Annotated in this window: 107 protein-coding genes, 1 tRNA gene and 3 pseudogenes (1 of these 111 running past the window's edge); 63 read left to right on the top strand and 48 right to left on the bottom strand. The window is 64.4% G+C overall.

The features are described 5' to 3' along the window. From IF809_RS10820 to pncA, 6 genes are all read right to left on the bottom strand, one after another. Window positions 1-416, bottom strand: the 5' portion of a protein-coding gene (locus IF809_RS10820; protein ID WP_462837570.1) for a sugar phosphate isomerase/epimerase family protein. 400 nt of this gene lie to the left of the window's left edge; only the first 416 of its 816 coding nucleotides appear in the window; it begins with the start codon at window positions 414-416; its stop codon lies off the left edge, out of view. A 440-nt stretch (window positions 417-856) separates the two neighbouring features. Then, a complete protein-coding gene (locus IF809_RS10815) occupies window positions 857-2,143 on the bottom strand; it encodes a DUF1236 domain-containing protein (protein WP_462837569.1) in 1,287 nt (428 codons plus the stop codon). A 106-nt stretch (window positions 2,144-2,249) separates the two neighbouring features. Continuing rightward, on the bottom strand, window positions 2,250-2,633 hold the full coding sequence (locus tag IF809_RS10810; protein ID WP_128966274.1) for a GrlR family regulatory protein: 384 nt from the start codon (window positions 2,631-2,633) through the stop codon (window positions 2,250-2,252). A gap of 37 nt (window positions 2,634-2,670) precedes the next feature. Further along, entirely contained in the window at window positions 2,671-4,704 is a 2,034-nt protein-coding gene (locus tag IF809_RS10805; RefSeq protein WP_462837568.1) for an NAD(+) synthase, read from the bottom strand. Window positions 4,705-4,833: 129 nt separating this feature from the next. Next, entirely contained in the window at window positions 4,834-5,949 is a 1,116-nt protein-coding gene (locus IF809_RS10800; RefSeq protein ID WP_462837578.1) for an alpha/beta fold hydrolase, read from the bottom strand. A 16-nt stretch (window positions 5,950-5,965) separates the two neighbouring features. Beyond that, complete coding sequence (gene pncA / locus IF809_RS10795) at window positions 5,966-6,604, bottom strand: bifunctional nicotinamidase/pyrazinamidase (RefSeq protein ID WP_462837567.1); 639 nt, start codon at window positions 6,602-6,604, stop codon at window positions 5,966-5,968. Between the two features lie 236 nt (window positions 6,605-6,840). Here pncA and glk point away from each other — a divergent pair, with 236 nt between their 5' ends. The 3 genes from glk to IF809_RS10780 all read left to right on the top strand — a co-directional run bounded on the left by glk (window position 6,841) and on the right by IF809_RS10780 (window position 8,460). Continuing rightward, entirely contained in the window at window positions 6,841-7,809 is a 969-nt protein-coding gene (gene glk, locus IF809_RS10790) for a glucokinase (protein WP_128966277.1), read from the top strand. A 143-nt stretch (window positions 7,810-7,952) separates the two neighbouring features. After that, window positions 7,953-8,156, top strand: coding sequence for a hypothetical protein (locus IF809_RS10785; RefSeq protein ID WP_128966278.1), 204 nt, complete (start codon window positions 7,953-7,955; stop codon window positions 8,154-8,156). A 148-nt stretch (window positions 8,157-8,304) separates the two neighbouring features. Next, a complete protein-coding gene (locus IF809_RS10780; RefSeq protein ID WP_453978878.1) occupies window positions 8,305-8,460 on the top strand; it encodes a hypothetical protein in 156 nt (51 codons plus the stop codon). 62 nt (window positions 8,461-8,522) lie between these two features. Here IF809_RS10780 and IF809_RS10775 read toward each other — a convergent pair whose 3' ends face one another. Together IF809_RS10775 and IF809_RS10770 are read right to left on the bottom strand one after the other, a co-directional pair. After that, window positions 8,523-8,900 carry a response regulator gene (locus IF809_RS10775; RefSeq protein ID WP_128966279.1) on the bottom strand — a complete coding sequence of 126 codons (378 nt, stop codon included), beginning with the start codon at window positions 8,898-8,900 and terminating at the stop codon, window positions 8,523-8,525. Between the two features lie 110 nt (window positions 8,901-9,010). After that, window positions 9,011-9,814, bottom strand: coding sequence for a Spy/CpxP family protein refolding chaperone (locus IF809_RS10770; protein ID WP_462837566.1), 804 nt, complete (start codon window positions 9,812-9,814; stop codon window positions 9,011-9,013). A gap of 482 nt (window positions 9,815-10,296) precedes the next feature. On the opposite strand from IF809_RS10770, the gene IF809_RS10765 reads away from it, so the two are divergent. The 6 genes and pseudogenes from IF809_RS10765 (at window position 10,297) to IF809_RS10740 (ending at window position 16,305) form a co-directional block, all read left to right on the top strand. Continuing rightward, complete coding sequence (locus tag IF809_RS10765) at window positions 10,297-11,637, top strand: ABC transporter substrate-binding protein (RefSeq protein WP_128966281.1); 1,341 nt, start codon at window positions 10,297-10,299, stop codon at window positions 11,635-11,637. Between the two features lie 140 nt (window positions 11,638-11,777). After that, window positions 11,778-12,716: a carbohydrate ABC transporter permease gene (locus tag IF809_RS10760; protein ID WP_453978876.1), complete on the top strand. Its 939-nt coding sequence runs from the start codon at window positions 11,778-11,780 to the stop codon at window positions 12,714-12,716. Continuing rightward, window positions 12,716-13,621 carry a carbohydrate ABC transporter permease gene (locus tag IF809_RS10755; protein ID WP_128966283.1) on the top strand — a complete coding sequence of 302 codons (906 nt, stop codon included), beginning with the start codon at window positions 12,716-12,718 and terminating at the stop codon, window positions 13,619-13,621. The genes IF809_RS10760 and IF809_RS10755 overlap by 1 nt, the downstream gene beginning before the upstream one ends. A gap of 20 nt (window positions 13,622-13,641) precedes the next feature. Further along, a complete protein-coding gene (locus tag IF809_RS10750; protein ID WP_453978875.1) occupies window positions 13,642-14,742 on the top strand; it encodes an ABC transporter ATP-binding protein in 1,101 nt (366 codons plus the stop codon). Between the two features lie 33 nt (window positions 14,743-14,775). Continuing rightward, a pseudogene (locus IF809_RS10745) lies at window positions 14,776-15,671 on the top strand (NAD(P)-dependent oxidoreductase). Between the two features lie 166 nt (window positions 15,672-15,837). Beyond that, window positions 15,838-16,305, top strand: a complete 468-nt coding sequence (locus IF809_RS10740) for a hypothetical protein (RefSeq protein ID WP_453978873.1) — start codon at window positions 15,838-15,840, stop codon at window positions 16,303-16,305. A 59-nt stretch (window positions 16,306-16,364) separates the two neighbouring features. Here the strand turns inward: IF809_RS10740 and IF809_RS10735 are convergent, their stop codons facing one another. Then, window positions 16,365-16,862 carry a DUF1993 domain-containing protein gene (locus tag IF809_RS10735; protein ID WP_453983659.1) on the bottom strand — a complete coding sequence of 166 codons (498 nt, stop codon included), beginning with the start codon at window positions 16,860-16,862 and terminating at the stop codon, window positions 16,365-16,367. A 124-nt stretch (window positions 16,863-16,986) separates the two neighbouring features. On the opposite strand from IF809_RS10735, the gene IF809_RS10730 reads away from it, so the two are divergent. From IF809_RS10730 to IF809_RS10715, 4 genes are all read left to right on the top strand, one after another. Then, the gene (locus IF809_RS10730; RefSeq protein WP_462837565.1) at window positions 16,987-17,766 is read left to right on the top strand and encodes a transporter substrate-binding domain-containing protein; all 780 of its coding nucleotides are present in this window, start codon (window positions 16,987-16,989) and stop codon (window positions 17,764-17,766) included. A gap of 10 nt (window positions 17,767-17,776) precedes the next feature. Further along, on the top strand, window positions 17,777-18,268 hold the full coding sequence (locus IF809_RS10725; protein ID WP_453978871.1) for a hypothetical protein: 492 nt from the start codon (window positions 17,777-17,779) through the stop codon (window positions 18,266-18,268). A 173-nt stretch (window positions 18,269-18,441) separates the two neighbouring features. Beyond that, entirely contained in the window at window positions 18,442-19,287 is an 846-nt protein-coding gene (locus IF809_RS10720; protein WP_453978870.1) for a DUF2147 domain-containing protein, read from the top strand. Window positions 19,288-19,462: 175 nt separating this feature from the next. After that, window positions 19,463-19,819 (top strand): hypothetical protein, encoded by a 357-nt coding sequence (locus tag IF809_RS10715; RefSeq protein ID WP_462837564.1) that lies wholly within the window; start codon window positions 19,463-19,465, stop codon window positions 19,817-19,819. 10 nt (window positions 19,820-19,829) lie between these two features. Here the strand turns inward: IF809_RS10715 and IF809_RS10710 are convergent, their stop codons facing one another. After that, window positions 19,830-20,234, bottom strand: coding sequence for a (R)-mandelonitrile lyase (locus IF809_RS10710; protein WP_128966290.1), 405 nt, complete (start codon window positions 20,232-20,234; stop codon window positions 19,830-19,832). Between the two features lie 17 nt (window positions 20,235-20,251). Next, complete coding sequence (locus tag IF809_RS10705) at window positions 20,252-20,950, bottom strand: ribonuclease activity regulator RraA (RefSeq protein ID WP_462837563.1); 699 nt, start codon at window positions 20,948-20,950, stop codon at window positions 20,252-20,254. A gap of 248 nt (window positions 20,951-21,198) precedes the next feature. On the opposite strand from IF809_RS10705, the gene pxpB reads away from it, so the two are divergent. Genes pxpB through IF809_RS10690 form a run of 3 tightly spaced genes read left to right on the top strand, consistent with a single transcriptional unit; the run spans window position 21,199 to window position 23,762 of the window. Then, window positions 21,199-21,930 (top strand): 5-oxoprolinase subunit PxpB, encoded by a 732-nt coding sequence (gene pxpB, locus IF809_RS10700; protein ID WP_462837562.1) that lies wholly within the window; start codon window positions 21,199-21,201, stop codon window positions 21,928-21,930. Then, a complete protein-coding gene (locus IF809_RS10695; RefSeq protein ID WP_462837561.1) occupies window positions 21,927-22,964 on the top strand; it encodes a 5-oxoprolinase subunit C family protein in 1,038 nt (345 codons plus the stop codon). The genes pxpB and IF809_RS10695 overlap by 4 nt, the downstream gene beginning before the upstream one ends. Window positions 22,965-22,991: 27 nt before the next feature. After that, window positions 22,992-23,762, top strand: coding sequence for a LamB/YcsF family protein (locus tag IF809_RS10690; protein WP_462837560.1), 771 nt, complete (start codon window positions 22,992-22,994; stop codon window positions 23,760-23,762). 431 nt (window positions 23,763-24,193) lie between these two features. On the opposite strand, the gene IF809_RS10685 is transcribed toward IF809_RS10690, so the two are convergent. From IF809_RS10685 to IF809_RS10665, 5 genes are all read right to left on the bottom strand, one after another. Beyond that, window positions 24,194-25,810: a sulfite reductase subunit alpha gene (locus tag IF809_RS10685; protein WP_462837559.1), complete on the bottom strand. Its 1,617-nt coding sequence runs from the start codon at window positions 25,808-25,810 to the stop codon at window positions 24,194-24,196. Continuing rightward, window positions 25,807-27,603, bottom strand: a complete 1,797-nt coding sequence (locus IF809_RS10680; RefSeq protein WP_462837558.1) for a NirA family protein — start codon at window positions 27,601-27,603, stop codon at window positions 25,807-25,809. Before IF809_RS10680 ends, IF809_RS10685 begins: the two co-directional genes overlap by 4 nt. 13 nt (window positions 27,604-27,616) lie before the next feature. Further along, on the bottom strand, window positions 27,617-28,447 hold the full coding sequence (locus IF809_RS10675; RefSeq protein WP_453990850.1) for a formate/nitrite transporter family protein: 831 nt from the start codon (window positions 28,445-28,447) through the stop codon (window positions 27,617-27,619). A gap of 350 nt (window positions 28,448-28,797) precedes the next feature. After that, window positions 28,798-29,961 (bottom strand): CmpA/NrtA family ABC transporter substrate-binding protein, encoded by a 1,164-nt coding sequence (locus IF809_RS10670; protein WP_462837557.1) that lies wholly within the window; start codon window positions 29,959-29,961, stop codon window positions 28,798-28,800. Beyond that, the gene (locus IF809_RS10665) at window positions 29,958-30,548 is read right to left on the bottom strand and encodes an ANTAR domain-containing response regulator (protein WP_092290397.1); all 591 of its coding nucleotides are present in this window, start codon (window positions 30,546-30,548) and stop codon (window positions 29,958-29,960) included. Before IF809_RS10665 ends, IF809_RS10670 begins: the two co-directional genes overlap by 4 nt. Window positions 30,549-30,659: 111 nt before the next feature. On the opposite strand from IF809_RS10665, the gene rimO reads away from it, so the two are divergent. Next, window positions 30,660-31,985 carry a 30S ribosomal protein S12 methylthiotransferase RimO gene (gene rimO / locus IF809_RS10660; RefSeq protein WP_462837556.1) on the top strand — a complete coding sequence of 442 codons (1,326 nt, stop codon included), beginning with the start codon at window positions 30,660-30,662 and terminating at the stop codon, window positions 31,983-31,985. 136 nt (window positions 31,986-32,121) lie between these two features. Here the strand turns inward: rimO and IF809_RS10655 are convergent, their stop codons facing one another. Next, window positions 32,122-33,063, bottom strand: a complete 942-nt coding sequence (locus tag IF809_RS10655; protein ID WP_453978862.1) for a hypothetical protein — start codon at window positions 33,061-33,063, stop codon at window positions 32,122-32,124. A 309-nt stretch (window positions 33,064-33,372) separates the two neighbouring features. On the opposite strand from IF809_RS10655, the gene IF809_RS10650 reads away from it, so the two are divergent. Continuing rightward, entirely contained in the window at window positions 33,373-34,014 is a 642-nt protein-coding gene (locus tag IF809_RS10650) for a hypothetical protein (RefSeq protein ID WP_462837555.1), read from the top strand. A gap of 270 nt (window positions 34,015-34,284) precedes the next feature. Further along, window positions 34,285-35,475, top strand: a complete 1,191-nt coding sequence (locus tag IF809_RS10645) for an acetylornithine transaminase (RefSeq protein ID WP_462837554.1) — start codon at window positions 34,285-34,287, stop codon at window positions 35,473-35,475. 111 nt (window positions 35,476-35,586) lie between these two features. On the opposite strand, the gene IF809_RS10640 is transcribed toward IF809_RS10645, so the two are convergent. The 3 genes and pseudogenes from IF809_RS10640 to pcsA form a co-directional block, all read right to left on the bottom strand. Then, entirely contained in the window at window positions 35,587-36,561 is a 975-nt protein-coding gene (locus IF809_RS10640) for a quinone oxidoreductase family protein (protein ID WP_462837553.1), read from the bottom strand. Between the two features lie 76 nt (window positions 36,562-36,637). Continuing rightward, complete coding sequence (locus IF809_RS10635) at window positions 36,638-37,372, bottom strand: TerC family protein (RefSeq protein ID WP_462837552.1); 735 nt, start codon at window positions 37,370-37,372, stop codon at window positions 36,638-36,640. After that, a pseudogene (gene pcsA, locus IF809_RS10630) lies at window positions 37,369-38,170 on the bottom strand (phosphatidylcholine synthase). Before pcsA ends, IF809_RS10635 begins: the two are co-directional and overlap by 4 nt. A 65-nt stretch (window positions 38,171-38,235) precedes the next feature. Between pcsA and IF809_RS10625 the strand changes: the two are divergent. After that, the gene (locus tag IF809_RS10625; RefSeq protein WP_462837551.1) at window positions 38,236-39,420 is read left to right on the top strand and encodes a UbiH/UbiF family hydroxylase; all 1,185 of its coding nucleotides are present in this window, start codon (window positions 38,236-38,238) and stop codon (window positions 39,418-39,420) included. Window positions 39,421-39,436: 16 nt separating this feature from the next. On the opposite strand, the gene IF809_RS10620 is transcribed toward IF809_RS10625, so the two are convergent. Then, complete coding sequence (locus IF809_RS10620) at window positions 39,437-40,390, bottom strand: AEC family transporter (RefSeq protein ID WP_462837550.1); 954 nt, start codon at window positions 40,388-40,390, stop codon at window positions 39,437-39,439. Between the two features lie 106 nt (window positions 40,391-40,496). Between IF809_RS10620 and hspQ the strand changes: the two genes are divergently transcribed. Beyond that, complete coding sequence (hspQ, locus tag IF809_RS10615; RefSeq protein WP_018317973.1) at window positions 40,497-40,829, top strand: heat shock protein HspQ; 333 nt, start codon at window positions 40,497-40,499, stop codon at window positions 40,827-40,829. Window positions 40,830-40,925: 96 nt separating this feature from the next. Here the strand turns inward: hspQ and IF809_RS10610 are convergent, their stop codons facing one another. Continuing rightward, entirely contained in the window at window positions 40,926-41,735 is an 810-nt protein-coding gene (locus IF809_RS10610) for an invasion associated locus B family protein (RefSeq protein ID WP_462837549.1), read from the bottom strand. 260 nt (window positions 41,736-41,995) lie between these two features. Here IF809_RS10610 and IF809_RS10605 point away from each other — a divergent pair, with 260 nt between their 5' ends. The 3 genes from IF809_RS10605 (at window position 41,996) to IF809_RS10595 (ending at window position 46,686) form a co-directional block, all read left to right on the top strand. Continuing rightward, window positions 41,996-43,870 (top strand): extracellular solute-binding protein, encoded by a 1,875-nt coding sequence (locus tag IF809_RS10605; protein WP_462837548.1) that lies wholly within the window; start codon window positions 41,996-41,998, stop codon window positions 43,868-43,870. A gap of 4 nt (window positions 43,871-43,874) precedes the next feature. Further along, entirely contained in the window at window positions 43,875-45,377 is a 1,503-nt protein-coding gene (locus tag IF809_RS10600; RefSeq protein ID WP_462837547.1) for an AMP-binding protein, read from the top strand. Between the two features lie 85 nt (window positions 45,378-45,462). Beyond that, the gene (locus IF809_RS10595; protein ID WP_462837546.1) at window positions 45,463-46,686 is read left to right on the top strand and encodes a GGDEF domain-containing protein; all 1,224 of its coding nucleotides are present in this window, start codon (window positions 45,463-45,465) and stop codon (window positions 46,684-46,686) included. Between the two features lie 233 nt (window positions 46,687-46,919). Here IF809_RS10595 and mfd read toward each other — a convergent pair whose 3' ends face one another. Together mfd and IF809_RS10585 are read right to left on the bottom strand one after the other, a co-directional pair. Then, window positions 46,920-50,438, bottom strand: a complete 3,519-nt coding sequence (gene mfd / locus IF809_RS10590) for a transcription-repair coupling factor (RefSeq protein WP_462837545.1) — start codon at window positions 50,436-50,438, stop codon at window positions 46,920-46,922. Next, window positions 50,435-50,725: an FAD assembly factor SdhE gene (locus IF809_RS10585; RefSeq protein ID WP_462837544.1), complete on the bottom strand. Its 291-nt coding sequence runs from the start codon at window positions 50,723-50,725 to the stop codon at window positions 50,435-50,437. The genes mfd and IF809_RS10585 overlap by 4 nt, the downstream gene beginning before the upstream one ends. A 184-nt stretch (window positions 50,726-50,909) precedes the next feature. On the opposite strand from IF809_RS10585, the gene recG reads away from it, so the two are divergent. Beyond that, entirely contained in the window at window positions 50,910-53,018 is a 2,109-nt protein-coding gene (gene recG, locus IF809_RS10580; RefSeq protein ID WP_462837543.1) for an ATP-dependent DNA helicase RecG, read from the top strand. Here the strand turns inward: recG and panE are convergent. The 5 genes and pseudogenes from panE to glmS form a co-directional block, all read right to left on the bottom strand. After that, entirely contained in the window at window positions 53,015-53,944 is a 930-nt protein-coding gene (gene panE / locus IF809_RS10575) for a 2-dehydropantoate 2-reductase (RefSeq protein ID WP_462837542.1), read from the bottom strand. The two genes, recG and panE, sit on opposite strands and share 4 nt — an antisense overlap. Before the next feature lie 70 nt (window positions 53,945-54,014). Further along, window positions 54,015-54,872 (bottom strand): NAD(P)-dependent oxidoreductase, encoded by an 858-nt coding sequence (locus IF809_RS10570; RefSeq protein ID WP_462837541.1) that lies wholly within the window; start codon window positions 54,870-54,872, stop codon window positions 54,015-54,017. A 63-nt stretch (window positions 54,873-54,935) separates the two neighbouring features. Continuing rightward, window positions 54,936-55,696 (bottom strand): annotated as a pseudogene (locus tag IF809_RS10565) (IS5 family transposase). A 121-nt stretch (window positions 55,697-55,817) separates the two neighbouring features. After that, window positions 55,818-56,588: a DUF502 domain-containing protein gene (locus IF809_RS10560; protein WP_462837540.1), complete on the bottom strand. Its 771-nt coding sequence runs from the start codon at window positions 56,586-56,588 to the stop codon at window positions 55,818-55,820. A gap of 89 nt (window positions 56,589-56,677) precedes the next feature. Beyond that, the gene (gene glmS / locus IF809_RS10555; RefSeq protein ID WP_462837539.1) at window positions 56,678-58,504 is read right to left on the bottom strand and encodes a glutamine--fructose-6-phosphate transaminase (isomerizing); all 1,827 of its coding nucleotides are present in this window, start codon (window positions 58,502-58,504) and stop codon (window positions 56,678-56,680) included. A 221-nt stretch (window positions 58,505-58,725) separates the two neighbouring features. On the opposite strand from glmS, the gene IF809_RS10550 reads away from it, so the two are divergent. Beyond that, window positions 58,726-58,944 carry a hypothetical protein gene (locus IF809_RS10550; protein WP_128966322.1) on the top strand — a complete coding sequence of 73 codons (219 nt, stop codon included), beginning with the start codon at window positions 58,726-58,728 and terminating at the stop codon, window positions 58,942-58,944. Between the two features lie 8 nt (window positions 58,945-58,952). On the opposite strand, the gene glmU is transcribed toward IF809_RS10550, so the two are convergent. After that, window positions 58,953-60,308 carry a bifunctional UDP-N-acetylglucosamine diphosphorylase/glucosamine-1-phosphate N-acetyltransferase GlmU gene (gene glmU / locus IF809_RS10545; RefSeq protein WP_462837538.1) on the bottom strand — a complete coding sequence of 452 codons (1,356 nt, stop codon included), beginning with the start codon at window positions 60,306-60,308 and terminating at the stop codon, window positions 58,953-58,955. A gap of 179 nt (window positions 60,309-60,487) precedes the next feature. Here glmU and IF809_RS10540 point away from each other — a divergent pair, with 179 nt between their 5' ends. Both IF809_RS10540 and IF809_RS10535 read left to right on the top strand, forming a co-directional pair. Continuing rightward, window positions 60,488-61,885 (top strand): hypothetical protein, encoded by a 1,398-nt coding sequence (locus tag IF809_RS10540; protein ID WP_462837537.1) that lies wholly within the window; start codon window positions 60,488-60,490, stop codon window positions 61,883-61,885. 90 nt (window positions 61,886-61,975) lie between these two features. Then, window positions 61,976-62,356, top strand: coding sequence for a hypothetical protein (locus IF809_RS10535; RefSeq protein ID WP_462837536.1), 381 nt, complete (start codon window positions 61,976-61,978; stop codon window positions 62,354-62,356). Here the strand turns inward: IF809_RS10535 and IF809_RS10530 are convergent. Then, a complete protein-coding gene (locus tag IF809_RS10530) occupies window positions 62,316-63,875 on the bottom strand; it encodes a glycoside hydrolase family 17 protein (RefSeq protein WP_462837577.1) in 1,560 nt (519 codons plus the stop codon). The genes IF809_RS10535 and IF809_RS10530 overlap by 41 nt on opposite strands. 329 nt (window positions 63,876-64,204) lie before the next feature. Here IF809_RS10530 and IF809_RS10525 point away from each other — a divergent pair, with 329 nt between their 5' ends. The 5 genes from IF809_RS10525 (at window position 64,205) to IF809_RS10505 (ending at window position 69,107) form a co-directional block, all read left to right on the top strand. Then, window positions 64,205-64,801, top strand: coding sequence for a beta-1-3, beta-1-6-glucan biosynthesis protein (locus tag IF809_RS10525; protein WP_462837535.1), 597 nt, complete (start codon window positions 64,205-64,207; stop codon window positions 64,799-64,801). A gap of 212 nt (window positions 64,802-65,013) precedes the next feature. Continuing rightward, on the top strand, window positions 65,014-67,680 hold the full coding sequence (locus IF809_RS10520) for a glycosyltransferase (protein ID WP_462837534.1): 2,667 nt from the start codon (window positions 65,014-65,016) through the stop codon (window positions 67,678-67,680). A gap of 332 nt (window positions 67,681-68,012) precedes the next feature. Beyond that, window positions 68,013-68,088: transfer RNA gene (locus IF809_RS10515), tRNA-Lys, on the top strand. A 227-nt stretch (window positions 68,089-68,315) separates the two neighbouring features. Next, window positions 68,316-68,741, top strand: a complete 426-nt coding sequence (locus tag IF809_RS10510) for a hypothetical protein (protein ID WP_462837533.1) — start codon at window positions 68,316-68,318, stop codon at window positions 68,739-68,741. Between the two features lie 204 nt (window positions 68,742-68,945). After that, complete coding sequence (locus IF809_RS10505) at window positions 68,946-69,107, top strand: hypothetical protein (protein WP_462837532.1); 162 nt, start codon at window positions 68,946-68,948, stop codon at window positions 69,105-69,107. 7 nt (window positions 69,108-69,114) lie between these two features. Here the strand turns inward: IF809_RS10505 and IF809_RS10500 are convergent, their stop codons facing one another. Then, window positions 69,115-70,080 carry an IS481 family transposase gene (locus tag IF809_RS10500; protein ID WP_462837531.1) on the bottom strand — a complete coding sequence of 322 codons (966 nt, stop codon included), beginning with the start codon at window positions 70,078-70,080 and terminating at the stop codon, window positions 69,115-69,117. A gap of 465 nt (window positions 70,081-70,545) precedes the next feature. Here IF809_RS10500 and IF809_RS10495 point away from each other — a divergent pair, with 465 nt between their 5' ends. Next, the gene (locus IF809_RS10495) at window positions 70,546-70,773 is read left to right on the top strand and encodes a hypothetical protein (RefSeq protein ID WP_462837530.1); all 228 of its coding nucleotides are present in this window, start codon (window positions 70,546-70,548) and stop codon (window positions 70,771-70,773) included. A gap of 120 nt (window positions 70,774-70,893) precedes the next feature. Here IF809_RS10495 and IF809_RS10490 read toward each other — a convergent pair whose 3' ends face one another. Further along, on the bottom strand, window positions 70,894-71,562 hold the full coding sequence (locus tag IF809_RS10490; RefSeq protein ID WP_462837529.1) for a hypothetical protein: 669 nt from the start codon (window positions 71,560-71,562) through the stop codon (window positions 70,894-70,896). A gap of 282 nt (window positions 71,563-71,844) precedes the next feature. Between IF809_RS10490 and IF809_RS10485 the strand changes: the two genes are divergently transcribed. Both IF809_RS10485 and IF809_RS10480 read left to right on the top strand, forming a co-directional pair. Further along, entirely contained in the window at window positions 71,845-72,015 is a 171-nt protein-coding gene (locus IF809_RS10485; protein WP_164933852.1) for a hypothetical protein, read from the top strand. Window positions 72,016-72,094: 79 nt separating this feature from the next. After that, window positions 72,095-72,334: a hypothetical protein gene (locus tag IF809_RS10480; protein WP_462837528.1), complete on the top strand. Its 240-nt coding sequence runs from the start codon at window positions 72,095-72,097 to the stop codon at window positions 72,332-72,334. A 102-nt stretch (window positions 72,335-72,436) separates the two neighbouring features. On the opposite strand, the gene IF809_RS10475 is transcribed toward IF809_RS10480, so the two are convergent. Together IF809_RS10475 and IF809_RS10470 are read right to left on the bottom strand one after the other, a co-directional pair. After that, window positions 72,437-72,586 (bottom strand): hypothetical protein, encoded by a 150-nt coding sequence (locus IF809_RS10475; protein WP_462837527.1) that lies wholly within the window; start codon window positions 72,584-72,586, stop codon window positions 72,437-72,439. 167 nt (window positions 72,587-72,753) lie between these two features. Beyond that, window positions 72,754-73,674 carry a LysR family transcriptional regulator gene (locus IF809_RS10470; RefSeq protein WP_128966334.1) on the bottom strand — a complete coding sequence of 307 codons (921 nt, stop codon included), beginning with the start codon at window positions 73,672-73,674 and terminating at the stop codon, window positions 72,754-72,756. Between the two features lie 107 nt (window positions 73,675-73,781). On the opposite strand from IF809_RS10470, the gene IF809_RS10465 reads away from it, so the two are divergent. The 11 genes from IF809_RS10465 (at window position 73,782) to IF809_RS10415 (ending at window position 84,672) form a co-directional block, all read left to right on the top strand. Then, window positions 73,782-74,105, top strand: coding sequence for a Dabb family protein (locus tag IF809_RS10465; protein ID WP_462837576.1), 324 nt, complete (start codon window positions 73,782-73,784; stop codon window positions 74,103-74,105). Then, window positions 74,102-75,184, top strand: coding sequence for a maleylacetate reductase (locus IF809_RS10460; protein WP_462837526.1), 1,083 nt, complete (start codon window positions 74,102-74,104; stop codon window positions 75,182-75,184). The genes IF809_RS10465 and IF809_RS10460 overlap by 4 nt, the downstream gene beginning before the upstream one ends. 5 nt (window positions 75,185-75,189) lie before the next feature. Continuing rightward, complete coding sequence (locus IF809_RS10455) at window positions 75,190-76,566, top strand: amidohydrolase family protein (RefSeq protein WP_462837525.1); 1,377 nt, start codon at window positions 75,190-75,192, stop codon at window positions 76,564-76,566. Window positions 76,567-76,585: 19 nt separating this feature from the next. Continuing rightward, window positions 76,586-77,488: an NAD(P)-dependent oxidoreductase gene (locus IF809_RS10450; RefSeq protein ID WP_462837524.1), complete on the top strand. Its 903-nt coding sequence runs from the start codon at window positions 76,586-76,588 to the stop codon at window positions 77,486-77,488. 16 nt (window positions 77,489-77,504) lie between these two features. Beyond that, window positions 77,505-78,389 (top strand): intradiol ring-cleavage dioxygenase, encoded by an 885-nt coding sequence (locus tag IF809_RS10445; RefSeq protein WP_462837523.1) that lies wholly within the window; start codon window positions 77,505-77,507, stop codon window positions 78,387-78,389. A gap of 63 nt (window positions 78,390-78,452) precedes the next feature. Next, window positions 78,453-79,844 carry an FAD-linked oxidase C-terminal domain-containing protein gene (locus tag IF809_RS10440; RefSeq protein WP_462837522.1) on the top strand — a complete coding sequence of 464 codons (1,392 nt, stop codon included), beginning with the start codon at window positions 78,453-78,455 and terminating at the stop codon, window positions 79,842-79,844. After that, window positions 79,841-81,367, top strand: coding sequence for a sugar ABC transporter ATP-binding protein (locus tag IF809_RS10435; RefSeq protein ID WP_462837521.1), 1,527 nt, complete (start codon window positions 79,841-79,843; stop codon window positions 81,365-81,367). The genes IF809_RS10440 and IF809_RS10435 overlap by 4 nt, the downstream gene beginning before the upstream one ends. Beyond that, on the top strand, window positions 81,360-82,310 hold the full coding sequence (locus IF809_RS10430) for an ABC transporter permease (protein ID WP_462837520.1): 951 nt from the start codon (window positions 81,360-81,362) through the stop codon (window positions 82,308-82,310). The genes IF809_RS10435 and IF809_RS10430 overlap by 8 nt, the downstream gene beginning before the upstream one ends. Then, the gene (locus IF809_RS10425) at window positions 82,307-83,281 is read left to right on the top strand and encodes an ABC transporter permease (RefSeq protein WP_453978828.1); all 975 of its coding nucleotides are present in this window, start codon (window positions 82,307-82,309) and stop codon (window positions 83,279-83,281) included. The genes IF809_RS10430 and IF809_RS10425 overlap by 4 nt, the downstream gene beginning before the upstream one ends. 46 nt (window positions 83,282-83,327) lie before the next feature. Continuing rightward, complete coding sequence (locus tag IF809_RS10420) at window positions 83,328-84,314, top strand: sugar ABC transporter substrate-binding protein (RefSeq protein ID WP_462837519.1); 987 nt, start codon at window positions 83,328-83,330, stop codon at window positions 84,312-84,314. Between the two features lie 70 nt (window positions 84,315-84,384). Then, window positions 84,385-84,672, top strand: coding sequence for a YciI family protein (locus IF809_RS10415; RefSeq protein WP_462837518.1), 288 nt, complete (start codon window positions 84,385-84,387; stop codon window positions 84,670-84,672). A 170-nt stretch (window positions 84,673-84,842) separates the two neighbouring features. Here IF809_RS10415 and IF809_RS10410 read toward each other — a convergent pair whose 3' ends face one another. Further along, the gene (locus IF809_RS10410; RefSeq protein WP_092290501.1) at window positions 84,843-85,235 is read right to left on the bottom strand and encodes an NUDIX hydrolase; all 393 of its coding nucleotides are present in this window, start codon (window positions 85,233-85,235) and stop codon (window positions 84,843-84,845) included. A 128-nt stretch (window positions 85,236-85,363) separates the two neighbouring features. Continuing rightward, window positions 85,364-86,464 carry an AI-2E family transporter gene (locus tag IF809_RS10405; protein ID WP_128966346.1) on the bottom strand — a complete coding sequence of 367 codons (1,101 nt, stop codon included), beginning with the start codon at window positions 86,462-86,464 and terminating at the stop codon, window positions 85,364-85,366. Between the two features lie 270 nt (window positions 86,465-86,734). Here IF809_RS10405 and IF809_RS10400 point away from each other — a divergent pair, with 270 nt between their 5' ends. The 4 genes from IF809_RS10400 (at window position 86,735) to IF809_RS10385 (ending at window position 90,925) form a co-directional block, all read left to right on the top strand. Beyond that, window positions 86,735-86,962: a hypothetical protein gene (locus tag IF809_RS10400; RefSeq protein ID WP_453978825.1), complete on the top strand. Its 228-nt coding sequence runs from the start codon at window positions 86,735-86,737 to the stop codon at window positions 86,960-86,962. A gap of 201 nt (window positions 86,963-87,163) precedes the next feature. After that, complete coding sequence (locus tag IF809_RS10395) at window positions 87,164-88,390, top strand: DUF4424 family protein (protein WP_462837517.1); 1,227 nt, start codon at window positions 87,164-87,166, stop codon at window positions 88,388-88,390. A 91-nt stretch (window positions 88,391-88,481) separates the two neighbouring features. Then, window positions 88,482-90,530 carry an acetoacetate--CoA ligase gene (locus tag IF809_RS10390; protein WP_462837516.1) on the top strand — a complete coding sequence of 683 codons (2,049 nt, stop codon included), beginning with the start codon at window positions 88,482-88,484 and terminating at the stop codon, window positions 90,528-90,530. A gap of 92 nt (window positions 90,531-90,622) precedes the next feature. After that, window positions 90,623-90,925 carry a hypothetical protein gene (locus tag IF809_RS10385; protein ID WP_011087444.1) on the top strand — a complete coding sequence of 101 codons (303 nt, stop codon included), beginning with the start codon at window positions 90,623-90,625 and terminating at the stop codon, window positions 90,923-90,925. A gap of 5 nt (window positions 90,926-90,930) precedes the next feature. On the opposite strand, the gene IF809_RS10380 is transcribed toward IF809_RS10385, so the two are convergent. After that, window positions 90,931-91,167, bottom strand: coding sequence for a hypothetical protein (locus tag IF809_RS10380; protein WP_128966350.1), 237 nt, complete (start codon window positions 91,165-91,167; stop codon window positions 90,931-90,933). 352 nt (window positions 91,168-91,519) lie between these two features. Between IF809_RS10380 and IF809_RS10375 the strand changes: the two genes are divergently transcribed. The 3 genes from IF809_RS10375 to IF809_RS10365 all read left to right on the top strand — a co-directional run bounded on the left by IF809_RS10375 (window position 91,520) and on the right by IF809_RS10365 (window position 93,062). Continuing rightward, window positions 91,520-92,107, top strand: a complete 588-nt coding sequence (locus IF809_RS10375) for a formyltransferase family protein (protein WP_128966351.1) — start codon at window positions 91,520-91,522, stop codon at window positions 92,105-92,107. 135 nt (window positions 92,108-92,242) lie between these two features. After that, window positions 92,243-92,572, top strand: a complete 330-nt coding sequence (locus tag IF809_RS10370; protein WP_462837515.1) for a hypothetical protein — start codon at window positions 92,243-92,245, stop codon at window positions 92,570-92,572. Then, window positions 92,517-93,062: a hypothetical protein gene (locus tag IF809_RS10365; RefSeq protein WP_164938699.1), complete on the top strand. Its 546-nt coding sequence runs from the start codon at window positions 92,517-92,519 to the stop codon at window positions 93,060-93,062. Before IF809_RS10370 ends, IF809_RS10365 begins: the two co-directional genes overlap by 56 nt. Before the next feature lie 49 nt (window positions 93,063-93,111). Here IF809_RS10365 and IF809_RS10360 read toward each other — a convergent pair whose 3' ends face one another. Beyond that, on the bottom strand, window positions 93,112-93,510 hold the full coding sequence (locus IF809_RS10360; protein ID WP_453978820.1) for a RidA family protein: 399 nt from the start codon (window positions 93,508-93,510) through the stop codon (window positions 93,112-93,114). Window positions 93,511-93,656: 146 nt separating this feature from the next. Between IF809_RS10360 and IF809_RS10355 the strand changes: the two genes are divergently transcribed. Beyond that, window positions 93,657-94,532, top strand: a complete 876-nt coding sequence (locus tag IF809_RS10355; protein WP_462837575.1) for a DMT family transporter — start codon at window positions 93,657-93,659, stop codon at window positions 94,530-94,532. 203 nt (window positions 94,533-94,735) lie between these two features. Continuing rightward, a complete protein-coding gene (locus tag IF809_RS10350; protein WP_462837514.1) occupies window positions 94,736-96,145 on the top strand; it encodes a caspase family protein in 1,410 nt (469 codons plus the stop codon). Between the two features lie 77 nt (window positions 96,146-96,222). Here the strand turns inward: IF809_RS10350 and IF809_RS10345 are convergent, their stop codons facing one another. Together IF809_RS10345 and cysK are read right to left on the bottom strand one after the other, a co-directional pair. Beyond that, a complete protein-coding gene (locus tag IF809_RS10345; RefSeq protein WP_092290515.1) occupies window positions 96,223-96,462 on the bottom strand; it encodes a BrnA antitoxin family protein in 240 nt (79 codons plus the stop codon). Window positions 96,463-96,465: 3 nt separating this feature from the next. Next, a complete protein-coding gene (cysK, locus tag IF809_RS10340; RefSeq protein ID WP_462837513.1) occupies window positions 96,466-97,443 on the bottom strand; it encodes a cysteine synthase A in 978 nt (325 codons plus the stop codon). A 223-nt stretch (window positions 97,444-97,666) separates the two neighbouring features. Between cysK and IF809_RS10335 the strand changes: the two genes are divergently transcribed. After that, a complete protein-coding gene (locus tag IF809_RS10335; RefSeq protein ID WP_462837512.1) occupies window positions 97,667-97,885 on the top strand; it encodes a hypothetical protein in 219 nt (72 codons plus the stop codon). On the opposite strand, the gene tgt is transcribed toward IF809_RS10335, so the two are convergent. Beyond that, a complete protein-coding gene (gene tgt / locus IF809_RS10330; RefSeq protein ID WP_462837511.1) occupies window positions 97,886-99,019 on the bottom strand; it encodes a tRNA guanosine(34) transglycosylase Tgt in 1,134 nt (377 codons plus the stop codon). A gap of 222 nt (window positions 99,020-99,241) precedes the next feature. Here tgt and IF809_RS10325 point away from each other — a divergent pair, with 222 nt between their 5' ends. From IF809_RS10325 to IF809_RS10310, 4 genes are all read left to right on the top strand, one after another. Further along, on the top strand, window positions 99,242-100,396 hold the full coding sequence (locus tag IF809_RS10325) for a patatin-like phospholipase family protein (protein WP_462837510.1): 1,155 nt from the start codon (window positions 99,242-99,244) through the stop codon (window positions 100,394-100,396). 144 nt (window positions 100,397-100,540) lie between these two features. Further along, window positions 100,541-101,287, top strand: coding sequence for a TetR/AcrR family transcriptional regulator (locus tag IF809_RS10320; RefSeq protein ID WP_462837574.1), 747 nt, complete (start codon window positions 100,541-100,543; stop codon window positions 101,285-101,287). A gap of 253 nt (window positions 101,288-101,540) precedes the next feature. Further along, window positions 101,541-102,146: a PepSY domain-containing protein gene (locus IF809_RS10315; protein WP_453978814.1), complete on the top strand. Its 606-nt coding sequence runs from the start codon at window positions 101,541-101,543 to the stop codon at window positions 102,144-102,146. Between the two features lie 231 nt (window positions 102,147-102,377). Next, window positions 102,378-103,415, top strand: coding sequence for an aspartate-semialdehyde dehydrogenase (locus IF809_RS10310; RefSeq protein ID WP_462837509.1), 1,038 nt, complete (start codon window positions 102,378-102,380; stop codon window positions 103,413-103,415). A gap of 125 nt (window positions 103,416-103,540) precedes the next feature. On the opposite strand, the gene queA is transcribed toward IF809_RS10310, so the two are convergent. The 5 genes from queA to coaD are packed head-to-tail and all read right to left on the bottom strand — an operon-like array spanning window position 103,541 to window position 106,672. Further along, the gene (gene queA, locus IF809_RS10305; RefSeq protein ID WP_462837508.1) at window positions 103,541-104,614 is read right to left on the bottom strand and encodes a tRNA preQ1(34) S-adenosylmethionine ribosyltransferase-isomerase QueA; all 1,074 of its coding nucleotides are present in this window, start codon (window positions 104,612-104,614) and stop codon (window positions 103,541-103,543) included. Window positions 104,615-104,666: 52 nt separating this feature from the next. Further along, entirely contained in the window at window positions 104,667-105,131 is a 465-nt protein-coding gene (locus IF809_RS10300) for a peptidylprolyl isomerase (RefSeq protein ID WP_128966363.1), read from the bottom strand. Then, complete coding sequence (locus IF809_RS10295; protein ID WP_462837507.1) at window positions 105,128-105,553, bottom strand: hypothetical protein; 426 nt, start codon at window positions 105,551-105,553, stop codon at window positions 105,128-105,130. Before IF809_RS10295 ends, IF809_RS10300 begins: the two co-directional genes overlap by 4 nt. An 8-nt stretch (window positions 105,554-105,561) precedes the next feature. Continuing rightward, window positions 105,562-106,137 (bottom strand): peptidylprolyl isomerase, encoded by a 576-nt coding sequence (locus tag IF809_RS10290; protein WP_462837506.1) that lies wholly within the window; start codon window positions 106,135-106,137, stop codon window positions 105,562-105,564. A gap of 40 nt (window positions 106,138-106,177) precedes the next feature. After that, the gene (gene coaD, locus IF809_RS10285) at window positions 106,178-106,672 is read right to left on the bottom strand and encodes a pantetheine-phosphate adenylyltransferase (RefSeq protein ID WP_128966366.1); all 495 of its coding nucleotides are present in this window, start codon (window positions 106,670-106,672) and stop codon (window positions 106,178-106,180) included. Window positions 106,673-106,923: 251 nt separating this feature from the next. Between coaD and IF809_RS10280 the strand changes: the two genes are divergently transcribed. After that, window positions 106,924-107,181: a hypothetical protein gene (locus tag IF809_RS10280; protein WP_453978809.1), complete on the top strand. Its 258-nt coding sequence runs from the start codon at window positions 106,924-106,926 to the stop codon at window positions 107,179-107,181. Window positions 107,182-107,376: 195 nt separating this feature from the next. Next, window positions 107,377-109,230, top strand: a complete 1,854-nt coding sequence (locus tag IF809_RS10275; RefSeq protein ID WP_462837573.1) for a potassium transporter Kup — start codon at window positions 107,377-107,379, stop codon at window positions 109,228-109,230. Between the two features lie 104 nt (window positions 109,231-109,334). On the opposite strand, the gene gyrA is transcribed toward IF809_RS10275, so the two are convergent. Then, window positions 109,335-112,079 (bottom strand): DNA gyrase subunit A, encoded by a 2,745-nt coding sequence (gene gyrA, locus IF809_RS10270; protein WP_462837505.1) that lies wholly within the window; start codon window positions 112,077-112,079, stop codon window positions 109,335-109,337. Between the last annotated feature and the right edge of the window lie 52 nt (window positions 112,080-112,131).

Below are 112,131 nucleotides of genomic sequence, written 5' to 3'. Positions count from 1 at the left end.
ATCACCTCTGCCAGTGTCGCCTTGACGCGCTCGACGATGTTGGCGCGGTTATCAGGATAGAGATCGAGATTGTTGTGGTCCCAGGTCGTGAACGGCGAGTGCACCACCATCTGCGTCGCGCCGAGAAATTCAGCTGCCTCGAGGCCCTGAAGCAGGCGCTTGGTCACCGCCTGGCGGATCATCGGATCATGGCTGTCGATCTTGAAGCCCCAGAACGGGCCGTGAATGCCAAGCCGCCCGGTATGCCCGGAGAGCATCTGCTTGATGTCGCTGGCCGCACTGCGCCAGTCGCCGTCGAGCAGATCGGCGCGGAAGAAATCCTGGATTTCGAGATCGCGCTGCCGTTCGAGAAGCCAGTCACGGTGGGCGGGGATCGATTTGATGGACAGTGCGGCGCCCAACACCGGCTTCGACATGGCTTGCTCCTTCAACGTCGACGATGACGGGAGCAGCGCTAGACCAGTTCAATGACAGGGCGGTGAAATGGCGGTTCCGCGCACCACGCAAGATGTGGACATCGTGTCGCGCGCATGCATCGTTCCGCGCGTGCAGACGCACGCATTCGCGCGCCGATCAAGCACGATTCAGTCCGTAGTGATCCGGAATGGAATCCTAACCATCCTTCGCGTACATCGCACGACATCGATCGGCGGCCACTTCCACGGGCATCACCCTCTGATCGCGCAACATGGGGTTGGGGGACCACATGGGGCGGGGGATTGAAGGCTGGGGCAAGGTGACGAGGTCCGGACTCCTAGGCACTCCGGACCTCGGAACTTTCATGATTGAACGCAATTTCGCGCCGCCGGCTTTGAGCCGCGCGGCGCGAAGTCGTTTCAGTACCTCGTTTACACGCCTAGCGCGTTTGCGGCTCGAGCGTCACGGTGCAGTCGCCCTGCCCTTGCGTCGCGACCACGATATCGCCGGCCGCTGCGCCGAGCGGGATCGGAGCGGATGAGCCGCCGCCGGGCATCTGAACCGTCACGCTCAGCGAATCCGTACGTGCGCTCGAGCCCACCGTCGACGGTTCGACTTCGGTCACGTTGCCCGAGGCGTCGCGACGGATGATCCTGCAATTCACATTGCTGCCGCCGGCCGCAACCATGCTCGAGGATGCGCCGCTGCTCATCTGCGCACGGGCCCGAGACGGATCCCGCGGCACCTCGCTGACGATGCGATGCGTCCGCGGCTCCACGATGACGACGTCATCATCCGTGGCGAAATACTCGTAGTCGCGATATTCGGGCTCGATCGAGACGATCTCGGGCGGCAGCCGGTAGAGACGCACGCGCGGGGGAATCGTCTCGCCGACCCGGATCGAGATGTTCAGGTTGCGCTCCGGCTCGGCCAGATGCTCGCGGCTCAATCGTTCCGAGATTTGCACCTGCTTCTCCGAAGTCACCCGGGCCTGCTGATTGACCTGCGTGTTGGTCTGAGTGGTCTGGTTGGCTTGATTGGTTTGCGTGCCCGTCGCGGGCGGTGCGCTCTGCGCGTTGTTGGTCGGGGCCGTCCGGCTGGTGTCGGTTGCGGTGGCCGGCCGGTTGCCTTGCTGCGCGGGCTGTTGCTCCGCAGCGTTCCGCGGCGGCTGGCTCTGGTTGCGCTCGTTCTGGTTGGTCGCAGCTCCCGTGCGCTCGTTCTGCTGGCCGGCGGGACCGCTCTTGGATTTCTCGGACTCGGCCGTCGATTTCTGCGGTGCAGACTTGTCCTGCTTCGTCTCGGCGCGGTTCTTGTCGGCGTCATGGCCCGGTTTTGCGCTCTCGGCCTCCCGGTTGCGATCCTTCGACGGCTCGCGGGATTCCTGTGCCTGCTCCTTCGCATTCGGCGCGTTGCGCTCGGCGGCATTGGCCGGCTGACGCTTGTCCTCGCTGGCCTCATGCTTGGCGCCGCCCTTCTCCTCGCGGCCCGCACCCTGCAGTTTCTCCTGGGCACCCTGCGCGTGCTCTTGAACGCGCTCTTGGGCTCGTTCTTGACCGCGCTCCTGGACACGCTCCTGGGCCGCACCGCCATGCTGCGGCGCCGCGCCTTTTGCCGGTTCCTCGGTCCGTTTCGGCTCGTCCTTCCGCTCCGGCGCCTGCGCATAGGCAATGCCGGATGCGAGCATAAGGCCGATGGCCGCGGTCGATAACATCAAGTGCTTACGCATGGTCCCTCTCCTCGACAATTCGCAACAACAGACGCGAACGTTCTGTTGCAGCGAATGTTCCTGAGTAGGAACGCCGCTATCCGTTCATGAGAAGTTCAGGTTGCGCTTACATTGCGTCCTTCAGCGTCAGCTTCGCGGTGAAGGTCACGCTGGTCTTGCCGACAAGCGCCATGCCGTCGACCTCGGCGCCCCCCGCCGAGTAGTCACCCGAGAAGCCGCAGGTGACCTCCCTGCCGCCAAAGGCCAGCGTCTTACCGACGGCTTCGGTATGCTGATTGACGATCATGTCGCCGCGCCACTTGCCGTTCCGGAACGTGTAGCTGCCGGTGTAGTAGAAATAGCTGTCGCCGCCCATGATGCGCCCGTCGCAGAGCACGACCACGCCGCGCGCCTGTCCGCGCTTGCCGTCACGCATCTCGATGTCGAAGATGTAGAGGCCGTTGACGACCTCCGTCTCTTCGCCAGCTTCCGACCCGCCCCCGCCGGACATCAGATCATCTCCCGACAATCGCGATCGCCCATACCCATCAGCCCGGCACGTTCCGCTCGAGATCCTCGAGCCAGGCCGCCGCGCTGGAGTCCGACGGCGCACGCCAGTCGCCGCGCGGCGAGAGCGAGCCGCCGGCGGAGACCTTCGGTCCGTTCGGCATCGCCGAGCGCTTGAACTGGCTGAAGGCGAAGAAGCGACGCAGGAACACCTCGAGCCAGCGGCGGATCTCGGCCAGATTATATGCCTTGCGCTTGTCCGCCGGGAACGCCGGCGGCCATTCACCGCTGGCGATGTCCTTCCAGGCATGCAGCGCCATGAAGGCGATCTTGGACGGCCTTAAGCCGAAGCGCAGCGTGTAGAACAGATTGAAGTCCTGCAGCTCATAGGGCCCGACCGAGGCCTCCGTGCTCTGCGGCTTCTCGCCCGGCTCGGCCGGAACCAGCTCCGGCGAGATCTCCGCCGACAGGATCGAGGCCAGCGTCCCGTTCACGTCGCCGCTGAACTGCTTTGAGGCGATCACCCAGCGGATCAGGTGCTGGATCAGCGTCTTCGGCACGCCCGCATTGACATTGTAGTGCGCCATCTGGTCGCCCACGCCGTAGGTGCACCAGCCGAGCGCGAGCTCGGAGAGATCGCCGGTGCCGATGACGATGCCGCCATGATGATTGGCCAGCCGAAACAGATAGTCCGTGCGCAGGCCCGCCTGCACGTTCTCGAAGGTGACGTCGTAGACCTTCTCGCCCGTGCCGAAGGGATGGCCGATGTCCTTCAGCATCTGCGTCGCGGTGGTGCGGATGTCGAGCTCCTGACCGGTCGTCTTGAGCGCCTTCATCAGCGCGAGCGCGTTGGTCTTGCTCTCGCTGCCGGTGGCAAAGCCCGGCATGGTGTAGGCAAGGATGTTCTCGCGCGGCAGGCCGAGCAGATCGACGGCCTTGGCGGCGACGATCAGCGCGTGGGTGGAATCGAGGCCGCCGGACACGCCGATCACGACACGCTTGGTGCCGGTCGCGCGCATGCGCTGCACGAGGCCGGCGACCTGGATGTTGTAGGCTTCGTAGCAATCCTGCTCGAGCAGGCTTTCATCGCTCGGCACGAACGGAAAGCGCTCGATCTTGCGCAGGAAACCGATGTCGGTGGCCGGCGGCTTCAGCGCGAAGCTGATCTTGCGGAAATTACCTTCGCGCTGCCGGCGATTGTCGTCGAACGTGCCCATCAGGGTGCGCTCCTGCCGGAGCAGGTCGAGATCGACGTCGGCATAGGTGACCTGACCGCCCTGGCGGAACCGCTCGCCCTCGGCGAGGAGCACGCCGTTCTCATAGATCGAGGTCTGGCCGTCCCAGGCGAGATCGGTGGTGGATTCGCCCGCGCCGGCAGCCGAATAGACATAGGCCGCGAGGCAGCGCGCCGAGCTCGACTGGCACAGCAGCGCACGCGAGCGCGCCCGGCCGATCGTGATCGGACTGCCCGACAGGTTGATGAGCACAGTGGCGCCGGCGAGCGCGAGCTCTGAGGCCGGCGTCACAGGGATCCACATGTCCTCGCAGATCTCGACGCCAATGGTCAGGCCAGGGACATCGTCGGCTGCGAACAGCAAGTCGGTCCCGAACGGCGCGTTGAGCTTGCCGATGCGGATGGCCTCGCCCGCAATGCCGGCGCCTGAGGCGAAATGGCGTCCTTCGTAGAATTCACGATAGGTCGGCAGATAGCTCTTGGGCACGACGCCGAGCACGTTGCCGCGATGGATGACGACGGCACAATTGTAGATCCTGACGCCGAAGCGCAGAGGCGCGCCGACGATCAGGACGGTCATGAGCGCCGCGGAGGCCTCAGTGATCGTGACAAGGGCCCGCTCGACCGCGTCGAGCAGCGGGTCCTGCTTCACCAGATCCTCGATCGCGTAGCCGGACAGGCACAGCTCCGGAAATACGGCAACCGCCACCGCCTGGTCATGGCAGGCGCCCGCCGCCGCCAGAACGGCCTTCGCATTGGCAGTAGGATCGGCCACATGAGACGTGGTGACGCAGGCCGCGACGCGCGCAAATCCGTGGGCGTAGATCGAGTGGAAGCTCATCGAGCAGAGGACCCTTAAATTCTGTTGGAGCCGCCGGCCCCGGACTCTATTTAGCCCATCGCCATGGCCACGTGCAGGCCATCCGCGATCATGCATAACGGATTTGCAGCTTCGCCGGTCCTTTCGACCTCAGGCGCTGCGCGCCAGCACGCTGGGCTGGTCGTCGCGCAGCCATTCGGCGATCCGGGGCCATGCGTGGGCGTGCGTCCTCGCACCCATGAACAGGCCGAGATGGTTGCTCGGTTCGGATGCCGCGGCAACGAGGGCCGACGGCGTGCCGAGAAGGCTGGCCGTCGCAAGCGCCTGCGTGGCCGGCACGACGTCGTCGTCGAGCCCGGCCAGCAGGAAGACCGGCGCCTTGACATCTTTCAGGTCGATCACGCGGCCGAGCGCCGTGAAATTGCCGGAGGCGATGCGGTTCTCCCGGAAGATCCAGTTGACGATCTGGAGATAGTAGGTGCCGGGCAGATTGAGCGTCTCGGCGTTCCAGCGGTCGAATCGCGCGAGCAGGGCCGCGCCCTCCTCGTCCGACAGGTCTCTCTGCAGCGCCACGGCGATGTCATCGGGGTCAGGCGCCTTCGACCAGACATGCAGCATCTCGTCGCCGCTGACATTGCCGCCGCCGCGCGCGACGAGCTGATCGTAGACCATCTCGGGCGCGCTGCGGGCAAGTTGCGACAGCCGCGACTCGACCGAGAGATCGACGGGTGCCCCGACCAGAACCAGCCGCCGCACCTTGGCCGGAAACCGCGCCGCATAGAGCAGTGACAGCCAGCCGCCCTGGCACAGGCCGACCAGATCGACGGGAGCGCCGATCTCGTCGACGGCGACATTGAGATCGCCGAGATAGCTGTCGATCGAGAGATGACGCATCTCGGGCGAGGCCGAGCGCCAATCCGTGAGATAGATCCGATCGATGCCGCCACGTTGCAGCGACTGCACCACGCTGTGGCCGGGTGCGAAATCGGCGATCTGCGCCCGATGCAGCGCATAGGGCGCGCAGACTAGCGCCGGCTGACCGGTTCGCGTCCGCGAGCAATCGCGCAGACGCATGGTGGCCAGTTCGAGGGCCACGCTGGCGGGCGTGGTCCAGGGGAGTTCGCCCTCGCCCTGCTCTATGGAGCCGCGTTCCAGCCACCAGAAGCAGGCGTCCATGGCAAGCCGTGCCGCTGCAAACGGCCACAACAAGGGGGCCTCGGCCGCATGCCCCGTTTCACCTGGCGGCTTTCCGGTCTTCTCCGCCATCATGACCGCATCATCCTCATAGGAATGCCTCCAGGCTGACGGCGGAAATGTCGAGCTCCCTGAAGCTGCGATGGGTCGCCGCGACCGAGCCGTCGAGGTCGATCCCACGACAGGCGTCCTCGATCACGGCAACCTTGAAGCCCGCCTTGCGCGCATCCTCTGCGGAAAAGCGGACGCAAAAATCGAGCGCGAGGCCGGCGACGAAAACGGTGTTCAATTCGCGTTCGCGCAGATAACCCAGCAGGCCTGTCGGCGTTCTCTTGTCATTCTCGAAAAGCGCCGAGTAGGAATCGATACCGCGACGAAACCCTTTGCGCACCACAAGGCTCGCCCGCCTGACGTCCAGATCCCCGTGGAATTCGGCCCCGGCCGTGCCCTGGACGCAATGGGTCGGCCAGAGCACCTGGGTGACGTAACCGAGCTCGATGGTCTGGAACGGCTGCTTGCCTGCATGGTTCGACGCGAATGAGACGTGGTCGCCCGGATGCCAGTCCTGCGTCAGCACCACATTGGCGAATTTTTGGGCGATCCGGTTGATCGCGGGGACGACCTTCTCGCCGCCGGGAACGGCAAGCGCCCCACCTGTGCAAAAATCGTTCTGCACGTCGATTACCAGCAGCACGTCGCGGTCGGATATCTTCATTGCAAGGTCCATGTCATCCGCGCGGCGCACCCGCCGCAGGCCGCTCTTGCCAGTGTCGATCTTCCGGCGCCGCTTCGCAACTGCCGCGATCCAGGCCGGCCAATCCCTCTATGCAACGCTTTGGACTGGTCCGTGTTGACTAGCCGCACCCAAGGACGGATTCTCCGATGCCCGTATCGTACGGATCGGGGCGAAGGAGTGGAGGATAAGGGTTCCCGTGACTGCGTGGCCACGGTGACCCATTGGTCATGAATATCGGCAAGACAGGAAACATTCTTCTCGCCGATATCGGCGGCACCAATGCGCGGTTCGCCCTGAGCAATGGCGAGCAGATCGGGCGCATCGACTATGTCAAGGTCGCCGATCATCCGACGGTCCGAGAAGCCATCGCCGACGTGCTGCGGCGGGCCGACAGCGAGAAGCCGGTGCGGGCCGTGCTGGCTGTGGCTGGTCCCGTCACTAACAACCGCTGCGTCATGACCAACAGCCCATGGGTGATCGACGGGAACGAGCTCCAGCCGGCGCTCGGCTTCGACAGCGTCCACGTGCTCAATGATTTCGAGGTGGTGGCCTGGTCTCTGCCCGCCTTGCAGCCGGCCGACCTGATCCCGCTCGGCGGCCAGGACGGCATGCAAGGAGAACCGCTGCTCGTCGTCGGGCCGGGGACCGGTTTTGGCGTCTCCTGCCTGGTCGAGCGCCATGGCTCCCGGCTCGCCGTCGTCACGGAGGCCGGTCACGCGACCCTTCCGGCGGAGAACGAACGCGAGGAGCGCGTGATCGCATCGATGCGCCGGCGCTTCGGCCACGTCTCCATCGAGCGCGGCGCCCTCTCCGGCTCCGGGCTGCAATCGCTCTACGAAGCGCTGGCCGAAGTCGATGAAGCCCAGGTGCCGCAACGCGATGCGGCGGGTATCACCAAGGCGGCGCTGGACGGGAGTTGCGAACTCAGCCGCGCGACGCTGGAGATGTTTTGCGCCATCCTCGGCTCGGTCGCCGGCAATCTCGCAGTAACCTTCGGTGCCAGAGGCGGCGTCTACATCGCCGGCGGGATCGTGCCGCGCTTTCCGGAATTCCTCGCCGCCTCCGCGTTTCGCGCGCGGTTCGAGGCCAAGGGACGCTTCCAGGATTATCTGCGCAACATTCCGACGCGTCTCGTCACCAAGCCGGACGCGAGCTTCGTCGGCCTGAAGATGTTTGCCGACCACATTGCGGATTGAGCGCCTTCCGCCCCTCGCAGCACCCGGCCGGCGAATTCACCGTGATCGCGGCCAATCCGCGGTTCCATGAACAATCGCGCTTGCCCGCCGGCCTGCAATGGGAAACAATTCGCGCGTGTGTGGCGTGAGTACGGGGGCGTGACATGCGTAAGCAGGATGTGGGCTTCGATTATCACCGCTATCACCGGCTATTGACCGAGGCGGACGACGACGACAAGCGCATGGCGCTGATCGAGCTCTTGATCGAGGAAAAGGCCCGGGACCGGCTGGCTGCCCAGCGTGCCTCGGACCGCGCGGCCATGACCGCCCACACCATCGCGACGGTGCTGCGAGCCGGCCGCAACTAAGACTTGCAGAATCTCTCGCTCGGCGCCGCCAATCGGCTATCGATTGCGGTTCCGTTAAGGATCCCTGGCAATCCTGTGTCAAACTTTTTGCACTAAGAGTTCCCCTCACCTGATGCAATTCAGGATCAACACAAAGGGGGGAATGAACATGAGCACGATTTCGCTCGCCGAAATGCCGGCGGCCGTCCGCACCAAGTCGGGCGACTATTCTTTCAAAGCCATTGTCATCTTCTGCAGCATGGGGCTTCTCGCCTCGATCAGCCTGATGGCGCACGGCATCGATCTCAGCGCCGGCCTGATGTAAGACACGGACCGATCTTTCGTCCCAAATGGCCGCCCCTTTTCGGGCGGCCATTTTCGTTGATGTCAGTGCGGCACCTTGGCGGCCGCATCGGGAAACAGCGAGTCGATCATGGTCTTGAGCTGGTCGAGCGCGATCGGCTTGCGCAGGATCGGCCGTCGACGGAGCAAGGACGGCAGCAATTCCGGCCCGTAGCCGGTCGCGAACAGGAACGGCTTGCCGCGTCGCTCGATCAGATCGGCGACGGGATCGACGTAAACACCCATCAGATTGATGTCGAGGATCGCGAAATCGTACTGCGCCGTCATCGCGAAGGCACTCGCATCGCGCACATTGTCCGCTTCTGCAACGACATGGTGGCCCAGCTCCTCCACCATCTCGGCGATCATCATCCGGATCAACGCCTCGTCTTCGACCAGGAAAACGGAGAGTCCGTCCGCCATTTCAACCTCGCAGCCACCTTGCGAAGCTAAGCATACCCGATTGCAGAAAGCATTCACGAATTCGTGGCAGGCGCCGTTAATTTCAGCGCGCACAATCCGATCCAACTTGATCAATCCAGGCCGCGCTCATGGCTGAGGCGAACCATCTCCTGGATGAACACCTCCTTCTGCTTGTCGTCGAGGCTCGAATACAACGGTTCGGCGGCATCGGCGACATTGCGCTGGTCTGCGGCGCGATCGATCAGGAACTGCGCCTCGTTGCGCATCTGCTCGATGATGTCGTCGGGGGGATCGCGCTTGGCGCGCGCAATACGCAGGTTGAGCCGCTCCGCGCCGTTATGCCCGAGGTAGTGCATCGCGCTGGAGAAGCCGAACCAGTGCTTCTCCTGCTCCGGCGTCAAGTTGAGCTCGGTCTTGATGCGTTCGATATAGGAATCGCTGTTGGCGACGATCTGCTCGGCGGTCAGCTGGGGCGCGCCGGTCTGGGTCAGGACCGTGACGTCCTTGTTGTCCTTGTTGTCCTTGTTGTCCTGCGGAGCGTTCTTGGCTTCCTTGGTCGCCTTGCCAGCCTTGCCGCCTTTCGCGCTCTTGGCATCTTTGTCCTTGGCGCCGGGCTGCTTGGAGTCCTTGGACGCGTCCTTGTTCGCATCCTTCGGAGCCGGCGCCTGATTGCCGTTGTTATTGTTGACGCCCAGCACGCCGGTGAAGACGCCGACCACGCCGCCAATGGCGCCGCCGAGGACGCCCCCAACGGGACCTGCCGCCTTGTTGCCGGCTGCGGCCCCGTCCTGGACGCCCTTGACCAAACCTTGTGCATTGGCAACGGCAGCCGCACCGATCAGCAAGGTCAGGACGGAACCGAGCGCGAGCCATCGTCGCAGGCCAAGCCGCGCAGGCGGCGCCGGGTTGATCATTTGGGTCTCCATGTCGATTTGCCTGCTCCTTATGAAACGGCAGGCCTCCTGCCGGTTGCAACTCTACCGTTTTCGCCACGCGGAGGTCTAGGCGCGGACAATCTCTGTCCCCGTCTGGAAGACCATTCCTTGAAAGGTCTTGGCCCCGACGCTGTTATGCAGGCTTATCAGGAACTGCGGCGTAATTGCGCACCGACCACTAGCGCACGATTCACCCGATGTGTGCGTCGCAAAAAGCGGCGGTGGCGGGCGGTCGACGCGTGCCGCGGCCTTGCCGGACACAACGTTAGTACTAGAGCGCGGAGCGTCCGGCTTTCTCGACAGACGCAATCAATCATGATCTGATCGCGCTACCAATTCTTCCCGCGTCTGTCCGTGACTTGCGGATGGCGCCAATAAGAAACTCCAATAACGAAATGAGAGACTCGAAAGAGTCAGAGGAAACGACAGAACAATAAAACACACCAAGGCGAGGAAACGAGATGTCACGCAAGAGACTGACGCGACGTCAATTTGTGGCTGCCACTGCAATGTCCTCCGCGGCGCTGATCACGGCGCCCTATGTCCGGGGAGCTTACGCCGCCGGCAAACTCTCGATCGGCTTCTGGGACCATTGGGTGCCAGGCGCCAACCAGGCTTCGACCGATCTCGTCAACGAATGGGCGGCGAAGGAGAAGGTCGAGGTTTCCATCGACTACATCACCAGCAACAACAAGAAGATCGAATTGACGGCGGCGGCCGAAGCGCAGGCCAAGTCCGGTCACGACATTCTTCAGATGCCGAGCTGGTGGCCGCATGCCTATTCGGAGAATCTCGAGCCGCTCAACGACGTGATGGAGCCGCTCATCAAGCAGAATGGCGAGGTGAACGGCACCGTTAAATATCTCGCGCAATCGGGCGGCAAATGGCTCGCGGTGCCCGCCACGCCGGGCAGCCAGATCAAAGGCCCCTGCTCGCGCATCGACCTGATGAAGAAGTACGCCAATATCGACGTGCAGGAAATGTATCCGGCCGGCGGCCCGCCCAAGGCTGACAACTGGACCATGGATACCTTCCTCAAGGCTGCGGAAGCCTGCCAGAAGGGCGGCTTCCCGTTCGGCATCGGCCTCGGCGAAACCACCGACAGCGTCGATACCGCCGGCGCGATCTTCCAGGCGTTCGGCGCCGAACTCGTCAATGCCAAGGGCGACATCACGGTCAAGACCGACCAGGTCCGCCAGGCCATGGAGTACTACAAGAAGCTGATCGCGTTCCTGCCCGCCGACGCGCCGTCCTGGGACGACGCCTCGAACAACAAATGGCTGATCTCCGGGCGCGGCGCGCTGATCATGAACCCGCCGAGCGCCTGGGCTGTCGCCAAGCGCGATGCACCGCAGGTGGCGGAGCAGTGCTGGACCCACGGCTTCCCGGCCGGCCCGAAGGGACGTTTCGCGCCTTTCCTGCCGTACTTCTGGGGCGTCTGGAGCTTCGGCAAGAACAAGGAAGCGGCCAAGAGCCTGCTGGTTCATTTGTCCTCGCCGGCAGCGATCGAGAAGTTCGTCTCGGTGAGCGGCGGCTATGACCTGCCGGCCTATGCGAACCTGACGAAGCTGAAGACGTGGGCCGAGGAAGGCCCGCCGAAGGGGACGCTCTTCCACTATCCGGACCCCTACCACCAGCAGACGCTGTCGATCGCAGCATCACCGGCGCCGCCGAAGATCGCACAGCAGATCTACTTCCAGGCAACGCTGACCAAGATGGGATTGCGATTTGCCCGCGGTGAAACCCTGGAACAGGCGCTCGCCTGGGCCGAGGGCGAGTGCGAAGGCTTCATGCGGAGCTGAACGGCGAACGAGCGTGGCTTGCGCGACCCGCGCAGGCCCGCCCCAACCGCTGCACTCTCCTCCTCATGACGGCGAAGCCGATTCTGAAGGACCGGCTCCGCCGTTCGACCGTTGACCAGGAATGATCCAAGGAAGCTGATATGGCCGATGTCGTCGTTGAGCGAGGTCGCGTCGCCCGTGCGACGGGCGCGCGGAAGGGATCGAGCCTGCGCAATGCGCTCGGGCGCAAATCGACGGTCGCGTTTTTCCTGACGCTGCCGCTGATCCTGCTGATCGTGTTGCTCGTGCTCTATCCCGCCTTTTATTCGCTCTATCTGGCGACATTGAACAAGGCCATGACGAAATTCGTGGGCCTCGGCAACTTCACCTTCCTGTTCAAGCGCGAGACGTTCTGGATGGTGGTGAAGCAGTCCTGCATCTTCGCCATCACCGCCGTGATCTTCAAGGCGTTGATCGGCTTCATCGTCGCGCATTTCGTCCACAACATTCCGGGCAAGAAGCAGCGCAAATGGCGCGGCATGCTGCTGGTGCCCTGGGTGATTCCGCCGGCGATGAGCACGCTGGCCTGGCTTTGGCTGTTCGACCCCTCCTACAGCGCCTTCAACTACACCCTCTCCTTCTTCGGTGTCGGTCCGATCCCCTGGCTCGGCGAAACCTTCTGGGCGCGCTTCTCCGTCATCCTGGTCAATGTCTGGTATGGCGCGCCGTTCTTCCTGATCATGTATCTCGCCGCACTGAAATCCGTGCCCGACCAGCTCTATGAGGCTGCGGCGATCGACGGCGCCAATTGGTGGCAGAAGATCTGGTACGTCACGCTGCCGATGATGCGCAACATCATCGCCATCACGACGCTGTTCTCGCTGATCGTGACCTTCGCCAATTTCGACATCGTGCGCATTCTGACCTCCGGTGGCCCACTGGATACGACCCATCTGTTCGCGACCTGGGCATTCCAGGTCGGCATCCAGAGCAGCGACATCCCCCTCGGCGCCTGCGTCTCGCTGTTCATGGTGCCGATCCTCGCCGTCGCAGCGATCTTCATCCTGCGCGATGTCTCCAAACGCGGGAACGAAGCCTGATGAGCACGATGGCAATCGACAAGGCCGGGCCTACCCGCAAGCTCGGCAGCATGAGCCGCGACCGCGCCTGGGCGCTGCGCTGGTCCTATTTCTTCCTGGTGCTGTTTGCGATCTTCTTCCTGACACCGCCGGTCTACATGCTGATCACCTCGCTGAAGAGCAGCGCGGAGATTTCGGCGGCGACCAATCCGTGGTGGGTGTTTCATCCCACCCTGTCGAACTATGTCGAGCTCCTGAGCTCGAACCAGTTCCTGCGCTTCTTCTGGAACTCGTCGATCATCTCCATCGCGGTGGTGATCGTCACGATGATCATCAGCATCCCCGCGGCGTTCGCGCTGGCGCGGATGAAGTTCTGGGGCTCGGCGACGCTCGCCACCGGCGTCTTCCTCACCTATCTGATCCCGGATAGCCTTCTGTTCATTCCACTGTTCAAGATGCTCGGGGTCATGCAGGACCTGACCGGCATCACGCTGCTGAACCGCTGGTATGTGCTGGTGTTCATCTATCCGACGCTGACGGTGCCGTTCTGCACCTGGATCATGATCGGCTATTTCGCATCGATCCCGAAGGAGCTCGACGAGGCCGCGATCATCGACGGCGCGTCCTGGCTGCAGACCCTGCTGCGGATCTTCATCCCCGTCGCGCTGCCCGGGCTGATCGCCGCGACGATCTTCGCCTTCACCGTCTCGTGGGCCCAGTTCCTCTATCCCCTGGTGTTCACGACCTCGATCGACCAGCTCGTGCTGCCGGTCGGCATCACCACGACGCTGATCAAGGGCGATGTCTTCAACTGGGGCCAGATCATGACCGGCGCGCTGCTCGGCGCGGCGCCACCGCTGATCATCTACGCCTTCCTGATGGACTACTACATTGCCGGCCTGACCGCCGGCGCGACGAAGGGTTGAAATCGAGAGGTTCAAGTTCAATGGCGGACGTTTCTCTGCGCAAGGTGATCAAGCGGTATGACGATGTCGAAGCGGTGCGCGGCATCGACCTTGATATCGCCGACCATGAATTCATCGTCTTGGTCGGCCCCTCCGGCTGCGGCAAGTCGACCACGCTGCGCATGATCGCCGGCCTCGAGGACATCAGCGACGGCGACATCATGATCGGCGGCGACGTCGTCAACGACGTGCCGCCGAAGGACCGCGACATCGCGATGGTGTTCCAGAACTACGCGCTGTATCCGCACATGACGGTCGCCGAGAACATGTCGTTCGGGCTGCGGCTGAAGCACTATCCCAAGGCCGAGATCAAGGCGCGGGTGACCGAAGCGGCGCGCCTGCTCGACATCACCGATCTGATCGATCGCAAGCCGAAGCAGCTCTCCGGCGGGCAGCGCCAGCGCGTGGCGATGGGACGCGCGATCGTGCGCAACCCGAAGGTCTTCCTGTTCGACGAACCGCTGTCCAATCTCGACGCCAAGCTGCGCGTGCAGATGCGGATCGAGATCAAGAAAGTGCACCAGAAGGTGCGCACCACGACCGTCTACGTCACCCACGACCAGGTCGAGGCGATGACGCTGGCCGATCGCGTCGTGGTCATGAACAAGGGCCGCATCGAGCAGATCGGCACGCCGAACGAGCTCTATCACAAGCCGGCGACGCGCTTTGTCGCGGGCTTCATCGGTTCGCCCGCGATGAACTTCATTCCGTGCCGGCTCGAGGATGCCGCCGGCACGCTGCAGGTCCGCCTGACCGACCGCATTGCCTTTGCGCTGCCGCCGGCCCGCGCCGCCCGCTACAACGCGCTGCCGCGCACCGACAGGCTCCTGCTCGGCATCCGCCCCGAGCATCTCACCGAGTCGCACGCGCATCTGGATCCCGGTGTCGAGACCTTCGATACCGTGCTCGACGTCACCGAGCCGATGGGGATGGAGACGCTGGTCTATTTCGGGCTCGACGGCACGCCGGTGTGCGGCCGCGTCAATCCCAACGCCGGCGCCAAGGACGGAGCACCCATGCGTTTGGCGATGGACCTCAACAATATGCACCTGCTAAACGAGGAGACCGGCGTCGTGCTGTGACGCCGGCCGAAGAATGCGAGCAGGCGGGGAGCGATGACGACCAACAAGAAGAAGATTTTCGTTACACAAACTTTGTCGCAAGGGGCACGCGCTCTCCTCACCCAGCGGGACGATATCGAGCTCGTCGAGTTTCCGAACCTGATCTCCGCCAAGGACTTCGAAGCCCTGCTGAAGAGCCATGCGCCTGTTCATGGCGTCGCGCTCGGCGCTACCGCCTTCGGCGAGACCGAACTCGAGGCGGCCCGCGACATGAAGGTGGTGACGCGGATCGGCGTCGGCTACGACGCCGTCGACGTGCCCGCCCTGTCCCGCCGCAAGGTGCCGCTGATCTGTCTCTTATACACATCTGACGCTGCCGACGAAGATGTGTATAAGAGACAGACGGCAAGACCGTGCTGATCATCGGTTTCGGCCGCATCGGCACGCGCACCGCCAAGCGGTGCCTCGCAATGGAAATGAACGTGCAGGTCTACGATCCCTACAAGCCTGCGGCGGAGATCAAGGCCGCCGGCTGCGAGCCGGTCCCTGACCTCGACGCCGCGCTCCCCAACGCCGATTTCGTCACCATCCATTGCCCGAAGACGCCCGAGACCATCGGCCTGTTCGACGCTGACAGGATCGACCGGATGAAGCCGAAATCCTATCTCATCAACACCGCGCGCGGCGGCATCGTGAAGGAAGCCGCACTGTACGACGCGCTCGTCTCAGGCAAGCTCGCCGGCGCGGGCATCGACGTGTTCGAGGTTGAGCCGCCACCGGTCAGCAACGCGCTGTTCGCGCTGCCCAACGTCATCATGGCCCCGCACGTCGCCGGTGTGACCGTTGAGGCTGTCAGCCGCATGAGCGAGCAGACCGCGCGCAATATCCTGAGCGTGCTGGACGGCGATCCCATCAGGCAGAACATCATCAATCAGGACGTTCTGGGCTGAGGACAATCCGAAGGCGGCTAATCTATCCGCCTTCGGACGGCCAGAATGCGTCCCATTTTGGTGCAGATCGGGCCCCAACTCAGCCTTAATCAAACCCGCGTAATGTACCCGGCCGCGGCGGCAGTGGGACAGACTTTGCCGGCCGCGTCGAGCTGGAGGATGGACCTTGTCAGAGATCGACCCGACCGACCACGCGCTGGCGACCATCGCCAGCATTTTGGAGCACCCCGAGCCCGCTCTCGTCGTCCGCGACAGCGAGACGGAAACGGCGGCTGCCGATGATCATGTGGTCGCAGACGAGCATCATGCCTCCCACGAGCATCCCGTGGTCGAGGAGCAGCCGCTGGTGCCTGAGCACACCGATGCTGATGGCTACAGCAAGGTCGGCCCAGGGCCGATGGTGGCGATCCGCCTGAAATGGACGGTCCATCGCGGCGATGACGGCCAGTATTACGTGCACGAGACCATCGGCGAGCAGTCCGCGCCCGTGGTCAGCGGCCCGATGACCAGCGAGGCCGCCGTACGCTTCGTCGACGAACACGAGGATGAAGCACATCGGCGCTTCGAGCTGCTGCGCAGCGAGATCGCCGGCCGCAGCTCGCTCGCCGACTACGAGCGCAAAGGCGAAGCGTAACACACGCGAGAGGCCTCCGTTCACCTCTCCCCGTCGGGGAGAGGTAAGACACCCAGCCCTTACTTCCTGCCCAAAAAGTCCTTCTTCGCGAGCTCGACGCCGGCGTGCCGCAACAGGTCGTAGGCCGTCGTGACGTGAAAGAAGAACTGCGGGACGCTGTTGGTGAGCAGCAGCGTCCGTCCGGTGAAGGGCAGCTCGGTCCCGTTCTTCAGCCTGAAGAAGACCTTCAGCTCCGCGGCCGCATCGATCTCGGCGCGCGGCAGACTCTCGATGAATTCGATCGACGTCGCAATGCGCGCCTGAAGCCCGGCCATGTCGTGCTCCAGCGGCGGCAGCGCGACCGGCTCACCCTGCGCCAGCAAGGCCGGCGCGACGGTGGCGTGGCGGCAGGCCTCGCCGACCTGCTGCGCCAGATCGTACATGTTCGGCGCCAGCCGCATCCCAAGCAAGACAGCCGGATTGAACTTGCGCGTCTCGGCATACGCAACGCCCTTGTCGAGGAGGACGGACAGGTTGCGCAGGTAAGGCACGAACAGGCCGACCGAGGCCTCGTACATCGAAATCGTCACGCCAATATTCCTTTCAATTCCGCCTCGCCAGACACCGGCATCTGGTCTAAATCGACCTCGCGGGCTGCACAATGACAGCTTGGGCATGGGTGGAAAAGAGATGACCGTTCGAATGACTGTTCGAATTCTGGCGGCTTTGGCCGTGACGTTGCTGGCGAACCTCTCAGCTTACGCGCAGCCGGCTCCCTCGCGCCTCGACGAGATCATCAAGCGCGGCACGTTGCGCGTCGGCATGACCGGCGACTACAAGCCCTTCACCTATCTGGACAAAACCACACAGCAGTTCTCCGGCTTCGATGTCGACATGGCGGAGGCGCTGGGCAAGGCGCTCGGCGTCAAGGTCGAATTCGTTCCGACCGCCTGGCCGAAGCTGATGAAGGATTTCGAGGCCGATCAGTTCGACATCGCCATGGGCGGCGTCTCCGTGACCCTCGATCGGCAGAAGAAGGGCTTCTTCTCGACGCCGATCATGCGCGAGGGCAAGACCCCGATCGCGCGCTGCGCCGACACGGCCAAATACCAGACGCTTGCCGACATCGACAAGAAAGGCACCCGCGTCATCGTCAATCCCGGCGGGACCAATGAGCGTTTTGCGCGCGCCAACGTCAAGGACGCCGACATTACGGTCTTTCCCGACAACACCCAGATATTCGACCAGATCGTCAAGGGCAATGCCGATCTGATGATGACGGATGCCTCCGAGACGCGTTACCAGCAGAAGCAGCATGCCGGCGTGCTCTGCGCAGTCCATCCCGACAAGCCGTTCGACTTCTCCGAGAAGGCCTATTGGCTCCAGCGCGATATGGCGCTGAAGGCCTTTGTCGACCAGTGGCTGCACATCTCCATGGAGGACGGCAGCTACAAGAAGATCTATGCCGCCTGGTTCGACTAGCATGCGGCTGATGATCGCGTTCGTGGCCGCGCTCGCGCTGGCCGCGCCTGGCACCGCATCCGGCCAGACGCCGTTCACACCGGCGAAAGGTCCGGCGTGCAAGGACCAATCCAAGGAGTTCGTCGGGGCGTGGACCTGCCCCGGCCCGGCCGGCTACGTCGTACACTTCTTCGACGAGGGCAACGTCGTCTCGCTGACGATCGCGCCCAGGCGCTCGATCGACAAGCTGCAGGAGCCGACCGCGCAATGGCGCGGCGCCGGCAAGGTGTTCGGCGACAAGGTCCAGTGGATCATGCGCGCGGGTGTGCCCAAGGCCGCCGTGATCCGCACCTGGAGCCGGGTCGGTGACGACGAGCGGGAAGTCCAGGAGCTCTCGGTGTTCGCGATCAATGGCGAGAAGGCCTGCCTGTTCGGCGCGGTCGAGGTCCACACCGACAAGGCCAACGACGTTGCGCTGGCTCGCGCCGAGCAGGCCGCGGATTCCCGCTGTCCGGAGAAATAGCTCCCGGTCGCGGCGGCCGGTCGCATCGGGCCGTCAACTCCGGACCGCGTTCGGCGTTATTGAACCCGAAACCGCCGCAGGGCGACTCATACCGTGACCGTGATCTGGATCACTTTTCGCGGTTGGACCGGGGCGTAACCCTCGGCGCGGGACCACCTGTTCGGGAGATGCAAATGAGGAAGCTGTTGGCCACGGCCACATTCCTTTTGGCGAGCACCGCCGCGCAAGCGCAGTACACGTTCGAGTATGGCGGCCGCACCATCCGGATCGATCCCGATCGTGGCACCGTGTCCATTCCCGGCGTCTACGACAACACCGGCCAGGGCAAGACCAAGAAAGCCAAGAAGAACGACACCAAGCCGGACCAGCAGCCCCCACAGCAAGCCAAGGTCGATCCACAGACGCCGGCCGCGCCCGCTCCACCGCCAGCGGCCGCCGCAGTCGAGCCGGCCCCGGCGCCTGTGGCCGCGGTGCCGGTCCCCGCTCCACCGGCTCCGCCTCCCGCGACCGCAGTCAATCCTGCGCCTGCCGACGCCGCAGCACTCGTTCCGCCCCCGCCCCCTGCTCCGGTCGAACAACAGACCACTCCCGCCGCGCCGTCACCACAGGCGCCAGCTGCGGCTGCCGCACCGCCAGCACCACCTCCGCCCGCGCCCCCTCCCGTTCAGGCCGCTGCCGTCGCGCCGCCGCCACCCGCCGTTACGGCTACGCGTGATCTCAACTCGCCGCTCGGCGTCTGGCTCACCGAGGAGAAGGAAGGCAAGGTCCGCATCGAGCAATGCGGCACCAACCTCTGCGGCTATTCGGTCGACAGCAAGACGAACCAGAACGGCGAGCAGGTCCTGATCAACATGAAGCCCGGCAGGGATCAGAAATGGTCAGGCCGCATCCTCGATCCCAACAGCGGCTCGACCTACGATTCGACGATCTCGCTGAAGGGCACGGACCGACTGCGCGTGCAGGGCTGCGCTTTCGGCGGCATGTTCTGCGGCGGCCAGACCTGGACCCGTGTGAACTGATCAACCGCGACGTGGCGAGACACGCCAAGGGCCCGCGATCCGGGCCCTTTGCTTGCGCGCAATATTGATGCGATGTGCGCCAGCTCACACGGAGCTTTGCGCGCGTGACAGCGCTCACATCGCCGCTTCCGCGCCCGTGACACGATCCCTGCACGGTCAACCCAAGGGGCGTGTCATGAACGGAATTCGCAAAGGTCTCTTCGCCACCATCGTCGCCATCGCCTTCCCTCTCGGGCAAGCGGATGCGGCCGGCTCCGCCTTCGACGGCACCTGGAATGTGCGCATCTCGTCGTCGAGCGAGACCTGCGGCAACGGCGCAACCGTCGCGATCGGCATCAGCAACGGTCAGATCGCCTCGAGCAGCGCAGCCGTGACGGCGTCAGGTAAGGTCGCCGACGCCGGCAGCATCAACGTCACCTTGGGCGCGGGCATCAAGCACGCGGTCGGATCCGGCCGGCTGAGCGGCACCTCAGGCTCCGGCACATGGCGCGGGGCCATGTGCTCGGGCACGTGGACGGCGGAGCGGATGTAACCGGCCGCCGTTAGCCGAGCGGCGCCGAATACTCCGCGTCCGTGACTGGCTCAAGCCAGGTCGAGAACACGCCGTCGAGCGCTTCCTGCATGGCGATGTGGCACATGCTGTTACCAGGCGTGGCGCCATGCCAGTGCACTTCCCCCGGCGGGATCCAGACGGTGTCGCCGGGGCGGATTTCCTTGACCGGGCCACCCTTGGTCTGGACGCGGCCCACGCCCGAAATCACGTACAGCGTCTGTCCGAGTGGATGATGGTGCCAATTCGTACGGGCGCCGGGCTCGAACGACACCCGTGAGACATTCAGCCGCGCCGGCGCGGGCGCCATGTTGATGGGGTCCTGCAGCACGGTGCCGGTGAAGTGTTCCTTGGGCGCACGGCGGGTCGGCCGCGCACCTGCGAGCGTGATATCCATGGGATCCTCGTTTCCTGTTACTTCTTGCTGGCGGCGTAGCGCGCCTTGGTTTCGGCGTTCATGGGATAGAGGCCCGGCAGCACAGCGCCGTTGTTTACCTCGTTGACGATCCAGGCTTCCATCCGCTCCTGCTCGACGCCCTCGTTGAGGACGTGATCGAGCATGGCCTGCGGAATCAGCACGCAGCCATCCTGGTCGGCGACCACGATGTCGTTCGGAAACACCGCAACGCCGCCGCAACCGATCGGCTCGCCCCAGCCGACGAATGTGAGGCCTGCAACCGACGGCGGCGCGGCGTAGCCGTCGCACCAGACCGGCAGGTTGGTGCCAAGCACGCCCTCGACGTCACGCACCACGCCATCGGTGACGAGCGCGGTCACGCCGCGCTTGACCATGCGGGCGCAGAGGATGTCGCCGAAGATACCTGCGTCGGTAATGCCCATGGCGTCGACCACGGCGATGCAGCCCTCCCGCATCGCCTCGATCGCGGTGCGGGTCGAGATCGGTGACGACCAGGATTCCGGCGTCGCCAGATCCTCGCGCGCCGGCACGAAGCGCAGCGTGAAGGCAGGTCCCACCAGGCGCGGCAGGCCCGGGCGCAACGGACGTGCGCCGCGCATCCACACATTGCGCAGGCCCTTTTTCAGCAGGACCGTGGTGATGGTGGCGGTGGTGATGCCGGCGAGGGTCTTGCGGGCTTCGGGGGACAGCGACATGGACGAGAACGAGCTCCGAGGTGCAGGAAAGAACGCGCGCATCTTGCGAGCCGCAGCCCTTGCGTCAAGGGCCAAAGCCCTGACGGGAACGCGACCCTGCCGGGCTGTTATGCGACACGATAACAAGGCTTTATCGGATGCCCTTGCATTAATTTATTGGACTTGCGGGCGCATTTACGCGAAGCAGGGGTAACGCGGAACTGAAAGGCCGCGCCCGCGCTTTTCCAAAGGCCCGATTACGACAACTCATGGCCGAGACGCTCCCCCCGCCCCGCCTTCTGCCCAGTGGCGACAGCGCCGTCACGGTCGAGTTCAGCCGCACGATCGACGACGCCGCCAACGAGCGCGTGCTCGCGCTCGACAAGGCCCTTGCAGCTGCGTCCATCGAGGGCATCTCGGAGACGATTCCGACCTATCGCTCGCTGCTGGTGCATTACGATCCCGGCAGGATCGGCTTTGACGCGCTCGGCGAAAAGCTGCTTGCGATCGCCGGTCAGAAGCTGCCGCCAACCACGAAAGCGCGGCGCTGGCGGATTCCCGTCGCCTATGGCGGCGAGCACGGCATCGACCTCGAGGACGTCGCCAAAGCGCTGAACACCACGCCCGACGACATCGTCGCCCGTCACGTCGGCGGCGACTATCGCGTCGCCATGATCGGGTTCACGCCGGGCTGGTCCTATCTCAGCGGCCTCGATAAATCGCTGCACATGTCGCGGCGGCAGAGCCCGCGATTGTTCACGCCCGCTGGCACGATCTCGATCGGCGGCATCCAGGCCGGCATCCAGTGCCTCGCCGCGCCGAGCGGCTGGCACCTGCTCGGCCGCACGCCGGTGCGCACCTATCAGCTCCACCGTAATCCGACCTTCCTCACCGAACCCGGTGATCGCGTGACGTTTTTTCCAATCGACCACAAGACGTTCGAGGAACTGGATCGCGCCGCCGAAGCCGGCGAGATCATCGCCGACCGGGTCGACGCATGAGCCGGCTCGTCGTCACCAGCATTGGACCTGCCAGCTCCGTCCAGGACGGTGGACGCCACGGCGCGCAACGCTATGGCCTGACGGTCAGTGGCGCCATGGACCGGCTGGCGCTCGCGGCCGCGAACACGCTGGTCGGCAATGATCCGTCCGCAGCCGCCGTCGAGATCGGCCCGTTCGGCGCGACCTTCACCGCCAGGGATGGCGCCGTGCGCGTTGCGATTGCAGGCGCGCCGCGCAATGTCGACGTGGCCGGAAAACCGGTTGCGTTGGACACGTCCGTAACGCTGAAGAACGGCGAGACGCTGACGCTGGGGTTTGCCCGCGGCGGTGCGTTCACGTACCTGGCCATCGAAGGCGCGATCAAGGGCGAGCCGGTGTTCGGCAGCCTCGCGGTCAATGCCCGCGCCGGTCTTGGCAGCCCCTACCCGCGCCCGCTGCAGGCCGGCGACGAGTTCACGGTCGATGCCGCGAGCGGCGCGCCGGAACTGCGCATCGAATTGCCGAAGCCGGTGAGCGGCCCGATCCGCGTCGTGCTGGGGCCACAGGACGACGAATTCGACGACGCCAACAAGGCGCTGTTCCTGGGCAGCGACTGGAAGATCTCGGCGACATCGGACCGCATGGGCTACCGGCTCGAAGGTCCCGCGATCCAGCATCTGCACGGCCACAACATCGTCTCCGACGGAACCGTCAACGGCAGCATCCAGGTGCCCGGCAACGGCGCGCCGATCGTGCTGATGATGGACCGCGGCACCTCAGGCGGTTATCCCAAAATCGCGACCGTGATCACGGCCGATGTCGGCCGCCTCGCCCAGACCTCGGCGGGCACGGCGTTCCGCTTCAAGGCCGTCACCATGGCCGAGGCGCAGGATGAGGCACGCAAGTTCGCACAGCTGATCAAAAGCTTGCCCGATCGCCTGCGCTCGTCGGACACGGTCGCGCTCAACATCGAGGCGCTCAGCGACGCCAACGTTGCGGGCTACGCGGTGAGTGCCATGGATGCCGGGACCTGGCAGGTCACGGCGGAGCCGTAAGGACGAGGCCAAAGGCGGAGAGCAACCATGAAGACGATCGATCTCAATTGCGACCTCGGCGAAGGTTTTGGCGCTTGGGAGATGGGCAACGACGCCGCCATGATCGAGCTCGCAAGCTCGGTCAACGTCGCCTGCGGCTTCCATGCCGGCGACCCCGACATCATGCGGCGGACGGTTGAGCTTGCGAAGGCACGCGGCGTCTCCGTCGGCGCGCATCCTGGATATCGCGACCTGCACGGCTTCGGCCGGCATCCGATCGCGGGGCTGAAGGCGTCCGAGATCGAGAACCTCGTCGCCTACCAGATCGGCGCGCTGCAGGCGATCGCGACGGCCGCCGGCCACAAGGTGACGCATGTGAAGGCGCATGGCGCGCTCTCCAACGTCGCCTGCGAGGACGACATGACCGCGAAGGCGATCGCTGCCGGCATCAAAGCGGTCGATCCCAGCCTGATCTTCGTCGTGCTGGCCAATTCGAAACTGGTCAAGGCCGGTGAAGAAGCAAACCTGCCGATGGTGCATGAGGTGTTCGCCGATCGCGCCTATGAGGACGACGGCAATCTGGTGTCGCGCAAGAAACCGGGCGCGGTGCTGCACGATGCCAAGGCGATCGCCGAGCGCGTGGTGCGCATGGTGCAGGACGGCGCGGTGGTCTCGGTGACCGGCAAGGTGATCAAGATGCGGACGGACACCGTGTGCATCCACGGCGACACGCAGGGCGCGGTCGAGATCGCGCGGACCTTGCGTCAGGCCCTGAAGGATGCGGGCATCGAGGTCGCGCCGTTCAAGCGCGGGGCGTGATCAGAACGAGTGCGCCGAGAGCGTGCCGAACACGAGCACGGCGATCAGCGCACATGCGCCGTAGATCCTGATGTGATGTGCGCTCGCTTTGGCTCTGCGGGACAGTGATCGCGCATAGAGATGGAGTCTGGCTTCCGCCGACAATTCCCGGATGGTCGATTTCCAAGGCACCATGCGCCGAGTATGAACGATCGGACGCGACGGCTGTAAGACCATCGCGCAAATAGCGACGAAAGCGCGATTGCGCGCTACTTCGCAGCAGAAAATTCTCCGGACCGGCCGGTTCCAAAAATCCTATTCGTTAAAGTTCATGGCAAATGGAACCGGGTCGAGTTCCCACCAGCCGAAACGTGAAAACAACCCATGCACAGTAGAGGACCGTCGCCGGCACGGTGCGCCGCGTCGGCGATTCATGGAGGTCGCCCTGAAGCTTAGTAGACGTCAGCCTGGAAGCGGCCCTTCTTCTTGAGGTCGGCGACGAAGCTGACGGCCTCGTCGGTCGAGCGCGCGCCGAACTGGGCGACGATGTCGACCAGCGCCCGCTCGACGTCCTTGGCCATGCGCTTGGCATCGCCGCAGATGTAGAGATGCGCGCCTTCCGCAAGCCACGTCCACACTTCGCGGCCGAGCTCGCGCATGCGGTCCTGCACGTAGAACTTCTTCTCGCCGTCCCGCGACCAGGCCAGCGACAGGCGCGTCAGAAGCCCCGACGTCTTCATCGCGTTGAGCTCGTCGCGATAGAAGAAATCGCAATCGCTGCGCTGATGGCCGAAGAACAGCCAGTTCTTGCCTTGCGCCCCGGTCGCCTTGCGGTCGAGCAGAAAGGCGCGGAACGGCGCAATGCCGGTGCCGGGGCCGATCATGATGATCGGCGTCTTCGGATCCCGCGGCAGGCCGAAACCGTGCGCCTTCTGCACATAGACCTTGAGCTTGTCGCCTTCGTTGATGCGCTCGCCGAGGAAGGTCGAGGCGACGCCGAGGCGCTTGCGCTTGCCGATGACGTAGCGGACGGAATCGACCGTCAGCGACAGCTTGCCGGGCGTCGCATTGTGCGACGAGGAGATCGAGTAGAGCCGCGGCTGCAGTGGCTCGAGCGCCTCGACAAAGGCTTCCGGATGCGGCCGCGTTCCCGAAAACTTCTGCAGCGCGGCCATCACGTCCAGCGTCGCGGCATCGCCGTCGGGATCCTCGCCCTGCGCAAGTGCCCTCGCCTTTTCGCGCTGGGCGCCGCCGGTGATGAAGGAGAGCAGCTCGAACAGCTTGTCCGGCGCCGGCGACAGCGAGACGTCCTCGACCAGCGCCTCGCGCAGCGTCTTGTTGTTGACTTTGGTGGTGTGGGAAGCGCCGAGCAGCGCGATGATCTGGTCGACGAGGCCAAGGTCGTTGCGCGCGAACACGCCGAAGCTGTCGCCGACAACGTAGTCGAGCTTGTTCTCGGAGAGATCGAACTCGACGTGATAGGTCTCCTTCTCCGAGCCGGGCTTGTTGAGCAGACGCCGCGACAGGAAGGTCGCCTCTGCCGGATTTTCGCGCGCGCGGCCGAGTTCGGCCTTCACCTCAGGCGCGGCCGGGGCGCTCGCGGCCGGAGCGGCTGCTCCCCCGGCAGGCTTCGCGGCCGGCACCTTGTCGATCTCCTCGAACAGCTGCTTGAGCATCCGCGCCGTCTCCTTGCCGCCGGGGGCGCAGAGGTTCAAGCGCGCTTCGCTCTTGTTGGCGATCGAATCCGAATAGTCGGCGCAATTGTAGCCGCACTGGCCGCAATCCTGCTGCGCCATCGCCGCCATCATGCGGCGGCGGAGCGGCCGCCCCTCGGCGAGCTTCATGCGGTCGGCGATCGGCATCGCCGGATCGTGCCATGGCGCCTCGCCATCGTCGCCGTCGCCTTGCGGCGAGAGCACGGCGCCGTTCTCCGCCGGCGACAGTGGCGTCGAGCCGTCGAGGCCGAGCATGCCGACGAGAAACCCGTTCAGCCACAGCCGTTGTCCCTCGCTGAAGGGAGCGTTCGGCGGGATGATCTCGAGCTTCGGTGGGACGGGCATCTGGGTCATGCTGTGACTTCCGCTTCGGCGAGTTTGCGTAAGGCTTCACCGTCATGGCGACGGGAGAAGGTCAGGAACGTTTCTTCAGGCGAGGCGCGGTTGGCGAGATAGGCCTTGAGCAGACCTTCGACCGTCTTCGGCACATCCTCGGCCCTCACGTCGTGGAACACTTCCTGCCCGATATCGGCATCGGGGCCGAAGCCGCCGCCGGTGAAGAGATGATAGCCCTCGACCTGGTCGTCCTCGCTCGCACCCGGCACCTTGGCCGCGATCAGGCCGATGTCGGAGATGTAGTGCTGCGCGCAGGAATGGTGGCAGCCGGTCAGATGGATGTTGAGCGGCGTGTCGAGATTGACGCGCGCGTCGCACCAGTCGCCGATCGCGGCGGCATGACGCTTGGTGTCGGACGCAGCGAACTTGCAGCCGGCATTGCCGGTGCAGGCAATCAGGCCGGCCCGAACGTTCGAAACTTCGGTGGCCAGCCCGAGCTTCTCGACCGCAGCGGTGACGAGCGCGACGTTCTCGTCGCGCACGCCCGAGATCAAGAGGTTCTGCCAGACCGTCAGGCGGATATCGCCGTCGCCGAGATCCTGCGCAATCTTGGCCAGCCCACGCATCTGCTCGCAGGTGAGCTTGCCGACCGGCAGCGCCACGCCGACCCAGTTGAGGCCGGCCTGCTTCTGCCTGTGCACGCCGATATGGGCCATGCGGTCGGACAGCGGGCGCGGCGCCAGCGCCTCGGCCGGTACACGCGCGAACGGCTTCTTGAGGCGCTCCTCGACCAGCTTGAGGAAGCCGTCGTGGCCCATGGTGTCGAGCACGTATTTCAGCCGCGCCTTGTTGCGGTTGGTGCGGTCGCCATGCTCGATGAAGACGCGCACGATGGCATCGGCGACAGCGGTCGCGTCCTCGGGGCGAACGACGATGCCCGAATATTTCGCAAAGTCCTTGTGCCCGGTGATGCCGCCGAGACCGAGCTTGAACCAGACACCCGGCTCGACGCCGAAACCGTCCTTCACCTCGACCGCGGTGAAGGCGATATCGTTGGTCTCCTCAAGCGCTGCGATCTTGCCGGCGCCGTCGAAGGCAACGTTGAACTTGCGCGGCAGGCCGAACAGCGAGCGGTCGTTGAGGATGTGGTAGTGCCATTCGCGCGCATAGGGGCGCGTGTCGAGCAACTCCTGCGGATCGACGCCGGCGGTCGGCGTGCCCGTGACGTTTCGGATGTTGTCGGCACCGGCGCCGCGCGAGCAGAGGCCGATGTCCTGGACGGCTTCGATCAGCTTGACCGCGTTCTTCGGCTCGATCTCGCGGATCTGGAAGTTGGCGCGGGTGGTGACATGGGTGTAGCCGCCGCCACAGCTTTCGGCGATGTCGGCAAGGCCCGACATCTGCCAGTGCTTCAGGATGCCGTTGGGAATGCGCAGGCGCGCCATGTAGGAGGTCTGCGCCGGCGCCACCCAGAAGATGCCGTAATAGCGCCAGCGGAAATTGTCCGCCGGCGTCGGATTGGCGTTGTTGCGCGCCTGGTCCTTCAGCCGCTCATAGGCATCGAACGGATGCATCTCGCGCTTGAACTTCTCCTGGTCGGCGAGCTTCTTGCCCGCCGCAACGAGCTTGTCCTGCGCCTTGATCGCCGCCGCATCCGGACCTGACGGTTCCGCGGGAGCGCCTACGGCAGCCGCGCCGCCGGCCGCGAAAGCGCGCCCGACACGCCCGACCTGCATGCCGGACATGAAGCCTTCGAGATAGCGCTTCTGCTCGTCGGAGAAATCGGCCGTGGGTGCTGTATCGAGTTTCATGGACTGAATGGACCTACTCTGCTGCCTGGACCGCAACCTGCGCCACGTCGGCGACCGGCTTTGCGGGCTTGTACGTCGTGTAGAGCGCGAGGCCTGTGAAGACGAAGCCGCCGACGAGATTGCCCAAGGTGACGGGGATCTGATTCCACAGCCACCAGTCGGCGACGCTGACCTTGGCGCCGAGCATCATCCCGGTCGGGATCACGAACATATTGACGACGGCATGCTCGTAGCCGAGCGCGAAGAACAGGAAGATCGGCAGCCAGGTCGCCGCGATCTTGCCGACCGTGGAGGTCGAGGTCATCGCCATGACGACGCCGAGACAGACCAGCCAGTTGCAGAGGATCGCCTTGACGAACACCGAGACCATGCCGGCGGTGCCGATTGCGGCATTGGCGATGGTCTTGGCCTCGGCGACCGCAACGATCTTCGCGGCGACGCCGGTGACCTCGAGCTTGCCCATGTTGGTGAGCGAGATCGCGATCAGTGCGCCGACGGCGATGCTGCCGAGCAGATTGGCGAGGAAGACCCACGACCAGTTGGCGATGACCGCATTCCAGCTGGCCTTGCCTTCGAGACGTGCGAGCGGAACGATGGCAAAGCTTCCGGTGACGAGCTCGAGGCCGAGCAGCACGATCATCACAAGGCTGACCGGAAAGATCAGCGCGCCGACGATGGGCTGGCCCGTCGTGACCGCGCCGGTCAGGGCGAGCGTCGTGGCCGCGCCCAGCAGCGCACCTGATATCGCGCCGCGGATCATGATATCGCGCGGGGCCAGCGCCAGCTTCTTCAGGCTGGCATCGACCATCGAGGCCACAACATCGGAGGGTTTCGCGTAATCCATATCGCAGCTCCAGCTTGCCGCGCGAAAGGCGGCGTCAACGGGTGAAACGGACGGTGATCGCGGGGAGCCGGTTGCAGGCGCATCAGCACCTCGCCGGAGCCCGGAGCGATCCGATCAGCCTCGTTGCTGCGGAAATCCACCATGGACTTGGAGTCGCCGGCGTCCACGCCTGGCGGCTTGGGCTCTCCTATTCAAGGAGTGTGCCAACGCAGCAAAAGCCGCAAAATCAATTGAAATCAGCGATTTAGAGTTTGGTGCAATGCATGAAGTGGATCGGGGTTCATGCTGCTTCGGGCAGCAATGGCCCAAAGATTGAGCTTCGAATCGATGTGATTAATACTTGAGCAGACCTACCGAGCCCGGCGGGCGACTTCAAACGCGCCCAGATAACCAGCGATGTCCCTGACATCGAATGCGGGTCCGGCAAAGGCGCCGAACGGGGTGCTGGCCTGCCCTTCTCCGCCATGCCCGAGGGCGGCATCGTAGAGGTCCGACCGGAACACAGCCATGGCGGTCTTGAGGGCCTCTGCGCTCAGCGCTGTCTGCCCCCAGCGCACCATCTGCGCGTAAAGCCATGCGGCCTGAACCGGGTCCGGGCGCCCCGCCCCTTCGCGACCGACCAGGAGATAGCGCCCGCTCTCGCGCACCGTGCCGTCGGGAGAAATCTTCAGGCGCCCGGTGAGCGAGCGCTGGATCAGCTCGGCATCCACACCAAGGCGCTCGGGCTGCGCCAGGATCTGCGCCGCCTCGGTCAGGTTCTCCGGGCCCTCGATGAACTCGGCCGCCTTGACCGCCGCGCGGACCAACGCCGCAATCACGTCCGGATTCTTGTCGGCCCAGACCTGACGCACCGCCAGCACCTTCTCGGCCGCGCGCTCCAGGATGTCGGACACGAAATGCAGGATGTGGCCGATGCCGAGGTCGACCGCAATCGAGTTCCAGGGCGCGCCGACGCAGAAGGCATCGACGTGTCCGCTCCTGAGGCTGTCCACCATGTAGGGTGGCGGCAGCACCACGAGGCGAACATCCTCGTCGGGATCGACGCCGGCCGCGGCCATCCAGAACCGCAGCTGGTAATTGTGGGTCGAGAACGGGAACGTCATGCCGAAGGTCAGCGGCTCGGCGCCTTGCTTGCGCCTGATGGCAACGACCTTCGCCAGCGCCTTTGCCGTGGCGAGCGGATCGAAACGGTCGCCCTCGATCTCTTCCATCAGCGCGGCATGCAGCGCCGGCGACACTGTGATCGCATTGCCGTTGATGCCGAGATTGAAGGGGGCTGCAATCGGCACCTTGACGTGGCCGAGCCCGAGCGAGGATGCGATCGCGACCGGCGCCAGCAGATGCGCAGCGTCGAACAGGCCGATGTTGAGCTTGTCGCGCACATTGGACCAGGAGACCTCGCGCACCAGCTCGACCTCGAGCCCTTCGGCGGCGGCAAAGCCCTTGTCGACGGCGACGATCAGGGCCGCAGCATCGACCAGCGGGATGAACCCGATGCGGAGGGGACCGGTCATTTCAGCATCTCCGACGCGGTGATGATCGATTGGGCGATCTCGCCGATTTTCTTCTTCTCACGCATGGCGGTCGAGCGCAGCAGCACATAGGCCTCGTCCTCGGTGAGGCCCTTCACCTTCATCAGGATGCCCTTGGCCTTCTCGATGATTTTGCGATCCTCGAGCTGCGACTTGGTGCGCTCCAGTTCCTCCTGGAGCTTGGCGAAGGCGTTGAACCGCGACACGCAGAGGTCGAGGATCGGCTTGATGCGCTCCTTCTTCAGCCCGTCGACGATATAGGCGGACACCCCCGCCTCGACCGACGCCTGGATCGAGGCTGAATCGCTCTGGTCGACGAACATGGCGATCGGCCGCTTCACGGCACGGCTGACCTGGAACATCGCTTCCAGCACGTCGCGACTGGGGTTTTCCAGATCGATCAGGATGATGTCGGGATCCACCGCATAAATACGGGCAAGAAGGCTCTGCATCTCGCGGATATGGACGACCTCGGTGAATCCGGCCTCCCGCAATCCCTCCTCGAGGATCGCGGCGCGGACCGGGCTTTCGTCGACGATCACGATTTTGGGCGACTGGTCGGCGCTCATGGCTCACTCACGGCAGGTGATTCATCCATAGCACGCCGGAACGCCCTGCAAAGGGTTGTAATTATGGGCAATTGGGACTAGCTCAGGCCGGTCAATCAGGCAGATTTGGATATGAATCAGACGGCTGCGCCCAAGGTCAGCTTCGTGTCACTCGGGTGTCCCAAGGCATTGGTGGATTCCGAGCGCATCATTACGCGCCTGCGTGCGGAAGGCTATGAGCTCGCCCGCAAGCATGACGGGGCCGACATCGTCATCGTCAACACCTGCGGCTTCCTCGACAGCGCCAAGCAGGAATCGCTTTCGGCGATCGGCGAAGCCATGGCCGAGAACGGCAAGGTGATCGTGACGGGCTGCATGGGCGCCGAACCGGAAGCGATCGAGCAGGCCTATCCCGGCGTGCTCTCGATTACGGGCCCGCAGCAATATGAGAGCGTACTCGATGCCGTGCATCGCGCGCTGCCGCCGGCCCACAATCCGCATCTCGACCTGGTGCCGCCGCAGGGCATTAAGCTGACGCCGCGCCATTACGCCTATTTGAAGATCTCCGAAGGCTGCAACAACCGCTGCACCTTCTGCATCATCCCGAAACTGCGCGGCGATCTCGTCTCGCGTCCGGCCAATGACGTGCTGCGCGAGGCCGAGCGCCTGGTCGGCGCCGGCGTCAAGGAGCTGCTGGTGATCTCGCAGGACACCTCGGCCTACGGCGTCGATCTCAAATATGCCGAGAGCCCGTGGAAGGATCGTCAGGTCCGCGCGAAATTCCTCGACCTCGCGCGCGAGCTCGGTGAGCTCGGCGCCTGGGTTCGTCTGCAATATGTCTACCCCTACCCGCATGTCGACGAGGTCATCGCGCTGATGAACGAGGGCAAGGTGCTGCCCTATCTCGACATACCGTTCCAGCATGCCAGTCCCGAAGTGCTGAAGGCCATGAAACGCCCGGCGGCGCAGGACAAGACGCTGGCGCGCATCAAGCGCTGGCGCGAGGAATGTCCCGATCTTGCTTTGCGCTCGACCTTCATCGTCGGCTTCCCCGGCGAGACCGACTCCGACTTCGCCTATCTGCTCGACTGGCTCGATGAAGCCGAGATCGACCGTCTCGGCTGCTTCAAATACGAGCCGGTTGCGGGCGCGACGTCGAATGCAATCGCCAATCCCGTGCCGGAAGAGATCAAGCAGGAGCGCTACAACGCGCTGATGGCGCGACAGCAGAAGATCTCCGCGCGCCGGCTCAAGCGCAAGGTCGGCACGCGCCAGCAGATCATCATCGACGAGGTCGGGCCGACCGTGGCCAAGGGCCGCTCCAAGGCGGACGCACCAGAGATCGACGGCGCGGTGTATCTGACAAGCCGCCGTCCCTTGCGCGTCGGCGAGATCGTCACCGCGAAGATCGAGCGCGCGGACGAATACGATCTGCACGGCAGCGTCGCGGGGTTCTGACGTCCTCGTACGCGCGCACATTCCAGCAGCGTCATGGCCGGGCTTGTCCCGGCCATCCACGGCTTGAAGCACAGCACGAAGAACGTGGACGCCCGGGGCAAGCCCGGGCATGACGACTACTGTCGCTGCAAATTCATCACACCAGCCATTTCGGCACCCAGCGCTCCGGACGCGGGGCGCGGGCGAGATCGGCCTTGGCTTCGGAGAGCAGCGCGGGCTGTCCACCGATCGTCGGGCGCACGTCGTATTCGAAATTCGGCATGACGCGGCCGTCGGCGTAGAGCCCGAACTTCATGACGTACCAAAGACCCAGTTCGGGCTGCGCGCGGCGCATCTCCTCGCGCAGGTCGCGCAGCAGGGATTCGATCGAGGCGGCTTCCTCGAACGGCTGCGGCCCGCGCGACATCACGCGCGCCTCGTATTGCTTGCCTGATATCGCGACCTCGAAATGCGTCTTGTCCCAGGGCTTCTTGCCCTTGGGCAGATGCGCGGCGAGCCGCCAGCCGAGCTCGGCCATCAGGCGATGATTGGCCCAGTACTCTTCACGATCCCGGCTCCACTTCTCGACGAAGCCGCGGAAGTCAGGCAGCTCGGATGCACAGTCCTCGCACGTAGCAGGCTCGCCGGCCGGTCGCCGCGCAAGCCATTGCGCAAGCTCGCCCGTCTGAGGCTCGACCTCGCCGTGCGGCCGCAGATCATGCCAGGCCTCATCGAATTGCTGTGATGTCAGTTTCGCCAGCAGCGCGTCGAGGGACGGCGCGAGCAGCTCATAATCGCCTTCCGAGCCCAACCCCACGATCGGCGGATCGTCGCGGTCGAGACCGGCGCCGTACCAGCCGCCGACGGCCGAACCGTCAGGCAGGCGCATGAACAACGCGAAACGGTCGCGCAAGGGACTGCCGTCGAAAATCGGCGCCTGGTCGGAGAACTGGCCTTGCAGCGAGAAGCAGCCGACGCTGCCCCAGGGACGTCCGTTCAGCCAGCCGGCGAAATCCAGCAGCAAAGGCGGCGCCTCGATGCCCGGCGGAAATGCGCCGCGGATGCTGTCGAGGTCAATCGGGTATGGCGTATCGGACAAGGCTGAAAACGATCCTGATGGTCCCGCCCTTTTGGTCTGTCCCGGCTAGCCTCCGGTTCGAACCAATTCGCGTCCTTCGATCACAAACGCGCTAGAGGCTCGTTGGTTTCTGGCGCGGCGAACAAATGACATGCCGCCGTCACAAGATCGGCGATGGACCAGAACTACGGGGCGACCCGCGCGGCCCCGGCTGGTCTCCAGCCCTGCGCAACTGCGACACGCCGCAATGTGACACTATAGTGCATTCACGCTGGGGTCATGGACTCGTCCTAACTCTCGCCGCGCTTTCAACGCGAGCGAGGATTTTTGATGAGCCGCCTGCCGGACATGCTGCGCACGCAGCGTTTCGACGACTACCGCTTCTATCACCAGAGCACCGTCAATCAGACGCTGCACCTGATCAGTGCAGTGATCTTCCTGGGATGCTACGCGTTGCTGTTCAGGGATCCGGCGCTGGCAGGACTCGTCGGCTGGCTCGCGATGCTGACGCGGCAGACCGGGCATTTCTTCTTCGAGCCGGACGGCTACGACGCGCTCAACGATGTCAGCAACGAGTACAAGGAAGCCGTCAAGGTCGGCTACAGCCAGACCCGCAAGATCATCCTGCTGCTGATCTGGGGCAGCGCGCCGGTTGCGCTTTACATTGATCCCACGCTGTTCGGTCTCTTTGCTCCCCCTGCCGACCGTTTCGACTTCATCCGCCATGTCGGCGCGCTCTGGCTCGCGATCGGCATCGGTGGCGGACTGGCGCGCATGCTCCAGCTGTTCGCGACGCGCGGCGTCACGACCGGGCTGGTTTGGGGCTTCAAGGTGCTGACCGATCCCTTCCACAACATCGCGCTGTACCGGAATTCCCCGTTCAAGCTGCTGCGCGGCGAGCTGATCGACGCGTCGATTGCGGACGCGAACTGGGGCGACGAGGACGCCGAGGAAGCGGCTCATTCCGCCTGAGCAAATGCACGTTCGGCGGGTGTCACGCAAAACACCCGCTTGACAAGCCCTGGCCTTCGGCTGTACGGACGCGCTCCATGATCAACGCCCGGACCAACCTGCGCACCGCAATGCTCCGTCGTCGCTGCCGCGACGATGAGAGGGTGCGCCATGTCCGACGACGCCGCTGAACCACTGAATTCAGCTGAAGTTTTCGAGAAGGCCGCACCCGCAAGGTGCGGCCTTTCTGCTTTTTGCGCCCTTTTCCACCCGCCTCCAGAGGAGTTCGACATGACGACGCATCCGTATGACGCGCTGATGGACATCACTGCACGGCCGAAGACCGTGTTCGTCCGCGGCGCCGGCTCCTACCTCTGGGACGACAGCCGCAAGCGTTATCTCGACTTCGTGCAGGGCTGGGCCGTCAACTGCCTCGGCCATTCGCCGCCAGCAGTGGCGGACGCACTCAGCGCGCAGGCCAAGCGGCTGCTGACGCCGAGCCCCGCCTTCTACAACGAGCCGAGCCTGAAGCTCGCGCAGGCGCTGGTCGAGAACAGCGCCTTCGACCAGGTGTTCTTTGCCAATTCGGGTGCCGAAGCCAATGAGGGCGCGATCAAGCTCGCTCGCAAATTTGGCAGCCTGCACAAAGCTGGCGCGTTCGAGATCATCACGTTCGAAGGCGGCTTCCACGGCAGGACGCTGGCAACGATGTCGGCCTCCGGCAAGAAGGCGTTCGAGCCGCTGTTCGAGCCGAAGGTATCCGGCTTCAAGAAGGCCAAGCTCAACGACATCACCTCGGTCGAAAAGCTGATCAACGACAACACCGTTGCTGTCATGCTCGAGCCGATCCAGGGCGAATCCGGCGTGTGGCCGGCGAGCGATGCGTTCCTGCAGCAGCTGCGCGCGCTCACGGAGGCGCACGGTCTGCTGCTCATTTTCGACGAGATCCAGACCGGCATGGGCCGGACCGGAAAACTCTTCCACTACGAGCACGCCGGCATCGCGCCTGACATCATGACGCTCGGCAAGGGCATCGGCGGCGGCGTGCCGCTCGCGGCCTTGCTTGCAACCGAACGCGCCTCCTGCTTCGAGCACGGCGACCAGGGCGGCACGTTCAACGGCAACCCGGTGATGTGCGCGGCGGGGCTCGCGGTGCTCGAGGAGGTCAGCAGACCTGCGTTCCTGAAACAGGTCGCCGAGACCGGGCTGCTGCTCGAAAGCGAGCTGCAGAAGGTCTCGGCGCGGCACGGGCTCGGCGGCGTGCGCGGACGCGGGCTGTTGCTGGCGCTCGACCTCAAGCTGCCGATCGCGCCAGGTATCGTCACGCAGGCCTTCGAGGCCGGCGTGCTGCTGAACGCGCCGCAGCTCGACGCCCTGCGCTTCATGCCGGCGCTGAACGTCACCAGGGCAGAGATCGCCGAGATGATCGGCTGCCTCGACGGGATCTTGACCAAGGCCGGCGCGGCACGGAGAGTCGCGTAAGCCGTGCTATCCGTCATGGCCGGGCTCGTCCCGGCCATCCACGCCTTGACGCGCGGGCACGAAGAACGTGGATGCCCGGGACAAGCCCGGGCATGACCATCTTTTGATGACCTACGGCTTCAAGATCGACGCCCCGGTCGTCTTGCGGCTCTCGAGATCGATATGCGCCTTCGCGGCGTCCTTCAGCGCGTAGGCATGGTTGATCGGCACGTGCAGCTTGCCGTTGATGACGGCCGAGAACAGCGTGTCGGCGCCTTCCAGCAGCTCCTTGCGCGTGCCGATGTAGTCGTTGAGCTTCGGCCGGGTCGCAAACAGCGACCCGTGATTGTTCAGCTCGGCGATCGAGAATGGCGGCACCGGACCCGAAGCATTGCCGAACGACACGAACATGCCGCGCGGCTTCAGGCACGACAGCGAGCCAGGGAAAGTGGCCTTGCCGACGCCGTCATAGACCACGTCGCAGCCCTCGTTGCGGCTGATCTGCTTCACGCGCGCGACGAAGTCCTCCTCGTTGTAGAGGATGACGTGGTCACAGCCATTGGCTTCGGCAAGCTCGGCCTTCTCGCGCGAGCCGACCGTGCCGATGACGTGCGCCCCGAGCGCCCTCGCCCATTGGCAGGTGAGTAAGCCGATCCCGCCGGCGGCGGCATGGATCAGCACGCGATGATGCGGCTCGACCTTGAAGGTCTTGTGCAGCAGATACCAGACGGTCAGGCCCTTGAGCATCAGCACGGCGCCCTGCTCGTGCGTGATGTGGTCGGGCAGCTTGACCAGCTTCTCCCAGGGAATGTTGCGCTCGCCGGTATAGGCGCCGAGATTGTGGTAGTAGGCGACGCGGTCGCCGGGGTGGAAATGCGTCACGCCCGGTCCGACGGCGACGACCTCGCCCGAGGCCTCGTTGCCGGCGATGAAGGGCAGCCCCGGCGCCTTGTAGAGCCCGGTGCGATAGTAGACGTCGATGAAGTTCAGGCCGACCGCATGCTGGCGGATGCGCACCTCGCCGGGGCCGGGCGCCGGAACTTCGACGCTCTCATAGACCAGGGCTTCGGGGCCTCCGACCTTGTGGACACGGACGGCTTTGGTCATCACCTGACCTCCTCTTCTTCAAGGCCGAGCGAAGACAATCGCGCCCGCCTTGTCAACTCGACGCCAGCCAATGCGGCTAGGTGGATGGCGTCTTCGCTTTCTTGCGATTGCGCTTGGCCAGCACGTTGAAGAACTCGACCGCCGCCGAGAACGCAATCGCGAAATAGATGTAGCCGCGCGGAATGTGGAATTTGAATCCGTCCGCGACCAGCGCCACGCCGATCAGCACCAGAAACGCCAGCGCCAGCATCTTGGTGGTGGGATGCTCAGCGACGAATCGCGCCACCGGCCCCGACGAAATGTACATGATCAGGCAGGCGATCACGACAGCCGCGATCATGATCTCGAGATCCTGCGCCATGCCGATCGCGGTGATGATGGAGTCCAGCGAGAACACGATGTCGATGACGACGATCTGGACGATCACCCAGAAGAACGCGCTGCCGGCGGAATCCTTCTTGCCCTCGCCGTCATCGGCCTCGACCTCGGCGTGGATCTCGTGCGTCGCCTTGGCGATCAGGAACAGGCCGCCGCCGATCAGGATGAGATCGCGCCAGGAGAAATCGTAAGCTGCCAGCGAAAATACCGGCGCGGTCAGGCCGATCAGCCAGACCAGCACGCTGAGCAGGAGGATCCGGAACACCAGCGCCAGCGCCAGCCCGATCTGGCGGGCGCGATGGGCCTGCTTCTCCGGGATGCGCGAGACGATCACCGACAGGAAGATGACGTTGTCGATGCCGAGCACGATCTCGAGGGCGGTCAAGGTGAGCAGCGCGGCCCAGGCCTCGGGGTTGGTCAGAAGATGCATCATGCGAACGATCTCGCCAGGCGGATCAACGTGTCGCTGAAGGCGATCCAGAGCGCGATGGCGCAGAGCGCGACCGTCACGCCGGTGCCGACGCGAAAGTCCATCTCCAGCGCGTAAAAGGCGAGCAGCCCCCACAGCACGATCAGGGACATCGTCAGCCAGCGCAGCCGCGCGACGCGAACGGGATGCAGCACGTGGAACGGCACGAAGGTCAGCACCACCAGCGCGGCGACCAGCAGCGTCGACGACAGCGGCGGCCAGTGCAGCAGGAACAGATAGAACGCGGCGGCATTCCACAGCGCCGGAAAGCCGCGGAAATGATTGTCGTCCGCCTTCATGCGCAGATCGGCGAAGTAGAGTGCGCTGGTGACGATGATGGCGATGCCGAGCACGGGCGCGGCCACCGGCAGCAGCATGCCGCTCGCCACGATCGCATAGGCCGGCACGAAGACATAGGTGACGAAATCGACCACGAGGTCGAGCACGTCGCCCGACCAGTTCGGCTGCACGTTCTTGACGTCGAGCAGGCGTGCGATCGGCCCGTCGATCGCATCGATGATCAGGGCGACGCCCAGCCAGCCGAACATCGCGGCCCAGTGCTCGCGCACCGCCTCTAGCATCGCCAGCAGCGCGATCGCCGCGCCGAAGGCGGTGAAGATGTGCACCGAAAACGCCGCGGCACGGACCACCGGCTTCGGCTTGAGGGAATCCTCTTGGCTGTCCGTCTGAGTATCCATGGGTTTCTGCTACCAGAACGGGACCGGTTTGCACATCCGCCGGCGCGGCATTGCGCCGCGCTATCAGTCATAAAAATCAGGCAAAATAGGTGGCTTGAATTTGCCGCCGGGCGTGTCAAATGTCGTTCCATGACAGACGCATCGACACTCTTCGACGCAAGCGTTATCGGCGGCGGACCGGCAGGACTTGCGGCGGCAATTGCATTGGCGCAGCGAGGGGCGCGGACCGCGCTGGTGGCGCGGCGCCTGCCCTATGCCGACAACAGGACGACTGCGCTGTTGGGGGCTTCCGTCGATCTCCTGGAAAGCCTCGACGTCTGGCCGCGCTGCAAGGACAAGGCGGCCGGCCTCGAGGTGATGCGCCTTGTCGACGATACCGGCCGGCTGTTCCGTGCGCCGGAGGTCCGGTTCTCCTGTCACGAGATCGGGCTCGATGCCTTCGGCTACAACATCGACAATCGCTCGCTGATGCTGGCGCTCGAAGCGCGCGCGGCCGAACTCTCCAATCTGGTCCGCTTCGACGACGAGGCCGAGAGCGTCGTGATCGAAGCCGATGATGTCGCGATCCGCACGGCGTCCGGGCAATTCCTCGCCGCCCGGCTCGTGGTCGGCGCCGATGGCCGGCACTCGCTGTGCCGGGAAGCCGCCGGCATCGCGGTGACGCGGCACGACCTGACGCAGACGGCGCTGACCTTCAACGTCGGCCATAGCAGGCCGCACCGCAACGTCTCGACCGAGTTCCACACGCCCCACGGACCCTGCGTGTTCGTACCCCTGCCCGGCAATCGGTCCAGCGTCGTCTGGGTCGCCGCGCCCGCCGAAGCCGAACGGCTTCGCGGCTTGAGCGACGAGCAACTCTCGGCCGCGATCGAGAAGCAGTCGCATTCGATCCTCGGCCGCATGACGGTCGAGCCCGGCCGCAACCTGTTCCCGCTCGCGATCGAGCGGCCACAATCCTTCGCCCGCGACCGCATCGCGCTGGTCGGCGAAGCCGCCCATGTGGTTCCCCCGATCGGCGCCCAGGGCCTCAATCTCGGTCTGCGGGATGCCGCCGACATCGCCCGGCTCGCCGGCGAAGCCATCGCAGCGGGCCAGGATCCCGGCGCAGACGAGGTGCTGAAACGCTACGACCGGGCGCGGCGGCCGGACATTTTGAGCCGGACCTTTGCGATCGACATCGCCAACCGCTCGCTGCTCAACGATTCCCTGCCGCTGCAGCCGGTCCGCGCCGTCGGCATGCACCTGCTTGGTGCCATCGGCCCGCTGCGGCGCTTTGCGATGCGCGAAGGCCTGACGCCGACCTGGCGCAGGTAATTCGGCGAAGCGGTCCTTACGGAAATGCCAGCCGGCCGGTCTGGAGCGCCCACATCACGCTGGTCAGCGTGACTACCGAAGCAAACGTACCGAGCAGCACGGCGACGGATGCAGATTCGATCCAGGCGTCGTTTTGCCGGGCGATCACGAACACATTCAGCGCCGGCGGCAGCGAGGCCATCAGGATGGCGGTGGCGGCCCATGGCTGCGCGAAGGGACCGAATGCTAGCATCAGGCCAATGGCGACGAGCGGATGGATCAGCAGCTTGACCGCGATCACACCAGGCACTTCCCAGGGCACCCGATCGAACGGACGCAGTGCAACCGTCACGCCAAGCACGAACAGCGCGGTCGGAGCCGCCGCGTTCTGGAGGAAGGTGATGGTGCGGTCGAGCGCGACCGGCAGCTCGATATGGAGTGCGGCCACGGCTGCGCCAAAGCACGCTGACATGATCAGCGGGTTGAGCACGATCTGCTTCAGCACGACGCCGAAGGCATGCACGAGCGAGGGATGGTCCCGGTCGGACAGTTCGATCAGCAGGGGCACGATCGTGAACAGGAAGATGCTGTCGCAGCAGAAGATCAGCGCCGTCGGCGCCGCTGCCTTGGATCCAAGCACCGCGAGCGCCAGCCCCGGCCCCATGTAACCGATATTGCCGTAGCCGCCGGAGAGGCCCGCGAGCGTCGCCTCGCGTAGCGTCAGCTTGCCAAGAACCTTCCCGACGACGAGCGCGATGGTGAACGCGGCGACCGTCGACAGCGTGGTCGCAACCAGGAACGGCGGGTTGTTCAATTCCGAGAACGGCGTCTTCGACATGATCGCGAACAAGAGCGCCGGCAGCGACACATAGAGCAGAAAGAAGTTCATCCAAGCGAGGCCTGATTCCGGCAGCGATTTGACCTTGCCGCAGGCGAAGCCGACGAAAATCAAGCCGAAATAAGGTAGCGCCAGATTGAGGATATCGACCATTGATGAAGTATTTTCTGAAGACCTGACGGCTATCTGCCCCGCGGCCGCGGGGTAATTCCCGATAAGGCCACTAGCATCGGCCACAATCCTGGTCTATCGACGGAGGATGATTAAAGCGCGGACAGCCAAATTCCAGATCGGACAGGTCGTGCGCCACCGGATCTTCTCGTTCCGGGGGGTGATCTTCGACATCGATCCGGAATTCAACAACACCGAGGAGTGGTGGCTGTCGATCCCCGAGGAGGTACGGCCCCACAAGGACCAGCCGTTCTATCACCTGCTCGCGGAGAACGCGGAGTCCGAGTATGTCGCCTATGTCTCCGAGCAGAACCTGCTGCCCGACGAATCAGGCGAGCCGATCCGCCATTCCCAGGTCGCGGAGATCTTCATCAAGAACAAGGATGGCGGCTACCGCCCGCGCAATCCGTCGCTGAACTGAGCTCTCCGTCCCCCTCACCAAGTTTTGCCGCATCAAGCGGCCCGCAAAAAAGGCGCTCGTTCGAGCGCCTTTTCCATGTCCGGGATTTGAGCCCGATTACTTCTGCCCGGCGGGTGTGCCCGGAGGCGTACCCTGCTGCTCGAGCTTCTTGCGCTGCTCGTCGGCCTTCTTCTGCAGTTCTTCCTGCAGCTTCTTCTGGGTTTCCTCGAACACCTTCGGATCGGTCGGCGGACCGTCATAGGCCTTCTGGAATTCGCCGGCGAGCGGCAGCGGCAGGGTCAGCGGTGCGCCGTTGGCGTTGATCGCCTGCACCACGAGGTTCTGGCCCTTCTTCATGTTGTTGATGAGCTCGGGCGTTGCGTCGTAATCCGACATACACCCGTTCTGGAAGCAGATCACATACGGGCTCTGCAGCGGCGGATTGTTGTCGACGATGATGCGGGTGCCGTGGACGAGCTGCATGCCGAGCGGCAGCGTCACGCGCAGGATCTTCTTGGGCTCGCCTTCCGGCTCGATGATCACGGCCGCGATGACCGGCTGGCCCGATTCGATGCGGCCATCCTTGCCGGTGAAGCAGACCTGCTTGGCATTGGCGTCCTGGCCCTTGAGGCAGAACTTGGTCCAGGGCGCGTAGATCAGCTGGATCTGCTGATCGGCGGGCTGGCCGCCCGGCGCGGCCGGTGCGCCCGGCTGGGCCGGGGCCTGCTGGGCTTGGGGAGCCGGCGCGGGTGCAGGAGCCTTGGGGGCAGCCTTCGGAGCCGCTTTCGGGGCCGCTTTTGGCGCCGGCGCGGCCGGAGTCGGACCCTGGGCCTCAGCAGCAAGCGGAACGACCAATGCCGTCGCCGTCAACAGGGCGAGAAGGCGCCCGCGCGGCCGGACGGACGCGGCCAAATAACGGAAATTCATTGCAGAAAACCCTTTCTGAACGGGAAGTGCCCGAACCGCTCCGAAGCGCCGAACCAAACCGCCTGGGCGCGGCTCTCTCCCCGTCAATTGAGGCGGATACGTGACGGGCTCGGCGCTCTCCGCGCGATTGCGTGCCTTCTTAACGCGGTCGCCGAAAAGATCAATGCCGACAAGCGTCTTTGGCTGTCTCCGGACAAGCTCGCAGTGAAATCCCTGTGATAGGATTCGCCCACCACCGGTCCTCGAATCAACGTGTCCGAATGTTCATGTTCCAGCGCCTGCTCGAGGGCCCCGGTGTCCGCCTTTGCCGTCTCGCCTTGACCCCCGCGATCTTGGCCCCTGCGATCATGGCCCTCGCCTTGGGGCTGTCGGTCAGCGGCACGCGGGCCGAAGAGGCGCATGCGATCGCCATGCATGGCAAGCCGGCCTTGCCGGCCGATTTCACCCACATGCCCTATGCCAACCCCGATGCCCCCAAGGGCGGCCGGCTGACCTGGGGCATTCTCGGCACGTTCGACAGCCTCAATCCGTTCATCGTGAAGGGATTGGCCGTGCAGCCGATCCGCGCCTACGTGGTCGAGAGCTTGCTGACGCGCGGCCAGGACGAGCCGTTCACGCTCTACGGCCTGCTCGCCAGGACCGTCGAGACCGATGACGAACGGAGCTACGTCACGTTCCATCTCGACCCCCGCGCCCGTTTCTCCGACGGAAAACAGGTCGCTGCCGAGGACGTGCTGTTCTCCTGGCAGCTCCTGCGCGATCATGGCCGCCCCAACCTTCGCCAGTACTACGCCAAGGTCGCCAAGGCCGAGACGCCGGATCCACTCACGGTCCGCTTCGACCTCACCGGCGCCGACGACCGCGAGCTGCCGCTGATCCTTGGCCTGATGCCGATCCTGCCGAAGCATGCCGTCGATGTCCCGAGCTTCGAGGAGACGACGCTGACCGGACCCATCGCCTCGGGTCCCTACCGCGTCACGGCGGTGAAGCCCGGCGCCAGCGTGACGCTGACGCGCAATCCCGATTATTGGGGCCGCGGCTTACCCGTCAATCGCGGGCTCTTCAATTTCGACGAGATCCGGCTCGATTATTATCGCGAGGCCAATGGCCAGTTCGAAGCCTTCAAGCGCGGCCTCTATGATTTCCGCGTCGAGAACGAGCCATTGCGCTGGCATGACGGCTACGATTTTCCAGCTGCAAAAACCGGCGAGGTGATCCGCGACACCTTCAAGCCCGGCACGCCATGGCCCTCGGAATTCCTGGTATTCAACACCAGACGTCCTGTCTTCGCCGACATCCGCGTGCGCCAGGCGCTGACGCTGCTGTTCGATTTCGAGCTGGTCAATCGCAACTATTTCTTCTCGCTGTATTCGCGCGCCGGCGGCTATTTCGCGGGCTCCGAGCTGTCGGCCTATGCGCGGCCTGCGGATGCGCGCGAGCATGAACTGCTCAAACCCTTTGCCGCGCAGATTCCTGCAGACATCATGGATGGCAGCTACCGCCTGCCCGTGACCGACGGCTCGGGGCGCGACCGCACCACGCTGCGCGCGGCGCTCAAACTCCTGTCGGACGCCGGCTACGATCTCGAAGGGACCGTGCTGCGCAATCGCTCGACCAAGGTGCCCTTCACCTTCGAGATGCTGGTGACGACCCGCGACCAGGAGCGTATCGCGCTCGCCTTCCAGCGCGACCTCAAACGCGCCGGCATCGATGTGAGCGTGCGCGCGGTCGACCCCGTGCAATTCGACCAGCGTCGGCTGGCCTACGAGTTCGACATGATCCAGAACCGCTGGGACCAGTCGCTGTCGCCCGGCAACGAGCAGTATTTCTATTGGGGCAGCGCGGCCGCCGACAATCCGGGTACCCGCAACTACATGGGCGCGAAGGACCCAGCGGTCGATGCGATGATCAAGGCCTTGCTGGAGGCCCGTGATCATACGGACTTTGCCTCCGCGGTACGGGCGCTCGACCGCGCCTTGATGGCGGGCTTCTACACAATCCCCCTGTTTAACGTATCCGAGCAATGGATCGCGCGCTGGAATCGGATAGAACGACCACAGGCCGCCGCGCTCTCGGGCTATCTGCCGGAGACCTGGTGGGCGAAGGGTCAGCCTCAAGCCAGTCCAGCGAAGTGACGCCGTGAACCAGCCAGCCGTATCACCGACGCTCGACACGCTGTTCCAGCGGACGCTGATGCGGCAGCCGCACGCGCCTGCCCTGCTCGACCCCCTCAACAAATCCCGCATCACCGGCCACCAGCCGCGGCGGCTGACCTACGCCGAAGCTGACACCGCCATCGAGGCGCTGTCGGCGCATTTCGTCGAATCGGGCCTGCCGGCCAATTCGGTGATCGCGATCCAGTTGCCCGCGACCGTCGAGTTCGTGCTGACGGTGCTTGCTGCCCATCGTGCCGGCCTCGTGGTCGCAGTGCTGCCGCTGCTGTGGCGACAAGCGGAACTGGCGGCCGCGCTCAACCGCACCGCGGCGCGCGCCATCGTGACCATGAGCAAGGTCGACGGCGTCAGCTATTCCGACCTTGCGATGCACGCAGCCGCCGAGGCGTTCTCGATCCGCCACGTCTTCGGCTTCGGTTCTGATCTGCCCGAAGGCATGGCCCCGCTCGACGAGGTGCTGGCGCGTCCGCCCGGCACGACGCGCGCCGTGATCCAGGACGGCCGCAAGGCGGCGATGATCTCCTTCGACGTCACGGCGGAGGGTTTCCGCCCGGTGCCGCGGCCGCATTTCAGCCTGATCGCCGGGGGCCTTGCGATGTCGCTGGAAGCCGACATCCGGCAGGGCGCGACGGTGATGGCGGCGTTCACGCCGATGTCGTTCGCAGGCCTCGCCTCCTCGCTCGCGGTGTGGCTGCTCTGCGGCGGCACACTGGCGCTGCATCATCCCTTCGAGAGCGAGGTGCTGGAGCAGCAGATCAACGAGCATGAATGCGACGTGCTGATCGCGCCCGCCCAGCTCGCTCTGCGCCTCGGCGATTCCGGCCTTGCCGCGCGCATGCCGACCTTGCGCAACGTCATCGGGCTCTGGCGCGCGCCCGAGCAGGTGGCAGCGAGCGAGGCCTGGATCGCGCCGCATGCGCCGCTCACGGACGTCTACCTGTTCGGCGAGGCCGGGCTGTTCGGCGTCCGCCGCGGCGAGGATGGCATGCCTGTCGCGGTCATGCCCGGGCCGCATGGTGCCCCGCGCGAGCAGTCCGGCTCCTCTATCGCCGGCGAGATCCTGCTGACGCAGAAGGGTACGCTCGGATTGCGCGGCCCGATGGTGCCGATCGCGGCCTATGCGCCGCCGCAGCCGGTCGGCGAGACCCTGACCGCGCAGCCGCCGCGCGACTATGTCGACACCGGCTATGCTGCCCGGATCGACCGCACAACCGGCGCGATCTGCATCACCGCGCCGCCAGCGGGCATCATGGCCGTCGGCGGCTATCGCTTCCTGTCCAACGACCTCCAGGAATGGGCGCGTCGGCTCGGCCAGGGTGCGCTGCTGACGGCCCTGCCCGACCGCCTCTCCGGTCACCGGCTGGCGGGCCGGGCCCAGGACAATGCGAGGGCTCGCGAGGCGCTCAGCGAGCTCGGGCTTAACCCCTTGATGGTCGAGGCTTTTCGCGACCGGTCCGGACCGGTCTAGGCGCAGTTTCGCAGGGAACATTGACGCTGCATTAAGGCGGCCGGACTAGATTGCGCAGCATCGATTGCGTGATCAGAGTTTCCTGATGTCCCAGGCGGGCCCGATCCTTTTTGTCTCCAATACCGAGCGACCCGCCTTCATCGCGGCGCTGGACGAGGCCCGTCTGTTTCCGGTCGTCGACAGCGACTGGGCGAGCGCCGTGCGGGCCGTCGAGCAGGTGCAGCCGGCCGCCGTCCTCGCCGCCATGTCCGGTGGCCACGAGCAGCACGTCGCGTTGCTCGCAAAGAAGATCGCCGATCAGCCGCTTTACCTCCCGCTGGTCGCGCTGGATGCGCAGGCGTCGCTGCCTCACAACGCCCTGCCCTTCGCCACGCGTGCCAATGCTGCCGAGCGCCTGATCGCACGCCTGCGCGCCGCGATCCGCGTTCGCACGCTGCACGCCACGGTGCTGCGACGCCTGCCGGAGGTGAAGGTCGCGCTGCCGGAGAGCGATCCGGTGCGTGACGCCATCGTGCTCTTGATTGGCCGGGGCTCCGCCTACCCTGCCCTGTCCGTTGCGCTCGGCGAACGCACCGGCGTCGTCGGCGCGCTCTCGATCGAGGCCGCCGCAAAGCATCTCAACACCCGCGACATCGATGGCGTCGTCCTCTCCGACGGCTTCACCCCGCGCGTCACCGATGCCTTCCTCACGGTGCTGGCGGAGGACACCCGCTTCCGCAACCTGCCCGTGGTCGTCACCGCGCACCAGCTCACCCAGAGCTACGACCTGCCCAACCTCGAGCTGATCGCGGGCGAGCCTGCGAAGGTTGCAGCCAACGCACTACCGCTCATTCGCCAGCGTGCGATGGAGGCGCAACTGAGCCGCACGCTGCGCTCGATCGACGCCGGCGGCTGGCTCGATCCGCGCAGCGGCCTGCTCACGATCGAAGCCTTCGCCCGCGATTTCGCCAAGGCGGTCGAAGAGACGCTTGCCCGCGGCGGCGGCCTGTCGGTGGCGCGGTTCGCCTTCGATCCGGGCAACCCCCGCGCCCAGCTCGATGCCGCGCGTATTTTAAGCCGCCTGATGCGGCAGATGGATTTTGGCGCTGCGCAGAAGGACGGCTCCGTTATCGTGGTGTTCGCCGAGACCGACTTCCGCACGGCGCACATGATCGCCCGCCGCCTGTCGGCGGTGATGAAGCACACGTCCAACGGCAAGCACGAGATGCGCAGCGATCCCGTCGTCTCGGTGGATTCGCTGTCGCCGTCGGATACGGCACGGTCGCTGCTGGCGCGGCTGTCGGCGGACGCGTCACGGGCGGCGTCGTAGATTTCGCGAGCCGTCCCGACAAGCACCGTCATTGCGAGCGCCGCGAAGCAATCCAGAATCTCTCCGTGGAAAGACTCTGGATTGCTTCGTCGCAAGAGCTCCTCGCAATGACGTGGAGAGAGTGCCGTAGAGTGGGCAAAGGCGCACTTGCGCCGCGCCCACCACCATTCTCCGACCGCACGACTGGTGGGCACGCTTCGCTTTGCGCACCCTACGGCATCTCGCCCTGCTCCCTACGCAGCCTTCTTTTTCTGCGCGAGCTGGGCCAGCTGCCGCATGATCTCCGTGGTGCCGGCGAGACGCTCTTCCGGCGTCTCCCAATCCTGCAGGAACACCACCTTCATGTCGGGCCGTACCTTGGCCGCCTGGCCGTGGCTCTTGATGAACGACACCAGCCGGTCTGGATAGGCGAAGGAATTGTCGCGGAAGGTGATGACGGCACCCTTCGGTCCGGCGTCGATCTTCTCGACATTGGCCTGGCGGCAGAACGCCTTGATTGCGGCGACCTTGAAGAGATAGCGCACCTCGTCCGGCAGGACGCCGAAACGGTCGCGCATCTCGGCGCCAAAATTCTCGAGCTCATCTTCGCTGTCGAGGTCAGCCAGACGCCGATACAACGACAGCCGCACCGAGAGATCGCCGACATAGTCCTCCGGAATGAGCACGGGCATGCCGATGGTGATGGTCGGTGACCAGCGGTCGGCGGCGGGCTCGGACACACCGGCCTTGAGGTTGATGATCGCCTCCTCCAGCATCGATTGATAGAGCTCGAAGCCGACTTCCTTGATGTGGCCCGACTGCTCCTCGCCCAGCAGATTGCCGGCGCCTCTGATATCGAGGTCGTGCGAGGCGAGCTGGAAGCCGGCACCCAGCGTCTCCAGCGATTGCAGCACGGTGAGCCGGCGCTCGGCCTGCGCGGTGATCTTCTGCAGCGCCGGCAGCGTGAACAGCGCGTAGGCGCGCAGCTTGGAGCGGCCGACGCGGCCGCGCAGCTGGTAGAGTTGTGCGAGGCCGAACATGTCGGCCCGGTGCACGATCAGCGTATTGGCATTAGGAATGTCGAGACCGGACTCCACGATTGTGGTCGACAGCAGGATGTCGAACTTGCCGTCGTAGAACGCGGTCATGATGTCCTCGATCACGGCGGGCGGCATCTGGCCGTGCGCGACCGCGACCTTCATCTCCGGCACGTTCTTGTCGAGGAAATCCTTGACCTCGGCGAGATCGTCGATGCGCGGCACCACGTAGAACGCCTGACCGCCGCGATAGCGCTCGCGCAGCAGCGCCTCGCGGATCATCAGGGGATCGTGCGGGGCGACGAAGGTGCGCACCGCAAGGCGGTCGACCGGGGGCGAGGCGATGATCGAGAGCTCGCGAACGCCTGTGAGCGCGAGCTGCAGCGTGCGCGGGATCGGGGTTGCCGACAGCGTCAGCACATGCACCTCGGAGCGCAGCGCCTTCAGCCGCTCCTTGTGGGTGACGCCGAAATGCTGCTCCTCGTCGACAATGACGAGGCCGAGATCGCGGAACTTGATCGCCTTGCCGAGCAGCGCGTGGGTGCCGACGACGATATCGACAGATCCGTCGGCAATGCCTTTCTTGACCTGGTTCAGCTCCTTGGTCGCGATCAGGCGCGAGGCCTGCGCCACGTTCACCGGAAAGCCCTTGAAGCGCTCGGTGAAGGTCTTGGCGTGCTGACGCGCCAAGAGCGTGGTCGGCACAATGACCGCGACCTGCTTGCCTTCGAGCGCAACGGCAAACGCGGCGCGCAGCGCGACCTCGGTCTTGCCGAAGCCGACGTCGCCGCAGATCAGCCGGTCCATGGGACGGCCGAGCTCGAGGTCTTTGAGGGTGGATTCGATCGCCCCCAGCTGGTCCTCGGTCTCGTCATAGGGGAAGCGCGCGCAGAACTCGTCGTAGAGGCCCTGCTGCACCGGCAGCTTGGGGGCCTCGTGCAGATGGCGCGCGGCCGCGATCTTGATCAGCTCGCCGGCGATCTCGCGGATGCGGTTCTTGAGCTTCGCCTTGCGGGTCTGCCAGCCGCTTCCGCCGAGACGATCCAGCTCGACCGTGGTCTGATCGGAGCCGTAGCGCGACAACAGCTCGATGTTCTCGACCGGCAGGAACAGCTTCGTATCGGCGGCATAATGCAGCTCGAGGCAGTCATGCGGCGCGCCGGCAACGTCCAGCGTCTGCAGGCCGATGAAACGGCCGATACCGTGGTCGACGTGAACGACGATGTCGCCGGCGGTGAGGCTCGTCACCTCCGAGATGAAATTGTCGAGCTTGCGGCTCGCCTTGCGCGGCCGCACCAGGCGGTCGCCCAGAATGTCCTGCTCGCTGATGACAGCGATCTCGTCGGTCTCGAAGCCGCTCTCGAGGCCGAGCACGGCGAGCATGGTCTCGTTGCGCGGAGTCGCCTGCACCGTGCGCCAGGCATTGACGCTGGTGGTATGGGCCAGCTTGTGGTCCCGCAGCATCGAGGTCATGCGGTCGCGCGAGCCTTCGCTCCACAGCGCGATCACGACCTTCTTGCGCTGGGCCTGTAGCGCCATGACATGGCTGACGACGGATTCGAATACGTTGACGGCGGTGTCGTTGCGTTCCGGTGCGAAGTCGCGACCCTTGCGGGCGCCGGCATCGATGACACTGGTGCCGTCGGTCGGCACCGAGAACGGCGTCAGCCGGATCAGCGGCATATCATGTTCGCGCTTGGTCCACTCCTCATCGGTCAGATAGAGCCTGTCAGGCGGCAGCGGCTTGTAGATGGCACCGCCGCCCGGATGCTCCATCGCTTCGCGGCGGGCTTCGTAATAGTCCTGGATCTGCTTGAAACGTTCGCGGACGGCATCCTCGGCCTGAGGCTCGATCGCAACGGCCGCCCCTTGCAGATAGTCGAACAGCGTGTCCATCCGGTCCTGGAACAGCGGCAGCCAGTGCTCCATGCCCGGATGGCGGCGGCCCTCGCTGACGGCCTCGTAGAGCGCATCGTCGCGCTCGGGCGCGCCGAACTCGGCGACATAGCCCATGCGGAATCTACGGATCGTATCGGTGACGAGCTGGAATTCCGAGATCGGCACCAGATCGAGCGAGCGCATGTCGAGCAGCGTGCGCTGGGTCTCGGCATCGAAGGAGCGGATCGATTCCAGGCTGTCGCCGAAGAAGTCGAAGCGAACGGGCTGCTCGAGACCGGCCGGAAACAGATCGAGGATGCCGCCGCGCACCGCATATTCGCCGGGCTCGCGCACCGTCGAGGAGCGGTTGTAACCATTGTGCTCGAGCCAGGCGACGATCGTGTCCATCGGCACGACATTGCCCGGCGCCACAGAAAGCGCCTGGGCCGCGACGAGCTCGCGCGCGGGCACGCGCTGCACCACCGCGTTCACCGTGGTCAGCACGATCAGCGGCTTGTCGCTGCCGGTGAGCGCGGCGAGCCGCGCCAGCGTTGTCAGGCGCTGCGCCAGAATGCCGCCGTGCGGCGAGACGCGGTCATAAGGCTGGCAGTCCCAGGCCGGGAAAGTCAGCACCGGCAGATCGGGCGCGAAGAACTGCAGCGCGCGTTCGAGCTGCTGCATCCGCCCGCCGTCGCGGCAGACCACGGCAAGGCTGACCGCGGGCTTTTTGGGCCGCGCGGCGATGGCGCGCGCGAGATCGGAGACGACAAGGCCTTCGGCGCCCTCGGCGACATTGGCAAGCGTCAGCGCGCGGCCGGGCGTCAGCAGCTCGGCTGGAGATTTCATGCCTTGCTTCATACGGCGCTGTCCGCAACCGGAAACGCCTTGATGCGGGCGAACAGCGGACCCGCGACAGCGGCTGGCAGCGCCTTGTCACCAGTGAGGGCGGCATAGAGATCGGGATCGTTGACCTCGAGCAGCATCTCCAGCTCGGTCAGTTCGGCCTCGGACAGGTTGCCGATCTCGGCGTCCGCGAAGCGGCCGAGGATCAAATCCATCTCGCGCGTGCCGCGGTGCCAGCAGCGGAACAGAAGCCGCTTGCGGCGATCGTCCAGCCCGTCGCTCGATCGTGTCGTTCCCGTCATGTCTCAAATCCAGTCAAACGCCGAAAGCCCGGACGTGCCGGGCCGGGGTGATATAGCCACTGGAACCGGCCATGTCAGCCCTCGATTTGACATGGCCGGATGCCGGGAAAACCACCGAAAAAAGACGTGGATGCCTGGCATAAAGCCGGGCATGACGGGCCGAAACGATCCTAGATTCGCGTCCATGCGCCCCAGCCTGCTCAATCCGCTGTTCGCTCCCGTGACCAGCCTGCCCGGCGTCGGTCCGAAGCAGAACAAGCTGCTGCAATATCTGCTCAGCCGAAGCGAGACGCCGCGGCTGGTGGACCTCTTGCTGCATCTGCCGAGCCAGGTGATCGACCGCCGGGCGCGGCCGAAGATCCGCGACGCGGTCCAGGGAACCATGGTGACGCTGGAGGTCACGGTTGATCGCCACCGCCCGCCTCCGCCGCGCAATTCCCGTGCGCCCTATCTGGTCTATGCGAGCGACGACACCGGCGACGTCGTGCTGACGTTCTTCCGCGCCAAGCCCGGCTATGTCGAAAAGCTGCTGCCTGTGGGTGAGAAGCGCTATGTCTCCGGCACGCTCCAGATGTATGACGGCATTCCGCAGATCGTGCATCCCGACCGCGTGCTGGACGAGGAGGCGATCTCAAAACTCTCAGGGATCGATCCGGTCTATCCGCTGACCGAGGGGCTGGCGCTCGGCTCGCTGCGTCGCGCGATCGCGCAGGCGCTGCACAAATTGCCCGCTTTGCCCGAATGGATCAGCCCGGAGGTGCTGCGCCGCTGCGATTTCCCGCCTGTCGCCGAAGCGCTCCATCGCGTGCACCAGCCGGTCGAGCTCACCGACATCCTGCCCGACCAGCGTTATCGGTCCCGCCTCGCCTTCGACGAGCTGCTCGCCGGCCAGCTGGCGCTCGCGCTGATCCGCGCACAGCTGCGTCGACCGGCCGGGGTGCGCAACGCCGGCGACGGCCATTTGCGCAACAAGATCATCGACGCCCTGCCCTACGCGCTCACGCCCTCGCAGCGTAGCGCGGCGGCTGCCATCGCCGGGGATTTGCAACAACCGGTGCGGATGCTGCGTCTGCTTCAGGGCGATGTCGGCTCCGGCAAGACCGTGGTCGCCCTGCTCGCGGCCGCCGCTGTGGCCGAAGTCGGCAAGCAGGCGGCGCTGATGGCCCCGACCGAGATCCTGGCGCGCCAGCACATCAAGACCATCGCCCCGCTCGCCGAGCGCGCCGGCATGCGGGTTGCGATCCTCACCGGCCGGGAAAAGGGAAAGGAGCGGCGCGAGCTGCTCGCGCAACTCCAAGCCGGCGGGATCGACCTGCTTGTCGGCACTCACGCGCTGATCCAGGATGATGTGGTCTTCCACGACCTCGCGCTCGCCATCGTCGACGAGCAGCACCGTTTTGGGGTGCGTGAGCGGCTGGCGCTGACCTCGAAGGGCGAAGCGGTGGACGTGCTGGTGCTGAGCGCCACCCCGATCCCACGCACGCTGGTGCTGACCTATTTCGGCGACATGGACATCTCCGAGCTGCGCGAAAAGCCGGCCGGCCGCCAGCCGATCGACACCCGCGCCGTTGCCATGAGCCGGCTCGGCGAAGTCATGGACGGTGTCGGGCGCGCACTGGAGTCCGGGAAACTGGTCTACTGGATCTGTCCGTTGGTCGAGGAATCCGAGGCCGAGGGCACCGAGCATCTCACCAACGCGACGAAGCGTTTCGAGAGCCTGCAAAAACGCTTCGGCGACCGCGTCGGGCTCGTGCACGGACAGATGAAGGGCTCCGAGAAGGATCGCGTCATGGGCCGGTTCGCCGCCCACGAGATCGGGCTCCTGGTCGCAACCACCGTGGTCGAGGTCGGCGTCGACGTGCCGGCCGCGACCATCATGGTGATCGAGAACGCCGAGCGCTTTGGCCTCGCCCAGTTGCACCAGCTCCGCGGCCGGATCGGGCGCAGCTCGGAGGCGTCGACCTGCATCCTGCTCTACAGCGAGCCGCTCGGCGAAATGTCGAAGGCGCGGCTGAAGGTGATCCGCGAGACCACCGACGGCTTTCGCATCGCCGAGGAAGACCTGAAGCTGCGAGGCGAAGGCGACGTGCTCGGCGTTCGCCAGAGCGGCCTGCCGGGCTATCGCATCGCGCGCTCGGAGGTGCACGGCCAGCTCGTCACGCAAGCCCGCGACGAAGCGCTGCGCATCATGAAGGACGATCCGAAGCTGAAGGGCGAGCGCGGCGAAGCGCTGCGATGTTTGCTGTATCTCTACGAACGCGACGAGGCGATCCCGCTGATCGGGGCGGGTTAGCTCGCGACCCTTGATCGCCCGACCTCGTAGGCGGCGACATGCGCGCGAGCGAGGTCCAAGAGCGGCGTTTCAATGCCGAGCTTGCGCGCCCGATTGGCCATGTCGCCCAGAATATGCTCCGCCTCCGTGATCGAGCCACGCTCGATATCGCGCAGCATCGAGGCCTTCAGCGGCGAATCCAGGGTGGTGAACAGCTTCCGGTCAAACTCGATGAACGGGGCGCGCGGCTCGAAGCCGCAGGCGGTCGCAATCGCACAGCATTCCGCGAACAGGCGGAAGATGGATTGCTCCCCGTTCGGCACAGCCAGGATGTCTCCGATGCTTGTGCGCATCAGGCAGGTGATCCCGGCAAGCGTCGAGAGCTGGACGAACTTTTCCCACATATCTTGCATGATCGCTTCGCTGGCGCGCACGTCGATCCCGGGGACGTTGAGCAGCGTCTCCAGCCCGACCACACGCTCGCTCAACGAACCGTCGATCTCGCCGAAGACGATGGTTTGATTGGCCATGAACTGAACGACGCGCCCCTCCGGATCGAGCCCGGCGCTGACATTCGCCAATCCGCCAAGGACGCACCCCGCGCCGAAACGCGCAGTCAGAGCGTCGATATGTTTCAACCCGTTGAGGACAGGCAGGATCATCGTGCTCGCACCGACGGCCGGGGCAAACTGGGTCATCGCATCGTCGAGGGAGTAGGATTTCACCCCGACAAGGACGACGTCGAATGGTTCCTTGAGATCGTTCGCCAGCACCATCTTCGGCTGCACGGCAAAGTCGCCATGCGGGCTCACGACCTGCAATCCATTCCGGCGCAATTGCTCTGCGCGCGCGGCCCGCACCAGAAAAGTCACGTTGCCGCCGGCTCGAACCAGACGAGCTCCGTAATAGCCTCCCAGCGCGCCCGCGCCGATCACAAGCACTCTCATTCCAGCTCCTGCGTCATGCTCCCGGACAAGTTCAGCCGGACTGGCGTTTTGACGGCGAAACACCCACTAATCAGGTCTTGGCCTTCGCGGCCTCAGCCGCGAATGCTTTTATCAGCTCGGCATCGGTCGCCTCGCCTTCGACATCCTCGGCGAGGTGCTCGAACCAGCGCGCAAAGCCTTCGTAGATCTGGCTCGCCGGATGATCGGGGCCGAGGAAGCCCGAGATCTCCCGCATCTCCGCGACCCAACGATAGGCCTTCGGAAGCATGTCCGGCAGCGCGATCTCAAGTCGCGCCAGGATGGCAGGCTGGCTCAGCGCGAGCTCGTTGCGCAGCGCCTCTGCGGCTCCCGCCTTCGTCGCCGCGACGACCATGGCCGAGCCGATCCCGGCGAGGCCCTTGACGATGCCCGTATAAGACATTTTCAGCGCGGACGCTGCGCCGACCGGGCCGTCGACGATGCGGACGTCGAGGCCGAAATCCTTCAACACCGCGACGCTCTTGGCGTGCTCGCCTGACACGTAGAAAGCCGGGCTCTTGCCGCCGGGCTGCGGCGGAAAGCCGATGATGCCGCCGTCGACGAACGGGGCTTGCGCCGAGCCGATGATTTCCTCGATCCGGCGTACCGTGTCGACGTTGACGGCATTACAGTCCACGACGACCGGCTTCTTCGCGCGCTTGACGATCAGAGCCGCCAGCCGTTCGGCCAAGGCTTCCGCCTCGCCCGGCGGCACGATCGAGAGAATGATGTCGGACTCCGCGATCGCATCGTCCTCGGCGCCGACCATACCCGCATCCGCCGCCCGTTTCAGCGTCGCCGCGCTGCGTCCCTTCAGCGACGTCAGCACGCGTGCGCCGTTCTCGCTGAGCCGGCGGGCAACCGCGCTGCCCATGGCACCAGGGGCGAGAATCGCAATGGTCTTGGACATCGGGCACTCCGGTTCGAATTCCGAGCGTTGTGCTCAGTTCGACCGGAATATTAGGGTTCAGACTCAATTGATCCAATAGGCGACGATGGCGGCGAGGTGGACGGCAGCCAAGAAGTTTCTGGCGAGTTTGTCGTAGCGAGTTGCGACACGCCTGAAATCCTTGAGGCGACAGAAACAGCGCTCGATGACGTTGCGTCCTTTATAGGCGCGTTTGCTAAAGCTGTGGAGGATGACCCTGTTGGATTTGTTCGGAATGACGGGCTTTGCACCACGATCAACGATTTCGGCGCGAAAGCCGTCGCCGTCGTATCCTTTGTCGCCAATGAGGGCAGACATGGGTGGCGCGAGTTCCAAAAGGGCCGACGCCGCGGCAATATCCGCGTCCTGGCCGGGAGTGAGATGAAATGCGCAAGGTCTGCAATCAGGGTCGCTCAGCGCGTGGATTTTCGTGGTCCGCCCACCGCGCGAGCGGCCGATCGCCTGTTCATGCTCCCCCCTTTTCCGCCGCTCGCCGAGCGATGCGCTTTGATCGAGGTGGAGTCGATGGACAAAGTCACGCCGTCCTTGCCGCAGCGGGCGAGCGCTTCAAAGATCGCCTGCCAATGTCCGCGCTTGGCCCAGCGATTAAAGCGATTGTAGATCGTCGTGTAAGGACCATAGTCGGGCGGACAATCGCGCCAGCGTGCGCCGCACTGAAGCATGTGAATGATACCGCTGATAATGCGTCGATCGTCATCGCGCGCCGGGCCAGTCTGGTTCGTTGGCAGATGCGGCTCAATCTGAGCCCACTGCTTGTCGTTCAGCCAGAACAGCCCCTTGCGCACAGAAATCCCCCACGCCGAATCAATTCGGTGCGAGGGAATCAGAGATCGCTAATTAGGTACAGACCCTAGCAGAGGATGCTGACCCGCGCGTGATCCGCGGCCATCCCGGGCGGGAATAGCCCTACTCCGCCTTCGCAGGCTCGGGCTTGAGCGCGGAGGCGTTGGCAATGCGCGCCGCATTCGCCACGCCCGCAAGCGCGGCGGCCTTCTTCGGGTCGGGCGCCGAACCGGGCTGCACCACGCCGGCCGACATGATCAGCGTCGCGGCATCTTCGGCGCTGAGATCGACCTCGATGATCTTGCTCTTGGGCACGTAGAAGAAGAAGCCGGTGGTCGGGTTCGGCGAGCACGGCAGAAACACCGAGACGTGTTCCTCCTGTCCCGGCAGGCTGCGCGAGATATCTTCATTCGGCGATTGCGAGATCAGCACGATCGACCACATCCCGGGCGATGGAAACTCGACCAGACCCACTTTGCGGAAGCTCGAGCCCTTGCCCGAGAACAGCGTCTCGAACACCTGCTTCAAGCCGCGATAGATCGCGCGCACGGCCGGAATCCGGCCGAGGAAGGTCTCGCCGACATCCACCAGCGTACGGCCGATCAGGTTGGCCGCGAGGAAGCCGACCAGCGTCAGCGTGAAGAATGCGACAATCAGTCCCCAGCCGGGAACGCCGTAAGGAAGATAGGTCTCGGGCCGGTAAGCCAGCGGGACGAATGGCCGCACGACACCGTCGACCCAAGTGACGAACCACCAGACCAGATACAGGGTGATCGCGATCGGACCGGTGACGATCAACCCGGTCAGGAAATAATTGCGGAAACGGCCCATCAGGCCGGTATGCGGTTCCGGGGCGGGATCAAGGGGCGCAGGCGCGTCGTCGCGGGCGGTCATTCGGGTTCCAGGTCGGTCGCTTCGTCCAAGCTAGGGTCTTCTAGCAGGTTTTGGAAGATCACGAAGCGGTCCGGCCCGATCCCCCTTGCCTATTCCACCGTCACGGACTTGGCGAGATTGCGTGGCTGGTCGACGTCGGTCCCCATCACGACAGCGGTATGATAGGCGAGCAGCTGCACAGGTACGGCATAGACCATCGGCGTGAAGGCCGCAGCCATGTCGGGCATGACGATGGTGACGACCGAATCCACCGTCGCCTCCGCGGCACCTTTGGCATCGGTCATCAGGATGATGTTGCCGCCGCGCGCGGCGACCTCCTGCATGTTGGAGACGGTCTTTTCGAACACACGGTCATAGGGCGCGATGACGACCACAGGCATGGTCTCGTCGATCAGCGCGATCGGTCCGTGTTTGAGTTCGCCGGCGGCATAGCCTTCGGCGTGGATGTAGGAGATTTCCTTCAGCTTCAGCGCGCCTTCGAGCGCCAGCGGGAAGCTGGTGCCACGGCCGAGATAAAGCACGTCGCGGGATTTCGAGATCCGGTGCGCGAGCTTCTCGATCTGCGACTCGGTGGTGAGCGCATCCGACATCAAGCGCGGAACCTCGACGAGGCCATGGACCAGCTTGATCTCGTCCGCTTCGGACAATTCGCCTCTGGCCCTGCCGGCCGCAATCGCGAGGTTGGCGAGCACCATGAGCTGGCAGGTGAAGGCCTTGGTCGAGGCGACACCGATCTCGGGACCTGCCAGCGTTTGCAGCACGGTCTCGCTCTCGCGCGCGATCGTCGAGGTCGGTACGTTGACGACGGCAATGGTGTGCGCGCCTTCGGCCTTGGCGTAGCGCAAAGCAGCCAGCGTGTCCGCGGTCTCGCCGGATTGCGAGATGAAGATGGCGAGATCGCCCTTGCGCAGGGGCGCTTCGCGGTAACGGAATTCGGAGGCGACATCGACCTCGACCGGCAGGCGCGCAAAGCGCTCGAACCAGTATTTTGCAACGATGCCGGCGTAGCTCGCGGTGCCGCAGGCCGTGATATTGATGCGCTGGATGTCCTTGAAGTCGAACGGCAGCTTGACCGGCAGCGAAACGCGCTCGGTCGCCATGTCGACATAGCGCGCCAGCGTATGGCCGACCACCTCCGGCTGCTCGTGAATCTCCTTGGCCATGAAGTGCCGATAATTGGCCTTGTCGACCAGCGAGGTGGAAGCGGCGTGCCTGATCTTGTCACGCTCGACGGCCTCTCCGTCCTTGTCGAAGATCGTCGCGCCATCGTGGGTCAGCACGACCCAGTCGCCGTCTTCGAGGTAGCTGATCGTATCGGTGAACGGGCCGAGCGCGATGGCGTCCGAGCCGAGATACATCTCGCCATTGCCATAGCCGATCGCCAGCGGCGGCCCATTGCGAGCGCCGATCATGAGATTGCCGTCGCCGGCGAAGATGAAGCCGAGCGCGAAGGCGCCCCGCAAGCGCACCAGCGTCTGCTTCACCGCTTCGACAGGCTTGCTGCCGCGCGAGAGCAGATCGTCGACGAGATGCAGCACGATCTCGGTATCGGTTTCGGTGTGGAACACCGTTCCCTTCTTCTCGAGCTCCTCGCGCAGCTCTCGGAAATTCTCGATGATGCCGTTGTGAACGACTGCGACGCGCTCGGTCGCATGCGGATGGGCGTTGTTGACGGTCGGTTTGCCGTGGGTGGCCCAGCGGGTGTGACCGATGCCGGTGGTGCCCATCAGCGGTTCCGCCTCCAGCCGCCTCTCCAGATTCTTCAGCTTGCCCTCGGCGCGGCGGCGCTCGATATGCTTGCCTTCAAGCGTAGCGACGCCCGCGGAATCATAGCCGCGATATTCCAGACGTTTGAGCGAATCCACCAATTGCTCTGCAACCGGCTCGCGCCCGAGAATGCCGACAATCCCGCACATGCGGATCAATATCCCCCAAATCGTCGAAAAGTCGCCTAAACGAAGCGTTCGGTTTTTAGCGAAGTTCCCAAGGAACCAGATACTCAATAATTATAACGGATTGCGACAGCGTCTCATGATTGCAATCCCTGGCCTGCGTCGATGTGGCCGGCCTTTAATCGCGCGCATTAACCCGCTGTCAACAAATTTGGCCAACGATTCGCCGCCAGGAGATCACGGCCATGAAAGCCACGTCCGACCGCAAAGGTCTGTCATCGCTCTATCTGCGCGCCAGCGAGACCGAAGGCACGCATTTGGCTCATTGGCCGCCGCCTCAGCGCGGCAAGGAAAACAAGCCCGTCTTCATTAAGCATCCGGAAGGCGAACCTGTGAAGCGCGCCAAGCCGCGCGGCTGGCGGCTGACGCGCGCCATCTTCTCCGAATTCGCGGACGACGAATAGGGCTGCGGCTATTTCTCCGGTTTCTTGCCGCCCGTCTTCATTTCGCGATAGCGCGCCGCACCGCCTTCGCGGATGGTCTGCTGATTGCGTTCCAGCGCCATCGCGTCGTCGGGCACATCGCGCGTGATGACCGAGCCGGAGCCGATATAGGCGCCGTTGCCGATTTTGAGCGGCGCGACCAGAGAGGAATTGGTGCCGATGAAGGCGCCCTGCCCGATCGCCGTCTTGTGCTTCTTGAAGCCATCGTAGTTGCAGGTGATGGTGCCGGCGCCAATGTTGGAATTGGCTCCGACGGTGGCGTCCCCAATGTAGGAGAGGTGGTTGACCTTGACGCCCGCCTCCAGCGTCGCGGCCTTGGTCTCGACGAAATTGCCGATGCGCGCACCGTCGCCGAGCGAGGTGCCGGGTCGAAGCCGCGCATAAGGACCAATTGAGACGTTCTTGCCGAGTGTTGTCTGCACGATGTGCGAAAACGAGTGGATCACGGCGCCGTCGCCAATCGACACGCCCGGGCCGATCACCACGAACGGCTCGATGGTGACGTCCTTGCCGAACACGGTGTCGGCGGCAAGATAGACCGTTTCCGGCGCGATCAGCGTGACGCCGGCCTCCATCGCGGCCATGCGCAACCGCGCCTGCATCACGCTTTCCGCTTCCGCAAGCTGCGCCTTGGTGTTGATGCCGCGCACCTCGTCCTCGCTGGTCTCGATCACCACGGACTCCCATCCCTGTTCGCGGACGATGCCGACTGCATCCGTCAGATAATATTCGCCCTTGGAGTTCGCATTGCCGATCTTGTCCAGGATCGCGAGCGCGCGGCGTCCGTCGATCGCCATGACCCCGGCATTGCACAGATTGATCTTGCGCTCGTCCGCGCTGGCATCGGCCTGCTCGCGGATCGCGACCAGGCGATCGCCCTCGACGATGAAGCGGCCATAGCCGGTCGGATCCGCCGCGCGGAAGCCGAGCGCGGCAAGCGCAGCTCCCTTGGCGAGCGGCGCGCGAAGCCGCGCAAAGGTCTCGGCCGAGATCAGCGGCGTATCGCCGAACGCGATCAGGAGATCATCCACGCCGCGTGCGATCGCCTCGCGCGCTGCCAGCACCGCATGCGCGGTGCCGAGCCGCTCGCTTTGTACGAAGGTGAGCGCGTCGGGCCGAATGCGCTTTGCCTCTTCAGCGACGGCCTGGTGGTCCGGGCCGATCACGACCGCGAGCGCAGTCCCGGTTCCCTGCGGTGCGGCGCCGAGGACGTGGGCAAGCAAGGTCTGGGAAGCTACGGGATGCAGCACCTTCGGCACGCTCGATCGCATGCGCGTACCCTCGCCAGCGGCCAGAACGATCGTGAGACTTGAGCGGGCAGTCATTGCAATCCTGTCAAATATGGCCGAATCGATCGTCGCACCGGCGGGCGGCGGGGCAGTATCGCCCGACCTGTCGCCTTGCTACCCCCGCAAACGCCCGGAATTCAAGTGCGCGCGGGTTTTCCTGTTAATGTTCCTTGATTGATTCGGGGAAGCCAGACAGGGCTGGGCACTCAAGGTTCATGGCAAAGGATTCCGACCCACTGGCGGATGCCTTCGGCGACAAGGAGACCGGCGGGCTGTTCTCCGGACTTTTGGCCGAGGAAGGCTCGTTCGATCGACGCTTGCTGTGGCGGCTGGGCTCGTGGGGCGTGGCCGCGGTCGGCGCCGTGGTGGTGGCCGTGATGGCCAACCAAGCCCAGCTCGGCTGGCGGCGCGACCAGGCCGCCTCCGCCGATCTCGCCCGCCAAGCTGACAGGCTCCAGCAGCTGACCAAGGAAAGCCAGCTCGAAGCGCGCCGGCTCACCTCTGCCATCGAAACGCTGAACGCAGATCGCGACCGGCTCTATGCGCGCGTCACCGTGCTCGAGCAAGGGCTTGATTCCGTCACCGGCACCATCGCAAAGCAGACCGCGACATCGCCACAGACGGCCGAGTCGAAGCCGCAGGACCCCCCCCTCGCGGCCACTCAGCCCTCGGCTCCCGTGCCTGAAGTCGCGCCGGTTGCCTCCACCGCCGCTTCGTTGGTCGACAGGCCGCGTACAACGGCCGGCAAGGAGACCAAGGAAAACGCGAAAGACAATTCGAAAGAGGCTGCCAAAGCTCCGTCAGGCCCGCCGCCGCAGACCGCTGCTGCAGCATCGCTCGTTGCGCAGTCGCCGGTGACGACGTCGGCGCTGCCGATTCTTCCGCTGGTGCCGTCGAAGTCGATCATGGCGCCGCCCGATCCAGCCGCATCGAAGCTGATTCAGCCTGAATCGACCGACAAGGCGACGGAGAAGAAGCCCGAGCCGCCGCCCGCCCCGGCCGAAGTTGCTGCGGTGCCGGCGAAGCCGGCGGACTCCGCTGAGGCTGAACCGCCTGCGATTCCCGTCCAGCAGACGCGCTTTGCGATCGACCTCGGCGGTGCAAATTCGATCGACGGCCTGCGCGCGCTCTGGCGTGGCCTGTCCAAATCCAATCCGGAGATCGCCGCGCTCCGGCCGATCATCATGATCAAGGAAGGCAACACAGGTCTCGGCATGCAGCTCCGCCTCGGCGCCGGTCCGCTGATCAACGCTGCCGCCGCCGCCAAGCTCTGCGCGGGTCTCGCCGAGAGCGATCGCCATTGCGAGACGACGGTGTTCGACGGCCAGCGCCTGTCGATGCGCGGCGGATCGGAGAAGGGGCAAGAAAAATCTCAGGACCGTGTTCAGGAGAAGAACACGGAGAAGACTCCGGACGCGGCACCGCAAGCCGAAACCGCGCCCGTGCCGAGCACAAAACCCGAGAAGCCGCAGCGACGCCACAGCTACTCTTCCAAGCGCTCGTCGAAGCGCGAGGAGCCCGCACCGGCACCTGCGGCACCACCGCCGGCGGCCGCCCCCAAGCCCGAGACGGCCTCGGCGAGTTCGACGATATCGTCATTCTTCAGGCGATAGGGCAACCGCCAGCGGCCCGTGACGGTTGGCGGGGTCAGAAAATCGACTTTGCCGGTTGCTCCTTCCCCCCTTCCCGACCATATTGCCGACATGACAAAAAAGCCGTTCCGCCTTACGCCCTATCAGGTGCAGTTTCTCATCGTCGTCGGTTTCGCCACCGTCGGCTGGGCGCTCTATGTGCGCTATCTCGCGATCGAATTCTCGCAGGTGGCGCTGGCTTGCGATGCCGGCTTGCAGACGATGATCTGCAAGGCGCGCTCGGTGTCGACGTCGCTGTTCAAGAATTCCGTTTTCGGCATCGTCGCGCTGGTCATCGCGATGCTGAACTTGATGCGGCCCTCGATCGTGCTGCTCACGCTTGGCGTGATCGCAGCCGGCCTCGGCATCGTGCTCTACAACATCGTGCTGTCGGGCCTTGCGATCGGGCTGCTCATCCTTGGCTTTGCTCGGCCCGCGCCCGCCACAGCGTGAGCGCGAACAGCAAGTAGATCGCGCAGCTCCACATCGCCTGCCAATTGTCGCGGCCTTCGTTCAAGATCACGTAGGCCGCCGACAGCGCCAGCAGCCCCGCGAACACCGCTTCCGCGATCGGGCGCAGGCCGATCTGGGGACGATTCAGCATCAACAGCGCGAACGGCACCACGGCCATCGTCAGCGAGGCATAGGGGAAGTCGCGGTAGCGCGGATCGAACACGAAGCCGAGCGCGGTCTCGGCCGCGATCACCGCCGTCACCGCCAGGGTCAGGCAAAGCACGGCGGAGAGCTTCGACCATTTCCGGCCCTCGCGCGGGCCGAGCAGGTCGAGGAAGGTGGGAAGACTTCGGCCGATGACGAGCGCCTGCGCGCAGAAGATCGGCGAAAGGATGCCGGCGAGCAGCAGCGCGCCCCATTGCAGCCAGCCGCCCCAGCCGTAGCTCTCGTAGTACATCTTGTCGGCGGCGATCCCCAGCAGGATGCCCGCTGATGTCGCCGAGATGCCGACACCGAGCCAGGCCGAGAAGCGCGGCGTCCAGGGACGGCGGCGCAGCGTGATGCCGGCCACCACGAACACCAGCACGCTGAGGCCCATGCCTAATCCCATGTACCATTTCCAGAGCGGGAAGTTGGTGATCGGCTCGCCGGGCGGATATTTCAACTGGCGCCGCACGGAATCGAGCAGCCCCCAATAGCCGCCGACGGTGCCTTCGAGCCGCCGCTTCCAGGGCTGGTCATAGGCCTCGATCAGGTTGACCCGAAACTTCTGCGCCTTCGCCAGCGCAAGGATCTCCGACACCACGCGCGCCTGGTTGGTTCGGGACGGCAGCGCACTCTCGCGCATGCGGCCTTCGCTCGGCCAGCCGGTCTCGCCGATCAGGATCTCCTTTCCGGGAAACGCCACCGCCATGCGCTCGCGGATCGCCTCGACATGGGCAGAGGCGAATTTCGCCTTCACCGGCATGTCCTCCCAATAAGGCAGGATGTGAATCGTGACGAAGTCGACCGCGTCATAGACCTCGCGGTTCTTCAGCCAATATTCCCAGACATCGGCATAGGTCACGGGGACGGCGACCTGGGCCTTCACCGAACGGATGATCGCGATCAGATCCTGCGTCGTCATCTCTCCGCGCAGCAGCACCTCGTTGCCGACGACGAGGGCGGAGATGGTGTCGGGAAATTCCTTGGTGAGGCGGACCGCCGTCGACACTTGGGCAAAATTTTTGGCGCGGTTGCTGCCGAGCCAGATGCCCTGGATCACCTTCAGCCCGCCGACCTTGGTGGCGACCGCCGGCAGCTGGTCGAGCCCGTTCTCGATCGAATAGGTGCGCACGCAGTCCGTGATTACTTTGAGCTGGCGCAGATCCTGCTCAATCTGGTCGGCCTCGATGTGGGTCGATGGGTCCAGCGGCGTCTGCTCGCCGCGGAACGGCGCATAGGAGACGCATTGAACCTTGTCGTTGGGATCGATGGGCGCACGTGCAAGCGTGATCGGCGTGGCCAGCCACCACCACACGGCAGCAATTGCACCCAGGGAGACGAGCAGGAGCGCCAATGGCGTACGAAGAGAAATTGGTTCCGTCCTCCGCGAAGGAGCCGTCGATTACCTGCTCGTACGCCGTCTGCCAAGGGGGCGCGACGCTCGCCCCCACCATCTTGCCGGCGAATTAACCTGCCGCCCTTCGACCGCGCCGGAGAATGGTGACTTTGCTGGACAAAAATCCAAATACAGGTCATGGCATTCCGCAGGGCATTTCCGCCGCATTGGAGACCCATTTGGACGCCATCACCGACGCGTCCGCGAGGTCCCTTTCCGCGGGCGGACATTGAGAAATTGGGGAATTCATGCGGCGACGGGTGTTCGAGTCACGAAATGCGGTCCTGCGGCAGTTCGCCGCCGCCTTGGCCGTCTCCTCCCTTGTGCTGCTCGCCAGCCTCGGCGGCGCCTCCGCCCAGAGCGGCACCCCGGCTCCCGATCAGGGCAAGGCCGCGGCCCAGCCCGCTGACGCCGCCAAGGAAGCGACCGCCCAGAACCAGCGCCGCACCGATGAATTCGCCGAAGCCGCCCAGGCCATCAACGGCCCGGCGGGCAATCCTGAATGCGTGTGGCTCGGCCGGCGCGTGGTGCGACTGATGTGGCGGGATGACCTCGATACCGCGTTCCGCCATCTCGACCTCTATGACCGCTTCGGCTGCCCGGGCGGCCACATCCAGGCCGCGTTCCGCTGCCTGACCCGCTTCGGTGCCCAGATCGACCCCAAGGTCGCCGAGACCCTCGATAGCCGCGTGCACGCGTGCTGGATCAATCCGGCCGCCCAGCCGCAGCAGGCCGCGGCCGCGGCTTCCCAGCCGACGGCGCCGGCGTCAGGCAATGCGCAGGCCCCGCAGCCGGTCGCGAGCCCGGCCCCGGCGGCAAGCCCGTCGCCCGCGCCCCAGAAATAGTCTCGATCGTTTCAGCCTCCGTTCAGGAACGATCGGCAATAGAGACGGTTGGCACTGCCACGCTTGCAAAATGCCATGCCCTCATAAGGACATGAGGCCATGACAGTTGTGAAACCGCGCGGCAGAGGTATGCTCCATTTGCCGCGGACTTGGTCGGATCTCGGGGTCGGATCCGCTTCCCTGCCCCCTCAGCCCCTTTTGGTTTAGCCGCGATGCGCGTTGTCGCCGCCGTTCTGTTGCTCGTGTCCGTGCTCCACGCCGGCATCTGGGGAGTCCTGCGCGACAAGGAGCCCGCGCCGGACTTCAAGGGCCTGTTGCCGAGCGTTTCCTATGCGCCGTTCGAAGGCTCGGCCCATCCCGATATCGACAACATCCCGACCATCGAAAAAATCCGCTCGGACCTGAAGACGCTGTCGACGATGACGCGCGCGATCCGCCTCTATTCGTCGACGGGCGGTGTGGAACTGGTGCCGCCGATCGCGGCCGAGTTCGGCCTCAAGGTTACCGTCGGCGCCTGGATCGACAAGGACCCTGATCGCAACGAGCGCGAGATCAAGGCCGCGATCGAGCTCGCCCGCAAGAACAGCAATGTCAACGGCGTCGTCGTCGGCAACGAAGTGATCTATCGCGGCGAGCAGAAGGTCGAAGACCTCATCGAGATGATCAAGAAGGTGAAGGGCGCCGTCCGCGTGCCAGTCACCACCGGCGAAATCTGGAACATCTGGCGCGACAATCCGGACCTTGCCTCCAACGTCGACTTCATCGCCGCCCACGTGCTGCCCTACTGGGAAAATTTCCGCTCGGACCAGGCGGTCGACCAAGCCGTCGACCGCTACAACCTGTTGCGCAACCTGTTCCCGGGCAAGCGCATCGTGATCGCCGAGTTCGGCTGGCCAAGCCAGGGCTACAATCTGCGCAACGCCGACCCGGGTCCGTTCCAGCAGGCGCTGACCTTGCGCAACTTCGTCAGCCGCGCCGAAGCGCTCGGCATGGAGTACAACATCGTCGAGGCGATCGATCAGCCCTGGAAGTATTTCGAAGGCGGCGTCGGTCCTTACTGGGGCATCCTCAACGCCAGTCGCGAGCCGAAATTCGCCTGGACCGGTCCGGTCGAGAACCCCGATTACTGGAAGCTGATGGCGATCGCACTGCTGGTCGGCATCCTCCTCTCGCTGCCGATCCTGCGGCTTGAAAAGCCCACCGCGAAGCAGGCCTTCCTGCTGTCGGCGACCGCCAACGGCGTCGGTGCCTGGGCGGCGACCGTGTTCGCGTTCTGGAACAGCCACTATTTCATCTTCGGCTCGGCCTTCGCGCTGACGCTCGGCATGATCCTTCTTGTTCCCCTTGTCCTTATCGCGATGGCGCGCATCGACGAGATCGCGGCCGTCGCCTTCGGCCGGCCGCCGCAGCGCCTGCTTTCCAAGGGCAAGCCGATCCCGAACGTGCCTGACGATTACTACCCCAAGGTCTCCATCCATATCCCGGCATATTTCGAGCCGGTCGAGATGCTGAAGCAGACGCTCGATGCGCTGTCGCGGCTCGACTATCCGAACTACGAATGCGTGGTCATCATCAACAACACGCCGGACCCCGCGTTCTGGCAGCCGATCCAGGACCATTGCCGCGCGCTCGGCGAACGCTTCAAGTTCATCAACGCCGAGAAGGTGCAGGGCTTCAAGGCCGGCGCGCTGCGCATCGCGATGGACCGCACCGCTGTCGACGCCGAGATCATCGGCATCCTCGATGCCGACTATGTCGTCGAGCCCGACTGGCTGAAGGACCTCGTGCCTGCTTTCGCCGATCCCAGCGTCGGCCTGGTGCAGGCGCCGCAGGAACATCGCGACGGCGACCTGTCGATCATGCACTACATCATGAACGGCGAATATGCCGGCTTCTTCGACATCGGCATGGTCCAGCGTAACGAGCTCAACGCCGTCATTGTGCACGGCACGATGTGCCTGATCCGCCGCGCCGCGATGGACATGGCCGGCGGCTGGTCATCCGACACGATCTGCGAGGACTCGGACCTCGGCCTTGCGATCCAGGAGCTCGGCTGGACCACCCATTACACCAATCACCGCTACGGCGCTGGCCTGCTCCCCGACACCTACGAGGCCTTCAAGAAACAGCGTCACCGCTGGGCCTATGGCGGACTGCAGATCGTCAAAAAGCACTGGCGCCGCTTCCTGCCGGGCGCGAGCCGACTTACCCCAGACCAGAAGCGCGAATACGGGCTCGGCTGGCTGAACTGGCTCGGGGCCGAGAGCCTCGGCGTGGTCGTGGCGCTGCTCAACCTCGTCTGGGTGCCGATCGTCGCGTTCGCCGATATCGCCATCCCGGACAAGATTCTGACGCTGCCGATCATCGGCGCCTTCGTCGTCTCGCTTGCGCATTTCCTGTCGATGTATCGCGCCCGCGTTGCGATCAAGCCCGGCCAGATGCTGGGCGCCATGATCGCCGCGATGAGCGTGCAATGGACGGTGTCGCGCGCGGTGGCGCAAGGGCTGATCACCGAGCACATCGCGTTCGCACGCACCTCGAAGGGCGGTCTGTCCCGGATGTCGATCGAATTCCAGGCGTTCTGGGAGGCGGTGATCGGCACCCTGCTCCTGGTCGGCGCCGGCGTGCTGATCGCCTCGAACAGCTTCCGGCAGATCACCGAGATCTATATCTTCGCGGGCGTCCTGGTGCTGCAGAGCCTGCCGTTCCTCGCCGCAGTCGCCATCGCCATCCTCGAGCTCAGCCGCATCAACTCGTTCCAGTTCTGGCGCGACAGCGCCATCCGCACCGCAGAGCTGATCGGCTTGCGCCCGGTCGCGCTGCCGACACCGGGCAATGCCCAGCCGGTGCCGAGCGAGGTGCGGCGGGAGGCGAACTGATCCGGGCCGGCCTCGGGTCCGGCCACGCGGCTCCGCGAGCCGGCGTTTCACAGGCCGATCACTCTTCGGCGTGGATGAACCACGTCAATCGAGTTTAAATTCTCCCGCTAAGTGCCGGCTACGGCGGACAAATCCCGGGCCCTGCCACGATCTGCGGCAACCGCGCCCGCTATTGACCTCAGCGCCCCATCCCCCTACACAGCGCGGGCCGAAAGCATGATCCGGAAACAGCCGGTTTTCCCTGCGACGCAAGCCGAAGCGTAGCGGCAAGACATGCTTCTCGAATGTCCGAAGACGATGGCGATCGACAACAAAGCCATCAGCGGCCATGGGAGCGCGTAGCTCAGCCGGTAGAGCACGTGACTTTTAATCACGGGGTCCTGGGTTCGAGCCCCAGCGCGCTCACCAAGCCGGATCAATGCCTTAAGCGAAATTACGAGCCTGAAGAAGAACCGGCGATCGGGCTCCTCGGATCGAGCGCCGATACGAAGTTTTCCGACGCGGCTTCCGAGACCGATCGGAACCCACCGCGAGCTCGCGCGTTTATGGGCGCTTGAGCAGACCTCAACGCTATTCGCCATTCTTCGGGCGACGAGGCTTGCCACCAAAGGCACTCTAGACGTCCGGGGGGCCCGATGAGCCTCAAGTATGCGTTGAGTTGGGTCGCCGTTGTCCTCGCGCTTTATGTTCCTGCCGCGATATATTCAACTAGGTCATTTGAAGACCCCAGCCCTGCGGGCAAGATTGCTGTGATCCTGCTCCGACCGTATGAGCCGCTCGGCGGTTCTGCCTATCGAGCTAATTTATTGCCAGGTGAGAAGGCTTTGCTTCCACAGCAATCCGATTTGATTGTCTACGAGGAACAGTCACCGCTGCGCCGCGTTTCCGAATTCCTGCGCATCAGCAAAGGTGGCGGCAATTTCGCGATTTGGTCCGATCAGGGCATCGTTTTCTCCAGCCGCGACAACAGCGACCCGAACCGAAATGGACGCAAATATTGGGTCGTTGTGCGGCAAGGCGAGCCTGAAACGGTTGCCGACAACCTGGTCAACTCGCATTGAATCGAAGCCGGGCCCTTTGTCCGGGCTGCGCGCCGGCGTGAACCGACGGCCCGTTCATTATGCAGGGCCGCTCGCATGGCTGAATCACGATATTAGTCCGAATCCGTAGCTCACATAACATTTGATAATGCGGGAACTTTCGGCATTCCTCCTAATCAATTCTGAAAATCCGCCCCGGTGTTGCCTCAGGGGATGGGGGAAACATTGAACCGCGAGATTCGGGAATTCCGCAGGCTGGAGCGTGTTTGTCGCGAGTCCGCTGCGATCACCACGTTGCCGATGGAGCGAGATGCTTTGCTGGTCGTGGCCGAGGATCTGCGTAAAGCGATCGAGGCTCGCGAGCCTGCTCGCCAAGCGAAAGCATAGAGCCCGTCTAGGTGTTCAGTCCCGAGGTCAAGTGGATCGGATCGCGACTGAAGCGGCTTGGCTCGCCAGCCCATGCTTTACAGATGGCCTCGAATGGTGTGAGGCCGCGAAGGCTTTTGAGCCGCTTGGCGAAGTTATAAGCGTCCATGAAGGCGCCTAGGTGGTCTCTCAACTGCCGGTGGGTTTCGTAGTGGTGGCGGCGCACGGTCGCCTCCTTGAGGGTACGATTCATCCGTTCGACCTGACCATTGGTCCAGGGGTGATTGGGCTTGGTGTGGCGATGCTCGATGTTGTGCTCGCGACAGATGCGGTCAAACATGTGCAGACGCCAACGGGGGGTCGGTCCAGATCGACGTGAGGGTTGATCACAGAACTGTACGCCATTGTCGGTGAGGACGGTGTGGATTTTGAAGGGAACTGCTTCGGTCAAGGCCTGCAGGAAGGCCGCGGCGGTCTTGACCGTAGCGACGTCGTGCAGCTGCGCGAAGGCAAACTTCGAGAGCCTGTCCACCGCCACAAAGAGATACAGCTTCCCTTCTTCGGTGCGGACCTCCGCGATGTCGATATGGAAGTAGCCGATCGGATAGGCCTCGAACTTCTTTCTGGACGGTCTGTCGCCCGCGACGTCGGGCAGCCTGCTGATGCCATGGCGCTGCAAACAGCGATGCAGCGAGGAGCGCGTCAGGTGCGGAATGGTGGCCTGCAAGGCAAATAGGCAGTCGTCCAGTGGCAGGAGCGTATGTCGCCGAAATGCAACGACCACCGCCTCCTCTTCGGTCGAAAGAACGGTCGAGCGTGGGGCCTTCGGCCCCATGGGCGCATCGTGGACGAAGCTGCGCTTGCGCCACTTGGCTACGGTCTTTTGGTTCAGGCCGTACTGGACCGCTAGGTCTTTGAGCGGAGCCTTCGATCGCTGTATCGCAGTTCGGATGGCATACGTTGTCGTGGCGCTGCCGTGGAGTACCTGTCCCATAATCCCTCCCGGAATACGGGATCAGATTGACTGATTCCCCCACACTCCGGGACTAAACACCTAGGGGCTCTCCGATGACAACGGGCTCAGAGAGCCCCTCCCCGCCCCATCATCGCTTGCCAGAGCGCGCCCATCAAAGCCGCTCTGTGACTTCACGTCCCCACTCAGCCGGACAGTTCGCCCCGCGGCCAAGCGCAGCTGTGTTCACTTTTGAACAATGCGGCTGCGCGACGCTCATGCCGCTTCTCCTGATTTTGCTCGCCGCTCCAACAAAAGCTGTTTGGCACTGCGAATTCTCTTTTGGGTTGATCCATCGTACTTCGACGCTGTGCTTCTGCTGCAAAAAACAAGAGCAGTCGTGACATCGACAGGGCGCAACCGCGCGATGGTGCAGCGCGTGATCCCGTTCATTTCCAGTACGTAGTTTTCCCTAATCTTTGTTTCTAACTTGACACGTTCACGAACATGACCGGGCCGAATGGCTTCACCGGACCGGTTCACTTCGGGGGCACGGCCGGTTTCGACGGGACGGTGGGAGCCCTGCAATCGGAGGCGCGGGTCGACAATTCGGGCGGAAATGCAACCCTTCAAGTCGACGTCAACGGAGACGGCGTGATGGATTCAAACGATGTGGAGATCCATCTGACCAATTACGTGGGAACACTGCACGATTCGAACTTCATCCTGGCTTAGAGGCACGAACGCCGACTGGCTGCAAGGCCGGTCTGTTCCTTCAAATGCGGAGCGGAGAGCGCGACAGCGATCCGCTCCGCGCTCACGCGGACATCTCGCAGCGTTTGGCTAGAAGTGCCTTCAGCTTTCCGGGGCTGGCACGGTCGCCGGCGCACTCAGCGGGGCCCCGCCAATCGAAACCGGCCCAACGGATTTCGGCTCGCGAAGCATCCGCTTGCGCAACGCTGCGGGCAATCCATAGCGCGCATGCGCCCTGCGGATGGACGACGTGAGGTCCGAGGTCATCGCACTTTGCAGCGAGTCGATCTTGGCGATCAGCGTCGAAAGCTGCGGCGATATCCTCTTCACATCGCTCCGTTCGTCCGTAATGCTCTGCCGGAGAGAGACGAGGACCGTTGAATCCTGCTGCCGCAGAGCCGTGTTCTGCTGCAAGGAGGCATTGATCTCTTGCAGCGCAGCGGCCTGCTGCTGCTGGGCCGACTGGATCTCCCTGAGGGCGGCGACGACGGGATCCGGTTTCGGCGAGGAGTTTTCCTGGTACGGAAACAGCGCAGCCAAGCTGCTGATGGCAGGCGATGGAAGATCAAACGGCGAAGTATAAATGGCCGCCGCGCCGTTGATGGCCAAGGCACATACCGAGAATACAAGGACCGATTTTCGGCTGGACTGCCTGGCAGGTGCTGGAGCTTCCGCCGCTTCGGGCTCGGTTTCGGACGCTGCGGCGGCAAGTGCTGCGGCATCGAGGTGTTCGGCAAAGCACAGGGTGTCGGACGTCGTGGCCATCTGCATTGACCTCATGAGCGAGCAAAAGGAGGCCGTCGCCGGAACGTCTTCGCGACGCCTCCTTTACGCAGCACTCACTTACACAACTGCCTCAAATTGTGAGCATTTCGGATTAATTCCACGTTAGCGACGCGGCCGGCGTGCCTGCCCGGCCACTCCGGCCGATTACGGGGCCGGACGACGGTGCCCGCGGCGCTGCATCTGTCCCCTGCTCCATACCCCTGCGCGAAAAAGCCACGAGACAGCGCGTGAGAAAGGTGTAGGATTCACCAAAACAGGAGGAGCGGCATGTTTGAAATCACCGGTTTCGACACGGCAGGCGTCGTCAACCTCAAGCGGGAATCGCTTGCCGCTGCCCTCAAGAAGGCCAGGGAACTGATCCAAGACGGGTGCCGCGACGTTCAGATCGTTGATCCCAATGGCCGGGTCTACACCTCTTTCGAGGAGCAGGCAGCCTAGCGCCCGATCCGCTTCCACCGAACGCATCGTTGAGCCGCCCGCAACCGGGCGCTAGGATGAGCCTTTTCAGGAGGCTCATTTGAAACAGGCTTTTTTCATTGCAGCCATCGCGCTGCTTGCCGGCGGGCCCGCCCGAACCCAGGCTCTGGTCGATCCCAGCAAGGTTGCACCCGAATACCGGGACGCAGCCGAAAAACGCCGCGCCGAGCAGATCCGTCAGCGCGAATGCGCCCTGAAAGCGGACCTCGAAAAGGTGCTGCCGCGAGATCGGACCGCCTATCTGAATCGTTGCCTGGAAGCCATGGCCGCCAAACAATAGGGGCCCCCGCGCACCTGCACGCAGTGCGTGCGATCAGGCCCGCAACCGGCGTTGAGGCTTTCTTCAGACATTCGGCTCACCGTGGCCGCCGATTTCCAATGATCATTTGTCGGCGTCATGAATTCCGTCCAGATCCAGTGCACGCGCTGCAAAACGATGTTTCGCGATCGCGCGGGACGGTTGCAGGACGGCTATTCCAGACAGTGTCCTTGTTGCGAGGTGGTGCTGTTCTTCGCAGACGACGCGCAGCATCCCTTCATCAAGCGCGCGATGCGAAGCGCGCGGCAAGTCCGGAAAGAGCTGCGCGAGGCTGAAGCGGCGAAGCTTGCTGCTCCACAGGAAGAGCGTGCGGCGCCGAGGTCACGATCGTCGATCAGTCGTGCGCGGGTCCAGGGCCGAACCGAGTAGCGCCCCACCGCTCAGGTCGCTTCGATCCAGATTCCGGCGTCGGAATGAGCGCGGATGTGCTCGACCAGAAAATCCGAGAATACCCTGATCTTGGCCGGCAACCGGACGCGGTTCTGGTAGGCCACGTTCATCGTGAGCAGCGGCAATTCCCAGTCCGTCAATACAGGCACGAGCTTGCCGGCCTTTATGTCGCCCTGAACGATGTAGAGCGGCTGGATCAGGATGCCGAGCCCAGCGCGGGCGGCGCCGCAGATGATCTGGCCGTCATTGCTGTCGAGCGTCGGCGCGATGCGCACGGTTTGCGTCGTGCTGCCCTTGCTCAGCCGCAATGAATATGGATCGTTGGCGAGGTTGTAGACCAGCATGTCATGGCGCGCGAGATCGGCGGGATGTTCGGGGATACCGCGCGCCGCGAGATAGGACGGCGCGGCTGCCAGCACACGGCGCATCTGCCCTATGCGGCGGATGATGATGTTGGAGTCAGGCTCCTGCTCGCGCGTACGGATCGCGACGTCGATGCCAGCCTCGATGAAGTCGGGATAGCGGTTGGCGGCGATGATCTGGACGTCGAGCTTCGGATAGAGCCTGCGAAACGCCGGCAGCATCGGCGCCATGTAGATCATCGCAAATGACAGCGAGCTCGTGACGCGCAGCATGCCCTTGGGCGAGAGCGCGCGATCGCTGACGGCATCCTCGGCCTCGGCCAGCTCGTTCAAGAGCGTGCTGCAACGTTGCAAGAGCTCCTGCCCGGCCTCGGTCAGCCACTGACGGCGGGTGTTGCGCTCAATCAGACGGACCGCGAGCCGCTCCTCCAGCGCGCTGAGATGCCGGCTCGCAGCGGCATTCGACATCCGCAAGAGCTCGGCGGCCTTGGAAAGGCTGCCAAGCTCAGCCGTCCTGGAGAACACCTCAAGCTGGAGAAGCCGATCCATTCTTCCTTATACCGGAAAAGAGACTTACGATTTTTGACCTTTATTTCCGCTTTCTGCAAGGCAAAATGGCCGCAACAAACAAGATTGCAGGCGAGGAATTCAGGGAAATGTCGGGTCCGATCAAGCACATCGTGATGTGGCGGCTGCGCGGCGAGACGGCCGCGGAGCGCTCGGCGGCCCGCACCAAGGTCAAGACCTTGTTCGAAGGCCTCAAGGGCCGGATCGATGGTCTCACCCATATCGAGGTCGGCGAGGACATCAGTGATGTCGACTATGCCTGCGACGTTGTCCTCGTCTCCGAGTTTACCGACAGCAACGCCCTCAAGGCCTACGCCACCCATCCGGAGCATCTGCGTGTCAGGGAGCAGCTCGGCGACTTGCGCATCGGACGTTTCCAGGTCGATTATCCCGTCAAAGAGACCGGCGCATGATCGGTTCGTTCACCTTTGAAAACCTGCCCTGCCGCGTCGTGTTCGGCAGCGGAACTCTGGGCGCGGCCAAAATCGAGATCGAGCGCCTCAATGGCAAGCGCGCGCTGGTGCTGACGACGCCGCAGCAGGAAGCGCAGGGCAAGGCGCTCGGCGCCGCACTCGGCCCGCTCTATGCCGGCCTCTTCGCCGGCGCGACGATGCACACGCCGGTCGAGGTGACCGAGCGCGCGATCGCGGCGATGAAGGCCTGCGAAGCCGACTGCGTGGTTGCGCTCGGCGGCGGCTCGACGACCGGCCTTGGCAAGGCGCTGGCCTTACGCACCGGTGTCAACCAGCTCTGCATTCCCACGACCTATGCCGGCTCGGAGATGACCCCGATCCTCGGCCAGACCGAGAACGGGCTGAAGACCACGGTGCGTGACGTCGCTGTGCTGCCAGAGACCGTGATCTATGACGTCGACCTGACGATGACGCTGCCGGTGGGCCTCACTGCCACGTCAGGCATCAACGCCATCGCGCATGCGGTGGAAGCGCTTTATGCGCGCGACACCAACCCTGTCACGTCGCTCATGGCCGAGGAAGGCATCCGCGCACTGGCGCGTGCCCTGCCCGCGATCGCGGCCAAGCCCGACGATCGCGCCGCGCGCAGCGAGGCCCTTTACGGCGCCTGGCTGTGCGGCGTGTGCCTCGGCACCGTCGGCATGGCCCTGCATCACAAGCTCTGTCACACGCTCGGCGGCACGTTCGATCTGCCGCATGCGGAGACGCACACGATCGTGCTGCCGCATGCGCTGGCCTACAACGCGCCCGCGGTGCCAGAAGCGATGGCGCGGATCGCGCGCGCCATCGGTGCGACCGGTGCGTCGCGGGGCCTTTTCGATCTCGCCAAACGACTGGGCGCGAAAGTCGCGCTGCGTGACATCGGCATGCCCGAGAGCGGCATCGACAAGGCGGCCGACCTCGCCGTAACCAACGCATACTGGAATCCGCGACCGCTCGAGCGCGCCGCCATCCGCGACCTCATCGCGCGGGCCTGGGCCGGCGAACCGCCGGTCGCCGCCACCAGAGCTGCGGCGTGACCACGATGAAGCGTACCCTCATCCAGTCGGCAACTATCATCAGCATGGACGATCGCATCGGCCATCTCACGGATGGCGATGTACTGGTAGAGAACGGGCGGATTGCCGAGGTGCGTCCAGGCATCGATCTTGGCAGCGGCGCGGCGGACGCCGAGATTATCGACGGGCGCGGGCGCATCGTCATCCCGGGGCTCATCAACGCGCATATGCACACCTGGCAGACGGGCTTGCGCGGCTTTGCGGCGAACTGGACACTGCTGGAATATTTCCGCCGCATGCATGCCGGGCTCGCGACCCTGTTCACGCCTGATGACATCTACATCGCCACGCTCGTCGGCGCGCTGAACCAGATCAATTGCGGCGCCACCACGCTGGTCGATTGGTGCCACAACAATCCGACACCAGCTCATACCGATGCCGCCGTGCGCGGGCTCATCGATAGCGGCATCCGCGCCGCCTTCTTCCACGGCTCGCCGAAGCCTGAGCCGAAGCCGGGCGAACCGCACTTCTCGGAGGTGCCGCATCCCCGCCGCGAGGTCGAGCGACTGCTGGCCGGCCCCCTCGCCGACCGCAATGGCCTCGTCACGCTCGGACTTGCCGTTCTCGGCCCGCATTATTCGACGCTCGACGTGTCCATGCATGATTTTCGCCTGGCGCGGGAGCTCGGCCTGATCGCCTCGATGCATCAGGGCGGCGGCCCCGCAAAGACGCCGGGCGGCTGGGAGAAGCTGATCGAGGCTGGGCTCGTCGGATCCAACGTCAATATCGTCCATGGCAATGATCTTCCCGATGATCTTCTGCAGAAGCTGATCGATCTCGGCGTCACCTTCTCGGTCACGCCCGAGAACGAGATGATCCAGGGCCACGGCTTTCCAATCACCGGACGGTTGCTCAGGCGAGGGATGCGCCCGACCATCGGCATCGACCTGGAATCCGTGCTGGCCGGCGATCTCTTTTCAGCAGCTCGCGTCGCGCTGTCGATGCAGCGTGCGCTCGACAATGCGGAAACGCGCAAGAACGAGGGGACGATCCCCGCGACGACGACGATCCCGGCGCGCGAGGCGCTCGCCTGGGTCACGACCGAAGGCGCGCGCATGCTCGGCCGAGAGAGCCAGATCGGCTCGCTGACGCCGGGCAAACTCGCCGATCTCGTCGTCATCAATGCTGACGACCTCAATCTCTTTCCGGTCCACGATCCCGTCGCCACCGTGGTGATGCAGACGAGCCTTGCGAATATAGAGGCTGTCATGATTGGAGGCACCTGGAAGAAGCGGAAGGGGAAACTGCTGGTGGATGGGCTTGAGGCGAAGAAGCGGCTGCTGGCGCAATCCGGCCGGCGGCTGGTGCGAGACATCGAACGACAAGGGCATGCCGCGCCATAGCGGCCAACGGACAAGAACAATGACTGATACAAGCAAACAGGTCGCTTTCATCGGCATCGGCAAGATGGGCCTGCCAATGTCGCAACTCGTCGCCAAGGCCGGTTATGCCGTCACTGCTTTCGATCAGAGCGCGGCCCGCCTGAAGGAGGCGCGCGAACAGGGCATCGCCGTCGCAAGCTCGTCCACGGAGGCGGTCGACGGCCGCCCTCTGGTCATCACCTCGCTGCCCGACGATGCCGCCTTGCGCGCGGTGATGCTCGGCCCGGCCGGGCTGGTCGGCGCGATGGCGCCCAAGGCGGTGCTGATCGAGACCAGCACGGTCAGCGCAGAGGCCTCGGCGGAGGTCAATGCCGCTACGCACGCACGCGGCGTCGCCTATCTGCGGGCTCCGGTCTCCGGCAATGCCAGCATCGTGCACACGGGCGCGCTGAGCTGCTTTGTGTCCGGCCCCAAGGACGCGTTCGAAAATGCCAAGCCTCTGTTTGCGAGCTTCACCCGTGCGCAGACCTTTCTCGGCCCGAACGAGGAAGCACGCTACGCAAAGCTTGCGGTCAACCTCATGATCGCAGTCTCGGCTGCCATGATGGCGGAAAGCCTGGCGCTAGCGCGCAAGGGCGGCATCGGCTGGCAGGACATTCTGAAGGTACTGGACGAGAGCGCCGTCGCCTCACCCATGGTGAAGTACAAGACCGCACCGCTGCGCAGCCGCGACTTCGTCTCAAGCTTCTCCTGCAAGCAGATGGCCAAGGACCTCGATCTCATCCTGGGCGCCGGCCATGCCGTCGGCGTGCCGCTGCAGCTTGCAGCGCAAGTACGTGAGACCTATGGCGCGCTCGTCGCGCAGGGCGAAGGCGAGACCGATTTCATCGCGACCGTGAAGCATCTCGAACGGCTGTCCGGTCTCGGTGAGCCCAAACTCTGATCGACGGGAGGCCAATTTGCGAAATTTCAGCGAGACCAACATCACCGACGCCGTGCTCGAACGCATCGCCGGGGCCACCGATCCCCGCATCAAGCAGGTCAGCGAAGCCCTGGTACGTCACCTCCACGCCTTCGTGCGCGAAATCCGGCCGACCCAGAAGGAATGGGAATACGGCATCGACTTCCTGACCCGCACCGGCCACATGTGCGACGACAAGCGGCAGGAATTCATCCTTTTGTCGGACACGCTCGGCGTTTCCATGCTGGTCGATGCGATCAACCATCCCGTGCCTGATGGCGCGACCGAGACCACCGTGCTCGGGCCATTCTTCGTCCAGGCCGCGCCCGAGAAGCAGAACGGCGACGACATCTCAGGCCCCTTGGAGGGCGATCCCATGATCGTCACCGGGTCGGTCTCGACCGCCGACGGCAAGCCGCTCGCCGGCGCCGTGGTCGATGTCTGGCATTCCGACAATGACGGCTATTACGACGTGCAGCAGCTCGACGAGATCGGCGAGCTCGCAATGCGCGCGCGCTTCCACACCGACGCCAACGGCCGCTTCCACTTCTGGTCGATCAAGCCGGCGGCCTATCCGATCCCGCATGACGGTCCGGTCGGCGAGATGCTGGAGGCGCAGGGCCGCCATCCCTGGCGTCCGGCTCATGTGCATTTCATGATCTCCGCGCCGGGCTTCGAGCAGCTCGTCACGCATGTGTTCGTCGCCGGCGACAAATATCTGGACAGCGACGTGGTGTTCGGCGTCAAGGACAGCCTGATCCACGATTTCGTGCGCTGCCCGCCTGGCCGTGCGCCTGACGGTCGCATGGTGGACAACGCCTACTATCACCTCACCTACGATTTCGGCCTGAAGCAGGCCGCAAGCAGCGCGCAGGCAGCGTAAGCCGGACGTAGAATTGACGGGCTGACAACAGTCCGCAACGAAGACGGATAATGGGGAGAGACAATGGGACCGCGGGTCGACAGTGCCGCTTTGGCTGAGCGCCTCACGGGCGTGATCGGTCCGCGTGCGACCACCGCGCGCGGCGTGCTCGACCAGCATGGCCAGAGCGAGTCCTACTACCGCGCCCTGCCCCCCGATATCGTCGTCTTCCCCGAAACCACGGCGGAAGTCGTCGAGATCGTCAAGCTCTGCGCCGGCTCGAACATGCCGATCGTGCCGTTCGGCGCCGGCACCTCGCTCGAGGGCAATGCCTCCGCGGTCGCCGGCGGCGTCTGCATCGACTTCGCGCGCATGAACAAGGTGCTTGCTGTCCACGACAGCGACATGAACGTCGTGGTCCAGCCCGGCATCACCCGTAAGCAGCTCAATGCGGAGCTGCGCGGCACCGGGCTGTTCTTTCCGATCGATCCCGGTGCGGACGCCTCGATCGGCGGCATGACCTCGACGCGCGCCTCCGGCACCATGGCGGTGCGCTACGGCACGATGAAAGACAACATCATGGCGCTGGAGGTCGTGCTGGCCGACGGTCGCGTGATCCGCACCAGTAGGCGCGCGCGCAAATCCGCAGCCGGCTACGATCTGACGCGGCTGTTCGTCGGCGCCGAGGGCACGCTCGGCGTTATAACCGAGATCACACTGAAGCTCCATCCGCTACCGCAGGCGATTTCGGCCGCAGTGTGCAGCTTCGACACGCTGCACAATGCGGTCGATACCGCGATCGGCATCATCCAGGCGGCCATTCCGGTCGCCCGTGTCGAGCTGCTCGACGACGTCATGATCCGCGGCATCAATGCCTATGCCAAGCTCGGCTATCGCGAGGCGCCGACGCTGTTCTTCGAATTCCACGGCTCGGAGAGCGCAGTGGCCGAGCAGGCTGAGCTGGCGCAGGCGATCGCCGCCGAGCATGGCGGTCGCGGCTTCGAATGGGCCAAAGCGGCGGAGGATCGCAGCCGGCTCTGGCACGCCCGTGACAACACGCTCTATGCGGGGCTCGGCCTGCGGCCCGGCGCACGCGCCGTCATCACTGATGTCTGCGTGCCGATCTCGCGTCTGGCGGAATGCCTGACCGATACGCGTAAGGATGCCGATGAACACGGTTTCACCGCGCCCATCGTCGGCCATGTCGGCGACGGCAATTTCCACATGTTGATCCTGGTCGATCCCGCAAGACCTCAGGAGATCGACGGCGCCAAAGCGCTGCAGGCCCGCATGGTCGCCCGCGCCATCGCGATGGACGGCACCTGCACCGGCGAGCACGGCATCGGCCTGGGCAAGATCGACTACCTCGCCGATGAGCTTGCTGAAGCCGTCGACGTCATGCGCTCGATCAAGACCGCGCTCGATCCCCAGGGATTGATGAACCCCGGCAAGATCTTTGCGGGAGCGCGGCCATGAACGTCCACGTGAACGTCCCCGGCGAAACCTCGGCGGTGCCGCTGCTCCAGTTGCGCGGCATCAGCAAGGAGTTTCCGGGGGTCAAGGCGCTCGACGACGTGTCCTTTGCGCTCTACCCCGGCGAAGTGCACATGCTGCTTGGCGAAAACGGCGCGGGCAAATCGAGCCTGATGAAGGTGCTGTGCGGCGCCTATAGTGCCGATGCAGGCGAGTTCTTCTACAAGGGCGAGAAGGTCACCATTGCATCCACGGCGGACGCGCAGAAGCTCGGCATTGCCGTGATCTTCCAGGAGTTCTCCCTGGTCCCCTATCTCGACATCGCACAGAACATCTTCCTGGGACGCGAGCCGAAGGGCCGTGTTCCAGGCACGATCGACCGCCGCAAGATCCTGACCGACGCCAAGCGGCTGCTCGACACGATCGGCTTCGACATCGATCCGTCCATCATCGTCAACACACTCGGCGTCGCCCAGCAGCAGATGGTCGAGATCGCCAAGGCCATCAGCCAGAACGCGCGCATCCTGGTCATGGACGAGCCGACAGCCGCGCTCTCCGACCGCGAGACCGAGCTGTTGTTCGCACTGATCGCCCGGCTGAAAGCCGACGGCGTCTCCATCGTCTACATCTCGCACCGCATGGCTGAGGTGTTCGCACTCGGCGATCGCATCACGGTCCTGCGCGACGGCCGCCGCATCGACGGCGTCAAGCCGGCCGACGTGACGCCCGACCAGCTCGTCCGCATGATGGTTGGCCGCACCGTCGACATGACCTACCCGCGCAATTTCGCCGGCAGGCCCGGCGAGGTGCTACTCGAGGTCAAGGGCCTGAGCGCGCCGAGCGGCATTTCCGACATCAACATCGAAGTGCGCCGCGGCGAGATCGTCGGCCTCTGCGGCTTGGTCGGGTCCGGGCGCACTGAAGTCGCGCGCGCGATTTTCGGCGCCGATCCGGTAGCCTCGGGAGAGATCGTGTTCGACGGCAAGCCGATCTCGGGCGAGCCTGATATCGCCGCCCGCCGCGGCATCGCGCTGATCCCGGAAAGCCGCAAGAGCGAGGGCCTCGCCCTGCTGCGTTCGGTCGGCGACAATCTCGTGGTCTCGGCGTTACGAAAGCTGTTCCCAAGCGGATTGTTCGATCCGCGCAGCAGCCAGCGCACCGCCGACGGCCTGATCCGGCAGCTCCGCATCGCCACCCCGAGCGCGCGGCAGATGGTGGGCCTGTTGTCGGGCGGCAACCAGCAGAAGGTCGTGATCGGCAAATGGCTGGCGGCTGGGGCAAAGCTCTTCATCTTCGATGAGCCGACCCGCGGGATCGATGTCGGCGCCAAGTCCGAGATCTTCGCGCTGATCGACCGGCTGGTCGCCGAAGGCGCGGCTGCGCTGATGATCTCCTCCGAGCAGGTCGAGATCTGCCATGTCTGCGACCGCGCCTATGTGATGCGCGAGGGGCGCGTCGCCGGGCACTTGAGTCGCAACGAGCTGACCGAGGAGAATATCGTGCGATTGGGGATGCATCATGCGTGAGGTCGCGATCGTCTCGCAAGCAAATCCGCTGCAGCGCATTCCCGGCGTCGCCATCGTGCTGGGTGCGCTGATCGTGCTGTTCGGCGCGATCGCGCCCGGCTTCCTCACCGCGGCCAATCTCTCGAACGTGCTGGTACAGTCGACCATCCTGACCATGCTGGCGCTGCCGATGACGCTGATCATCATGACCGAGGGCCTCGACCTCTCGATGGGCGCGGTGTTGACGTTGACCTCGCTCTGCGTCGCGATCGTCTCGCTCGCGACCAAGTCGATGCTGCTCGGCCTCGGCGCCGGCGTCCTGGTCGGCGCTACCTTCGGCACCGTCAACGGCTGGCTGGTTGCGATCCTGGGTATCCCGCCTTTCGTGGCCACGCTCGGCACCCTCGGAATGGCGCAAGGCCTGTCGCTGATCGTCTCCGACGGCCAGAGCGTGGTCGGCATTCCCCACAGCGTCCGCGACATCTATTCGGCGACGCTAGCAGGCATTCCCCTGCCGATCGTGCTGGCGCTCGTGACTTACGCCGTCTTTCACGGCCTGCTCTATCACACCCGCTTCGGCACCTACGTGTTTGCCCTTGGCGGTAACCGCGAGGCGCTCCGCTATGCCGGCCTCTCGCCGAACCGGCTGCTGATCGCGGTCTACGCGCTCGGCGGCACCATGGCCGGCGTCGCCGGCCTCTTGATGACCGCCCGGATGAATTCAGGGCATCCGACCGCGGGCCTCGGGCTCGAATTCGACGCGATCGCAGCGGTCGCGGTGGGCGGCACCTCGTTCGAGCGCGGCAATGGCTGGCTGCTCGGCACACTCTTGGGCGTCATTGCCGTTGGCGTGCTGCGCAACGGACTGAACCTGATCTCGCTGCCCTCCTCGGTGCAGGTCGCCAGCGTCGGCGTCCTCGTCATCGTCGCACTTTTCCTCGACGGCCTCAGGAGCCGCGCATGACCGACATCACCAAGGAGGCGCTGTCGCCGCCGCGTTCCTTCCTGTCGCAGGACGCGATCCAGCTGTTCTACCGGTTGCTCGCCGTGCTGCTGATCTGCGCCGTGCTGGCCATCTTGAACGACTCTTTCCTCAGTCTCGGCAACATCCTCAACGTGCTGCGCCAGGCGAGCCTCACCTTCTTCATCGCCTCCGGACTGACCCTGGTGGTGCTCACCGCCGGCCTCGATCTCTCCGTGGGCGCCAACGTGGCGCTATCAGCCTGCATCGCCGGGACCGTGATCCACACCACGGGATCGCCAGCGCTCGGCATCCTGACGGGCCTCGGCTGCGGCGGCATGGTCGGCCTGCTCAACGGCATCATGGTGACGGCGCTGCGCATCCCCTCCTTCATCGCCACCTACGGCATGCTCTGGGTGCTGAACGGGGTGACCTATTGGTACATGGCGGGCGAAACGCTGCACGGCTTTCCGGCCGGTTTCCGTCAGATCGGCAGCGGCTATCTTTTCGGTCTGCCGATCCCGGTATATCTGCTGCTCGTGTTCCTCGGGATCGGAACGCTGTTTGCCCAGCGCACGATTTGGGGCCAGGAGATCTACGCGATCGGCGCCAATCCGGTTGCCGCGCGCCTCTCCGGCATCCCCGTCGCGCGACGCCTGCTGCTGGTCTACGCCGTATCCGGCACCATGGCCGGGCTCGCCTCGATCATCTTCCTGTCGCGGCTCAACTCCGCCGAGGCCGACATCGGCGAAAGCCTGACGTTGCCGGCGATCGCGGCCGTGCTGATCGGCGGCACCTCGCTGTTCGGCGGCGTCGGCACCGTGTTCGGCACCTTCGTCGGCGCGCTGATCCTGACGCTGGTGCTGAACGGCATGAACCTGCTCTCGGTCAGCGCCAATTGGCAGCCGCTGGTCACTGGCATCATCGTGATCGTCGCGGTCTGGCTCGACATGAAGACCCGCCGCCGCACGTAGTGAATTCTCAACCAATCCAACAAACCAAAAAGGGGATGGAGACGACATGAAACAGAGACTTGAACAGAGGCTTGGCTATCTCGCACTGCCGCTGCTGATGGCGGCCGCGTTCGCCACGCAGGCGCGCGCCGACGGCGAGACCATCGCGGTGTTCACCAAGAACCAGACCAACCCGTTCTTCCAGACGGTGCGGGTCGGCGCCGACACCATAGCGAAGGCGTTGAACGCCAAGACACTTCAGTACATTCCGACCAAGCCCGACTCGATCCCCGAGCAGCTCAGCCAGATCGAGGACGTCGTGGTGAAGAAACCGAGCGCGATCGTCTTCACCCCGGTCGACTACAAGGCGATGGTGCCGGGTGTCGAGAAGATCAACGACGCCAAGATTCCCGTCGTCAACATCACCGACCGCTCCGCCGGCGGCAAATTCCTCTCGTTCGTCGGCGCCGACGATTACAGCCTCGGGCTTGAGACCGCGCGCTTCCTGCTCAAGACGCTGGGCGGCAAGGGCAACATCGTCATCATCGAGGGCGTCAAGGGCTCGCTCACCAATGTCGACCGCGTCCGCGGCTTCAATGACGCGCTCAAGGAGAACCCGGGCGCCAAGCTGCTCGCCTCGCAGCCCGGCAATTACCAGCGGCTCCAAGCGCTCCAGGTCATGGAAAACCTGATGCAGTCGAACCAGCAGATCGACGGCGTATTAGCTGCCAACGACGCCATGGCGGTCGGCGCGATCGAGGCGCTCGAGGGCGCCAACCGCAAGGCACAGGTGATCGGCATCAACGGCACCAAGGAGGCGATCGACGCCATCAAATCCGGTAAGCTGCTGGCCAGCGGCGATTACAACGGCTTCTTCCAGGGCTGCCTCGGCACCATGATGGCGATCCGCGCCTTGCGCGAGCAGCCTGTGATCGCCGAAATCGTGCTGAAGCCGACGGTCATCACCAAGGATAATTACCAGCCGTTCGACACACCGCTCGAGCAGCGCACCTGCCCCACCTTCGAAGAGGCCGGCAAGCTCAGCGCGAAGTAGCCTCGTCCCGTTCTCATCAAGCCATGGGACGGCTGATGACACAGCCGTCCCCAAGAAGACTGGAGACATCATGTTGTTTGCCATCCATGCCATCGACCGCACCGGCGCCCTGCCGACGCGCCTTACCAATTACGATGCCCACAAGGCCTTCCTCAGCAACACCTCCCAGTTCGGCATCAAGATCGTGATGTCGGGACCACTGGTCGCGGATGACGGCGCCACGATGATCGGCAGTCTGTTCCTGATCGAAGCCCCAAGCCGCAGCGACGTCGAGGCCTTCAACCGCGCCGATCCGTTCGCGGCGGCCGGCATCTGGGAGAAAGTGACGATCACCGGGTTTCTACGGCGGCAGGGCTGAGCAGCGGCGCGCTCCCCAACGCGAAAAACCCCAGCGCTGGCGGGCGCTGGGGCGTTTCAAGAAAATGGATTGGTAAGGCAATGACGCCTCTATAGCAGCGCGTTTCACGGCAGCTTGTGAACTGGTTCACATATCCGCGGGAGGTCCAGACTATTTGTCATCCCCTGGCACTATCGCCGCCGCGACTTCCGCGGGAACAGCCGATCGCGGATGTAGCGCGAGGTCGCGGTCAGGCGGATCCCGCGCGGCTTCTGCCAGGCGGCGCGGTCGATCTCTTTCTTGTCGCCGATCGCCAGGCGCCCCTTGGCGCTCTTGGCGATGAAGATCGCATCGCTCATCCTTCGCCCCGAACGCTTGTTCTTGGCCTTCACCTCTTTCCAGAGGCTGATCCGGCCGAGCTTCAACTTCGGCAGCTCTTCCTTGATTTCACGCCGCAGGCAGGCCTTCTCGGTCTCGCGCGCTCGCTTGCGGCCGCCGGGGAACATCCACAGGCCGTCCGACCGTCGCCGAACCAACAGAACCTTGCCGCGCCTGGCGGCCACCAGCTTGGAAGACTTCGCCATTCCCGTCGCAAACCAACAAAAGAATCTGGTTGCTATCGTAACTTGTCTATTTCGTTAGACAAGTTCGATGGTTGCTCCGGTCGACGCCGCCAGGCGCAATTGTCCACATCTTGCGACGTGACGCGCGATCAGGTCTCGTCGGCGATGGGCGGCTCAGCGGCCCGCTTCGACGCCGTCCCGATCCACGCCGCCGCCATCTCCCAGGCCACCGACAGGATGATCGGGCCGATGAACAGGCCGACAATGCCGTGAGCGAGCGTGCCGCCGATCACGCCGACGAAGATCACGATGGTCGGCGTGTTGAGACCGCGTCCCATCACCAGCGGCTTGAGCATGGTGTCGATGAAGCCGACGACGACAAAGAACACGGTGAGCACCAGCGCCGTGGTGACGTCCTTGGCGGTCCAGATCCAGATGATGACGGGCAGCAGAACGAGGAAGGCGCCGATCTGCACGATCGACAGCAGCAGCACGATGAAGGCGAGCAGGCCCGCGCTCGGCACCGCCGCGAGCTTGAAGCCGATGCCGGCGAGCAGCGCCTGCACGATCGCGACACCGATCACGCCCTGCGCCACGGCGCGGATGGTGGCGCCGCCGAGCTCGAGGAAATGCTCGCTCTGCTCGGGCACGATACGCGACAGAAAGCCGCGCCCGGCCGCAACCAGCCGGGGCCCATGCGGAAACAGGAAACCGGCCACGAACACCGAGACCAGGAACTGCAGCGTGCCGAGGCTGGCATCGCCCGCGAGCACCAGAAGCGGTCCCGCCAGCGGTTGGAGATACGGCGCGACCTCGCGCAATACGGCGCGGATGTTGGTATAGGCCTGGTCCCAGAGCTCGTAGAGGGTGGGACCGATCAGCGGCCACGATTTGATCTGCTCGGGCGCGGACTGGAGCGCGAGGTCACCGGTGCCGAGCTGGTGCGCAAGCTCCCTCACCCCGTCCACGGCGCTGAGGCCGAGCCAGGTGGCTGGCCCGAGAACGATACCAAGCGTGACCAGGGTCAGGATGGCAGCTGCGGTCTTGGGCCGTCCGCCCAGCATTTTGGCGACCCAGCTGAACGCCGGATAGAACGCGACGGCGAGGACGAAGCTCCAGGCCAGGATCGGCACGAAGGGACGGATGATCAGGAAGGTCCAGATGATCAGCAGCGCCAACAGGCCAAGCCGGATCACGAGCTGAATGACGTCCTCGCCCGTCAGGAGCTGACGCAGACTTTTCACAGGCACAGCTTTCCTTGCGGCATCAACGCGGGTTCCGGCGCTTGCGCGGGCATGCGTTATTGCCAGCCTCGGGCCGCCCGTCAAGACGAGCGGGTCTGGGCGCCGCTGACCCGGCCGGTCCGGGAGCCCTCCTCGGCCCCTGAAAAATACGACAGGATTGGCGCCCCGCGCCGGTTTTCCTAACAGCGATTAACCGGATTTCCTCCGACCGGTTTACGCCGATGCAAAGGCTCGCACCTAGGCTCGCGCCAGTGCATCCAAGAACACCGAAGTGCAATGGCCAACAGCATCTGGACGACCGAAGAATTCACCTGCGCGGGCTGCAGCATGACCTACACCGCGACGCGGGAAGAGCACAGCGAAGCGCATACCGGCAGCTTCAAGTGCAGCATCTGCAGCGGCGTGGTGCACAGCTGGTCCGGCAAGCATCATTTCTTTGGCTGGCAGGCGGTGAAGACGAAGCCAGCCGTATTCGGACGGCGCTGGGCGGGGGTGCAGTATTAGGCCGAGGCAGCGGGCAGCGGCGCTCGTTTGAACGTGCAAGATCACGGACGAACGTCTAGACTCGTCAATCAGTATCGCCTGCGGGTGACGTCGAGCTGGATGGAGATCGGGTCGGTCTGGATTTGATCCCCCATTGGCCGGCCGGTACACGTCACGGCCGCCGCTGCGCCAATGACCTCCTCTGAGACTCGAAAGCGACCGATGCTGCCAAGAACGATCCGTGCCTTGCTGCTGGTCGCCGCGACGATTGCCCCACCTCAAGCTAGCGCCAACGATTCCACTGCCGAGCTGGCCACCGGCGGCCTGATCTTCACCCGCTCGCCCGACATCGAGATGCGATCGGAAGATCTATTCATCTCGATGACCGAAATCCGGGTCCAGTATAGGTTTTTCAATCATTCGAGCCGCGACGTCGTCACGCAAGTCGCCTTCCCGATGCCCGACATTTCGTTCGGGATGGACTCGGACATCGCGATCCCGACCAACGATCCTGAAAACATCCTCGGCTTCAGCACCACGGTGAACGGCTCGCCGGTCGCAGCCCTGGTCAAGCGCAAGGCGCTCCTGAACGGCATCGACAAGACTGAAACGCTGAAAACCCTGAATGTGCCCCTGGCGCCGCAAAACGGGCAAAAGCAGGATCATCTTTCCCAGGAGACCTGGGACCGGTTGATCCGCGAAGGTCTGATCGAGGATACGCCGCGTGCCGATGGATACATGACGCCAAAATGGGTCTTGAAGACCACCTATCACTGGCAGCAGAGATTCCCCGCCGGCCAGGAGGTCTCCGTCTCCCATCGCTATTTGCCAAGCGTCGGCGGCACCGTGCCGATGTCGGCGTCCACGTTCCTCGACAACCCGTCAATCCTCCAGATCGAGCGGTCGAAGGGGCTCAATCGCTTCTGCGTCGATCAGGATTTTCTCAACTCCATGGTCCGCTCGCCCAATTTGAACTGGCAGCAGAACTATATGGAATACATTCTGGTGACCGGTGCGAACTGGTCTGGACCCATCAGGGAATTCCGCCTGGTGGTCGACAAGGGCGCGCCGGCAAATCTCCTCAGCTTCTGCGGACAGGGCGTTCGAAAAATCAGCCCGACCCAATTCGAGGTCCGCGCCTCGAACTTTGTCCCGAGCGCCAATATCAGCCTTCTGATTCTCAAGCCCGAGCGTGCCGATCCAGCCGCCGCGCGGGATGCCGATGGATCTCAGAACGTGGCAGACCAGCCTTGCGAGCAGCTGTGGCAGCAACGGAACAGCATCTTCAAAGCCGGCGGCTATTGCTTTCGTACGCCACGCGCCATTGCCGCATTTGGCAATGCGGGATGCAAGTACGACAATATCCTCGACGTTCCTCTGTCGGCCCGGGACCGGCAGGTGGTCAACGACATCCAGCGGATCGAGCGGATCAAGGCCTGTCCGCGCTAGCAGCGCATCATTGCGGTCTGCACGAACTGCGGCTTTTGCCCGGCTGCAGCTCCGGCTAAGCTTTGCTCCCCAAAATAAAAGCCGAAACCCAATGACCGCTCCCTTCGTCCCGCAGATCGCCCTCTACCGCAGCTGGCTTGCCGAGCAGCGCGGACTCACATTCTCGACTTACGAGGAGATGCGGCAATGGTCGGTGCGCGATCTCGATGCGTTTTGGCGCAGCATCTGGGACTATTACGATCTGCAATCGCCGACGCCGTTTGCAGCCGTCATCACTGAGCGCAAGATGCCCGGCGCAGTCTGGTTTCCCGGCGCGCAGGTCAATTACGCCCGGCAGGTGTTCCGGCATGTGGACGCCGCGCACGCCGCCGGCCTGCCCGCGATCGTCAGCAGCGGCGAAGACGGCCGGCTTGTCGAGACGAGCTGGCCGGAGCTGCGACGTCGAGCCGCTGCGCTCGCGCTGCACCTGAAGGACCAGGGCGTCCGGCCAGGCGACCGCGTCGCAGCCTATCTGCCCAACATCCCCGAGACCATCATCGCGTTTCTCGCCAGCGCCAGCATCGGGGCGGTCTGGAGCCTCTGTGCCCCCGACATGGCCGCGCCCGCTGTGATCGACCGCTTCAAGCAGATCGAGCCGAAGGTGCTGATCGCCTGCGACTCCGTGACCTATGCCGGGCGCAGGCACGACCGCAAGGACGTCGTCGCCGAGCTGCGGCGATCGCTGCCGTCAGTCGAGCATGTCATCCTGCACAGCGAGGCCGCCGCACCAGCAGCGCCGGACGCGCAGCTCTCAGACACCACCGCAAGGACGGGCGCCGCGATCGACGCATTCGAGCCGATGTGGCTGCCGTTCGATCATCCGCTGTGGATCGTCTATTCCAGCGGCACCACCGGCCTGCCCAAACCGATCGTGCACGGCCACGGCGGCATCGTCATCGTCGTACTGGCTCTGCTCGGCCTGCACAACGACCTCGGCTGCTCCTACCACCCGAACTCGTTCGGCGAGCGCTATCACTGGTACTCGTCGACGGGCTGGATCATGTGGAATAGCCAGGTCGGCGGGCTGCTCAGCGGCACCACCTGCTGCATTTTCGACGGCAGCCCCGGCGGCACCAAGGACAAGCCGGACTGGTCCACGCTGTGGCGCTTCGTGGCGCAATCGAAAGCGACCTTCTTCGGCGCGGGCGCGGCGTTCTTCGCGAGCTGCGCCAAGGCCGAGATCGATCTCGCCGCCGCCGGCGATCTGTCGCGGCTGCGCTGCCTCGGCTCGACTGGCTCGCCGCTCAGCGCCGACACCCAGGCCTGGTTCAACGACCGCTTCGCCGCACTCTCGAAGTCAAACGGCAGCACCGCGCAGGCCGACATCTGGTGGGCGAACATCTCCGGCGGCACCGACTTCGCCGGCGCCTTCATCGGCGGAAACCGCGAATTGCCGCAGACACCTGGCGCGATGCAGTGCCGACTGCTCGGAGCTGCGGTCGAAGCTTTCAGCGAGCAAGGCCGCGCCGTGATCGACGAGGTCGGCGAACTCGTCTGCACCGAGCCGATGCCGTCGATGCCGCTCTACTTCTGGAACGACAAGGACGGTGCGCGTTACCGCGCCAGCTATTTCGAGACCTATCCCGACAATTTCGACGGCAGCGGCCGCGGGCCGGTGTGGCGGCACGGCGACTGGCTCAAGGTGAATCCGGACGGCTCCTGCGTGATCTACGGCCGCAGCGATGCCACCATCAACCGGCACGGGCTGCGCATGGGCACCAGCGAGCTCTATGCCGCCATCGAGGCACTCCCCGAAGTGCTCGACAGCCTCGTCGTCGACCTCGAATATCTCGGCCGCGACAGCTACATGCCGCTGTTCGTGGTGCTCCGCGACGGCGTTGCCTTCGACGATACGATGCGGGACAAGATCAACAAAGCGATCGAGGCCGGCCTCTCCCGCAGATTCCTGCCGAACGAGATCTTTGCCGTCGCCGAGATCCCGCGGACGCTGTCGGGCAAGAAGCAGGAACTGCCGATCAAGAAGCTCCTGCTCGGCCATCCCGTCGAGAAGGTCATCAACAAGGAGGCGATGGCCAATCCGGCCTGCCTTGACTGGTATCTTGCGTTCGCGCGCGACCATCTGGCGCGGAACAAGGCGTGATGCGAGATCGGCCCAATTGCGCCGGTCACGTTTGGAGTCCGTTCACCGATCGCCGCTAGATCAGACGGGATCCTCCGCAACGAACCCCAGCAATGGCCGACCTCAACGCCGTCCTCACCAGGCTCAATGACCGCCTGCTCCGCCTTGAAGGCGAGCTGTTCGTGCTGCGCTCGCTGGCGCGTGCCACGCTGACGGCAGGTGACGATCACGCCGCGCGGATGCGCAAGCTGGTCGAAGCCGCCAAGGTCGCGCTCGATGACGAGGCCAAACGTGAGCTCGACAAGCCGACGCGCAAATATGTCGACGCGGCAACGGCGCTGGTCGAGGAATTGCTGGTCGAGCCGACCCCGGCGCGGCCGCTCTTCACCGTGATCGATGGCGGCCGACGCGACTGAGCGCGTCAGATCCGACGGACCGTATCGGTATCGGAGGATTCGGCCTTCAGCCGGCTGAGGCCTTCCTCGATAATCGCGATCTCTTCGTCGATCTTGCTGATCGGCAGGCTGAAATCGTAGCTGCCCGACCTGCTCTTCAAATCGACGGCGAGCCGCTGCCTGTGCATCATCAGCTCGTCCAGGCCACGGCGGTTCTTCAGCCGCACATAGGCATCCACGATCTGCGCAATCGCATTCGACATGAAATCGGTCCCGGCAAAAATGCCCGCGCGACGCACCCACGCCGGCGGGACATTCTTGGTGTCGCGGTACGCAATACAAATCCGCGACGGATTCGTCGATACGACAGCGAAGTTGAGAACGCGTTACCGTTTGATGATTTCGCGATGGCAGGAACAACAAAACCCCCCCGCGATCAAGCCGGTGGCCTAAGTCGGCTTGGAAAGCAGATCCGGGATGAAATTTGGCCAGCCGCGTCATTCCTCCCGCCCCCTGGCATTGTTGATAACCGGCGCAAATGCGGCGCGGGTGGTGACACGACGGCCTGACGTGTTATCGGAGGGATGACGCAGCTGCGAGACGGATCGGACACCCATGCGCATTACCCTCGTCGGCTCCCGCCATTTCGGCGTGACCACCCTGAACATGCTCCGCGAGCACGGCGTCGGCATCGTGCGGGTCGTGGTCGCTGACGCCGAGGACCGCTTGGCTGCGGCCGCGAAGGCCGCCGGAATCGAGGTGGTTGTACAGGCAAACCCGAAGCTGGTGGTCGCCTCGGAGATTGCGCCCGATACCGATCTGATCATCACCGCCCACAGCCATGCCCGGATCGGCAAGGACGCGTTGGCGGCAGCGAAGCTGGGCGGCATCGGCTATCATCCCTCGCTGCTGCCGCGCCACCGCGGCAAGGCCGCGGTGGAATGGACCATCAAGGAAGGCGATCCGATCGCCGGCGGGACGATCTATCACCTCGCAGACCGCATGGACGCCGGCGCCATCGCCGCTCAAGACTGGTGCTTCGTCAGAAAAGGTGAGACCGCGCGCGAGCTCTGGGAGCGTGCGCTGGCCCCGCTCGGCCTCAAGCTGCTGGCCGACGTGATCGATTATGCCAAGGTGCACAAGGCCCTCCCGTCCAAGCCCCAAGACGAGCAGTTCGCCACCTCGGCGCCCAGCTTGTCTTAGGCGCCCATTCCGAGTCGCTCCCGACGTTAACGATTAACGCCAAGGGCCCTTGATTTCGCTTCCAAAATTGGAGCCGAAAACCCAAATAAACCATTGTTTCTGTCTCTTATACACATCTGACGCTGCCGACGAACGATGTGTATAAGAGACAGAGTTATTACCGCTACCCTCGCCGCCCCGGCGGTCGCCCAGACCCCCTACGATGGCAATTGGCAGGTCACCATCGTGACCAAGACCGGTTCCTGCGAGCCGACCGCAAGCTCGATGCTGACGGTTGCCGACGGCAAGATCACCGCGCCTGGCGCTAACGTTTCCGGCACCATCGGCAGCGGGGGTCTTGTGAAAGTTTCGATCAATGGTGCATATGCTAACGGTCAACTCAGCGGCAACGCCGGATCGGGGAAGTGGAATGGAGCATCTGCAGGCATACCGTGCAGCGGGCGGTGGGAAGCATCGCGCCAATAAGCTATTCGGAACGAACCTCCTTAATCGGCGGCTGCTCATGACGGCCGCCGTTTTGTTTGTGACAGCTGTTGCCGGCTCGGAGAGCAAGGCCCAGTCGGGTCCCTTCGCCCCGATGGCGGGCAGCTGGAGCGGCGGCGGCACCGTGACGCTGGATGACGGCTCGACCGAGCGGATCCGCTGCCGGGCCAAATACGCCCCGATTGGCCCCACCATGGAGATGTCGCTGACCTGTGCCAGCGACGCCTATAAGTTCAACCTCGCCGCCAACGTGAGGGCCGAGGGAAGCGCCATCACCGGCAGTTGGTCCGAGGCCAGCCGCAATATCTCCGGCTCACTCCAGGGCCGCGGCGGCGGCGGGAACTTCGAGGTCGTCGCCTCTGCCGCCGGTTTCAACGCCAACATCGCGCTGAGGACGAGCGGCAACAAGCAGAGCGTCACGATGCGCGCGGACAGCCAGTTCCGCGGCGCCAACATCTCAATGTCGCGCTGACAGAGCCGCCCTCGAGACATCGACCCGGCGACCTCGCCGGGTCGATTTTTTATGCGCCAGGCACGAACGCCGTGACCTCGATCTCGACCTTGGCTCTGGGGTCGACGAGGCCGCCGATATAGAGCAGCGTCGAGGGCGGGAAGTTGCGCCCAAGCGTCTCCTTCCAGGCCGCACCAATGCCGGCGCCTGCGGCCTCATATTCGCTGCGGCTGGTCAGATACCAAGTCAGGCGCACGATGTGGTCGGGGCCGGCACCGGCCTCCGCAAGGAGCTTGACGATCCGCTGCAGCGCGGTCGCGACCTGGGCCGCCATGTCGGGATCATAATTGCCGGTCTCGTCGCCGCCGGTCTGCCCGGCCAGCACGACCCAGCGACCCGGCCCCTCCGTCACCACACCATGTGAAAAGCCGCGCGGTTTTTTCCATTCGGCCGGCTGCAAGATGCGCATGGGCGGAGATCTCCGGATTTTTTGTTGATCTGCGCTGCCTTACCACGCCGCTGCGCATCGCTGCATCAGCAGATTTGGCCGTTGCAAACACCGGCGATGTCGCCGATACCGGCCTTCGCTCAGGTTCGATCTCCCATCCCGCACCGATGAGCGCAACACCGTCCAAAACGATGGCCGCCCTTTGGATGGCTGGATGGCTGTCCCTGATGCTGGTCATGGCGGTCGCCGGGCGCGAGACCACGCGTGACCTGAGCGTCTTTCAGATCATGGAGGTGCGCTCGCTGATCGGATTCACGTTGCTGCTGCCGATCGTCTATCGGGCCGGCGGCTTCAAGGCGATCAAAACCAAACGCCTGCCTCAGCACCTCGCACGCAACGGCGTGCATTATTTCGCGCAGCTCGGCTGGTTCTATGCGCTGACGCTGATCGGTATCGGCCAGGTTGTCGCGATCGAATTCACGATGCCGATCTGGACCGCGCTGCTCGCCGCAACCTTCCTGTCCGAGCGTATGACGAGCTGGAAGATCGCCGCGGTCGTCCTCGGCATCGTCGGCGTCGTTATGATCGTGAGGCCCGCTACCGGCGAGATCAATCCGGGCCAGTTAATCGCGCTTGGGGCTGCGATCGGCTTCAGCATCTCGATGGCCCTGGCAAAGTCGTTGACGCGGACCGAAAGCGCCTTGTCGATCCTATTCTGGATGATCGTGGTGCAGATGGTCATGGGCCTGCTGCCGACGCTCTATGTTTGGACCTGGCCATCAGCCACGCTCTGGGGGTGGCTCTTCGTGATCGGGGTCTGCGGCACTTTTTCGCACTATTGCCTCGCCAGCGCGCTGCGGTACGCGGATGCGACCATCGTGGTCCCGATGGACTTCCTGCGGGTTCCCCTCACTGCGACCGCCGGCTGGCTGCTCTATTCGGAGCGGCTCGACGCCTGGACCGTGCTGGGCGCGGCCTTGATCCTGTTTGGCAATCTCCTGAATTTGAAGCCGATCGCGCCGGTTCCTGCCCGCGCACAGTGAACCCCGCCGCGGCCTCGCGCGACACATCAGAGTGGTCGAGCGTGATTTGGATCACGTTGGAGCGGGCATTCCGGCGTGCGCATTCGGCCACACGGCAACAGGTTGAACCAAACGTCCCGTCGTTTGGGTGGCGTGAAGTCGGGCAGTTCGTGTAGCTTCGCCGCCAATTTGTTGCTGCCTCCAATTCGATTCTGGGGATTCAGATGCGAACTCTCACCATCATCGTTTCGCTGATGTGCATGGCGCTGTCGGTCAGCGCCGCGAAGGCGGACCGCCGCGTCGCTTTCGTCGTCGGCAATGGCGCCTACAAGAACGTCGCGCAATTACCGAACCCGCCGATCGATGCCAAGGCAATGGCATCGACGCTGCGCAATGTCGGCTTCGAAGTGATCGAAGGATCCAACCTCACGCGCGACCAGATGACCGAGAAGCTGCTGGATTTCGGCCGCAAGGCGCAGGGCTCCGATATCGCGGTGTTCTATTATGCCGGCCATGGCATCGCCGTCGGCGGCACCAACTATCTCCTGCCCGTCGATGCCGACATCAAATCGGAAATGGACGTCAAGCTCGGGGCCGCCATCAACATCGACCTCACGCTCGACCAGACCATGGGCGATGCCAAGGTCAAGCTGGTGTTCCTTGACGCCTGCCGCGACAATCCGTTCGCCGCCAAGATCAAGTCGAACTCCGCCACCCGCAGCGTCAACGTGGGAAGCGGCCTTGCCGAGATGAAATCGGGCGAAGGCACGCTGATCGCGTTTGCCACCGGCCCCGGCCAGACCGCGCTCGACGGCCAGGAAGGCAACAACAGCCCGTTCACCCGCGCGCTGATCGACAACATCACCAAGCCCGGCGTCGAGATTCAGCAGGCGATGACCTCTGTGCGCGCCCAGGTCAATGAAGAGACCCACAAGGGCCAGCTGCCCTGGGGGCACACCAATCTGATCGGCGCGGTCTACCTCAACCAGGGGCCGGCGACTCAGGTGGCCAACGCAGCACCGACAGCAACCGCCGCGCCTGCCGCAGCGACAGCCGGCTCCGAGGCTGAAGTCGAGTTCTGGCGCTCGGTGAAGGAATCCAACAAGCCGGAAGAGCTGAACGCCTACCTCTCCGCCTATCCCAACGGCCAGTTCAAGCCACTGGCGCTGGCCCGGCTTGCGGCGATCCAGAACGGTCCATCGACCACGACCCGCAACCTCAATGCCGGCGTCGATCCCGCCACCTTCACCGACGACCCCAGCCAGCTCACAGAGGACCAGATCGGCCTGGACAAGGGGCAGCGCCGCGACGTGCAGCGCCGCCTCAACGGCCTCGGCTTCGACACCAAGGTGACCGGCGTGTTCAACGACGAGACCCGGTCGGTGCTGAAGCGCTGGCAGGCCGCCCGCGGTTATCCGTCGACCGGCTTCCTCAACAGGCTGCAGCACAAGGCCCTGCTCTCCGAGATCGTGGCCTCGACAACGACTGCCAGTGAGGACAGCCCGAAGCCGGCGCGGCGCGCCGCGCCCGTGCAGAGCGCGCCCGCGCCCCGCCACAGCGGTGGCGGCGATGCCGGCGCCGCGTTCGTCGGCGGCGTGGTCGGCGGCATGATGGGCGGCATGTTCCGCCACTGAGCCCTGACCAGAGCGCAAAACACAAAAGCCCGGCTCGCGCCTCGCGCCGGGCTTTTTCATTGTTGCGACGAAGGACGTTACTTCCCCGCCGCCTTGCGCAGCGCCTCGTTGATGCGATCCTGCCAGCCGGGGCCACCCTCCTGGAAGAACTCGAGCACGTCCTGATCGATGCGCAACGTCACCTGCTCCTTGATGCCGGGAACCGCGTTTGACTTCGGCGGCGCCGCGGCGACCTTGGCGGTCACCTTCTTGAACGCTGCCTCGGCCTCGGTCCTCGCGTCGCCAAGCGTCCGCGGACGCCTCGGTTGATCCGCCATGTGCTAGATTCCTTCAAACAGAGCGGTCGAAAGATAGCGCTCTGAGAAGGACGGCACGATAGCCAGGATGGTTTTTCCTGCAGCTTCCGGCCGCTTGCCGATCTGGAGCGCGGCCGCGATCGCGGCGCCTGAGGAGATGCCACCCGGAATGCCCTCATGCCGCGCCAACGCCCGCGAAGTCTCGATGGCCGTTGTCGAGTTGATCTTGACGATCTCGTCGATCACGGAGCGATCGAGAATGTCAGGCACGAAGCCTGCGCCAATGCCCTGGATCTTGTGGGGCGTGTGCTGGCCGCCTGACAGCACCGGGCTTTCCTCCGGCTCGACCGCGACCACCCGCAAGGATGGCTTGCGCGGCTTCAGGACCTGACCGACACCGGTGATAGTGCCTCCGCTACCGACGCCGGCGACGAAGTAGTCGATATTGCCTGCGGTGTCGTTCCAGATCTCTTCCGCCGTGGTGCGACGATGCACTTCGGGATTGGCGAGGTTCTTGAACTGCTGCGGCATCACCGAGTTCGGTGTCGTCTTCAAAAGCTCTTCGGCGGCCGCGATCGCGCCCTTCATGCCCTGCGCGGCCGGCGTCAGCACCAGTTCGGCGCCGAGGAAGGCGAGCATCTTGCGCCGCTCGATCGACATGGATTCCGGCATCACCAGCTTCAAGCGGTATCCGCGTGAGGCCGCGACAAAGGCGAGCGCAATACCGGTATTGCCGGAGGTCGGCTCGATCAGCACGGTGTCGGGCTTGATGATGCCCGCCTTCTCCATGGCGATGATCATGGCCGCACCGATGCGGTCCTTCACGCTCGCGGCCGGATTGAAATATTCAAGCTTTGCCAGAATGGTCGCATTGACGCCGTGCATGCCCGGCAACCTGCGCAAGCGCACGATCGGCGTGTCGCCAAAAGCCTCGACGATCGAGTCATAGACCCGGCCGCGACCCGGTTGGTGCGCTGCACCCGTGGTGGACGTTGCATCCATGACGAACTCCTCTTGGCAACAATTTGCACTTCTGGCAGAGCGCTTGCACAGTTACGGTCAGCGTGTGACCACACGCAAGCGGCAATGCGGCACATGTTAAATACGCTGCATCGCAAAACCGCGTGAGCTTTAATTAGCAGAAAACCAACGCATTTGTGTTGCGACCTCGTCAACTGATTCTGCTTATGTTAGACTTAGGTCTCGAAGCAGGGAGGTCACCACGATGTCAGCTATCGCTGAAGTGTTGCCGACCGTCACGCCAAGGCGCGATCCGCGTTGCAGCGAGTTGCCCACCTGTCCCGTCTGCGCCGACTCCATGGTCGCCGCCGAAGCTTCCGCCTACATCTCGGACCATATGATCAGTTATCTCTGGACCTGCGACAATTGCGGCTATGGCTTCGTGACCAAGCACGCCGTCAAGCAGCGACTTGTCTGCAATTGATCAGCGCGGGGCGATATCGCCCCTCGCCCAGTCCTCGCGCGTACGCTGGTAGAACTCTTCAAATGTTCCGTGTGCGATCGCGTTCCTGATGCCCTGCATCAGGAACTGATAATATGCGATATTGATTTCCGACAGTAACATGGCCCCGAGGGTCTCGCCGGCCTTGACGAGGTGGTGCAGATAGGCGCGCGCGTAATTGCACGCCGACGGCCATGAACTCTCTTCATCGAGCGGACGTGGATCGTCGGCGTGGCGCGCATTGCGCAGGTTCACCTGACCAAAACGCGTGAAGGCGACGCCGTGGCGGCCATTACGCGTCGGCATCACGCAATCGAACATATCGACGCCGCGCTTGACCGCCTCGAGAATGTCATCAGGCGTGCCGACGCCCATGAGGTAACGCGGACGATCCGTTGGCAGCGCCGGCGCTGTTTCGTCGATCATCGCCAGCATCACCGCCTGCGGCTCGCCGACGGCCAGACCGCCGATCGCGTAACCGTGAAAGCCGATTTCGACGAGGCCTTGCGCGCTGGCATGACGCAGCTGCGGGACATCGCCGCCTTGAACGATGCCGAACAGCATGTAGCCGTCGGGCGCGCTCTCGAAGGCGCGCTTGCTTCGTTCGGCCCAGCGCAGCGACAACCGCATCGCGCGGTCGATGTCGTCGCGCTCCGCCGGCAGCCGGACGCATTCATCCATCTGCATCGCGATATCGGAGCCGAGCAGGCGCTGCACCTCGATCGAGCGTTCCGGCGACAGCTCGATCTTGGCGCCGTCGATATGCGAACGGAAGGTGACGGCGTGCTCGCTGATCTTGCGCAGGTCCGACAGCGACATGACCTGGAAGCCGCCGGAATCGGTCAGCATCGGCCCGTTCCAGCCGGTGAAGCGCTGCAAGCCGCCGAGGCCATTGATGCGCTCCGCGCCGGGTCGCAGCATCAGATGATAGGTGTTGCCGAGCACGATGTCGGCGCCGGCCTCGCGGACCTCGCGCCAGTGCATGCCCTTCATGGCGCCGGCGGTGCCGACCGGCATGAAGGCGGGCGTCCACACCACGCCATGCGGCGTGGTCAGGCGGCCGGTGCGCGCGGCGCCATCGGTGGCAAGCAGCTCGAAATGATTGGGAAGATTCATGGCGTGCTTATTGCGTGTCGAGGCGGCCCAATCAACCCGCACGATGCCCCAGACTGGGACAGCGTTGACGCGGACGTGATCCGCGACGGCCTTGTTAAACAAAACGATACAGTATAGTTTAATAGCGGGGACTGGACGAGACGCTGTGGCAACATTGCCGGCAGCTGTAAATGCGTGATCGTCAGCCAGCGACCAATGCCCCTCCCCATATGTTCGACCGACATGTCCGCCACTCCCGATGGCCGGGCGACGCGGACAGGCGCCCGCCCGATCGGGGCGCTGGTGCTGGCGTGCAGTCTGGCGCTCACCGCCTGCACTTCGCTGCCCCGCACGCCCTACACGGCGGCGGATGCCAGCGCCTCTCGCGTGCTCGATATCGACGGCTTGCGCCGCTATGCCGACGAACCCGTCACCAGATTCAACTTCGAGCAGGACAAGGCGACCGGGAGCAGAACCTACCTGGCGCTATCAGGCGGCGGCGCCGATGGCGCCTATGGCGTCGGCGTCCTGAACGGCTGGACTGTGGCGCATAACCGCCCAACTTTCTCCGTCGTTTCTGGCGTGAGCACCGGCGGCCTGATCGCGCCCTTTGCGTTCCTTGGATCGCAATATGACGACACGCTGCGGGAGCTCTACACCAGCGGCATCGCCGAGAGCCTGCTGAACGATCCCAGCATCATGCGCGTGCTGTTCGGTTCCGGCCTATTCGGCAATACGCGGCTGCGCGAACTGGTGGCGCGCTACGTCGGGCCGGAGATCCTGTCTCAGGTCGCGCGCGAGAACGCCAGGGGACGGCGTTTATTGGTCGTCACCACCGATCTCGACACCCAGCGCACCGCGATCTGGGACATGGGCAAGATCGCCGCGGTCGGCACGCCTGAAGCGCTCAAGCTGCTTCGCGACGTGATGGCCGCCTCCGCCAGCATTCCCCTGGTGTTTCCGCCGATCATGATCGAGGCCGAAGGCGGCGGGCGCAGGTTTCAGGAGATGCATGTCGACGGCGGCGTGACGGCCCCGGTGCTGACCTTGCCGGAAGCTCTGCTGCTCCAGGGGCGCCTGCCCGGCAACGCGAAGATGGACATCTACATCCTCGTCAACAAGAAGATCGAGCGCAATTTCGAGCTCGTCGCCAACAGCACGATCGACGTCGCCTCACGCAGCCTGTCCTCCATCACGCAGTCGCAAACACGCTCGATCATCTTGTCGACCTATGATTTCGCCCAGCGTAACCATCTCGGCTTTCATCTCTCCTATATCGAACGCGACTATCCAGCGCCTCCTTCCGAGGGATTCGACACCGCCTATATGCGGGCGCTTTACCAATACGGATACGAGAAAGCGGCCGCCGGCCAGGCCTGGACCTCGCGGATGCCCTGAGATCCGCCCTCAGGAACGACGGTGGTGCAAGTCCGTTGACGATACGGCCAATTCGGCCAGATTCGCGATGACGCCCCGGTTGCTGCGCGTTATACAGCAATGAACATTGGCAACATGGCGCAAGAATCATTGGGCACATTGGGCATGGGATTGGCTGCGACCAAGGCAAGGACGGCAGCGGCTCGGCGCGAGGTATCGAAATCGCGCGGCGGCCGGCCGACGAAGTCAGCTGCGATCGAGCGCGATCAGCGGTTGATCGAGGTCGCCACCCGCCTGTTTCTCGATCGCGGTTTTGACGCGACCTCGCTTGACGCGGTGGCTGAAACGGCGCGCGTCAGCAAGCCTACGGTCTATTCCCGCTATGGCGACAAGCGCGGGCTGTTCACGGCCGTGCTGAGGCGCGAGATCGCGCGCTGGCTCGCGCCGCTATCGGCCGCGGCCGAGACGCAGCTCGGCAGTCCGTCCGACATTTCGGTCGAACAGCGGCTGATCGAGATCGGGCGCAAAATGCTCAGTTTCACCTGCGGGCCGGACGCCATGGCCTTCAGCCGGATGATGACGTCGCAGGCCATCAACTTTCCTGACATTGCCAGGCTCGGCAAGGAAGAAGGCTGGCTGAAAGCGGTCGCCACCACCGCGCGCTTCTTCGACCATCTGGTGGCGCAAGGCGCGCTCGACGTCGACGACACCACGATCGCGGCGGAAGTGTTCCTCGACGTCGTCGTCGGTCACACCCACCGCATGGCGACGTTCGGCACGCCGATGGAACTGAAGGCCGCCGAGAAGCGGATGCGCGCGGCGATCAAGCTGTTCCTGGCCGGCGCGATCGGACCAGCCGACCGCGTCCAAAGCATCCCAAAACCCGCTCCAAAGCGCCGCCCGTCCCGCTGACATTTCCGTGAAACCGGCGATTTGTCCCCGCGGACGATCGTCTCGTCGTTGACCAAAACAAAACGATACCGTATGGTTTTGTTTGTAAAGCGGTGCGGACCACTTTTTTCACCAGCCCCAAAAGAGGACCGGACCGCTTAGATCGCCGCGACGGGTGCAGCCCGTCCCGACGCTCCGCGGCCGGCCGGTGCCCAAGGCCGGCCGCGATTTCTTTACGAACGTCCGGCAGACTGACCGGTCGAGGGTTTGGACCATGAGATCGACAAAACGACGGGTGGCAGGCTTGCTGGCGATCGCCCTGTCGGGGCTGCTCGCCGCCGCGCCGGCCCGCGCCATCGTCTCGGCGAGCTCGACGCCCGCCACCCTCCACAACGAGACAGATGGGGATGCCACGGCGGACCGCCAGGCCATCAGCCGCGAGATCGAGCGCTTCCGCAGCTCCTCGATCTCGATCAGCCAGGCCATTGCGATTGCGGAGGCCCGTCATGCTGGCGCGACAACCGCGGATGTCAGCTTCGACGGCGGCTCGGGCGTACCGGTGTACCGGGTCAAGACCCTGCACAACGATCGGATCTGGCGCAACACCATCAACGCGGCGACCGGCGAGGTGATGAGCGGCGAAGCCGCCCTGCCCCTGGCCGAGCTCGACCTGGAGGATCGCAGCAATCTCGCTGCGCTCGGCACCATAAAGCACCGCCTCGCCGATGCCGTGCGCGTCGCGGAGAAAGCTGCATCCGGCAAGGCCATCAGCGGCGGGCTGGTGCGCGATCGCGGCCGGCTCAATTTCGCGATCGTCGTCATCAGCGGCGACGATCTCAAGGAGGTCATCCTTGAGCCGCCAGGCGCGCGGAGCAGGTAGCGACAGGCCACAATCCGGCCGAAAAGCCATTGACGCGCGCAGGACTCTCCCGCATAAGTCGCCGCCATGTTCACGACCACCAAACGCACGACCAAAACCACCACGGCCTTCGGGGCCCGGGGAGGCGTGCGCGCGTAGTCGTCGACTAGAACGCATCAAGCTCTGCCGAAGCCCCGCCCTCGATGGTCCGGGGCTTTTTTGTTGCCTAAATCCCAGCTCAACCGAAATGCAATGGAGGACAAAGTGAGTAACGATCCCGTCGTCGCGATTGTCGGCGTCACCGGTGCGGTGGGCGCCGAATTCATCGCCACCATGGACAAGCGCGGCTTTCGCGTCAGCAAGCTCAAGGCGCTCGCGAGCGCCCGCTCGGCCGGCAAGACGGTGTCGTTCCGCGGCCAGAACATTGTCATCGAGGAGTTGACCGAGCGCTCATTCGACGGCGTCGACATCGCGCTGTTCTCCGCCGGCAGCGGCATCTCCAAGAAGTTCGCGCCTGTTGCGGTCAAGGCCGGGGCCGTCGTCGTCGACAACTCCTCCGCCTTCCGGATGGACCCGAACGTGCCGCTGGTGATCCCAGAGGTGAACGGCAATCGCATCCGCGATCACAAGGGCATCATCGCCAATCCGAACTGCGCCGCGATCACCGCGCTGGTGCCGCTGTGGCCGATCCATCGGAAGAACCGGATCAAGCGCGTCATCATCTCGACCTACCAGGCCGCCTCGGGCGCCGGCGCTGCTGCGATGGACGAACTGGTGGAGTCCACCCGCGCCAATCTCAACGGGCAGGTCTATACGCCCAAGGTGATGCCGCACCCCTACGCCTTCAATCTCTTCAGCCACAACACGGCACTCGACCCCGAGACCGGCTACAACGACGAAGAGACCAAGGTCATCAAGGAAACCCGCAAGATCTTCGAGGACGAGAAGATCGCGATCGGCGTCACCTGCGTGCGCGTGCCGGTGCTGCGTGCGCATTGCGAGGCCATCACCTTCGAATGCGAGAAGCCGATCACCGAGGATCAGGTCCGCGCCATCATGGCGCAGGCACCGGGCGTGAAGATGGTCGACGATCGCGTCAAGAACCACTTCCCGATGCCGATCGACGCCTCGGGCCAGGACGACGTTCTTGTCGGCCGCATCCGCAAGGACCTGAGCGATCCCTCAGGGCACTCGATCTCGATGTTTGTGGCGGCCGATCAGTTGCTCAAGGGCGCGGCTCTCAACGCGGTGCAGATCGCGGAGCTGTTGCCGCAGCGGGTGATGGCCTAACGGAAGCTACCGTAGAAGCAGGTATCGTCGGGTGGGCAAAGGCGCGAAGCGCCGTGCCCACCCGTCTTCTCCGCATTCAAGAAAGACGTGGGCACGCTTCGCTTTGCCCACCCTACGCGCCGGAGCTAACCGCCTGCCCGAAACAACAAACACGCATCGCCATACGAGTAGAACCTGTACTCATTCGCGATCGCGTGAGCATAGGCCTGCTTCATCGTGTCCAGGCCCGCAAAGGCGGACACCAGCATGAACAATGTCGACTTGGGCAAATGGAAGTTCGTCATCAGGACATCGACCACGCGAAAGCGATAGCCCGGCGTGATGAAGATCGAAGTCTCGGCCGCGAACGGCTGAATGATCCCGTCCTCGTTCGCCGCGCTTTCCAGCAGCCGCAACGACGTGGTGCCGACGGCGACGATGCGCCTGCCGTTCTTCCGCGCGGCGTTGAGCTGCTCGGCCGTCTCGGCCGAGATCGTACCCCACTCGGCATGCATCTTGTGACCGTCGGTATCCTCGACCTTGACCGGCAGGAACGTCCCTGCCCCGACATGCAGTGTCACCCTGACGATGCCGACGCCGCGCGCTTGCAGCGCCTGCTCAAGCGCGGGCGTGAAATGCAGACCCGCGGTGGGCGCCGCGACAGCGCCTTCGTTCGCTGCGAACATGGTCTGGTAGTCGGCGAGGTCCTGATCATCGGGCGTGCGCTTGGAGGCGATGTAGGGCGGCAGCGGCGGGCTGCCGAGGTCGGCGATCGCCTGGTCCAGCGCCGGGCCGTGGAACGAGAATGACAGCGTCACCTCGCCTTCACCGCCCTTGGCCTCGACCTCGGCATCGAGATGGCCGAGCAGGCAAACCTTGCCTTCATTGCCGAAACGGATGCGGTCGCCGGCCACGAGCTTCTTTGCCGGTTTCACCAGCGCCTGCCAGCGCGAGCCGTCGAGGCGCTTGATCAGCGTCGCCTCGATCTTCGGCTCGGTCTCGCGGCCAATGCGACGGCCTTTCAATTGCGCCGCGATGACCTTCGTATCGTTGACGACGAGCTGGTCGCCTGGCCGCAGCCATTGCGGCAGGTCGGCGACGGTCTGGTCGCGCAGCGCGCCGCCTTCTACGACCAGCATCTTCGCTGAGTCGCGCGGGCTTGCCGGGCGCAACGCGATGCGCTGGGGCGGCAGGTCGAAATCGAAGAGATCAGTGCGCATTTGCAGCTTGCCACCAGGAGCGCGCCTTCGCGCGCCCCTGGAAATGAGGAGATTACTCCTTGTCTGCGGCCATCCGCGCCTTGACGATCTTGTCGGGGTTCTGCACCGGCTCGCCGCGCTTGATCTTGTCGACGTTCTCCATGCCCTCGGTGACCTTGCCCCAGACCGTGTACTGGTTGTCGAGGAAGCGGGCGTCGTCGAAGCAGATGAAGAACTGACTGTCGCCGGAATCCGGATTGGCGGCGCGCGCCATCGAGGCGGTGCCGCGCACGTGCGGCTCCTTGTTGAACTCGGCCTTCAACTTCTTGCCGGAACCGCCGGTGCCAGTGCCGTGCGGGCAGCCGGTCTGCGCCATGAAGCCGTCGATCACGCGATGGAATACGATGCCGTCGTAGAAGCCCTCGCGGACCAGCTCCTTGATGCGCGCAACATGGCCGGGGGCGAGGTCAGGCCGCATCTCGATGGTCACGGGGCCCTGCGTGGTTTCGAGGATCAATGTGTTTTCGGTGACGCTCATGCTCGTCTCTCTTGCGTTGGGGGTGAAGTCTTGTCAGGTGAAGTCTTGCGGTTACGGAACTGGATCGCGAATGGACGTCCCGCGGCGGCGCCGGCCATTGCATCGGTAAATGGCATCGGCGTGCAGCGTTGCAACGCCTCCATCACTGCGATCCGGTATTGCAGCCGGTCATTGTCGGAGGCCTCCGCGGATTCGTAGGTAATCCTCGGATGGCCCAGAATGTTTCCGGACCGGTTAAAGCTCACGACGACGGTGATGTCGAGTGGGCGGGCCTTACTGGGTGCCGGCGGCTTCCAGCAGGTCCTTAAGTGCTGGAAGACGTCCTGGATGGTGTTGACCCGTGCGTCCTCTGCGGCAGCACTGGTGGTGCCGAGCAGCAGCACCGCTGCAGCGAACAGGAGCCTGTCGCCGCGGCGTGCCATCGTGCCGGCTACTTGATGTCGGAGGCGACCTGCACCTTCACCATCTTGTCGGGATCGGTGACGGTGCCGCTGGGCGAGCCGGCTGGCGCCTTCTTCAACTTGTCGACCACGTCCATGCCCTGCACGACCTCGCCGACGACAGTGTACTGGCCGTCGAGGCTGCCGCCGTCGGCGAACATGATGAAGAACTGCGAATTGGCGGTATCGACGCTGTCACCGCGGCGGGCCATGCCGACGATGCCACGCGCGAAGTGAACCTTGGAGAATTCCTGCTTCAGGTTCGGATATTTCGAGCCGCCGGTGCCATTGCCGTTCTGGCCATCGCCGGTCTGGGCCATGAAGCCGTCCATCACGCGGTGGAACGGCACGTTGTTGTAGAAGCCTTCGCGCGCGAGCTGTTTGAGGCGCTCGGCGTGTTGTGGGGCCAGGTCGGTCCTGAGCTTGATGACGATGCGGCCCTTGGTGGTGTCGATGACGAGCGCATTGGCCTTGTCGAGATTGGCCGGCAGCTGCTGCGCCGTGGCCGGGACCGCGAGCACGAGCGCGGCAAACATCGTGGCAAGAATTGCGAAACGACGGTTCATGAAAACTCCGGATCAGATGAGATGAAGACGCGCGCCGTTTTCAGGCGAATTTGGCCTTGAGCAAGGATGCAACGAGCGGCGGCACGAAGGTCGAGACATCGCCGCCCATGCCTGCGATCTGACGCACCAGTGTGGCGGTGATCGGGCGGACCATCGGGGACGCCGGCAGAAAGATCGTGTGCACCTCCGGCGCCATCGCCTCGTTCATGCCGGCGAGCTGCATTTCGTAATCGAGATCGGTGCCGTCACGAAGGCCGCGAATCATGATGGTGGCGCCGTGCTTGCGGGCGGCCGTCACCGAGAGGTCGTCAAAGGTGGTGGCCTCCAGCGCACATCCGGCTTGGGCCGCAATCGGCCCGCAGACGTCGTGGAGCATCTTCAACCGCTCCTCGGTCGAAAACAGCGGCTTCTTGCCGGGATGGACCCCGATAGCGACAACCAGGCGGTCGCAGAGCGGAACGGCGTGCCGGACCACGTCCAGATGGCCGTTGGTGATGGGATCGAAGGAACCCGGGTAAAAGGCGATGCGCGGCATGGCCTCCCTCCTACCCCGCCCGGCCCGGCCCGGCAAGCCGGCCGGGTTCCGTGGCAGTTTCCTGCGGTTTTCCACCCCCTTGGTATGACGGTTTGTTTCGTCCCCGGGCGGTCCACGAAACAAAACGGGATGAGAACGAAACCATTTCCGGCGTCGGCGAAGACATCCGGAAACTCGCCATGGTTATCAATCCAACCAACGAATGACGGGCCGCATACTGGGCGTAGCGGCCGCATCACAGGGGACCGTCGATGATCAAGGCTCTTTCAGCGATCGCTATCGCCGCGTGCGTTGCTGCAGCCCTCACCCTCCTGCCCGGTTTTGCTCCTACCGTCGAAGCAAGCGTGCCGCAGCCGCTTGCCAAGGGCGACCGGCTCGACATCAAGTCCATCGGCAGGGACTGCTCGCAGCGGGCCTGGCCGAATTTCGAGGCCTCCTGCCTGCGCCGCGCCGGCACCAAGGGCGATGTCCGCGTGGCTCGCCTGGTGACCGCCGACCGCACCCCGTAGGCGGCCTGTCAGCTTCGCGTCATGTAAAGCCGACTATAAACCCCATGGATATTTGCGACGGCTCGTCGCAGAGTGTGTCATTGCTCGCGCCCGTCGGAATGGACCGACGGGCGCGATCCCATTGAGGGGTTGCCTTTGTCCAGTACGCCCGCAGTCGCTTCCGGCCATCATCATCCCGATCCACTGCCGCTTGCCATGACGATGGGCGCCCTCGGGGTGGTCTACGGCGATATCGGCACCAGCCCGCTCTATGCCTTGAAGGAAGCCGCCAAGGCGGCCGCTCATGGCGGCACAGTAACGCCTGAGGCTGTCCTCGGTGTTGCTTCGCTGATCCTCTGGGCCTTGCTGCTGATCATCTCACTGAAATACGCGCTGCTGATCCTGCGCGCTGACAACCGCGGCGAAGGCGGCATCGTCGCGCTGCTGGCGCTCTTGCACGCTCGCCACGCCCAGCCGGGCACCTGGCGCGCGCATCTGCTTGTGGTCGGCCTCATCGGCGCCGCTCTCCTCTACGGCGACGGCGCGATCACGCCGGCGATATCGGTGCTATCGGCCATCGAGGGCCTCAAGGTCGACGCGCCATCGCTCTCGCCTGTGGTCGTGCCGATCACCATCGCCATCCTGGTCGGCCTGTTCATGATGCAGAAGCAGGGCACCGGCTTCATCGGCCGCATCTTCGGACCTGTGATGCTGGCCTGGTTCGTCGTGCTGGCTGCGCTCGGCATCCACGGCATCATCAAGGCCCCGGCGGTGCTCGCCGCGCTCAGCCCGCTCTATGCCTTCGACTTCCTGGTCCACCAGGATTTCCATGTCTCCTTTGCGATCCTCGGCGCCGCCTTCCTCGCGGTGACCGGTGGCGAGGCGATGTATGCCGACATGGGCCATTTCGGCCGCCTGCCGATCCGGCTCGCCTGGTTTGCGATCTGCCTGCCTGCACTGGTGCTGAATTATTTCGGCCAAGCCGCGTTGCTGATCACCGATCCCACGATGATCGAGAACCCGTTCTTCCAGCTCTGCCCCGACGCCCTGCACTATCTGCTGGTCGCGTTCTCGGCCGTGGCAACCGTGATCGCCTCACAGGCGATCATCTCCGGTGTGTTCTCGCTGACCCAGCAATCGATCCAGCTCGGCTTCCTGCAGCGCATGCAGATCCGTCATACCACCAGCGATGCGATCGGCCAGATCTACGTGCCCCTGGTGAACTGGTTGCTTGCCGCCGCAACGCTAGGGGCGGTCCTGAGCTTCGGCTCCTCGGACGCTCTCGCCGGCGCCTATGGCATCGCGGTGTCGCTGCTGATGGCGATCACCACGCTATTGGCCGCGCTGGTCGCGATCCAGTGGGGCTTTTCGCCCTGGCTGGTGGTGGCCGTGAACGGCTTCTTCTTCGTGATCGATCTGATCTTCTTCGCGGCGAACTCAATCAAGCTGTTCGAGGGCGGCTGGTTTCCGCTGCTGCTCGCCGGCCTCGTCGCCTTCCTGATGCTGACCTGGCGCGCCGGCGTGAAGCTGGTCGAGGCCGCGCGCGCAAAGCTGCGCCAGCCTGAGGAGGATCTGATCGAGACGGCCGTCAACAAGTGCCGCGCCAGACTGCCCGGGACCGCCGCGTTCCTGGCTTCCGCGCCACGCGGCGTGCCGCTCGCACTCACCCAGTTCGTCAAGCACAACCACGTGCTGCACGAGCGCGTGCTGCTGGTGACGGTGCTGATCGAGGAGGCCCCGCACATCGCGGACGAGGAGCGCGCCGAGGTGATCGAGATCATCCCCGGCATCACCCGCATCATCCTGCACTACGGTTTCATGCAGAACCCCACGATCTACGAGGGATTGGGGCTCGTCTGCCGCCAGGGCAAGCTGCCCGGCGTCGAGCTCTCCGACGTCACCTATTATGTCGGCCGCGAGACCATCATCCCACGCGAGGACATCCCGGGCATGTGGGTCTGGCGCGAAGGCCTGTTCGCCTTCCTGCAGCGCAACGCCGAACGCTCCGCCGCGTTCTTCGGCGTGCCGACCAAGCAGGTCGTGGAGTTCGGCACGGAGCTGGAGATTTAGCGCAAGTGCGTAGCCCGGATGGAGCGCAAGCGTAATCCGGTTTTTTTCCAAGCATCAGGGGTCCCGGATTTCGCTTCGCTCCATCCGGGCTACGGGGCAAGGAGTTAGTCCCCGTTTGTCTCCGCAGTCGCCCCATTCCCGCTCTCCGCCTCTTCCGTGATGTGCTCGACCGAGACGACGTGCTCGTCCTCGGCGGTGTCGAACACGATCACGCCCTGGGTCGAGCGGCCGGCAATGCGGATGCCCTCGACCGGGCAGCGGATCAGCTGGCCCTTGTCGGTGACCAGCATGATTTGATCGGCGTCCTCGACCGGGAAGGACGCAACCAGATTGCCGTTGCGGTTGTTGACGCTCATGGCGACGATGCCTTTGCCGCCGCGGCCCGTGGTGCGGTACTCGTAGGACGAGGTCCGCTTGCCATAGCCGTTGACGGAGACGGTCAGCACCACCTGCTCGGCCGCCGACATCTCCACATAGCGCTCCTGCGGGAGTTGGAAGCTGCCTGAGGTCTCCTCGGCCTCGGCATCTCCCTGCGCCTCTTCCGCCGCGGCTTCGCCGGCGACCGCGCGACGCATCTTCAGGTAAGCCGAACGCTCATCGGACGTGGTCTCGACATGGCGGAGGATCGCCAGCGAGATCACCTTGTCGCCCTCGCCGAGCGCGATGCCGCGCACGCCCATCGAGGTGCGCCCGGTGAACACGCGGACATCAGGAACCGGGAAGCGGATGCACTGCCCGCCGGCAGCGGTGAGCAGCACGTCGTCGCGCTCGGTACAGATCTGCACGTCGACGATCGCCTCACCCTCGTCGAGCTTCATGGCGATGATGCCGGAACGGCGGACGTCGACGAAGTCGGACAGCTTGTTACGGCGGACGTTACCGCCTGTAGTGGCGAACATCACGTCAAGCTGGGCCCAGGTCGATTCATCTTCGGGCAGCGGCATGATGGTGGTGATGCGCTCGCCCTGCTCCAGCGGAAGGATGTTGATCATCGCCTTGCCGCGCGCGTTCGGCGCGGCCATCGGCAGCCGCCAGACCTTTTCCTTGTAGACCTGGCCGCGCGAGGAGAAGAAAAGCACCGGCGTGTGCGTGGAGGCCACGAACAGGCGGCTGACGAAGTCCTCGTCGCGCGTCTGCATGCCGGAGCGTCCCTTGCCGCCGCGGCGTTGGGCGCGATAGGCCGACAGAGGCACGCGCTTGACATAACCGGCGTGCGAGACGGTGACGACCATGTCCTCGCGCTGGATCAGGTCCTCGTCCTCGACCTCGCCTTCCTGCTCCATGATCACGGTCTTGCGCGGCGTGGCGAACTCGGCCTTCACCTCGGCAAGCTCGGTCTTGATGATGTCGAGGATGCGGGCGCGCGAGCGCAGGATCGCCAGATAATCCTCGATCTCGCCGGCAAGCTTGGCCAGCTCCTCGCCGATCTCGTCGCGGCCGAGCGCGGTGAGGCGTGCCAGGCGCAGCTCGAGGATCGCCCTCGCCTGCTCGAGCGACAGACGGATGGTGCCGTCCTCGTTGATGCGATGGCGGGGATCGTCGATCAGCGTGATGATGTCCTCGACGTCGCGCGCCGGCCAGTCGCGCGTCATCAGGGTCTCGCGCGCGGCGGCCGGCGTCGGCGAGTGCCTGATGACCTTGATGATCTCGTCGATGTTGGCGACGGCAATCGCAAGGCCGACCTGCTCATGCGCGCGCTCGCGCGCCTTGCGCAGCTTGTACTTGGTGCGGCGGGTGACGACCTGCTCGCGGAAGCCGACGAAAATCGTCAGCATGTCCTTCAGGTTCATCGTCTGCGGACGACCCGAGTCGAGCGCGACGGCGTTGACGCCGAACGAGGTCTGCAGCGGCGTGAACTTGTAGAGCTGGTTGAGCACCACGTCGGGCACGGCATCGCGCTTGAGCTCGACGACGACGCGGTAGCCGTCACGATCGGATTCGTCGCGAAGGTCAGAGATGCCCTCGATCTTCTTTTCCTTGTAGAGCTCGGCGATGCGCTCGACCATCGTCGCCTTGTTCACCTGATACGGGATCTCGGTGATGACGATCGCCTCGCGCTCCTTGCGGATGGTCTCGAACGTCACCTTGCCGCGCATCACGATGGAGCCGCGGCCGAGATGATAGGCGCTGCGGATGCCCTGGCGGCCGAGGATGATGCCGCCGGTCGGGAAATCCGGGCCCGGGATGATGCCGTTGAGCTCGTCGATGGTCAACGAGGGATTGTCGATCAGCGCGACGCAGGCGTCGATCACCTCGCCGAGATTGTGCGGCGGGATGTTGGTAGCCATGCCGACCGCGATGCCGCCGGCACCGTTGACCAGCAGGTTTGGGAACCGCGCGGGCAGAACCACCGGCTCGCGCTCGGAGCCGTCGTAGTTGTCCTGGAAATCGACCGTGTCGTCGTCGATGTCCTCGAGCAGCTTCAGCGCGATCTTGGTCAGGCGGGACTCGGTATAGCGCATCGCCGCGGGTGGATCGCCGTCGACCGAGCCGAAATTGCCCTGACCGTCGATCAGGGGCGCGCGCATCGAGAAGTCCTGCGCCATGCGCACCAAGGCGTCGTAGATCGCCTGGTCGCCATGGGGATGGTACTTACCCATGACCTCACCGACGGCACCGGCGGACTTCTTGTGCTTCTTGTCCGGCGTGTCGCCGCGATTGTTCATCGCGTACAGGATGCGCCGATGGACCGGCTTCAACCCGTCGCGCGCATCGGGCAGCGCACGCGACACGATCACGCTCATGGCGTAATCGAGATAGGACTTTTTCATCTCCTCGTAGATCGAGACGGGGCGAATGTCCGAGGGTTGCGCCGGCTGGTCGCCGGGCTTGTTGTCATCGTCAGCCAAGGGGGAATCCGGTGAAATTTTATTTGGGAATCATATAGCGCATCGAGGTCCT

This window comes from Bradyrhizobium sp. UFLA06-24 (assembly GCF_054967145.1).
This window is presented reverse-complemented; position numbering and strand designations above follow the sequence as displayed.

What these genes read in the sequence shown, in the direction of transcription:
- IF809_RS10815 (WP_462837569.1), bottom strand. Translation starts at nt 2,143, where the DNA reads ATGCGTAAGCACTTGATGTTATCGACCGCGGCCATCGGCCTTATGCTC.
- IF809_RS10810 (WP_128966274.1), bottom strand. Translation starts at nt 2,633, where the DNA reads ATGTCCGGCGGGGGCGGGTCGGAAGCTGGCGAAGAGACGGAGGTCGTC.
- IF809_RS10805 (WP_462837568.1), bottom strand. Translation starts at nt 4,704, where the DNA reads ATGAGCTTCCACTCGATCTACGCCCACGGATTTGCGCGCGTCGCGGCC.
- IF809_RS10800 (WP_462837578.1), bottom strand. Translation starts at nt 5,949, where the DNA reads ATGGCGGAGAAGACCGGAAAGCCGCCAGGTGAAACGGGGCATGCGGCC.
- pncA (WP_462837567.1), bottom strand. Translation starts at nt 6,604, where the DNA reads ATGGACCTTGCAATGAAGATATCCGACCGCGACGTGCTGCTGGTAATC.
- glk (WP_128966277.1), top strand. Translation starts at nt 6,841, where the DNA reads ATGAATATCGGCAAGACAGGAAACATTCTTCTCGCCGATATCGGCGGC.
- IF809_RS10785 (WP_128966278.1), top strand. Translation starts at nt 7,953, where the DNA reads ATGCGTAAGCAGGATGTGGGCTTCGATTATCACCGCTATCACCGGCTA.
- IF809_RS10780 (WP_453978878.1), top strand. Translation starts at nt 8,305, where the DNA reads ATGAGCACGATTTCGCTCGCCGAAATGCCGGCGGCCGTCCGCACCAAG.
- IF809_RS10775 (WP_128966279.1), bottom strand. Translation starts at nt 8,900, where the DNA reads ATGGCGGACGGACTCTCCGTTTTCCTGGTCGAAGACGAGGCGTTGATC.
- IF809_RS10770 (WP_462837566.1), bottom strand. Translation starts at nt 9,814, where the DNA reads ATGATCAACCCGGCGCCGCCTGCGCGGCTTGGCCTGCGACGATGGCTC.
- IF809_RS10765 (WP_128966281.1), top strand. Translation starts at nt 10,297, where the DNA reads ATGTCACGCAAGAGACTGACGCGACGTCAATTTGTGGCTGCCACTGCA.
- IF809_RS10760 (WP_453978876.1), top strand. Translation starts at nt 11,778, where the DNA reads ATGGCCGATGTCGTCGTTGAGCGAGGTCGCGTCGCCCGTGCGACGGGC.
- IF809_RS10755 (WP_128966283.1), top strand. Translation starts at nt 12,716, where the DNA reads ATGAGCACGATGGCAATCGACAAGGCCGGGCCTACCCGCAAGCTCGGC.
- IF809_RS10750 (WP_453978875.1), top strand. Translation starts at nt 13,642, where the DNA reads ATGGCGGACGTTTCTCTGCGCAAGGTGATCAAGCGGTATGACGATGTC.
- IF809_RS10735 (WP_453983659.1), bottom strand. Translation starts at nt 16,862, where the DNA reads ATGTACGAGGCCTCGGTCGGCCTGTTCGTGCCTTACCTGCGCAACCTG.
- IF809_RS10730 (WP_462837565.1), top strand. Translation starts at nt 16,987, where the DNA reads ATGACTGTTCGAATTCTGGCGGCTTTGGCCGTGACGTTGCTGGCGAAC.
- IF809_RS10725 (WP_453978871.1), top strand. Translation starts at nt 17,777, where the DNA reads ATGATCGCGTTCGTGGCCGCGCTCGCGCTGGCCGCGCCTGGCACCGCA.
- IF809_RS10720 (WP_453978870.1), top strand. Translation starts at nt 18,442, where the DNA reads ATGAGGAAGCTGTTGGCCACGGCCACATTCCTTTTGGCGAGCACCGCC.
- IF809_RS10715 (WP_462837564.1), top strand. Translation starts at nt 19,463, where the DNA reads ATGAACGGAATTCGCAAAGGTCTCTTCGCCACCATCGTCGCCATCGCC.
- IF809_RS10710 (WP_128966290.1), bottom strand. Translation starts at nt 20,234, where the DNA reads ATGGATATCACGCTCGCAGGTGCGCGGCCGACCCGCCGTGCGCCCAAG.
- IF809_RS10705 (WP_462837563.1), bottom strand. Translation starts at nt 20,950, where the DNA reads ATGTCGCTGTCCCCCGAAGCCCGCAAGACCCTCGCCGGCATCACCACC.
- pxpB (WP_462837562.1), top strand. Translation starts at nt 21,199, where the DNA reads ATGGCCGAGACGCTCCCCCCGCCCCGCCTTCTGCCCAGTGGCGACAGC.
- IF809_RS10695 (WP_462837561.1), top strand. Translation starts at nt 21,927, where the DNA reads ATGAGCCGGCTCGTCGTCACCAGCATTGGACCTGCCAGCTCCGTCCAG.
- IF809_RS10690 (WP_462837560.1), top strand. Translation starts at nt 22,992, where the DNA reads ATGAAGACGATCGATCTCAATTGCGACCTCGGCGAAGGTTTTGGCGCT.
- IF809_RS10685 (WP_462837559.1), bottom strand. Translation starts at nt 25,810, where the DNA reads ATGACCCAGATGCCCGTCCCACCGAAGCTCGAGATCATCCCGCCGAAC.
- IF809_RS10680 (WP_462837558.1), bottom strand. Translation starts at nt 27,603, where the DNA reads ATGAAACTCGATACAGCACCCACGGCCGATTTCTCCGACGAGCAGAAG.
- IF809_RS10675 (WP_453990850.1), bottom strand. Translation starts at nt 28,447, where the DNA reads ATGGATTACGCGAAACCCTCCGATGTTGTGGCCTCGATGGTCGATGCC.
- IF809_RS10670 (WP_462837557.1), bottom strand. Translation starts at nt 29,961, where the DNA reads ATGACCGGTCCCCTCCGCATCGGGTTCATCCCGCTGGTCGATGCTGCG.
- IF809_RS10665 (WP_092290397.1), bottom strand. Translation starts at nt 30,548, where the DNA reads ATGAGCGCCGACCAGTCGCCCAAAATCGTGATCGTCGACGAAAGCCCG.
- rimO (WP_462837556.1), top strand. Translation starts at nt 30,660, where the DNA reads ATGAATCAGACGGCTGCGCCCAAGGTCAGCTTCGTGTCACTCGGGTGT.
- IF809_RS10650 (WP_462837555.1), top strand. Translation starts at nt 33,373, where the DNA reads ATGAGCCGCCTGCCGGACATGCTGCGCACGCAGCGTTTCGACGACTAC.
- IF809_RS10645 (WP_462837554.1), top strand. Translation starts at nt 34,285, where the DNA reads ATGACGACGCATCCGTATGACGCGCTGATGGACATCACTGCACGGCCG.
- IF809_RS10640 (WP_462837553.1), bottom strand. Translation starts at nt 36,561, where the DNA reads ATGACCAAAGCCGTCCGTGTCCACAAGGTCGGAGGCCCCGAAGCCCTG.
- IF809_RS10635 (WP_462837552.1), bottom strand. Translation starts at nt 37,372, where the DNA reads ATGATGCATCTTCTGACCAACCCCGAGGCCTGGGCCGCGCTGCTCACC.
- IF809_RS10625 (WP_462837551.1), top strand. Translation starts at nt 38,236, where the DNA reads ATGACAGACGCATCGACACTCTTCGACGCAAGCGTTATCGGCGGCGGA.
- IF809_RS10620 (WP_462837550.1), bottom strand. Translation starts at nt 40,390, where the DNA reads ATGGTCGATATCCTCAATCTGGCGCTACCTTATTTCGGCTTGATTTTC.
- hspQ (WP_018317973.1), top strand. Translation starts at nt 40,497, where the DNA reads ATGATTAAAGCGCGGACAGCCAAATTCCAGATCGGACAGGTCGTGCGC.
- IF809_RS10610 (WP_462837549.1), bottom strand. Translation starts at nt 41,735, where the DNA reads ATGAATTTCCGTTATTTGGCCGCGTCCGTCCGGCCGCGCGGGCGCCTT.
- IF809_RS10605 (WP_462837548.1), top strand. Translation starts at nt 41,996, where the DNA reads ATGTTCATGTTCCAGCGCCTGCTCGAGGGCCCCGGTGTCCGCCTTTGC.
- IF809_RS10595 (WP_462837546.1), top strand. Translation starts at nt 45,463, where the DNA reads ATGTCCCAGGCGGGCCCGATCCTTTTTGTCTCCAATACCGAGCGACCC.
- mfd (WP_462837545.1), bottom strand. Translation starts at nt 50,438, where the DNA reads ATGAAGCAAGGCATGAAATCTCCAGCCGAGCTGCTGACGCCCGGCCGC.
- IF809_RS10585 (WP_462837544.1), bottom strand. Translation starts at nt 50,725, where the DNA reads ATGACGGGAACGACACGATCGAGCGACGGGCTGGACGATCGCCGCAAG.
- recG (WP_462837543.1), top strand. Translation starts at nt 50,910, where the DNA reads ATGCGCCCCAGCCTGCTCAATCCGCTGTTCGCTCCCGTGACCAGCCTG.
- panE (WP_462837542.1), bottom strand. Translation starts at nt 53,944, where the DNA reads ATGAGAGTGCTTGTGATCGGCGCGGGCGCGCTGGGAGGCTATTACGGA.
- IF809_RS10570 (WP_462837541.1), bottom strand. Translation starts at nt 54,872, where the DNA reads ATGTCCAAGACCATTGCGATTCTCGCCCCTGGTGCCATGGGCAGCGCG.
- IF809_RS10560 (WP_462837540.1), bottom strand. Translation starts at nt 56,588, where the DNA reads ATGACCGCCCGCGACGACGCGCCTGCGCCCCTTGATCCCGCCCCGGAA.
- glmS (WP_462837539.1), bottom strand. Translation starts at nt 58,504, where the DNA reads ATGTGCGGGATTGTCGGCATTCTCGGGCGCGAGCCGGTTGCAGAGCAA.
- IF809_RS10550 (WP_128966322.1), top strand. Translation starts at nt 58,726, where the DNA reads ATGAAAGCCACGTCCGACCGCAAAGGTCTGTCATCGCTCTATCTGCGC.
- glmU (WP_462837538.1), bottom strand. Translation starts at nt 60,308, where the DNA reads ATGACTGCCCGCTCAAGTCTCACGATCGTTCTGGCCGCTGGCGAGGGT.
- IF809_RS10540 (WP_462837537.1), top strand. Translation starts at nt 60,488, where the DNA reads ATGGCAAAGGATTCCGACCCACTGGCGGATGCCTTCGGCGACAAGGAG.
- IF809_RS10535 (WP_462837536.1), top strand. Translation starts at nt 61,976, where the DNA reads ATGACAAAAAAGCCGTTCCGCCTTACGCCCTATCAGGTGCAGTTTCTC.
- IF809_RS10525 (WP_462837535.1), top strand. Translation starts at nt 64,205, where the DNA reads ATGCGGCGACGGGTGTTCGAGTCACGAAATGCGGTCCTGCGGCAGTTC.
- IF809_RS10520 (WP_462837534.1), top strand. Translation starts at nt 65,014, where the DNA reads ATGCGCGTTGTCGCCGCCGTTCTGTTGCTCGTGTCCGTGCTCCACGCC.
- IF809_RS10510 (WP_462837533.1), top strand. Translation starts at nt 68,316, where the DNA reads ATGAGCCTCAAGTATGCGTTGAGTTGGGTCGCCGTTGTCCTCGCGCTT.
- IF809_RS10500 (WP_462837531.1), bottom strand. Translation starts at nt 70,080, where the DNA reads ATGGGACAGGTACTCCACGGCAGCGCCACGACAACGTATGCCATCCGA.
- IF809_RS10495 (WP_462837530.1), top strand. Translation starts at nt 70,546, where the DNA reads ATGACCGGGCCGAATGGCTTCACCGGACCGGTTCACTTCGGGGGCACG.
- IF809_RS10490 (WP_462837529.1), bottom strand. Translation starts at nt 71,562, where the DNA reads ATGCAGATGGCCACGACGTCCGACACCCTGTGCTTTGCCGAACACCTC.
- IF809_RS10485 (WP_164933852.1), top strand. Translation starts at nt 71,845, where the DNA reads ATGTTTGAAATCACCGGTTTCGACACGGCAGGCGTCGTCAACCTCAAG.
- IF809_RS10475 (WP_462837527.1), bottom strand. Translation starts at nt 72,586, where the DNA reads ATGCTGCGCGTCGTCTGCGAAGAACAGCACCACCTCGCAACAAGGACA.
- IF809_RS10470 (WP_128966334.1), bottom strand. Translation starts at nt 73,674, where the DNA reads ATGGATCGGCTTCTCCAGCTTGAGGTGTTCTCCAGGACGGCTGAGCTT.
- IF809_RS10465 (WP_462837576.1), top strand. Translation starts at nt 73,782, where the DNA reads ATGTCGGGTCCGATCAAGCACATCGTGATGTGGCGGCTGCGCGGCGAG.
- IF809_RS10460 (WP_462837526.1), top strand. Translation starts at nt 74,102, where the DNA reads ATGATCGGTTCGTTCACCTTTGAAAACCTGCCCTGCCGCGTCGTGTTC.
- IF809_RS10455 (WP_462837525.1), top strand. Translation starts at nt 75,190, where the DNA reads ATGAAGCGTACCCTCATCCAGTCGGCAACTATCATCAGCATGGACGAT.
- IF809_RS10450 (WP_462837524.1), top strand. Translation starts at nt 76,586, where the DNA reads ATGACTGATACAAGCAAACAGGTCGCTTTCATCGGCATCGGCAAGATG.
- IF809_RS10440 (WP_462837522.1), top strand. Translation starts at nt 78,453, where the DNA reads ATGGGACCGCGGGTCGACAGTGCCGCTTTGGCTGAGCGCCTCACGGGC.
- IF809_RS10435 (WP_462837521.1), top strand. Translation starts at nt 79,841, where the DNA reads ATGAACGTCCACGTGAACGTCCCCGGCGAAACCTCGGCGGTGCCGCTG.
- IF809_RS10430 (WP_462837520.1), top strand. Translation starts at nt 81,360, where the DNA reads ATGCGTGAGGTCGCGATCGTCTCGCAAGCAAATCCGCTGCAGCGCATT.
- IF809_RS10425 (WP_453978828.1), top strand. Translation starts at nt 82,307, where the DNA reads ATGACCGACATCACCAAGGAGGCGCTGTCGCCGCCGCGTTCCTTCCTG.
- IF809_RS10420 (WP_462837519.1), top strand. Translation starts at nt 83,328, where the DNA reads ATGAAACAGAGACTTGAACAGAGGCTTGGCTATCTCGCACTGCCGCTG.
- IF809_RS10415 (WP_462837518.1), top strand. Translation starts at nt 84,385, where the DNA reads ATGTTGTTTGCCATCCATGCCATCGACCGCACCGGCGCCCTGCCGACG.
- IF809_RS10410 (WP_092290501.1), bottom strand. Translation starts at nt 85,235, where the DNA reads ATGGCGAAGTCTTCCAAGCTGGTGGCCGCCAGGCGCGGCAAGGTTCTG.
- IF809_RS10400 (WP_453978825.1), top strand. Translation starts at nt 86,735, where the DNA reads ATGGCCAACAGCATCTGGACGACCGAAGAATTCACCTGCGCGGGCTGC.
- IF809_RS10395 (WP_462837517.1), top strand. Translation starts at nt 87,164, where the DNA reads ATGCTGCCAAGAACGATCCGTGCCTTGCTGCTGGTCGCCGCGACGATT.
- IF809_RS10390 (WP_462837516.1), top strand. Translation starts at nt 88,482, where the DNA reads ATGACCGCTCCCTTCGTCCCGCAGATCGCCCTCTACCGCAGCTGGCTT.
- IF809_RS10385 (WP_011087444.1), top strand. Translation starts at nt 90,623, where the DNA reads ATGGCCGACCTCAACGCCGTCCTCACCAGGCTCAATGACCGCCTGCTC.
- IF809_RS10380 (WP_128966350.1), bottom strand. Translation starts at nt 91,167, where the DNA reads ATGTCGAATGCGATTGCGCAGATCGTGGATGCCTATGTGCGGCTGAAG.
- IF809_RS10375 (WP_128966351.1), top strand. Translation starts at nt 91,520, where the DNA reads ATGCGCATTACCCTCGTCGGCTCCCGCCATTTCGGCGTGACCACCCTG.
- IF809_RS10370 (WP_462837515.1), top strand. Translation starts at nt 92,243, where the DNA reads ATGTGTATAAGAGACAGAGTTATTACCGCTACCCTCGCCGCCCCGGCG.
- IF809_RS10365 (WP_164938699.1), top strand. Translation starts at nt 92,517, where the DNA reads ATGGAGCATCTGCAGGCATACCGTGCAGCGGGCGGTGGGAAGCATCGC.
- IF809_RS10360 (WP_453978820.1), bottom strand. Translation starts at nt 93,510, where the DNA reads ATGCGCATCTTGCAGCCGGCCGAATGGAAAAAACCGCGCGGCTTTTCA.
- IF809_RS10355 (WP_462837575.1), top strand. Translation starts at nt 93,657, where the DNA reads ATGAGCGCAACACCGTCCAAAACGATGGCCGCCCTTTGGATGGCTGGA.
- IF809_RS10350 (WP_462837514.1), top strand. Translation starts at nt 94,736, where the DNA reads ATGCGAACTCTCACCATCATCGTTTCGCTGATGTGCATGGCGCTGTCG.
- IF809_RS10345 (WP_092290515.1), bottom strand. Translation starts at nt 96,462, where the DNA reads ATGGCGGATCAACCGAGGCGTCCGCGGACGCTTGGCGACGCGAGGACC.
- cysK (WP_462837513.1), bottom strand. Translation starts at nt 97,443, where the DNA reads ATGGATGCAACGTCCACCACGGGTGCAGCGCACCAACCGGGTCGCGGC.
- IF809_RS10335 (WP_462837512.1), top strand. Translation starts at nt 97,667, where the DNA reads ATGTCAGCTATCGCTGAAGTGTTGCCGACCGTCACGCCAAGGCGCGAT.
- tgt (WP_462837511.1), bottom strand. Translation starts at nt 99,019, where the DNA reads ATGAATCTTCCCAATCATTTCGAGCTGCTTGCCACCGATGGCGCCGCG.
- IF809_RS10325 (WP_462837510.1), top strand. Translation starts at nt 99,242, where the DNA reads ATGTCCGCCACTCCCGATGGCCGGGCGACGCGGACAGGCGCCCGCCCG.
- IF809_RS10320 (WP_462837574.1), top strand. Translation starts at nt 100,541, where the DNA reads ATGGGATTGGCTGCGACCAAGGCAAGGACGGCAGCGGCTCGGCGCGAG.
- IF809_RS10315 (WP_453978814.1), top strand. Translation starts at nt 101,541, where the DNA reads ATGAGATCGACAAAACGACGGGTGGCAGGCTTGCTGGCGATCGCCCTG.
- IF809_RS10310 (WP_462837509.1), top strand. Translation starts at nt 102,378, where the DNA reads ATGGAGGACAAAGTGAGTAACGATCCCGTCGTCGCGATTGTCGGCGTC.
- queA (WP_462837508.1), bottom strand. Translation starts at nt 104,614, where the DNA reads ATGCGCACTGATCTCTTCGATTTCGACCTGCCGCCCCAGCGCATCGCG.
- IF809_RS10300 (WP_128966363.1), bottom strand. Translation starts at nt 105,131, where the DNA reads ATGAGCGTCACCGAAAACACATTGATCCTCGAAACCACGCAGGGCCCC.
- IF809_RS10295 (WP_462837507.1), bottom strand. Translation starts at nt 105,553, where the DNA reads ATGGCACGCCGCGGCGACAGGCTCCTGTTCGCTGCAGCGGTGCTGCTG.
- IF809_RS10290 (WP_462837506.1), bottom strand. Translation starts at nt 106,137, where the DNA reads ATGAACCGTCGTTTCGCAATTCTTGCCACGATGTTTGCCGCGCTCGTG.
- coaD (WP_128966366.1), bottom strand. Translation starts at nt 106,672, where the DNA reads ATGCCGCGCATCGCCTTTTACCCGGGTTCCTTCGATCCCATCACCAAC.
- IF809_RS10280 (WP_453978809.1), top strand. Translation starts at nt 106,924, where the DNA reads ATGATCAAGGCTCTTTCAGCGATCGCTATCGCCGCGTGCGTTGCTGCA.
- IF809_RS10275 (WP_462837573.1), top strand. Translation starts at nt 107,377, where the DNA reads ATGACGATGGGCGCCCTCGGGGTGGTCTACGGCGATATCGGCACCAGC.